The organism is Flavobacterium glycogeni (assembly GCF_048286775.1).
Classification (GTDB): domain Bacteria; phylum Bacteroidota; class Bacteroidia; order Flavobacteriales; family Flavobacteriaceae; genus Flavobacterium.
Map to the genome: position 1 here is coordinate 1 of NZ_JBLVPV010000017.1, position 81,940 is coordinate 81,940.

Below are 81,940 nucleotides of genomic sequence, written 5' to 3' on the forward strand. Positions count from 1 at the left end.
AAAGGTAAAATGTCCAACCACCTTGCGGTTAATCCGCAAATGGTTGCGAGTGCCGATACTCATCAAAGAAAAACTGGTCAAACGACGAAAAGGCGTTCCTCAGGGAAGCCCAATAAGTCCGCTTTTGTCAAACATTCTGCTCCACGAATTGGACAAAGAACTGACACGAAAAGGCTTGAAGTTTGTCCGTTATGCCGATGATTTCAGTATCTACACCAAATCGAGATACCAAGCCAAAACGGTTGGTAATGCCATCTTTCTGTTTTTGAGGGACAAGCTAAAACTGACCATTAATCTGGAGAAGAGCGGGATTAGAAAACCCATTCAGTTCACGATCTTGGGATTTTCGTTTGCATCGACCTATCAAAAAGGCGTTAAAGGCAGGTACCAGTTGACCGTAGGGGACAAAGCTTGGGCAAAACTCAAACAGAGTCTAAAAGAAGTGACGCGCAAAACCGCACCGAGAAGTTTCGAGGAACGCATCCGCAAAATCAACAAAATCCAACGAGGATGGTTAAACTATTTTCGGGGGACAAGTATTCAAGGAAAGTTACGAGATATTGATGGCTGGTTGCGTAACCGCCTGCGCTATTGCATTTGGACGGACTGGAAAAAGCCCGAACGCAAAAGGAAAAACCTGATGCGACTAGGGATTGACAAAGACCATGCTTATGCTTGGAGCAGAACCAGAAAAGGAGGATGGCGCATTGCACAGAGTCCGATTCTAACCACTACAATTACCCTGCAAAGGCTCAAGAAGAAAGGCTATCAATCAATGTTGGAAATCTACATGGAACTCAACCCATCACTTTGCGAACCGCCGTATACGAGACCCGTACGTACGGTGGTGTGAGAGGCGCACTCCGTCAGTTTCTGGCGGAGCCGTCTACTCGATTATGCGCTGTTCGTTTTAAAAATTATTTAAATCGTCATTTTGTTTATTCTTTTCTGTTATATTTTGGAGTTTAGTATCAATAACTTTTTCTAATGATTGTGAAATAGTGCTATTATAATTTTCGATTTCATCGTTAATGATATTTGTAGTATTTTCAATCTCTTTATGAACTGATGTTATCCATTTTTTTACTTCTGCTTTTTTATCATCAGATAATTTTTCGTTACCGTAGAATGTTTGATAGTTTACATGCATTTCTTTAGGAGAAAATGACAGTTCAACATTAAGATTTGAATTATAATTGGAAGGTGCACAACCCATTAATTGTGAGTCGTTAGGACTTGGATAAGTATACGTAATTCTTGCACAAGAATATTTTTCTCCAGAATATACATTATAAGTTCTTGGAAAAATTTCTGCTGGGACATCAATCATCATTACTTTTACAGTTCTATCTTGTAAATTAACACTCAAAGGCTTAACTGTAGCTTCTTTAGTTAATTTTGCTAGCAAATCTTCTTTAGATATTTTGGCAATTTCAAATTCAGTCATATATTGAATATCTGATTTTGCTCTATCTAATTTTTGTGTTAAATAATTTTTTAAATTGTTTTCTTTAAAAAGTTTCATACTTAGTATTTTGTATAGTTAAAATATTGATTTTAAAATAATATTGGTTCGAATTGCGCATAACTTGTTTACACGTCTGATGGCATCCGACTTATCCACCCTAAATTGGGTTGCTATGTCTGATAAGTATCAGTAGTTATTTATTTTCAAATATATAATAATTATCTTATAAATCATTAACAGAGCTTTTTATTTATTGGATGCTTTTCGTACTTATGGGAGTGTCGATTGAGTACGTTTTGCGTGAAGGATGGCAGTGGAGCTCTTTATTGTTTTATCCCGAAGGGTAAAAAAATAAAAGCGGGAACAAACAGCCTGACCTTGTTGCCGTAATACATAAAGTTATTTATACAATAGTGCTGCAACAAGGACACGCCCAAAAAAATGCAATCCTAAAAAAACCGATTGGCGTACACAAATCGGTTCGTATTTTAAAGAGGGTTTCCATTTATACAAATAAAACGTTCAATGCTTAAATAATGTTCGTCGCATTCAACACAGTTTTCATTGTTCGTGCTGCGCACGCAACGAAAACTTAGCTGTTGGCGGCTGTTATTATTTGTCATTACGTTCATGTCAACTTCAAGATTAAGTCGACAATTAATCCAACTATAATAATAGAAATGTTAAATAGTGAGTAGCCTAAAATGTAGGCGAAAAATGCCTTAACATAGCTGGATATTTTCGACTTGTCAAAAAATTGTCCAATTGCCCAAGTCGGATATGCAAATGAAATTACTGTCAAAATAACAATAAAAGCCTGCTTACTTAGTAGTCCGACAAAAAATGCTTCTAAGGTTAAAAATAGCATTCCTTGTCCCATTACAAAGCATATAAGTATCGTAATTTCGAACAGATTGTATTTGTATTTTCGAAATAGCAATCTCACACAAAGTGCAATAAAAACTCCCATTATGATGTTTGCGTAACCATAATGTGTCTGCATCCAATGCTGAATGTCACCGATACTTGATTTTACAAATAATAGCTTTTCTTTTTCGTTGTAAATTTTGTCAGCGTGGAAGAAATGAGCAATTAATGTATAGAGTAATGAGGTAAGAATAAGAAATGGAACAGGTTTTATGTGTTTATTCCTGTTTTCATCTATAAACTCTTTTATGCTAGTTCCAGGTCTGGTAAGTAACTCTTTCGCTGTGTAGAAAATACCTTTCTCAAAATGTAAAAGATGCTGGATTTCGTGAGAAATATAATGTTTGTCTATTCTTTTCAGTGTTGCAGATTGTCCACAATTGGGGCAATATTTTTCGGCTATTTGATTGTTACAGTTCTGGCAATTTAGTTCCATATATTTTCAAAAAAAATTAAAGATTTCTTGATTTAATTTCTTTATTCAGTAAACTTAAGTTTATCAATAAAGGAACAAAAGTTATAGGCAATGTGAAAAGAGGAACAAGTGTTGCAATAGAAACGTTTTTAAATCCTTTTGCTGCTAAAAGATAAATTAAAATAGCGATAGCTAATATGAAAATAATTCCGAAGCCAATCGAAACACTTTTTAGCAAACCTCTCTTTTTTATCAATTTTTCATTGGTCAATTCTTCGTAAATATTTTTCTTCATATAATTGGTTAACTTTTTATGCAAATCAAATTTAGATTATTTCTTATTTTAAATTTCGAGATTTCATTTCCTTTTCGAATGCTTTATTATTTTTCGAATTATCAAATGCTTTGAATGCAAAAAATAAAGGAATTAATGTAAAAAATCCAAAACTGTTTTTCACAATGCTGTAAATTATAATTCCAATCATCATTCCAATAAATACAGCATTAGTTATGGAAGCTGATTTTTTCTTTTTTCTTTTCTCTAATAATTCTTGGTCACTTATTTCAGTAAGTTCTTTTTCCGTCATTTGTCTAATTTCGTTTAGATGTTTTGTTTTTTTGCCGTTGTCGTTCTGAAATTTCTGCTAACTTGTTTATATGTGCGACTCAGTTGCGCATATACAGCCAATTGGACTTATACACGCCATAAAAGGCTTTTTCATTGTTGCGCTAATTTATAATTTTAATTCCTATAGTGTGCCAAATGGCGAAATTATTTTCTGAATACTTTTCGTACTTATGGATGTGTCGATTGAGTACGTTTCGCGTGAAGGATGGCCGTGGAGCTCTTTATTGTTTTATCCCGAAGGGTAAAACAATAAAAGCGGGAACAAACAGCCTGACCTTGTTGCCGTAATACATAAAGTGATTTGTAAAATAGTGCTGCAATAAGGACACGCCCAAAAATAATTAAATACCATAAAAAAAACCGATTGGCGTACGCAAATCGGTTCGTGTTTTAAAGGGGATTTTCGTTTATACAAATAAGCCTTCGATGCTTAAATAATGTTCGCCGGTGTCGTAACAAAAAGTCAGGACTTTGGCGTTTTCAGGGATTTCGGGTAGTTTTTTGGCCACTGCTGCCAGCGAAGCTCCAGAGGATATTCCTACGAACATGCCTTCTTCTTTAGCGGCTCTTTGGGCATAGGTAAACGCTTCGTCTTTGCTCACTTGAATCGTTCCGTCCAGCAAATCAGTATGCAGGTTTATGGGGATAAATCCGGCGCCAATTCCTTGAATAGGGTGGGGAGCCGGTGCGCCACCGCTGATAACGGGCGATGCTTCGGGCTCTACTGCGTACACTTTTAAGTTTGGGAAATGTTGTTTCAATAGGGTTGCACAACCTGTAATGTGACCGCCGGTTCCTACGCCGGTAATCAAATAATCCAAACCATCAGGAAATGCTTTTATGATTTCCAGAGCAGTGGTTTTTTTATGAATTTCGATATTGGCGGGATTCTCAAATTGAAGCGGTGACCAGGCATTAGGCATTTCGGTTACTAATTCCTGTGCTTTTTCCAGTGCGCCTTTCATCCCTTTTTCACGAGGAGTCAGCACAAATTCGGCACCATAAAGGCTCATGAGTCGGCGCCTTTCTATGGACATGGATTCTGGCATGACCAGCACTAATTTATAACCTTTTACAGCGGCAACCATCGCGAGTCCAATGCCAGTATTTCCGGAGGTAGCTTCAATAATGGTACCGCCTTCTCTTAACAATCCTTTTTCTTCGGCATCTTCGATCATGGCAAGCGCGATCCTGTCCTTGATACTGGCTCCGGGATTGGCACGTTCGAGTTTAATCCAGACATTATGATTTGTCCCAAACAAACGGTTGATTTTTACGTGCGGTGTGTTCCCTATTGTTTCTAGTATGTTGTTGTATTTTGTCATAATTTAGATGGAGAAAAAATTAATATCTTTTATTTCCTGCTGATTCAAAACGGTGTTTTTTGTGGATTGCATCACAAATGAATACGGATTCACACTCTTGGTAATAAACGTATTTCCGCCTATAATACTGTGGTTTCCTATGATTGTGCTACCGCCCAAAATGGTGGCATTGGCATAAATAATAACATGGTCTTCTACAGTAGGATGGCGTTTTTTTTCCTGCATGTTTTTCTCCACTTGCAACGCCCCTAAAGTGACTCCTTGATAAATACTCACGTGTTTTCCTATGGTTGTGGTTTCACCAATGACAATTCCGGTGCCATGATCAATGATAAAAGGAACATCAATTGTAGCACTTGGGTGAATGTCAATTCCGGTTTTACTGTGTGCATATTCGGTAAGAATACGCGGAAGCAGACAAGTGGTTCGGGAAGCAATAGCGTTGGCAATACGATAGACTTCTATGGCAAAAAAACCGGGATAGGAATTGATGATTTCCTGAATACAATCGGCAGCAGGATCCGTATCTAATATGGCTTGTGCGTCTTTTTGCATCGAAGTGTACAAGTCCGGAAGCGCGGTGTAAAAAGATTCGGCGTCATCCAGAATTTCATTGGCCGTTTTATCTTTTACAATCTCCGAAAGAATGGCAATAAAGTTGGCTTTGTTTTGGTCCAAAAGCAATTCGATTTGTATGGTTTCCAAAGCTTTCTCGGGAAATAATATTCTGAATAAATCATCAATCCAATTGATGATTTTGGAAGAATCGATGGCTCTTACCCAATTTTTATTTTGGTTTTCGTGTAGTGTGTTCGAAAAACGGATGGTTTCAGTATTCATTTATGGTATAATAAAATCGAAATGGCGTTAGTAAAAAGGCTCGAAATACAAATATAGAGTACAATACGATAGGTTCAAAACCTTGATTAGTAAATAAATGTTAATATGCTAAATTCCCACAAAATGGATGCTTTGTGTTGTAAATGGTGTTATGAAAAAATCCGATTGACTTTCGCCAATCGGATTTATAGTGCTGACTTCAAAAATGAATTATCTTAATTCTTGAAATGGTAAATAGTTTCAAAAATATTGACACTGCTTAATAAAATTTTTTCTAAAAGTTACTTAATAAATATCCTGTTTTTTGAATTAATAGCTTTGCTGAACATAGCGTCAAAAGTATAGTGTTTAATAGAACCGGATATCTTTTTTAATTCATTGATTTGATGTAAAGCCGAACATTTGATGGCACGTGACATTTTAATTATGTTGTCTGTGTTGTCATCAATCTCCAGTGTTAGTATAGATTGTATTATGTCTTTTTTCATGATGTGCCTCAACATTCCTTGCTCTGTAATAGCATTAAACTGATGGAACTTTTCTGCAATTCTCAAATTTTGAATGCCTTGATACATATAATTTGGTTGTTTGTCTAAAAAGGTTTTCTTCAAATTTGAAATTAAAGAATCATTGATGGTATGTGCTAAGCCAGCGGTTTCCACTTTTATAATCGAAAATTGAACAGGTGTATTTTTTTTGAAATGTACTATAGTATTTATACTTCGACTACTGGTTACAACAGTTGAAAGATGTTTTCTAAGAGTTGATTGGTGACCAGATATGCCAAAGCTGTGTTTGAAAGTTCCCTCAGTGCAGTACGCAAATACAATTGACGATGCACTTAATGATTCCATACTTAGCGTTACATCATCCGCAAATTTCAGGTTAACCTGAATCGAAGTAATACCATTTATAAAGGTTATCCCGTCAATATTTCCCTTAATCAAATTGGTATCTAACGCTAAATTAAATTCGTTGTTGTTTGAATTTAAAACTCCATTGAAAGAAGTTTCAAGTCCATTAAAAACTTCATTTATTGTTCCGGAATTTAGATAAATATTTTTCATAAGACATATATTTAAATAATTATAAAAAGAAAATGACTCCGTTTATTTTAACTGTTTTAAGTTATTCAAATTACGGAATTAGATCTAAAATTTTTGTTACGTAATTCTGTATAAAAGTTTCATAATTCATTGTTAATGTATTTATGTATAAGAGGATTAGGTAGTTGCAGTAGTTTAATTTGTTTTTTTTAGTAGGGTGAAGTTAAGAAACTACTTTTAACAGCGTTGTTTTGACGATTTCACAGTAGAGATACACTTCGTTATATTTTGGCTAAACCCATAAAAAAATCCGATTTGCTTTCACAAATCGGATTTCTATTTTTCTGTGGAGACGCGTAGATAGAGACGCACTGCAGTGCGTCTCTATCTACGCGTTGATTATTTACAAATGTATTACCTCACCATACGCATCAGCAACGGCTTCCATAACTGCTTCGCTCATTGTTGGGTGTGGGTGAATTGATTTTAGAATTTCGTGTCCAGTAGTTTCCAGTTTACGCGCCACAACTGCCTCAGCAATCATATCGGTAACTCCGGCTCCAATCATGTGACAACCCAACCATTCGCCGTATTTAGCATCAAAAATTACTTTTACAAAACCGTCCGGTGTTCCGGCAGCTTTCGCTTTTCCTGAAGCTGAGAATGGGAATTTACCAATTTTCAATTCGTATCCTTTTTCTTTAGCTTGTTTTTCAGTCAAACCTACAGAAGCAATTTCTGGAGTTGCATAGGTACAACCCGGTACGTTTCCGTAATCGATAGGTTCTACGTGTAATCCTGCAATTTTCTCCACACAATTGATTCCTTCAGCAGAAGCTACGTGCGCTAATGCTTGTCCTGGCGTAACATCACCAATAGCATAATAACCCGGAATGTTCGTTTGGTTGTAGGCATTTACCAAAATTTTATCTTTGTCAGTAGCGATTCCTACTTCTTCTAATCCTATGTTTTCAATGTTGGTTTTGATTCCAACAGCCGAAAGTAAAATCTCCGCTTCTAACACTTCTTCTCCTTTTGCTGTTTTTACAAATGCTTTAACACCTGCTCCAGTAGTATCAATTTTCTCAACGGATGAGTTAGTCATGATTTTGATACCAGCTTTTTTCAAAGAACGCTCCATTTGTTTCGAAATGTCTTCGTCTTCAACAGGAACTACATTTGGCATGAATTCTACAATAGTTACATCAGTTCCCATTGAGTTGTAGAAGTGTGCAAATTCAACTCCAATCGCTCCAGAACCAACAATAATCATTGATTTTGGTTGTGTTGGTAAAGTCATTGCCTGTCTGTAGCCAATTACTTTTACACCATCTTGAGGCAAGTTTGGCAATTCACGAGAACGTGCTCCAGTAGCAACAATGATATGATCCGCACTGTATTCAGTAACTTTATTGGCTGCATCAGTAACATCAACTTTCTTTCCTGGTTTTAGTTTTCCAAAACCATCAATCACGTCGATTTTATTTTTTTTCATCAAGAATTGAACACCTTTGCTCATTCCATCAGCAACACTACGACTGCGTTGTACAACAGCAGGGAAGTCTTTGTCAAATGATGAAACAGTCAATCCATAATCAGAAGCGTGTTTTAGATAATCAAAAACTTGAGCCGATTTCAATAAGGCTTTTGTTGGGATACAACCCCAGTTCAAGCATACACCGCCTAAGTTTTCTTTTTCTATTACGGCTACTTTAAAGCCTAATTGTGATGCTCTAATAGCTGTAACATAACCACCTGGACCACTTCCTAAAACTATAATATCGTATTTCATTTTTTTAGTATTTATTTTTTAATTGTAAAATGAAATTTGCAAAAGCGCATTTCATTTTGTGTGTTTTTCTTATTTAATTGATTGGGCGAATTTAAGGATTTATTCTGTTTTGAGAAAGTTTCAAAGTAATAAAGTGGCAAACTAACAAATTTTCAGAAAAACACCTTTGTTTTAAACAAACTGCAGCAGTGTAAATCCATATCTGTTATTTTTTCAGCCTTTGGACCTTTGAACCCTCGTAAAAAAAAGCAAGAAAATTTATGGCACGCGGATTACACTGATTCAGCGGATTTACACTGATTTTTACTCTTAATCTCTTTACCTCTTTGTGAAAAAAAAATGTATCACGCGGATTAAACGGATTTACACTGATTTTTTAAACCTTTGCAACTTTAATGCCTCGCAGCAAAAAAACTAATTCGCCACCGAAAACTGGGAATCATACAAGTTTTTGTAATACCCACTTTCGCGGTTGATTAATTCCTGATGCGTTCCTTGTTCTACAATCAGTCCTTTATCCATCACCACAATTTTATCAGCATTGACAATCGTTGCCAAGCGATGCGCAATCACAATGGAGGTTCTGCCTTTAGTAATCGTTTCCGTAGCACGTTGAATCAATTCTTCAGAATAGGTGTCAATCGAAGACGTGGCTTCATCCAGAATCAAAATACTCGGATTACTCACATACGCTCTCAAGAAAGCAATCAGTTGGCGCTGACCGGAAGAGAGCATAACCCCGCGTTCCTTCACATCAAAATCATAATTATCCGGCAAACTCATGATGAATTCATGGACGCCAATTTTTTTGGCTGCAGCCAAAACCTGTTCGCGACTTATTTCAGGACTATTCAAGGTGATATTATTGAAAATAGTATCGGCAAAAAGGAAAACATCCTGCAATACTACTGCAATTTGTTTTCGCAAGGAACCCAATGTGTAATTCTCAATATTGTGATTGTCAATATAAATAGAACCGCTGTTGATTTCGTAAAAACGATTCAGTAAGTTGATTATCGTAGATTTTCCGGCACCTGTAGAGCCTACAATAGCAATCGTTTGACCAGCATTAACCTCGAGATCAATTCCTTTTATCACTTCTTCATCCGGAATGTACCCAAAACGGACATTTTTAAATTCGATATCTCCCTTAAAGATTGGCGCTTCGATAATTCCGGTATCCTGAATTTGATCTTCGGTATCCAAGATGTCAAAAACACGGTTCGCCGCAATCATTCCCAGTTGCATCTCGTTGAATTTATCCGCAATTTGACGCAACGGATTGAATAACATCCCGATGAACATCGTGTAGGAAAATAAATCTCCAAAAGTGGTAAAATTATCTCCGTTTAATATTTTGATTCCGCCATACAATACAATAAAACCAAGCGTTAAAGATGAAATAATATCAGCAATAGGGAAGAAAATGGAGTTATAAAGAATGGTTTTTATCCACGCTTTTTTGTGTTTGTCGTTGATACTTTTGAATTTTTCGTATTCAATTTCTTCCCGATTAAAGAGCTGAACAATCTTCATTCCCGTTACACGTTCCTGCACAAAGGAATTCATGTTGGCAATTTGGGTACGCACTTCTTCAAAAGCGACTTGCATTTTCTTTTGGAAAATTCTTGTGAAATAAACTAAAATTGGCATTGCCACAATCACAATCCAAGTCAGTTTCCAGTTCATGTAGAACATAAAAGCCAGTACCACAACCATTTTCATCAAGTCACTGATAATCATGAACAATCCTTGACTAAAAATTCGGGCAATCGATTCAATATCCGAAACTGAGCGTGTTACGAGCTGTCCCACAGGAACGTGATCAAAATATTTCATTCGGAAACTTAGAATATGGCGAAATAATTTTGTTCGAATGTCTTTTACAATATCCTGACCGAGCCAGTTCGCCCAATACACAAAGTAAAATTGCGAGAATACCTCCAGTAAAAGTACAATTCCCATCAGGATTACATACAGTAATAATCCCTGTTGGTCTTGGGTCGCGATGTACCCGTCAACGGTTTGTTTCAATAAATACGGACGTAATGCCGCAAAAATCGATAGCGAAATGGCGAAAATAATCACACCGTTAAAACGCCATTGGTAGGGTTTGGTGAATTTTAATATTCGTTTGAATAATCGGGTATCAAATGCTTTTGCTTTCAAAATTTGAGTTTTGAGTTATGGGTTAGAAGTTAGAGGTTTATCCTGAAATCTGCTGTCTAAAATCTATTCTCTATTTTCTAAAATCTAAAATTGTACTCTATTTTGGTTAAATACAAACCATGCGCCGGAACCGAAAAACCAGCTTTATCTCGATTTTTACTTTCTATGATGGCCGTAAAATCAGCCAGTGTAATCTTGTGCAATCCTATGTTTACTAATGTTCCCACAATGGCACGCACCATATTTCGTAAGAAACGATTGGCCGAAATGGTGAAAGTTAAGTTGCCGTTTTCTTGTTTCCAATTGGCTTCAAAAATAGTACAGTCAAAAGTATTTACATCCGTATTGACTTTTGAAAAACATTGAAAATCAGTGTGATTGAATAGTATTTTTGCCGCTTGATTCATTAAATCGACATCTAACTTTTGATGGAAATACCAACTTTGTTCTTGCGAAAAAACATCTTTAAACGTATTGATATGGTATTCGTAGGTTCTTTTAGTAGCATCAAAACGAGTGTGCGCTTCATTATGAACCGGAATAATAGCATAAATCACAATGTCTCTAGGAAGAAAAGAGTTGAGTTTGTGCACTAAACTTGGAATGTCAAATGCTGCTTCAAAATCAAAATGAGCGAACATTTCCTTAGCGTGAACACCGGTATCCGTTCTTCCGGCTCCCATAAGATTGATGGTTGTATTCAATAACACCGAAAACGCTTTGTTCATCGTTTCCTGAACGGAGGCAGCATTGGGTTGGTATTGCCAGCCGTGATAATGGGTTCCGTTGTATGCTAATTTTATGAAATATCTCAAGTTAATTTTTTTGAAGTCACAAAGATACTTATTAATTTTTTTGCCACGAAGTCGCTAAGGCGCAAAGTTTGTTAAGTTTCAGTTTGATTTTTTATTTGGAATTCGAATGTCTAATTTTACCACAAAATCGTAGCCCTGATTGAAATGGAAATCCTTTTTATTTTTCTTTTAAAAATAAAAAGATTGAAGAGAAAAGCAGGACACGAGCGAAGCGAACTGACGAAGTAAATAGCTCCAGATTGCTTCGTACCTCGCAATGATACTATAAATATGAAAAAAATACTACTGCTTTCTGATACGCACAGTCATATTGACGATACGATTTTGAAATATGTCGCACAGGCTGACGAAGTTTGGCATGCGGGTGATATAGGTGATTTGGCTGTAACGGATGCGATAAAAAAGCTAAAACCGTTGCGTTGTGTCTATGGTAATATTGACGATGCAAAAGCCCGATTAGAGTTTCCGTTACACAATCGTTTTATGTGTGAAGGAGTGGATGTTTGGATTACGCATATTGGCGGTTATCCTGGGAAATACAACCCCAGTATCAAAGCGGAGATGGAATCGAATCCGCCAAAATTGTTTATTTGTGGGCATTCGCACATTCTGAAAGTCATGTTTGATAAAAAACATAATCTCTTACACATGAATCCAGGGGCGGCCGGGAAAAGTGGTTTTCATCAAGTGCGCACGATGTTGCGTTTTGTGATTGAGGGTGACAAAATCAAGGATATGGAAATTATTGAGATGGAAAAACGGGTGTAATTATTTTTTTTTGATAGGTAATAGGCACTTCAATAGCAACAGATGTACCGGAATCAATCTTTGAATGTATTGCGATAGTTCCTTTCAGATTATTTATTCGGGCTTTAATCTGGTTGATTCCGAAGCCCTCCAGAATATAAAATTTATCGGTGTCAAATCCTTTACCGTTATCCTCGATATCGATTTGAAGCGATTTATTGTTTTCTTGAATGGTTAATTTAGCCTGAGTCGCTTTACTGTGTTTTATGATGTTGTTTAGTAGTTCCATTATGATAAAATACATTTTAATTTCAAAATCTTCATTGTAACGTGTTTTTGTAGGCACAACAATTGCGTAATTGAATTGAATTGCAGAGTTTGAGTTTTTTTCACATAAATCTTCTAATGCATAAAATAAACCAAATCGTGCTAAAAGGGTTGGCATCAGTTCGTGTGATAAATCGCGAACTTGATCATGCGCTTCCTCTAATATGGCTTTGGTTTTTATGATTTCTTGAGAAATAATTTGGTTCTTCGAAGTGAAAGTGCTCAAGTGTAATCCTGCCGAAGAGAGTAAGGCACTAATGTTATCGTGTAAAAAAGAAGCTATTTTTTTTCGTTCTAACTCTTGTCCGTTAATAGATGCGTTGATTATATTTTGATGTACTTGGCTTTGAATATCTTTTAGTTTGTTTTTTTGTTTGAGTTTAGAATTTTCAGAAAAAATGTAAAAAAGGAAAAAGAATAATAGCAAAACTGAAATGATTCCAATTACAATTTTTTTGTTTCTGGATTGTTCCTGTATTAATAAATATTCTTTGGTTTTGTATTCATTTCCTATTTTATCGATTTCTCTTTTGTATTCGTCAATTTCAAGATTTATTCCGGCAACATTTGCTTTATTAAGTTTGTCTTCGTTGTTTAATTCGACCGTTAAATCATTGTAAAGCGCAAGATTTTTATACGCATTTTCATAATCTCCATTTTTTAATAAAAATTTAGAAAACTCATGATGGGAATACGATAAATCTGATTTTTCATTTCCTTCGTTCCCTAGTTTTATCGCATTTTGGAAAAAATACAGTGCTTTTTTTGGATCATTTTTATAGTTGTAATACATTCCATTGAGCATGTTCAGTGCAACAATGGTAGATTCATCGCCATATTTTTTGTGGTATTTGTTTATGTATTTTAAATAGGGGAGTCCCTCTTCATAACGACCAATGTCAAAATAGGCCCAAGTAATGTTGAGTTTTGTAAAAACGATTTGAGCTGAATCATGAATTTTAGTGCTGTATTGCAGTGATTTTTTGTAGTAGTAAATTCCTTTTTCGTATTGTTTCTTGTCAAAGCAATAAATGTTTCCCAAATTATTATTTAACCAATTTTTTAACTCATCATTATTGGTTTTATTCGCATGGGCTAACCCTTTATTGTAATAAAAAAAGGCTTTGTCATATTCAGACAATTGATCAAAATTTGCAGCAATCGTGTTATAGGCGTATGCAATGAGATTGTCATCTTTTAAAGCAATGGCATAACTTAAAACATGTCTTGATTTTATTAATGATTTTTCGAAATTCCCTTCTTTCATTAACTTAATTGCCTCGTTGGAAATCAAGGTAACTTCTTTTTTTGAAGGTGCTTTCTTTTGTGAAAAAACAGTGCTGCAAGAGAGATTCAGGAGTAAAATCAATACTATAACAATTTGTTTGTACCGCATAGAGAATTTAATTTTATTCTGTTTTGTGTGATTTTTAAGGGTTCTAATGTTTCATCCACGACTGATTAATTGAAAATTTAATTTGTTTCAGAAATAGTTTAAGAGGAAAACAAATGTGAATTTTAGCTTTCAGAATCCAGTTAAAGTTTCATAAAAAGTAAATCGTGTTTCTAATGGATTGCCATCGATTCAGGATTTAATTAATTTATGTTTAATGGCATATTTAACAAGACTTATGGAGTTTTTTGCATCTAATTTTTTCATTATATTTTTACGGTGAGTTTCAACAGTATTTACGCTGATAAACAGTTGATCACTAATTTCTTTACCGCTATATTCCAGTGATATCAATGTGATAATTTCTAATTCCCGATCCGTTAAAATAGAATTTACCGCAGACTCATTTTTTAGTAACTTTATATTGTCTTTTGTAACGGTACTAAATATTTTTTCCCGAACAGATTTGCAAAAATATTCTTCGCCTCTGGATACCGCTTGAATCGCTTCAACGATATTTTCACCGGCACATTTTTTTGTCAAATAGCCACTGCTACCCAATTTCATCACTTCTTTTATTATTCTTAAATCATCGTAACTGGATAAAACAATAATCTTGCAGGGGAATCCCTTTTTAGCAAATTCCTTGATGACTTCAATACCATCTTTTTCAGGCATATTAATATCTAAAACTAGAATATCTGCTTTGTTTAGGGTAACTTCATTGAAAATGTTGCCGCCATTGAGTGAAAACCCAACTACTTCAAAATTAGGGACGGTATGCAGTAAAGTCCGAATGCCATCAATAAGAATTTGATGGTCATCAGCGAGGTGAATTCTAATTTTTTGTAACATATCGTAATAGCTGTTTCCAAATTTATAAAAAAAATAGGAGAATATCATTTTATAAGAATTTTATTCTCTTTTTTTGTTAAAATAAAAAACAAAAGGTACAAAAAAACCCGAATTGTTACATTCGGGTTCTCTTCGCACTAATAAACTAAAGTTTATAGGTTTACCTCAATCTGTCCACAGATTTTACAAGATCTTCATCCTTTTTGATGGCCTTATTAGCCAAGACTAATAATACGATAGCTACTACAGGTAGAAACATCCCAATACCTTTCTCCGAAACAGCAGGTGTCTCTCCAGATAGATTTAGTGAACGATATACAAACAATCCTAATAAAATCAAATTTAATATGATATTCAATCTGCCAATAACAAATTGATTTTGTCTTTTTTTATAGGAAACAATACTTAATAAAGTTAGTGTCGTACTCAATCCCAATATTATGGTATAGACTTGACTTTGCATGAAATAAAACTCTTTTCCATCTTTCATGGTCCATAACGGAATAAAAAACAGTAAGATGCCTGTAACTACAAATGCAAGTAGTAAATAGATGGTCTGAATTCTTTGTATCATTTGTTAAATATCTTTTACAAAAATATATTTTCTTTTTTATAAATACTATTGTCTGATTAAATTTTATTCGTATTATTGCATCATAATACCGTAAGCACTTCATACTGCGGTTGATTCAATTTAAAGTTTACTACCTAATCTTTTAGATTATTCCCAATTAATTAAACTCATAGAACATTCATGTTTGATATTTCTGCATTAAAAGAAATGAAGCTTTCTGAGCTTCAAGAAATAGCTAAATCGGCTAAAACCATAAAATTTAACGGTGTGAAAAAAGAGACTTTAATCAGTCAGATTTTAGCGCATCAAGTGGACAACGTTGATTCGGCATTAGACACAAAAAAGGAAAGCGACCTTGAGGACGATAAGCCCAAAAGAGCTAGAATTGTTCCTGTTAAAAAAGTAGCCATTCAAAAAGCAGTACCAAATTCTCTTTTTGAAAAAGAAGAAATTGAGACAGAAGCAAATGTTCCTGTTGAAAATAACCTTCCGATTGAAGCTGTTTCAAAAGAAGAAGAGTCGGCTCCAAACCCGGAATCTGAAGGGAATGAGAAAAAAGTAGGTAAAATTATTAAATTTAATAAGTCAGCTTACGAAAAGAAAATTGCTTTAAAAAAGGATAAAGAAGAGGTTAAAGAAGCAAGTAAAGAGAATGTAGAGGCTACAGATACAGTAACTGAAGAGAAAACAGAAGCTCCTGCTGCTCCGGTAAAAAAGATCAATCCAAATCAATTACACAAACAAAATCCAAATCAGAACCCGAACCAAAACGGGAATCAAAATCCGAATTTTAAAAATAAGAAAAGTAATTTTGCTGCTTCTGATTTTGAATTTGACGGAATTATAGAAAGCGAAGGCGTTCTGGAAATGATGCCTGATGGATATGGTTTCTTACGTTCTTCAGATTATAATTATTTGGCTTCGCCAGATGATATTTATTTATCGACTTCTCAAATCAGATTGTTCGGTCTTAAAACCGGAGATACGGTAAAAGGCGTGGTTCGTCCACCAAAAGAAGGAGAGAAATTTTTTCCATTAGTTAGAGTTTTAAAAATAAACGGACACGATCCCCAAGTGGTTCGTGACAGAGTTTCATTCGAACATTTAACCCCAGTTTTTCCATCTGAAAAATTCAAATTGGCGGAGAAGCAAAGCACGATTTCAACTAGAATTATCGATTTGTTTTCACCAATAGGAAAAGGACAACGTGGTATGATTGTGGCGCAGCCTAAAACAGGTAAAACCATGTTGCTTAAGGAAATTGCCAATGCAATTGCGGCAAATCATCCAGAAGTATATTTGATTGTTTTATTGATTGATGAACGTCCGGAAGAGGTTACGGATATGCAACGTAGTGTGCGTGGAGAAGTAATTGCTTCTACATTTGACAGAGAACCGCAAGAGCATGTAAAAATTGCGAATATCGTTCTTGAAAAAGCAAAACGACTGGTAGAATGTGGACATGATGTAGTGATTCTATTGGATTCCATTACGCGTTTGGCGAGAGCGTATAATACGGTGCAACCTGCTTCGGGTAAAGTATTAAGTGGTGGTGTGGATGCGAATGCATTGCAAAAACCAAAACGTTTCTTTGGGGCAGCCCGTAACGTTGAAAATGGAGGTTCATTGAGTATCATTGCTACTGCATTGACTGAGACTGGTTCGAAAATGGATGAAGTTATTTTTGAAGAATTTAAAGGTACTGGTAATATGGAATTGCAATTGGACAGAAAAATTGCCAACAAACGTATTTTCCCGGCGATCGATTTAACTTCTTCAAGTACAAGACGTGACGATATGTTATTGGATCAAAAAACATTGCAACGCATGTGGATTATGCGAAAATACCTTTCGGATATGAATCCAGTGGAAGCAATGGATTTTATCAATGATCGTTTTAAGAAAACGAAGAATAATGAAGAGTTTTTAATCTCAATGAATGATTAATCAATAGCAATTGCAAAAATCAATATCAGAAAGGAATTTTTGAAATTTATAGTCAATAAAAAAAGTTCCAATTTCAAATTAGAAATTGGAACTTTTTTTATTGACTATTGCCATTGTTATTGCCATTGCTTTTTGAAACTTATTCTTTACGTTCTAATAAAGCCATATAAAACCCGTCAAAACCAGACTCTGAAGCCAATATTTTTTGGTCTTTAATAAAATTGAATTGTTTTCCAATGTCAGTTGTCAAGAAACGAGCAATTTGTTCTTGATTTTCGGATGGTAATATAGAACAAGTTGCGTATACTAATTTTCCTCCCGGTTTTACAATTTTAGAATAACTTTCTAAAACTTCCGATTGTACTTTACGAATGTTGTCAATAAACTCCGGTTTTAATTTCCACTTAGCATCTGGGTTTCTTTTCAAAACTCCTAATCCGCTACAAGGTGCGTCAATTAAAACACGGTCTGCTTTTTCGTGTAATTTTTTGATGATTTTTGTCGAGTCAATAATACGGTATTCAATATTGAAAGCACCGTCTCTTTTGGCTCTGATTTTTAATTGCTTCAATTTGCTTTCATACAAATCCATAGCGATTAATTGTCCTTTGTTTTCCATCAAAGAAGCAATATGCAATGTTTTTCCACCTGCTCCAGCGCATGTATCAACAACACGCATTCCAGGTTTTACGTCAAGGAAAGCCGCCACTAATTGTGAATTGGCATCCTGAACTTCAAAGAAACCTTGTTTGAAAGCGTCGGTCAAGAAAACATTGGCTCTTTCTTTCAGTACCAAAGCATCGGGCTGATTTTTAAGTGTTTCCGTTTCAATGTTTAAATCCATCAAAATAGCACGAAGCGCTTCTCTTGTGGTTTTAAGTGTATTTACTCTTAGGATTACTCTGGCTGGTTGGTTTTGAGCTGCTATTTCAGTTGCCCAAACTTTTTCACCTAGTTCTTTAACTCCCAATTCGTCCATCCAGTCCGGAATAGATTCTTTTAAAGCTCTTACTTTGGAAAGTTCATCAAAACGTCCTTTTATTTTTCTTTCTGGAGTTCCTTCCAGTTGGCGCCAATCCGGAATAGGATAGCCTCTTAATACTGCCCAAACGGAGAACATTCTCCAAAGATTGTCTCTGTCAAAAGGTTCTTTTACTTCGGCTATTTCTGCGTATAATCTTTTCCAACGTACAATTTCGTAGATGGTTTCGGCAACAAACTTTCTGTCAGAGCTTCCCCAACGTTTGTCTTTTTTTAAGGATCGTGCTACCACTTTATCAGCATATTCGCCTTCGTTAAAAATGGCATTTAATGCGTCAATGGTAGTATAAACTAAATTTCTGTGTAATCTCATTTTAAATAATTGAGGTGCAAAGGTACTATTAATTGATTGAATGTTATATTTTTAATAATGAATGTTGTTTTTTAATTTTTTGGCATAAAAAAACACTGTTTTTAAAACAGTGTTTTTTTAGATTTTTAAGCGAAAAAAATTATTTAACTCTTGTCAAGCCTATGTTTTCAGGAGCATGAAGTACCATTGGGAATTTCTCCACTTTTACGGAACTGCTGTCTAAACCAAAAGCTCTTTCTTCGGATAAACTTAGTTTTTTGATAAAGAAATAAGAATTCATAATTAATTTTTCATGCCAACGTAAATCACTATCGTTAGAAAGGAACTTTTCAGATAATACAAATTTGAAATCACCTATGATGTTGTTTTTGTTCAAAGATTCATATCTGCTGGTGATATCTACTTCTCCTTTTTGTACCATGTCTTTAATTACTTCTTTAAACATCAAGTTTATTTTGGTAGGTTCTCTAAAACCTAAATTGAAGTCTACACGATACAAATCATCTTTGACAATTTCGGTTACTTTATAATCGGTTCTGTAAGGTTCCGTTAATATATTCACGTGTACAAACCAATAAATATCAGCTCTTTTGGGTCTTTTTTGTAAAATAGAATACATTACTTTTTCTTCTATTTCATCTGTTCTTCCGGCATTAGTCATGTACACTAAATGCGTTGCATATTTTGGGATGGATAAATCAGCACTTAATTCAACAAGGACTTTTTTATAATCCTCAATTTTGACAATTTTAGTATAGCTCTTATTAATTTTCTTAGCCAAATACCAAATTGTCATTATACTTATCAAAGTGATCGCTATAAGTAGGGTTACATAACCTCCTTCGGCAAACTTCGTGATGTTAGCAATCAAAAAGCTAAATTCAATTATTAGATATATCGTAATCAAGGGTACGATAAAATACAATTTTACTCTTTTCATTATTAAATAAAAATTAAGTAAAATAGTAGTCATTATCATACATAAAATAATAGCTAATCCGTAAGCATGTTCCATATTACTGGATTCTTCAAAGTGCAATACGATACCAACACATCCGATAAACAATAACCAGTTTATGGATGGGATGTACAATTGTCCTTTTAATTCAGTAGGATATTTTATTTTTACTTTTGGCCAAAAATTCAATCGCATCGCTTCATTTATTAATGTAAATGAACCACTAATCAACGCTTGAGAAGCAATCACGGCTGCCATTGTTGCAATTACAATTCCAATGGGTTGAAACCAATCGGGCATGATAAGATAGAATGGGTTTCCATTTTTTCCGCCTAAAGTTTGTAGCGTTTCACCTTCGTGACGAATCAAATAGGCTGCCTGTCCAAAATAATTAAGCACTAAAGCCGATTTTACAAAGATCCAGCTAATTCTAATGTTTTTTCGCCCGCAATGTCCCATGTCTGAATACAATGCTTCAGCACCGGTAGTACAAAGGAATACAAAGCCCAAAACAAAAAATCCTTCAGGATGAATGGTTAATAAATGATAGGCGTAGTACGGATTGATAGCTTTTAAAACCTCCGTATTTTGTCCGATTTGTAATGTTCCCAGTACGGCAAGCATTCCAAACCAAATAAGCATCATTGGTGCAAAAAATTTACCGACTAACTTGGTTCCAAATTGCTGAATAGCAAAAAGCACAAATAAGATGCCTATAACAATCGGGATTGTGTTTATTTCAGGATAATAGGTTCTAATACCTTCAACCGCAGAAGATACAGAGATGGGAGGAGTAATGATTCCATCGGCCAGTAAGGCGCTTCCCCCAATAATGGCGGGGACGATTAACCATTGAATTTTTGTCTTTTTGACTAAAGCATATAGAGCAAAAATTCCACCTTCGCCATGATTGTCAGCACTTAAAGTAATCAGTACGTACTTGATGGTTGTTTGTAATGTAAGGGTCCAAAAAACACAGGATATACCTCCTAAAACAACGTCGGCGTTTATAATATGATTGCTCAATATGGCTTTCATTACATACAAAGGTGAAGTGCCTATATCACCGTAAATTATTCCTAATGAAATCAATAAACCGCCTAATGTTAATTTACTATGTAGGTCTTTGTGCGCTGCGCTCATGTATTATTTTTAAAAAACTTTTCAAATTTACACTTTTAAAATAAATTAAAGCTTTTTATCTAATAAAAAAAAAACACGGCTGACAGAGCCGTGTTTCAGTTTTATATAGAAATTTTTTAAGATCTTCTGTTGTCGTTTCTTGATGAATTGCCTCTTTGAGATTCATTTCTTTGTGGAGCTGCTTCTCTGGAAGAATTTCCTCTTTGTTGTTCCGCTCTTTGTGGAGCTGCTTCTCTTGAAGAATTACCTTTGTTTTGAGAATATTCTCTTTGTTGTTCCGCTCTTTGTGGAGCTGCTTCTCTTGAAGGGCTAGTTCTGTTTTGAGAATAATCTCTTGGGGATTCAGCTCTTTGCGGAGCAGCTTCTCTTGAAGAATTACCTCTGTTTTGAGAATAGTCTCTTTGTTGTTCCGCCCTTTGTGGAGCTGCTTCTCTTGAAGAATTACCTTTGTTTTGAGAATAATCTCTTGGGGATTCAGCTCTTTGTGGTGCTGACTGACCAGAAGGATTGGTTCTGTTTTGAGAATAATCTCTTTGAGAATTTCCTCTTTGTGGAGCTGCCTGACTAGAAGGATTGGTTCTGTTTTGAGAATAATCTCTTTGAGAATTTCCTCTTTGCGGAGTTGCCTGACCAGAAGGATTGGTTCTGTTTTGAGAATAGTCTCTTTGAGAATTTCCTCTTTGTGGAGTTGCCTGACTAGAAGGATTAGTTCTGTTTTGAGAATAATCTCTAGACGAGCCGGCTCTTTGCGGCGTTGTTTCTCTTGAAGGATTAGTTCTGTTTTGAGAATAATCTCTTGAAGAACCTGCTCTTTGGGGTGTTGTTTCTCTTGAAGAGCTAGTTCTGTTTTGAGAATAATCTCTTTGAGATCCTGTTCTTCGGTTAGAGGAACCAACTTCATTTCTTGAACCTCTTCTTTGATCTAATTCATAACGGTTTGTTACATTAGCATTTCTTCTGGAGAAGGAATAATTCGGGTATTGTCTTTCATAGCCATTTGAACGTCTTGAATTATATAGAACGACTGCTCGTTCACTTCTTCTGTAATTAACATAATTGTAATTGTTGTTGATGTTCAAACAAATGTTGATGTTATTTCTATATCTGAATATTGGGAATGGATTCCATGCATAATAATAAGAAGGATAATAACCCCAATTCCAAGTGGAGTAATACGGGCGATAATTAGCAGACCAGAATGAAGCATAAATTAATGGTGTGCTGTAATATACTGGCTCATAAATATAATTTGGACCATACATGTATACATCTCCTACTACTTGAACGTGAATGTTGTTATTTCTGTCTTTTTCAACGTCAATTGTAGCTACATCTTGATACACATCGGTATCTATAACAGATTGAATGATAATTACGTGAGTCCGATTTTCGACAGTTTCGATAACTCTTAAATAATCAACTTCATTATCATTATTCAAATCTAAATTTGATATTTGTAGTTCAGGGTCATTCAGGCGTCTTTCAAAATCCTGTAGATTTCTGGAGTCACCAAAAATAGAAGCAACAGCTCTCAAATCAAGGTTGTCACTGATTTCGTTATTCATTGCATTTACTGATGTTCTATCTTGCGCCTGTATTTGTGTTGCGAAAACAGAAGTCAATAGACTCAATAGTAATAGTTTCGTTTTCATAATTAATTGGATTAAGTTTATTCTTTTTTTTGATTATCCAATTACTGTGCCATAATTTATTCTTTGTTTCCTATTCTTATTATTAATTGTAAATTAGCCATAAAATGTATAAAAAATGAAAAATATTTTTTTAATTCTGTTAGCTTCAACTGTTTTTGCGTCTTGTAAGACAAGTGTTTATAATGTAAAAAATGAAAATAACAGTGAATTTAAGTCCGTTGCAATTGACACGTTATTTCAGGATAAAATAAGTATTAGGGCAATTTTATTTGATGCAAATAAAGTTTGGTTTGCTGCAGATAAAGGAAGATTCGGTTTTTTTAATTTGGATAACAATCAAAAATTTGAAAGCAAAATTATCAAAGATTCTTTAAAGCTTGAGTTTAGAAGTAATGCCAAAACAAAAAAACATATTTTTATTCTAAACGTTGGGAATCCAGCGTTGTTATATCAAATTTCAAAAGACGGCAAGGAAACAAAATTAGTGTATCAAGAAAACCACGAAAAAGTGTTTTATGATAGCATGCAATTTTGGAATGATAAGGAAGGAATAGCGATGGGTGATCCAATAGCAGATTGTCTGAATATAATAATCACTCGTGATGGCGGAAATTCATGGGATAAAGTCCCGTCTACTAAATTACCAAAAGTGATCGATGGAGAAGCAGCTTTTGCGGCAAGCAACACTAATATTGTGATAAAAGGGAACAACACTTGGATTGTTTCCGGTGGAAAAAAATCAAGAGTTTTTTATTCTTCGGATAAGGGAAATACATGGACAGTGTATGATACCCCAATTGTTCAAGGAAAGTCGATGACCGGAATTTTTACGGCAGATTTTTATGATGCTCAAAACGGATTTGTTACCGGAGGGGATTATGAGGTTCGAAATCAAAATTTTTCTAATAAAGCAATCACAACAGATGGCGGAAAAACATGGAACCTAATAGCAGAAAATCAAGGTTTTGGATACGCTTCTTGTGTGCAATATGTTCCTGAAAGTAACGGTAAAGGTCTGGTAACAGTTGGTTTTTCAGGAATTTACTATTCCTCGGATAGCGGTAATTCATGGAAACAATTGTCAACAGATACCAGTCTTAATACCATCAGGTTTATAGATAATCATACGGCCATTGCAGCGGGACAAAATAAAATGATTCGCATCAATTTTAAATAATGAAATAGGGCTGTCCGCTAAGCAGGCTAAATTTCTTTTCAGCCACAGATTCAAAAGGTTTTCATAGATTCCTTTTCAATAAACTGTTCGTTTTTTCTTTAATCTGTGAAAATCCGTAAAATCTGTGGCTGAAATAATCAACTGGTATTAGTAACGGATAGTCATATAATAAAAACACCCTAAGTCTAATATAATTAGAGCTTAGGGTATTTTTTTTGAGCTAATAAAATAAAACTAATGGTTTTTTTGACATTTGTTGCGATATTGTTGTAGCAATTTTCTATTGAAATCTTCTTCAGCTTTTTTAAGCTTAACTATTTTTACGGCTGGCAAAATTGTTCTTACATTTTTCATGAATTTTTTTCGCAATAAAAATAGTTCTTCCTCTGTATTTTCTATTTGGGACAAAAAGGTATTTGCTTCTTTTTCCGTTATTTTATCTAGCGAACCATCATTCATTCTTTTCATGTACGTTCTCATTTTTTGATGTCTCAATTCAAACTGTTTGTCATCAAATGCATTGTAGATTGGCCAGAATTTTTCGGCTTCATTAGTAGTTAAGTCTAATTCAGTCGTGAAAAAAGCTACTTTTAAAGCTTTTATTTGCTCTTTTTTTTCTTTCATACTTTCCCCTTGAGCGTAAAAGTTGAATGAAACAAATAGCAATACTATTGGGACTAATTTTTTAATGTTCATTTTTATTTTTTGTTTAATTATAGCTTAAATTTAAAACTTTACAATCGGGTTTATTCTAAAATTAGATTTTCTAAATTGGAATTTACTGATAAATGATCTTCTATGGTTTCATCTTCTAAAACAATACCAGTTTTTATGTTATTAATATCTTCGGTTTCTAATACACTTATCAAATCATATTGATTCACATTAGACTGATACGTAATGTAATTTTCTAAAGCTGCAGCGTCCAGTTCTTTTGTGTTTGTAGAAGAAGGACTTAAAATTGGAATCATCAAAGCAAGTACTAAAATTGCTGCTACTGCCATCATAATTAAAGTTTTTCTTTTTTGAAAAATAGAAATTACTTTTGGCTCGTTTTTAGGCAGTTGCTCCATCATTTTGATTGAAAAATTCTCAAAATAATGGTCTGGAGTTTTAAATCCAGTTTCAATTTTAGGTTCGTTCTCTAATTTAAATGTTTTCATAATGTACTTTAGACAGTGTTACAGCTAAAAGGTTTAATTTGTCGAAACAAAAGCTTCTATTTTTTTTACAGCAAGATGATAGGATGCTTTTAATCCACCAACGGAGGTTCCCAAGATTTCTGAAATGGCTTCGTATTTCAGTTCTTGAAAATATTTCATTTTAAAAACCAATTGTTGCTTTTCAGGCAATAATGCAATCGCTTTTTGTAATTTTATTTGAATTTCATTTCCGTCAAAAAACACATCGGCTTCCAGATTATCGATAGTTTTGTTTTGTAAAGTTTCTGATGAAATGCCACTCGTTTTTGATTTTTGTTTCAAAAAAGTCAAGGATTCATTTGTAGCAATGCGATACATCCATGAAAAAAGTTTGCTTTCTCCTTTGAAATTTTTCAGATTTTGTAATATTTTTATAAAAACATTTTGCAATACATCATCTGCATCATCGTGATTCAAAACGATGTTACGAATGTGATTGTATAACGGTCTTTGATAATCCTGTAACAACTGCTGAAACGCTTGATTTTGCGTTTTAGGGTTTAACAAGTGATTTATAAATTCCTGTTCTTCTTGCAAAGCGATTATTTAGGAGTTAGAATAGAATTTATCAAAAAGGTTTAATAGGCTTTAAAAAAAAACATTAAAATTCGGATTGTTCTTCTTCCTTATTTATTGCAGGTTCAGGCGTTTTTACGGCTTCGGTTTTCTTTATGGCAGCTGGAGTGAAAGTTCTTGCAGGAATTATTTTTGGTTGTATTGGATAGTAAATTTCCGTTACCCATTTTGAAGGGTTTTTAATTTCGGTCCTACTGATGGTAAAACTCTCTAAATGAGAAAATGTCGGGTCAATAGCAATTCGATTCGTGTTAATGTATGCTTTTGCTTTATCCAAAGCTTTCTTTGTATGCGAATAATCCCCTGTTAAAGTAGTTTTAATTGCGTCGAATGGTTCCAGTTTTCCAGTTAAAATATCACTTCCGGAGCTCGTTAAGATTTGATTTTTTATAGGCACACAAAAAGATAATTTGGTCAATCCGCTTACGGAATCATAAGTGTGATAAATTATAAATGGTTTTCCGTTTAGTTCGATATTATTTTGTTCGCAAAAAGTAATCATTTTTGGGAATACGATTTGAGCATTTTTAGTAACCTTTGAAATTTCACTGGTAAAGGTTTGTCTTAAATAAAAAGTTCCAAGTTTTTTTACCAGTCCATTTACTTTTACCGCATAAGTGTTTATTTCGAAATCAAGAGTCTTGTCTAAGTTAACTAAGCTCTTTTCATACATTCTTCCTATGATTTTATTCATACCTCCATTAAAGGCAGTATAAACTTTCATGGTGAAACTCATTTTTCCGGTAGTTTTCCAAGTCACTTTTGTTCCGCCAATGGTATCTTTAAAGCTCCAGAAAACGGATGATGAAGTTCCATCGTAATTCATCTTTTGAGAAATACTATCATTTTCCTTTACAAAAACGGTCAACATATCACCTGTTCCTTCTTTTCCTTCCCATGAAAAGGAAGCTCCCGGACCAATTGTTTTTTTAGGATACGTAATTTGCATTTCAGGATCTTCAACAACCCATGAACTAAAATCTTCCCAGTTTCTATAATCATTAACAAAATTAAATACTGTTGATTTTGGAGAATTTATGATTTGACTTCTTTCTACAGTAAAATCTCCTTTTTGAGTAGCTACAAAAATGGATAAAGCCACAAAACTTAGCAGTAGTAAAAGAAATAAGTATTTTAAAATCCTCATAATATACAGGTTTGTTAATTTTTGTAAAGTTAAAGATTTTATTTACAAGTCACCGAAAGTGTTAAATAAATATAGATCATTTTCTAAATAAAGGATTTTGATCTATTTATGTTTGGTTTGAATTTAAAGTAGGCTTTACGCTATTTGATCGTTTTTATCTTATCTGTTTTCGAAGAAAAAACGGAAGAAGTCGAGTGATTTAGCTTGTTAAGTATTTGTTTTTTAATTAAATAAAAAAGTTTGTTGAAGTGTTTTTTTTTGCCGATTATGAAAAATCTGTAAATAAAAAAGTCCACTATTTAGTGGACATTATTTGTTTGGTTTAAAAAAAACTAACGTTTGAAAAACACTTTTATCAAAAATAAAATTCCAATAAAAATTCCAAATCCTATCAGAATCTTGTAATTTCCTTTATAAAACTCTTTATGTATTCTTATATCTTTTCGATAGGCATAAATTACAGCAATAACAAATGCAACAAAAAACAAGCCTGCAAACACTAATTGACCTTGACTAAACATAGTTTAAATTATTTCCGGCAAATTTAGTTAATAGTTTAGAAATAGTTGCTAATTTGCCTTTTCATTTAACAAAATAAAAAGATGCAAAAACAGATAGACTCAGTTAAAGAATTTCATACGGCTTTTAAAATAGGTCACAGTGAAATTCCTACGGCTAACTTAGGGGAAAGTAAACACACGCTTCGTTACAACTTAATGAAAGAGGAAAACGAAGAATATCTTGAAGCAGTTCAAAACAATGATCTGGTAGAGATTGCAGATGCATTGGGTGATATGATGTATATTCTGTGCGGAACCATTATCGAACATGGTTTGCAGCATAAAATAGAAGCAGTTTTTGACGAAATCCAACGCAGTAATATGAGTAAGTTAGGCGAAGATGGCAAACCAATTTATCGTGAAGATGGTAAAGTGATGAAAGGCCCTAATTATTTTAAACCTGATTTTTCTAAAATAATAGGAGAATAGAGTAACAGGCTTAGGCATTTTATCCAAGTCATTTTTCGTAGAAGGCATAAAAAAAGCGATTTTCACATTGAAAACCGCTTTTTTTTAAATCTAACTTTAGAATTATATTTTAACAGTCCATCCAAAAGTATCCGCTTCTAATTTATTTTGGATATTTTCCAATTTAGTTTTTAGTTGTAAAGCCATTGTATTTTCAATTTTTGGCAATTCATAATAAACATCCTGATAAGAAAATCCAGAAATTGGACTTACTACAGCAGCCGTTCCTGCTCCAAAAATTTCTTTCAAAGTTCCGTTTTTAGCAGCCTCAACAAGCTCAGAAACTAAAACCGAACGAATATCTACATGTATACCTTCACTTTTTGCTAAATCAATAAGTGTTTTTCTAGTCACACCATCAAGAATTCTTTCGCTTGTAGGAGCAGTAAATAATGTGTCATTTATTCTGAAAAATACATTCATAGTACCTGCTTCTTCCAGTTTAGTATGCGTAGCATCATCAGTCCAAATTACCTGTTGAAAACCTTCTTTGTTCGCTAAGTTTGTAGGGTAAAATTGAGCAGCATAATTTCCGGCAGCTTTTGCAGCTCCTATTCCTCCATTTGCAGCTCTACTGAAATGTTCCGCAATAAGTACTTTTACATCACCAGCATAATAAGAAGTCACTGGCGATAAAATAATCATGAATTTATAGTCATTCGAAGGATTTGCAATTACTCCAGTACCAGTTGCAATCATAAATGGTCTGATATACATGGCATTTCCTTTTCCTTTTTTAATCCATGCTTCGTCTAATTGTAACAATTGATTCAGACCGCTCATAAAAATTTCTTCAGGAACTTCCGGCATAGCCATTCTTACTGCTGACGTATTAAAACGCTTATAGTTTTCATCAGGTCTAAAAAGCCAAACGTCATTATTTTCATCTTTGTACGCTTTCATACCTTCAAAAATCGCTTGTCCATAATGAAAAACTCGTGTAGATGGATCTAACAAAAATGGTGCGTAGGGTTTAATGACTGGTTTCTGCCATTCCCCATTTTTATAATCACATTCAAATAGATGATCTGTAAAAACAGAACCAAAGCTTAAGTTCGAAAAATCAACTTCATTTATTTTTGAAGAGGAAGCTTTTATTGTTTCAATTTTGTTAGTTTGAGTAGTACTCATAGTAATGTGTTGTTTTTTGATTTTTTTTAAATGACAAACTGGAGCTTAAAAAAACTTGATTTCTATAAGTTGAAGTTTAATGTTTGCAAAATTAAATAAAAATCAACAAAAGACTTGTCAAAAAACTATTAATTATAGCATTTAACTAAGATTTGTTTACATTTTAAAAAAAATAAAAAAATCATGCCTATTTCTATTAATTATACAATAAATATAGATTTTTCAGAGGCAAACGTATTAGATTTTGATTAATTTTGGACAAACATTGTAGTTTTTAATCCAATATAACCTCAAAATCCAATTTTGAAAAGAGAAATTATCCAAACACTTGATGGTTCAACTACCATTCACATAGCAGAATGGGACGAATGTTATCATTCTAAACATGGTGCCATACAGGAAGCACAGCATGTATTTATTAAAAACGGTCTTTCATTATTTCAAAACAGGAATGTTTCTATTTTGGAAATAGGATTTGGCACAGGTTTAAATGCCTTTATCACGTTGTTAGAGGCAAAAAAAATGAAGCAATCGATAGATTATGTTGGAGTAGAAGCCTATCCAATTTCAGTAGACGAAGTTTTGCTGATGAATTATGTCACAGAATTAAATGCAAGTCAAGAAAGCGCAATTTTCGATAGAATGCATGAAAGCAATTGGGGAGAAAAAATTGATTTAAGGGATGATTTTTCACTTACGAAAAGAAAACAGTTTTTTGAGGAAATTGATGATATTGATCAATTTGATTTGATTTATTTTGATGCTTTTGGGTATAGAGTACAACCTGAATTGTGGAGCACTGCTATTTTTGAGAAGATGTATAAGGCGCTTAAAACTAATGGTGTGCTGGTTACTTACGCTGCCAGAGGAGTTGTAAAAAGAAGTATGATCGAAGTGGGTTTTACTGTCGAAAAACTTGCCGGCCCACCCGGAAAAAGAGAAATGTTTCGCGCTAGAAAAAGCTAAGACTTGTTGTTTAAGTGGTTTGTTTTCAGTGATTTATTTTTTTTGAGCCAAAATCCATGAATTAGAAATAAAAAAATTAAAACTACGTTAAATAGTTATGTTGTAATTAAAAAAAATGTATTTTTACAACACTTTAGAATCCAAATCTAACTAAAATCTTAGTTTATTATGTCGAAAATCATGTATGATTATACAAAATCAATTTTAGAAAGAGTGAGTTTTGATCCATTGCTTTTTTGCAAGGAATTAGAAAAAGCCATCAAAACATTATTACCCTACGAAATGGAACAATTGAGAGAATGGTTATTAAATTTTACAATTGGAAAACCAGAATTAAAACAATGTTTACTAATTGTAAATTCATAAAAGAAAAAGGAACCGCAAAACGGTTCCTTTTTTTATTTTTTAGGAAGTGAACTTATGATTTGAACATTTTGAAATACGATAGCACCTTTTACAACTCCTGCAATTGTATTTCGAAGCGCATCAATTATCTGTATTTTTAATTCGCTTTTAGGGAAAATCAGGCTGACCTCTCTGGCAGGTTTAGGTTCCTTAAAGTGGCGCAATTTCAATTTGTCAGTTTCTTTTAAATCAAGTGTATGTAAATAGGGAAGTAGTGTTGTTCCTAAACCTTCATCGGCTAATTTTATAAGGGTTTCGAAACTCCCGCTTTCTAATTGAAAACGACTCGTTTCATTTTTACCTACATTTTTGCATAAATTTAAAATTCCGTCTCGAAAACAGTGTCCATCTTGTAATAATAAGATTTCCTCTAAGTTTAAGTCTGAAACTTCTATTTCTTCCTTTTGAAAATGATGGTGACTTTCCGGAATGTAGGCTACAAAAGGTTCGTAATACAAGACAATTTCTTTTATTTTTTCCTCCATCAAAGGAGTTGCGGCAATGGCAGCATCGAGATGGCCATTGTTTAGTTTTGTTATAATTTCTGCCGTATTTAACTCTTCGATTATGAGTTTTACTTTTGGGTATTTTTTTATAAAATTATTCAAAAACATAGGCAATAGCGTAGGCATAATTGTTGGGATTATTCCCAATCTGAATTCGCCGCCAATAAATCCTTTTTGTTGTTCTACTATATCCTGAATCCGATCGGCTTCGTTGACTATGTTTTTAGCTTGGTTTACAATTTTTTGACCAATATCAGTAAGCTGAATCGGTTTTTTGGTTCTGTCAAATATCTGAATACTTAATTCTTCTTCTATTTTTTGAATTTGCATGCTCAATGTAGGTTGAGTTACAAAACATTTTTCGGCAGCAAGAGTGAAATTTTTGTGTTCGGCTACAGCAAGAACATATTTTAATTGAGTGATTGTCATCTTTTTTATAGTAATATCTGATGCAAATATAAAAACAATCAATTTAATTTATAGTACAAAGTGGTGTTTTCTTATCTAAATTTGTAGAAAATAAAAAATTATGAAAACAAATATTTTAGGATTACCGGTAAAAGAATCAGAATTGATAGTAAGTGAATTGAATATTTTATTATCAAATTTTCAGGTTTATTATCAAAATTTAAGAGGAATTCATTGGAATATTAGAGGGAAACGTTTTTTTGATTTGCATGTAAAATTTGAAGAATTATATACGGATGCCCAAATAAAAATTGATTTAATTGCCGAAAGGGTTCTTACTGTTGGAGGAACTCCACTTCATACTTTTGAAGATTATATAAATAATAATCAGTTAGTTGTGGGTAAAAATATTTCAAACGATGAAAAAGCGGTGCATTTAATTGTCAAGTCATTATCACATTTATTAAAAATAGAAAGAGAGATTCTAAATAAATCGTCAGCAATAAATGATGAAGGGACAAATTCGATGATGAGTGATTTTATTTCAGAACAAGAAAAGACCATCTGGATGATGCAAGCTTGGTTAGAAGAAAGTTTGTAAGTTTTATAGGGATTTAAAAAAAGCAAAATGAAATGGGATAATTTCATTTTGCTTTTTTTTTGAATGTTAATTTTTTTTAAAAATTAGATTTTTTTTACTTTTTTAATAAACTTAATTCTATTTTTGCGGCAATGAAAATAATATCTAAAATATTTTTAATTCTATTTATCGCCTTTCTTGTCACTCCAACAATAGTTACTGTGATTGAGAAAAGCGCGGATGTTTCTATTTTCTATAGTGTTTCTGAAGAAGAACATGCGCACAAAGAAATTAAGACTTTTTTTTATTTTGAATCTTCTACAGAAATAATTACGTCATCGAGATTATCATCTAGTGCTATTCTATCTGAGAATTTATCAAAGCATGATAGTATCACCTCTTCAATATTTATCCCCCCGCCTAACCAAGTTTAATACAATTTTTGATTTTAGTATTTTGAAATCAATTTTCACATGTAGCATGTGAGCAAACTCTTTGTATTCAAATTTTAGTTAGGTATTATGACAAAAAAAATTAATCTTTTTGCTAACCTTAAATCCGATTTTGCGTCTGGTTTAGTGGTTTTTTTGGTGGCGCTTCCATTATGTTTAGGTATTGCATTAGCTTCGGGCGCACCTCTTTTTTCAGGAATTATTGCAGGTGTTATTGGCGGAATTGTAATCGGTTATCTTAGCCAATCACATTTGAGCGTTTCTGGTCCGGCGGCAGGTTTAACCGCAATTGTTTTAACTGCAATAACCGACTTGGGTTCGTTTAATGCTTTTCTTTTAGCGGTATTTTTAGCCGGTATTTTTCAATTGGCACTCGGATTTATTAAAGCTGGAACCATTTCCAATTATTTCCCAAGTAACGTAATTGAAGGGATGCTAGCCGGAATTGGCTTGATTATAATTCTAAAACAAATTCCCCATGCTGTAGGATTGGATGCTGATTTTCAGGGAGATGAGGCGTTTTTTCAATCAGATGGAAAAAATACTTTTTCTGAATTATTTTCGATTTTCGATTATCTGCAATTGGGCTCAGTCGTAATTACTTTAGTTTCGTTAGCTATTTTGATTTCCTGGAATAAAATTGATTTCCTGAAGAAATTAAAACTAGTGCCATCTGCATTGATTGCAGTTATTGTTGGTGTTACTTTAAATGAGTTTTTTATTAGGTCAGGAAGTGGTTTGGCAATTTCCAGTGAACATTTGGTGAACCTACCGGTTCCAACTTCCATGGAGGAATTTAGAAACATTATTGTCTCACCTGATTTTTCAGCCATTACAAACAGCAAAGTGTGGATTGTTGCAGTTACAATTGCTGTTGTGGCCTCGATAGAAACCTTGTTATGTATGGAAGCAGCTGATAAAATGGATGCACAAAAACGCTATTCAGATATGAATGTAGAATTGAAGGCACAGGGAGTGGGGAATATTTTGAGTTCCTTACTTGGTGGTTTACCAATGACCTCTGTTGTGGTCAGGACTTCAGCAAACAACAATGCCGGTGCAAAATCCAAAATGTCTACTATCATTCACGGCATACTTTTGTTGATATGTGTTTTAGTGATTCCAACGATTTTAAATAAAATCCCTTATGCTACTTTGGCTGCTATTCTATTATTAGTTGGATATAAATTGGCTAATCCAAAAACAGTAAAGCATTTTTGGGAAAAGGATAAAATATATCAATTCATTCCGTTTATTGCTACTTTTGTAGCGGTAGTTTTTACCGATCTGCTCAGGGGAGTTGCATTGGGAATGATAATCAGCGTTATTTTTATCCTAAAAGGGAACATGAAACGCGCTTACCGTTTTCGAAAAGAACAGTTTCATGATGGTGATATCATTCATATAGATTTGGCACAAGAGGTATCTTTCTTGAATAAATCTGCAATCAAAACAACTTTGAATGACATCCCGGAAAATTCAAAAGTGATCATAAATGCAACTGATACGGTTTATATTGCACATGATGTTTTGGATTTGATAAAGGAATTTAAAAAAATAAGAGCCAAAGAAGAAAATATTAAAGTCAAACTAGTAGGTTTTAAAAAGGCGTATGATTTAGTAAATACTGGAGAAGAGGAAAAGCACGTTTTTGTTGAACATAAATAATAAATAAAAATTTTAAAAAATGAAGACATTAAATAAAGAATTGCAAGCTTCAATTACACCAAGAAAAGCTTTAGAAATATTAAAAGAAGGAAATAACAGATTTGTAAATAATCTAAAAGCGCATAGAGATTTACTCGAACAAGTAAATGATACTCGAGATGGTCAATGGCCGTTTGCAACAATTTTAAGTTGTATTGATAGTAGAACTTCTGCAGAACTCATTTTTGATCAAGGTTTAGGGGATATTTTTTCGGTAAGAATTGCTGGTAATATTGTAAATACAGATATTCTAGGGAGTATGGAATTTGCTTGTAAAGTAGCCGGTTCTAAGCTTATTGTTGTTCTTGGACATAGCAAATGTGGTGCTGTAAAAGGAGCTTGTGACCATGTAGAAATGGGAAATCTTACTGAATTGTTATCAAAAATTCAACCAGCAGTTTATCAAGAAAAGGAAACTTTGACTGAAAGAAATTCCAAAAATGCTCCATTTGTTGAGAATGTTGCCCAAATTAACGTAAAACGTAATGTGAAAAACATCATTGAAAGAAGTTTTATTTTGGAGCAAATGGTTGAAAATGGCGAGATAGGAATAATTGGTGCTATGCATAATATAGAAACAGGTGAAGTTACTTTCTATAATGATGTTGAATACATTAGTGATGATAAAAATCCAGATTTCACACTAGCCGAATTGAGACATTAATATTTTTAAATTTCATATATTTGAACTTTATTGTATAATCTAACAATTCAAAATTAATCAGATTAACAATCAAAATAATTATGAGCGATTTTTATAAAAAAATATTAGAGAATAATAAAAAATGGGTTGAAACCTCTTTAGCGAGTGACCCAAATTATTTTGAAGATCTGTCCAAAGGTCAAACGCCACCATTATTATGGATTGGTTGTTCAGATAGCAGGGTTCCTGCAAATGAAATTGTAGGGGCAAAACCTGGAGAAGTTTTTGTACATAGAAACATAGCCAATATGGTAGTGCATAGTGATATGAATATGTTGAGTGTACTGGATTATGCAGTGAATGTTTTGAAAGTAAAACACGTACTGGTTTGCGGGCATTATGGTTGCGGTGGAGTTAAGGCAGCAATGGGAAATGATTCTATTGGCATTATTGATAACTGGATTCGTCATATAAAAGACGTATATCGTTTGCACAGCACGTATTTAGATTCTATCAAAGATGAAACAGAGCGTTTTAATGCTTTTGTAGAATTGAATGTAAAAGAACAGGTTTTTGATTTAGCCAAAACATCAATTGTACAGTCCGCTTGGAAAAACGGTCAGGACTTAACCTTACACGGATGGGTGTATGGGCTTAATTCCGGTTTTGTAACGGATTTAGATGTTAACATCAGTTCCGAAAAAGATTTGGACGAGGTATATCAATTGAAATTTTAATACAAGAATTCTAATAAAAAATCCGCTCACGTAGCGGATTTTTTTTATTCGTTATCGAGATTTTCATTAAAAGCAGAAGGCAATAGAGTAGGGATGAATTTTATTAAAATAGGCAACAATAAACTACCGCCGGGAAGTAAAAATATAGTCAAAGAAGGAATAGTTTTACAAATTTCTAACAGTTGTTTTTTGACTTTTTTCTTTTCTTTTTCGTCCAAATCTCTTCGAGTAGAGTAGGCCAATAAAACCATTAACTCCTTGCTTTGTACAATTTCCTTTATCAATCTGTTTTTATTGCGGCTTATTAGCGTAACAACACTTTGAGTCGTTTGATCGTAAAAATGTTTTACAGGGTTTGAATAATTGAAATACGGTATTTCTTTTTTATGTTTCGTTATAAATGCATCGGTACTGTTGATGCTTTGGTTTACAAAATCATCTGAGACCGATAATGTTTCAGCTAATGAATGTAAAAAATAGGATTCATTGTTTTCCATTTTGCCATCACTCCATAAAGCCATTCCGGCAATATCTATCAAATAATAGTGTTCTAATTTATTTGTAAAATAATCCAATTGAAGCGTTTCCAAACTCTGAACAGAAACTTTCGAGAATTTGCTGTAGCGTATTGAAGCCTCAAAAAGTTTGATTAATAAATCATCATATTGTGATTTTTCTGATTTGATTTTTAACGCAAGTGTTACAATATTGACAACCGTTTCTTCAATTTTCTTCAGATATTTTTCTGGAATTTCACCATGTACTAAGTATTGGCGGAAAGCCAAGACATCTATAAAAAGTAACGCATTGGTTACCAGATGGGAGAAGTTTTTACTGATGATACTATCGTTCGTTTGAACACGCTCATCAATTATTTTTTCCAGTGTTAAGGAAAGAGAATTTTTAGGCAGTATTTTTTTAAATAAATTAAAACCCTGAGGATTCATTTGATTATAAAAAGTAACTGTTTGTTTAATGAAATTTTCGGAACTGATTTCGTCACTGGTCAAACAAAAGATATTGTATAAAGTGTTTAATAGCGCAACTTTAGAGATTTCTTCTTTAAACCAGCCTTTGGTTTCAATTGCATTTACCGTATCAAATGTGATTATGTGCCCATAAATAAATCCTGTTTCTCTAACTTTTTGATAAAATGTATCCGTAGTTTTAGAAACCGTTTTCTCTGAAATTTTTTGTTCAATAAAAAATTTATCTATCCAACCTGATGCCGAAGGGTTAATCATTGCTTTAATTTGAAGATACAAAGCTATACTTTTTTGCGGTAGTTTTAACTGGTGTTTTTTAGTTTAACACAGATATTACGTTTAATTAGCGCTGCTTTTTTAAATTTCGAAAAGTAATAATTTATTGCGTTATAATTATTTGAAAAATTGAAATAGAATACGCAATGTTTTTTCAAGTAAAAGCCCTGAATTACGAATACTATTCAGGGCTTTATCATTATTATTTAAGAATTGAATAAAGCTTCTGCGGCTTCCCAATTGACTACATTCCAAAAAGAAGCAATATAATCGGCTCTGCGGTTTTGATTTTTCAAATAATACGCATGTTCCCAAACGTCTAAAGCTAAAACAGGTTTTCCTTTTAATCCTTTACCACGCAAACTCATCAATGGATTGTCTTGATTTGCCGTTGAACCAATAACTAATTTGCCGTCTTGAACCACTAACCAAGCCCAACCGGAACCAAATCGTTTCATCGAAGCATCACTAAATTGTTTTTTGAATTCATCAAAAGAACCAAAAGTACTCGTTATAGCGTCCCCTAATTTACCTTTTGGAGTACCACCGCCATTTGGTTTCATTAAACTCCAGAACAAACTGTGATTGTAATGCCCGCCACCATTATTACGAATAGCTTCCGGAAATTTCGACATTTTTGCGAAGATACTTTCCAGAGATTTTGAATGTTCCACTACGGTTTTATCCAAGGTTTCTATGGCCTTGTTCAAATTCGTCACATAGGCTTGATGGTGTTTGCTGTAATGAATTTCCATCGTCATTTTATCAATATGAGGCTCTAAAGCATCATAAGCGTATGGTAATTTTGGAAGGCTATAGTTTCCTTGAATGTCCACGGTGTCTAATTCCAGTGTTTGATTTTCTAGTTTTAAAGCAGATTCAGAAGCAAATGCGGAATTAAATAAGCTAGAGCCAATAATTGTCCCTGTTGAAAGTATTGCTGTTTGTTTTAAAAAATTTCTTCGTGTATTATTATTTTCCATAGGTTGAAAATTTATCCTAAAAAGGTTATTAAGTAGGACATAAATTTAAACATTAAAAGATAGGGATGGGTTAATAAAGACTTAAAATTTGTTTCCTTTTTTGTTTCCAATATATTTGAAATGCCTTAAAGTGTATAGGAATTATGTAAATTTCATTTCAAATTTGTATAAAATATCTTTGTAATTTTGAAAACAACTGCAAGTGGAATAGCCTTAAAAAGTGATTCTGTTTTTTGTAAATAAATGAAAATCAGAATATCTGAATTTTTCGTTTGAAAGAACATAAAAATATAAAAATGAAACATAAAGAAATTGCCCTGACAAGTTGGAGTTTACTGAAGCGTACCTATCAGGAATTTGATGATGACAATGCCATAAAATTAAGTGCCTCATTGTCTTATTATACTATATTTTCATTACCTCCATTGTTAATTATTATTTTATCAATTTTCAGCTTTTTCTTTGGAAGAGAAGCGGTTGCCGGTAGATTCTACGTCCAAATTAATGAAATGGTTGGTAATGAAGCTGCGATTCAAATTCAGGAAACCATTAAAAATATCGAATTGTCGGAGAGCAATACATTTGCAGCTATTTTTGGAGGGATTATGTTGCTAATAGGTGCTTCGGGTGTGTTTGCCGAAATACAAAGCTCCATCAATTTTATCTGGGGTTTAAAAGCTAAACCCGATAAAGGAATCATGAAGTTTATTAAAAATAGACTGATGTCATTTTCCATGATTGCATCGGTTGGTTTTTTGTTATTGGTCAGTTTGATGGTAAATACAGTAATGGATGTTATAAATGCTCGTTTGGTCCTTTATTTCCCTGATACAACGGTTTATTTGTTTTATATTCTTAACCTATTAATACTATTTTCGACCACGACAATGTTGTTTTCTATTATTTTCAAAACGCTGCCTGATGGAAATATTGATTGGAAAGATGCTTTGATAGGTTCCAGTTTCACTTCGTTTTTCTTTATGTTTGGCAAATTTGCCATTGGGTTTTATTTAGGAAGTTCAACTGTTGCAACTGTTTACGGTGCTGCGGGATCAATCATAATTATTTTGATTTGGGTATATTATTCAGCTATAATCTTGTATTTTGGAGCTGAATTTACTAAAGTATATGCTAATGCCCATGGAAATAAAATTATTCCCAATGGGTATGCTGTCGCAATTAAGGTGGAAGTTATAGAGGTAAAAAAGAATTAGATTATTATTTCCAATTATAAAGGTTTGATGCCTTTAAAAGATTGTTTTTGTAAGACTCTTTTTTGTAATTTTTTTTTGGGAAACGATATATTGGCAATATTTTTGCTTTATATTTAAAAATATAAAAATATAAAAATCAAAAATTGAACATATGAAAAAAGTAATTGTATCGCTGACTATTTTATGCTTGGCATTTATCTCTTGTAACTCGGTCAAAACAGCAACGAATAAAACAGCTTCACTTGAAGGAACATGGGAGTTGAATTATATTACTGGTCCAAGAATTGCTTTTGAAGGATTATATCCAAACAAAAAACCAACCATCACTTTCGATTTGAAAGAGAACAGCGTTTCAGGCAGCGGTAGTTGTAATAGATATTCAGGTAAACTAAATGTAGCTGGCAATAAAATCAGCTTTAAAGAGGGAATGGCAATGACCAAAATGATGTGTACGAATATTCAAGGTGAAAATGTTTACATGTCAACTCTAGAAAAAATAGATTCTTATGCAATTTCAGAAGATGGAAAAACCTTAAATTTCATCATGGACGATATCGCAATGATGCGTTTTGAGAAAAAATAAATTTAAAGTTTTAGTTTAATTTGGTCTTCAAAATCTTTCAATGTGTATTTAATATTGGTTTTGAATTATGAAATAGCAATACCAAAACATTAAAAAAGTATATCATGAGAATAAAAACATCAATATCAGTAATTTTTCTATCACTCCTAATGACTACTGGTTACGCCCAAGAAAAAAGTAAGAAAGAATTAAAAGAAGAACGTAAAATAGAGAAACAGAGACAGATAGATGTATTGGTGAATTCCAAAATGTTTGTTTTTATTGGAAAAACAGCTTTTCCTCAAGGGTTTAGAACTATGGATTTAACCACTAATCCCAATTATGTGGAATTTCAGCCTGATATGATCAAGAGTGAAATGCCTTTTTTTGGCAGAGCATTTAGTGGTGTCGGTTATGGTGGTGATGTAGGACTGAAATTTGAAGGAATCCCTCAAGAATTTACTATTGAAAAAGGTAAAAAGTCGTATCAGATAAAAGCAGTTGTCAGAGGCGATAAAGATACCTATAGACTGTTACTTTCCGTTTTCTTTGAGGGTAGTGCTTCACTTTCAATTAGTTCCAATAATCGAAGTACGATTTCTTATAATGGCGATATATTCAAAATTGAAAAGAAAGAGGTTAAGTAATCTTTTATGGAATGAAAATTTAAGTAATAAAAATGCAATATGAAAAATAAAATTATTTTGCTTGTCTGTACTTCATTATTCTTTTTTAGCTGTAAAAAAGAAATGAAAAAAGAGGAAGTTAAAGCGGACTCTATTACAACTGCGGTTGGAGATACTACGGCGACAGATATGCATAATTCCCAAAACTCATTAGATTGGCAGGGAACCTATAAGGGAATAACTCCTTGTGCCGATTGTGAAGGAATTGAAACTGAAGTTGTTCTGAATAAAGACATGAATTTTATTATAAAAACAAAATATCTAGGAAAAGGAGACTCAAAAACATTCGAAGAAAAGGGTACTTTTGTTTGGGATAAAACGGGGGAAATTATTTCTTTAAAAGAGTTGAAAGATAAACCCAATCAATATAAAGTGGGTGAGAATACATTAACTCAACTGGATATGGAAGGCAAAATAATTATAGGAGAAACCGCAAGGATATATGTTTTGAAGAAATAAAAAAAAACCGTCTTGTTTTTAGGAACAAGGCGGTTTTTTAACAAATAAAACCAATTAAAAACTATCTTCTAATTAAAACAATATTCATTTTCAGCCACTAATTTTGAAGTGATTATTTCTCTTAATCCTACAATATTTGGCATGTTCGTGTATTTTGTAAAACGACGTAATCCCATTAACATCATACGTTGTTCATCACCTTCAGCAAAAGAGATAATACTTTCTTTTCCTTTTTGAGTTACAATATCAACCGCTTGGTAAAGGTATAATTTAGCCATGGCGATTTGCTCTTGTATTTTAGCTTCACCTTCTTTTTTGGCTAACTTCTCAGTTCTAAGAATAGTACTTTCAGCCATATAAATCTCAATCAGAATATCAGAAGCGGCCATCAATAATTGTTGGTGTGCATCTAAATCCGGTCCGTATTTTTGAACAGCTCCACCAGCAACCATTAAGAATGCTTTTTTCAATTTGCCTATCATTTCTTTTTCCTCTGCAAATAATTCAGAATAATCAGGAGTTTCAAAAGATGGAATTCCCATTAATTCTTCTTGTACTTTTGATGCGGGTCCCAATAAATCAACATGGCCTTTCATCGCTTTTTTGATCAGCATTCCTACAGAAAGCATTCTGTTGATTTCGTTTGTACCTTCATAAATACGGGCAATACGTGCATCTCTCCAAGCACTTTCCATTGGCGTGTCTTCAGAGAATCCCATTCCACCAAAGATTTGAATTCCTTCATCGGCACAGTTTTGGACATCTTCAGAAACAGCTACTTTTAGTATAGAACATTCAATTGCATATTCTTCAACTCCTTTTAACTCCGCTTCTTGATGCGATACACCTTCAGCTTCACGAGCTATTATTCGATCTTCAATATCTTTTGCGGCTCTGTATGAAGCACTTTCTCCGGCATAACAACTCGTTGCCATTTCCGCTAATTTTGCACGAATAGCGCCAAATTGAGAAATTGCAGTGTTGAACTGAATTCTTTCGTTAGCATATTGTACAGAACCTGAAATCACTCTTCTTTGCGCATCCAAACAAGCTGCCGCTAATTTGATACGACCTACGTTCAAAGCGTTCATTGCGATTTTGAAACCATTTCCTCTTTCAGAAAGCATGTTTTCAACAGGAACTTTCGTTTCACTGAAGAAAACCTGACGCGTAGAAGAAGCACGAATACCTAATTTATGCTCTTCTTCACCCATTGAAATACCATTATCAGCTGTGTTTTCAAGAATAAAACCAGTAATGTTTTTATCATCACCAATACGGGCAAAAACGATGAATACAGAGCAAAATCCAGCATTCGAAATCCACATTTTTTGTCCTGTGATTTTATAATGTGTTCCGTCTTCAGATAAAACTGCTTTTGTTTTTCCAGAATTTGCATCAGATCCTGCGCCTGGTTCTGTCAAACAATAGGCTCCGAACCATTCGCCAGAAGCTAGTTTAGGAACGTATTTTTGTTTTTGTTCTTCTGTACCGTATAATGTAATTGGCATGGTTCCAATTCCGGTATGTGCTCCAAAAGCTGTTGAGAATGAACCCGTTGCTCCCGAAATATAATCACAAACAAGCATTGTAGAAACAAATCCCATTCCTAATCCACCGTAAGCTTCAGGAACAGCAACTCCAAGAAGTCCAAGTTCACCAGCTTTACGCATACTTTCTTCTGTAAATGCGTAATCTTTACTTTCAAAACGATTTTTATTTGGCCAAATTTCTTTGTTCACAAACTCTTTTACAGAGTCACGCATCATTAATTGCTCTTCCGAAAAATCTTCTGGAGTGAAGATATCTTCGCACTTTGTTTCTTTTACTAAAAACTGACCGCCACGGGTTACTTTTTTTTCAATTGTATCTGCCATTTTTTTATTTTTTTTTTAAGTAATAGACTTTTTGTTTAATTATAATCAAATTCCACAATCTGTATGCGGTAACTTGTCATTCCCACGGAGGAGGAATCCCATTATGTTATTCCCTCTCCAATGTGTTATGTTATTCCTCCTCCGTCGAAAGGACAAAAGGGCTAATGTTTTTAGTTACAAAAGTTCGTAAATCCCCGCGCTTCCTTGTCCTGTTCCCACACACATACTTACAATTCCGTATTTGCTTCCTCTGTGTCTCATTTCGTCGAATAGTTGAACAGAAAGTTTAGCACCTGTACAACCTAGTGGATGACCTAATGCGATTGCTCCACCATTTACATTGATGATATCAGGATTTAGGTTTAACTCACGTGTAACTGCTAATGCTTGTGATGCAAAAGCTTCGTTTAACTCAATTAAATCAATATCATTCAATGTTAATCCGGCTTGTTTCAACGCTTTTGGAATCGCTTTTACAGGACCAATTCCCATGATTCTTGGTTCTACTCCAGCCGAAGCGAAGTTTACCAAACGTGCAATTGGTTCCAGGTTCAATTCTTTCACCATTTCTTCGCTCATGATTAGAACAAAAGCGGCTCCATCACTCATTTGAGAAGAGTTCCCTGCAGTTACGCTTCCGTTCGCTTCAAAAACGGGTCTTAAACCTGCCAAAGCTTCTACAGAAGTTCCTGCTCTAGGACCTTCATCTTTATTTACGACATACGATTTAGTTTCTTTTTTACCATTTTCATTGATAAACGTCTGTTCCACAGTAATTGGAACAATTTGTTTGTCAAATCTGCCTTCGGCTTGCGCTTTCAGGGCTTTCATGTGTGAGTTATAAGCGAATTCATCTTGGTCGGCACGAGATACATTGAACTGTTTGGCAACCGCTTCAGCAGTTAAGCCCATTCCCCAATAGTAATCTTCGTTTCCAGCTTTTGCAACAGCATAATCCGGAGTTGGTTTGTACCCTCCCATGGGAATAAAACTCATGCTTTCGGCACCACCGGCAATGATACAGTCCGCCATTCCAGATTGGATTTTGGCTGTAGCCATCCCGATAGTTTCTAATCCTGAGGCGCAATAACGGTTTACAGTTACACCCGGAACATCTTCGATTTTCAATCCCATTAAAGAAATCAATCGTCCCACGTTTAATCCTTGTTCTGCTTCCGGCATCGCATTTCCTACCATTACGTCGTCAATACGTTTTTTGTCGAAATCAGGCAACTCATTCATCATAAACTGAATCGTTTCGGCTGCCAATTCATCAGGACGTTTAAATCTAAACACACCTTTTGGGGCTTTCCCCACGGCTGTTCTGTATGCTTTTACTATATAGGCTGTTTTCATAAATTAGGTATTAAGATTGGAGAATTAAGTATTAAGATTTTCCAATGTTTGTGTTAATTTTTTCTTTTAATGTTTTTTGAAATGAAAAATTCATATTTGAAACTTCGACTAATCGATTAATAATCGGTTGAATTAAATCTTCATTTGCCAGATTAAGCCTTTTAGCAAGTATTAATTGAGTTATTAATTCAAAAGTAGAACCATTTGCAATTCCTAAAAATTGCACAAATTCTTTATCATAATTTCTTCCTGAACCTTCAGCAATGTTAGAAGGAATAGATACTGCGCATTTTTTTATTTGATGAATTAAATTGAATTTCTCATCATTAGGCAATAAAGTAGAAACTTCATAAACTTCAACAGCAATATCCATCGCTTTTTGCCAAATTTTTAATTTTTCAAAATTGTGCATGGTCTTTTTTTTAAGTCTTAATACTTAATACTTCAGTCTTAATTCTAATTACGAAGTGGTTTCCCCTTGGTTAACATAAACTGAATCCTTTCCAATGTTTTTCTTTCTGTACAAAGTGACAAGAAAGCTTCACGTTCCAAATCCAATAAATATTGTTCGGTTACTAAAGTTGGTTCTGATAAATCACCACCGGCCATAACATAAGCCAGTTTGTTAGCAATTTTCTTGTCGTGTTCCGAGATGTATTTTCCGGCTTCCATTTGGTCCGTTCCTACTAAAAACATTCCCAAAGCTTGCTTTCCAAGAACTTTCACATCGCTTCTGCGAATCGGTTGTGTGTAACCTGCTTCTGCCATTAGTAAAGCGTGTTTCTTCGCTTCAGCAATTTGACGGTCTTTGTTTACCACAATGATGTCTTTTCCGTGTTGTAAAAGTCCGGTATCAAAAGCTTCGTATCCAGAAGTAGACACTTTTGCCATAGCGATAGTCAAGAAATATTCTTGCAATACATTCAACTCCACATCATTTTTATGGAATAAATCAGCTGCACGCAGTGCCATTTCTTTCGATCCGCCACCGCCAGGAATTACTCCAACACCAAATTCCACCAATCCCATATACGTTTCTGCCGCGGCAACTACTTTATCAGCATGCAAACTCATTTCGCAACCACCGCCAAAAGTCATTCCGTGTGGCGCAACCACAACAGGAATTCCAGAATAACGCACGCGCATCATCGTGTCTTGGAACATTTTGATAGCCATATTCAACTCGTCGTATTCTTGTTCAACTGCCATCATGAATATCATTCCAATATTGGCTCCAACAGAGAAATTCGCTGCTTGATTTCCAATAACCAGACCTTGATATTCTTTTTCAGATAAATCAATCGCTTTATTGATGGCTGCCAAAACATCACCACCAATTGTATTCATTTTTGACTGGAATTCTAAATTCAAAATTCCGTCTCCTAAATCTTGTATAATCGCTCCACTGTTGCTCCACACTTTCTTGCTTTCGCGAATGTTGTTCAGGATAATAAAGGCATCCTGACCCGGAACTTTAGTTTGCGATTTGGTTGGTATATTGTAGAAAAAAGTTGCTCCTTCTTTAATAGTATAGAAACTAGAACTTCCTGAAGTCAACATATCGGTTACCCAAGCTGCTGGTTCAAGACCTTCGGCTTTCATGATTTCGATTCCTTTTTCGACACCAATGGCATCCCAAATTTCGAAAGGACCATTTTCCCATCCAAAACCGGCTTTCATCGCATCGTCAATCTTGTATAATTCATCTGTAATTTCAGGAATTCTGTTCGAAACGTAAGCAAACATTCCTGCAAAACTTTTTCTGTAGAATTCTCCCGCTTTGTCTTTTCCTTTTACCAGAACTTTAAAACGGTCAATAGGTTTGTCAATCGTTTTTGTCAGTTCTAAAGTAGCAAAAGAAGCTTTTTTAGCCGGACGGTATTCTAAAGTATCTAAGTCCAAAGACAAAATATCTTTGTCTACTTTTTTATAAAAACCTTGACCCGTTTTACTACCCAACCATTTGTTTTCCATCATTTTGTTGACGAAATCAGGCAGTTTGAACAAATCGTGTTGTTCGTCATTCGGGCAGTTTTCGTAGATTCCGTTGGCAACATGTACCAAAGTATCCAATCCAACAACATCAACCGTTCTAAAAGTAGCCGATTTTGGTCTTCCAATAACCGGACCGGTCAATTTATCCACTTCTTCAATGGTTAGTCCCATTTCTTTTACCAAATGAAATAAACTTTGAATCCCGTAAATTCCAATTCGGTTTCCGATGAACGCCGGAGTATCTTTGGCCACGACCGAAGTTTTACCTAGGAATTTCGAGCCATAATCCGTAAGGAAATCCAAAACTTCCGTTGCTGTTTGTGGGCCAGGAATGATTTCGAATAATTTTAAATAACGTGCAGGGTTAAAAAAGTGAGTTCCACAGAAATGCTTTTGGAAATCTTCGCTTCTTCCTTCACTCATAAAGTGAATTGGAATTCCCGATGTGTTTGAAGTCACCAAAGTTCCCGGTTTTCTGAATTTTTCAATTTGTTCGAAAACCATTTTTTTGATGTCCAAACGTTCCACTACAACCTCAATAATCCAATCAACAGCAGCGATTTTCGCCATGTCATCAGTGGTATTACCAGTTGTAATTCTGCTGGCAAATTTCTGATTGTAAATAGGGGATGGTTTCGATTTCAGTGAATTGGCTAAATGCTCGTTCACCAATCGATTTCTTACAATTTTGCTTTCTAAAGTGAGTCCTTTTTTAGCTTCCGCTTCGGTAAGTTCTCTTGGAACAATGTCCAACAGTAACACTTCAACTCCAATGTTGGCAAAATGGCAGGCAATTCCTGAACCCATAATTCCGGATCCTATTACTGCAACTTTTTTAATTGTGCGTTTCATACGTTGTTTATATTTGTTTTTTATTTGAATTTGGTAGCGCCATTATTGATTGTTCTTTTGAATCTTGGCGATGTCATTTTCTGTTTTTTCGGTTTGCTCCGCCAGTTCGCTGACGCTCGTGTGATTAAATATGTTTTTGTCTAGAATTAATTCGTTGATCGTTTCCGCTACTTCTATAAAGTGTTTCAACTTCTCCTCTGAGATGTGTTGTTTCACCGTTTCATTGAATTTCAACACCGTATTCTTAGATAATTCTCTTTTTTCTTTACCAAAATCAGTCAGGTAAATCAATACGCCACGGCCATCTTCTGGGTTTTTCTTCCGGATGATTAAGCCTTTTTCCTCCATAGATTTTAAGGTTCTGGTCAGGCTGGTGGCTTCCATTCCCATTTTTGGCCCCAAAGACGTCGATGGTGTTCCACCTTCTTTATCGATACTCAACAAAGCAAAACCTGTTGCCATGCTCGCATCATATTTAGAAGCTTCCTCATTATACATTCTTGCTACTGCTTGCCAGGTGGCGCGTAAAATATAATCTATCGTTTTATCTTTCATATGTAACTATATCGATTTCAAATATAATAAAAAAAATACTATGCACGCATAATATATTAAAATATTTTTTTGTGAATTTTTGTTTAAACCAAAAAACTCCCCATAAAATGAGGAGTTTATTCGTGTGTTTTTATATTTTATTTTAGTTTCCCATTAACAAGAGCAATTACTGCACCTACTAATGCGGCCATTACAACAGTGATTACAATATCTAATCCCATAGTTTGATAATCTATGTCACTTTTCATAGAATTCATAAAGAAATTACTGTACAGCGCCATGAATAATCCAATAACGGCACCGGCTTTAAAACCAGTCGTTACATTCGAAATTCCGGCCCATTTTGTAAAAATGTAAGAGACAAAAAATCCAAAAGTCATGCATCCTAAAAATATGAATACCATGTTTTCATTTCCATCAGTAGGGAATGAGTTTTTAAATAGGATTGCATAAAACAACCATCCTAAAAGAAATTGGACGACACCACCTACAATGCCTGAAACTAAAAAGGTTTTCATATTCATAATTTTTAATTTTATTGGTTAACAGAATAAAGGTATTAAAAAATATTAAAATAACAGATAGAGTGTTAAAAAACAATTAAATATGAAATAATTGGTTTCGTTTTCGTTTTTAGATTAAAAAAAAACTCATCAGCTATTGATGAGTTTATATTTATTTCCAATTATGTTTTTTCTGGAATCTAGTTGTAGATTTTATGGAACAAATCACTGTATTTCTCCATCACTATTTTTCGTTTTAGTTTTAGAGTAGGAGTCAATTGTCCACCTTCAATAGACCAAACGTCGGGTGTGAGTTCGAAACGTTTTATTTTTTCCCAATTCCCAAATTTTTCATTTAAGGTATCTATTTCTTCTTGAATTCTGGCAATAACTTTTTCGTTTGCAATGATTTTTTCATTGCTTTTTCCAACATCAATTCCGTGAATATTCGCCCATTCTTTAATGAAGTCAAAACTTGGCTGGATAAAGGCAGCCGGCATTTTTTGTCCGTCACCAATCACCATTATTTGTTCAATGAAACGGGATTGTTTCATCGTGTTTTCAATTAACTGTGGCGCAATGTATTTTCCTCCGGAAGTTTTGAACATTTCTTTTTTACGATCCGTAATTTTCAAGAAACCTTCTTCATCAAATATTCCAATATCACCCGTGTGGAAATAACCGCCTTGAAGTGCTTCGGCCGTTTTTTCAGGATCTTTGTAATACCCCATCATTACGTTAGGTCCTTTACAAAGAATTTCCCCGTCTTCGGCAATTTTTACTTCTACATTATCGATTACTTTCCCTACAGTTCCTATTTTGAAACCGTGATTTCTCGTGTCGTTTACTGATATTACAGGAGAAGTTTCGGTCAAGCCATAGCCTTCCATTACCGGAATTTCTGCAGCAGCAAAAATCCTGGCTAATCTGGGTTGTAAAGCAGCACTTCCTGAGACCATCAGGTCCAAATTGCCTCCCAAACCTTCTTTCCATTTGCTGAAAATCAGTTTGCGTGCTATTTTGAGTTGTAATTCATACCAAAAACCATTGGCTCCATAAGGTTCATATTTCAATCCTAAATCAATGGCCCAAAAGAAAAGTTTCTTTTTGATGCCTGTTAATTCGGTACCTTTTGCATAGATTTTATCGTACACTTTTTCAAGAAGTCTTGGAACCGCAGTGATAACATTTGGTTGTACTTCTCTGATATTGTCACCAACTTTATCTATGGATTCGCCAAAATAGACGGCAACACCATAATATTGGTATAAATACAAAATCATTCTTTCAAAAATATGACAAATAGGAAGGAAGCTCAAGGCACGACTTTTTCCTGCTTCAAAAGGAATTCTCGAAGCACTGTCCAAAACATTGGATACAATATTTTTATGCGAAAGCATGACTCCTTTTGGTCTCCCTGTTGTTCCCGAAGTATAAATAATGGTCGCTAAATCTTCTGATTTTACATTGTTTTTTCTTTCTTCGACGAGGTTTTGATTGCTACGGTCTTCGCCAAGGATAAGCAATTCAGTCCAGTTTTTACAACCTTCGATTTCGTTGAACGAATAGACTTCTTTTAAATTTGAAACATTATGTTTTATCAAATTTACTTTTCGCAATACTTCCGCATCCGAAACAAAACAATAAATCGCACCGGAATGATTCAGAATATATTCATAATCTTCCTCGGAAATAGTAGGATAAACAGGGATATTTTGAGCACCGGTTTGCAAAATACCAATATCCATAATATTCCATTCGGTTCTGTTATTGGTTGAAATTACAGCAATTTTATCGTTTTTTTGAACGTTCATTCTTAAGAGCGCTCTGGAAACGGCATTGGCTTTGGCTATATATTCTTCGGTAGAAGTTTTTACCCAAACGCCATTTTGCTTTGTTGTTAAAGCGTCAGGAATTGAAGTATATTTATTTTGCTGATAATAAGGAAAATCAAAAAGTCTGGTTATTGGAGTCATTATTCGAATATTGAATTGACTCGCAAATTAGAAAAAAATAGCGGAATTTTTAATTTTTTTGTAAAATTTTAAAATATAATTTTATTTTATTGGTTTGATTTCAATAATATTTAAAAAAAGAGTATTGAAATCAATAATTGCTGGCTACGCAACAGATACAAAAGATTCATTTACAATCATATAATAGAACCTTCATAATTATGTAATATGTTGCGCCTTTCTTTTTTGTGACTTTGCTAAAAATATTCTATGAAAAAGGCATACAAACGAATTGGAGGATTTTTAGTGTTATTTTCTTTGTGTTATATCGCAGCTTATCTTTATGATATTCATTTAAATTATAATTTTAAAGAAATCGCAACAAAGAAAGTATACAAATCAGGGGTAATTCCACCAGATCAAATTAAAGATTATGTTCAGAAATATAAAATTAAATCTATTATTGATTTAAGAATACCGGGTACAAACGATTTGAAGTTGAATCCCGAAGTGCCGGGAGAATTGCAAGCGGAGAAAAATGCGGTTACAAAAATTAAAGGGCTGAATTATTTTAGCAATCCGTCTGACCAAATTCCGAGCCAGAAAAACATAGATTATTTTCTTGAAATTATGGACAATCCTGCTAATTACCCCGTTTTAATCCATTGTCATCATGGTACCGGCAGGGCCATTTTGTATTCGGCAATTTACAGAATAGAATTCGAAAACAGCAGTAATGAGCAAGCTCGTTTAAACACGCGTGATCTTGTTTTATTCAGTTCTTTTGATAATGGAACTCCAAAAGGGGAGTATTTAAAAGCGTATGTTTCCAGAAATAGAGTCGTAGCGCAAAAATGATTTGTTCAATTTATAATAAACCTTGCAAGGTACTTTTTCGAATTAATTGAGCCGTATTTCTAGAGTTGGATTTCTTTAAAATATTTTTGCGATGCGTTTTAACTGTGTCAACGCTGATAAAAAGCTCATTCGCAATTTTATTGTTGTCAAAACCTTCTGCAATTAGCCTAATAATATCAATTTCTCTTTTTGAAAATTCCGAAAAACATTGGATGTCTTCAAAAACATCAATATTCATATAAGATGTCTCGTCTTTTAATCCTATTATGGAATATTGATAGGTATTGTTTTTGGTCAAATGATCGATTCTGGTATGAATATTCAATGATTTCCCAAAGCCTCCGTTTGGATCTAATGTCAATATTATGGCTTGATGATTGAGCATGCAATACTCCCCATTTTTCATTCGACTTCTAAAACTGTAATTCATTTTGTAGTTAGTCAATTTTTCCGGACCTATTTTGGTATAAAAAAAATTAAGTATTGAAGCTTCGGCTTTTGATATAAAGTCAATATCGTCAGGATGTATTGTTCCAAGAATATCATTAAAACATACGGTTTCCGGATCAAATCCATGAATGTCAGCTATCGCTGGACTAATGTTTGATAAGGACATATCATAAAAATCAATAATGTAAAAATAAAAGGGACCTGTGCTTATTATTGAACTGGCAATTTCATCAAACTTTATTTGTGGTAATAAAGTGTTCTCGTTGGCTCTTTTTTGAGTATCAATCCAAACCGAATGAAGTTTTTGTAGTTCTTGAATCATACCTAGGTATTTTTAATTGGAAACTTTGTTAAAAATACAATTGTTTTTATAATTCGATGAATAATAAATGAGATTTTGTTTAAATAAATGAAATTATACTAAAATTCTTAAATTTTAGTAGTGTAAATTTTTATGACAAAAAAAGCGTTCGCCTATGGCGAACGCTTTTAAAAATGCTGTAGAAATATAATTATTTTTTATCAATCCATTTTTTAGCATTCACAAAAGCTTCATGCCAAGGTGTAACTTCGTCATTACGGTCTTTTGGATAATGTGCCCAGTTCCACTGGAAAGTAGAACGCTCAATGTGTGGCATCATTACCAAGTGACGACCTGTTGTGTCGCACATCATAGCAGTATTATAATCAGAACCGTTAGGATTGGCAGGGTAACTCTCATAACCGTATTTACCTACGATGTTGTAGTGTTCTTCGTCCATTGGTTTGCTGAATTTTCCTTCACCATGCGAAACCCAAACTCCAAGTGTTGCACCCGCAAGTGTCGATAGCATCACCGAATTGTTTTCCTGTATTGTTACAGAAGTAAAGATGCTCTCATGCTTTTGGCTTTCGTTGTGGAGCATTTTTGGTTTATGTTTGTGTTCAGGGTTGATTAATCCTAATTCAATGAACAATTGGCAACCATTACAGATTCCAACAGAAAGTGTATCTTCTCTTTTAAAGAAATTGGTCAAAGCTGTTTTAGCTTTTTCATTGTACAAAAAGGCTCCAGCCCAACCTTTGGCAGAACCTAAAACATCTGAATTAGAGAATCCACCAACAGCTCCGATAAACTGAATGTCTTCTAGATTTTCACGTCCCGAAATTAAATCGGTCATGTGAACGTCTTTTACATCAAAACCGGCTAAGTACATCGCATTTGCCATTTCACGCTCCGAGTTACTTCCTTTTTCACGGATGATAGCCGCTTTTGGTCGTGGTTTAGAAGCGTCAATTACGGGTTTTTTCCCTGTAAAATGTGCAGGGAAAGTATAGTGTAATGCTTGGTTTTTGTAATTATCAAAACGTTGTTGTGCCGTTCCGTTTTTAGATTGTTTTTGGTCTAATAAAAACGAAGTTTTGAACCAAATATCTCTGTATTTTGCAATGTCTAATTTACAAGGACCAAAATCCAAAGTCGCTTCAGTAGTTGCTGATCCTAATTTGTAGAAAGAAACGTTAGTTGCGTTTAATTTAGATTCCACTTCAGCATCCGATTTTGCTTGGAAAACAATCCCGATATTTTCTGCAAAAAGATATTTGATGATGTCTTTTTCTTCAAAAACAGAGAAATCTATTTTAGCTCCCAAATCCACGTCAGCAAAACACATTTCTAATAAAGTAGTAATCAATCCACCACTTCCAATATCGTGTCCTGCAAGTATATTGTTGGCTAAAATTAATTCTTGAATCGTATTGAACGCTCTTTTGAAAAAAGCAGCATCTTTAATCGTTGGTACTTCTTTTCCAATAGTATTCAACGTTTGTGCAAACGAAGAACCGCCTAATTTGAAATCATCTTGTGATAAATTGATGTAATAAATAGAACCGCCGTCTCTTTGTAAAACGGGTTCCACTACTTTTCTAATATCGGTACAATTTCCACCTGCTGAAATAATTACCGTTCCCGGTGCGATTACTTCTTCATTTGGATATTTTTGTTTCATTGATAGTGAATCTTTTCCGGTTGGAATATTGATTCCCAATTCGATTGCAAAATCCGAACAACCTTGTACTGCTGCATACAAACGAGCATCTTCGCCTTCATTTTTACACGCCCACATCCAGTTGGCAGAAAGAGAAATTCCATCTAAACCATCTTTTATTGGAGCCCAAACAATGTTAGACAATGCTTCAGCAATAGCAGTTCTGCTTCCCGCAACAGGATCAATCAATGCTGCAACAGGAGAGTGACCAATCGAAGTTGCGATTCCTTCTATTCCTTGATAATCTAAGGCCATTACTCCACAATTATTCAATGGCAATTGCAATGGACCCGCACATTGTTGTTTGGCAACTTTACCGCCCACACAACGGTCTACTTTGTTTGTCAACCAGTCTTTACAAGCAACTGCTTCCAGTTGAAGTACTTGTTCTAAATACGTGGAGATATTTTTTACCGTATAGTCTAAATCTGCATAGTTTCTTTCGATAGTTTTGTCAGTCATCACCACTTTTGGAAAACTTCCAAAAAAGTCTTCCAAGGCAAAATCCATTGGTTTAGCACCAGTTGATTTTGATTCGAAAGTAAAACGGTGATCTCCCGTTACGTCACCCACTTGATACATCGGTGAACGTTCACGGTCGGCAATTTTTTGCAATAAATCGATGTTTTCCTTACCAATAACCAATCCCATTCTTTCTTGAGATTCGTTACCAATTATTTCTTTTGCCGAAAGGGTAGGGTCTCCCACAGGCAATATATCTAAATCAATTAATCCACCGGTATCTTCCACTAATTCCGAAAGACAGTTTAAATGTCCACCAGCTCCGTGATCGTGGATAGAAACAATTGGATTGATATCGCTTTCTACCAAACCACGAATGGCATTGGCAGCACGTTTTTGCATTTCTGGGTTCGAACGTTGAATGGCGTTTAATTCAATTCCTGAACTGAAAGCTCCTGTGTCAGCTGAAGAAACTGCAGCTCCACCCATTCCGATTCTATAATTTTCCCCACCAAGGATAACAATTTTATCACCTGTTTGTGGTTTTTTCTTAATCGCTTGATCTAATTTTCCGTAACCAATTCCACCCGCCTGCATAATCACTTTGTCAAAACCTAGTTTACGGGCATCTTCTTCATGCTCGAAAGTCAGGATAGAACCTGTAATTAGCGGTTGCCCAAATTTATTTCCGAAATCAGAAGCTCCGTTTGACGCTTTGATCAAAATATCCATTGGGGTTTGGTACAACCATTTTCTTTCGGTCATGCCGTTTTCCCAGTCCCGATTGCTATCGGGATGTTTTCCTTCTAAACGAGAGTATGAAGTCATGTAAACTGCCGTTCCCGCCAAAGGCAAAGAACCTTGTCCACCTGCTAAACGATCGCGGATTTCTCCACCAGAACCAGTTGCAGCTCCGTTGAAAGGCTCCACCGTTGTTGGGAAATTGTGCGTTTCTGCTTTTAATGAAATAACCGAATCAAATTCTTTTATTTCGTAAAAATCAGGTTTATCAGCACTTTTTGGAGCAAATTGTTGTACACGCGGCCCTTTTACAAAAGCAACGTTATCTTTATAAGCCGAAACAATATCGTTAGGGTTTTCCTGAGATGTTTTCTTGATTAATTTGAATAAAGAAGATTCTTTTTCTTCCCCGTCAATTATAAATTTTCCATTGAAAATCTTGTGACGACAGTGTTCTGAATTGGCTTGTGAGAAACCAAAAATCTCAGAATCCGTTAGTTTTCGTCCTAATTTAATTGCTAAATTATCCAAATATTCTACTTCATCCGGACTTAAAGACAATCCTTCTTTTTGGTTGTAGGCAGCAATATCATCGATGTCCAAAATTGCTTCCGGAAGTACGTTGATAGTGAAAATATCTTGATTTAGCTCGCTGTATTTTTGCGAAAGCATAGGATCGAAATCAGAAAAATCAGCTGTTGCTTTCTGAAATTCTTCGATTCTAATGATTCCGGAAATGCCCATGTTTTGGGTGATTTCCACGGCATTCGTGCTCCAGGGCGTTATCATTGTGGCGCGAGGGCCAACAAAAAAATCCGTCAGAACGGATTTTTCTATTTTATTTGAATTGGCAAAAAGCCAGTTAAGTTTTGAAATGTCTTGAGCCGAAATTTCGTTTTGCGTTTGTACGGCAAAAACAGTTTTGCTTTGGTTTTCAAAGAAATGGATCATTGTTATGTAGTTTGTTGTATTGCGGTGCAAATTTAGTCAATTAAGATTAAATTTTGGGTAAAAAAAAAGCGGCAATTTGCCGCTTTTTTAATTAGTTGATTATTAGTTTCTTTATGACCGAATTTGAATCGATGGTAACTCGAACCAAGTACGTTCCTTTTGCACTATTTGGCAGTGTAATTTCTGATTTTGTGCTGTTCTCTTCTCCGAAAATTTTCTGACCAATAATGGAGTAAATTTCGATAGAATATATTTTATTCGAATTGTTGATAGAGAAATTTCCATTTGATGGATTTGGATAGATAGCAATATCATTTACATCTAAAGCGATACTGGTTTTTGGTGTTTTTTCAACCATACGACTTCCTAAATTGTTGCAGGTATCTGAAGTGTAAGAATCCCATTGTGTTGTTTTGTTGAAAGTAGTCGTTGGAGCCGTAACGGTAGCTTTTCTTCTGATTGTTTCGTCAGATGCAAAGTTTGCTGTTCCGCCGTTAAAAGTTCCAATGATGTCAATTAAAACTCCATTTTTAAATAAACCTACAGCATCATTTCCATTAAAAGCCATTTCAGTTGCTGATGTAGAAAGGTTTGCAGCGCTTGTAGGATAACAACTGGACGCCATTAAACTATTTACAATAGTGAATTTACTTCCGTTATTCAAAGTTCCTGTTAGGGGTAATCCTGTACTCCAAGAACCAGCTCCATTCGTTTGTTTTTTGATGCTATAAATCGATAAGTTGATAGCTGCGCCAGTTGCATTTGAAATTTCCAACGCTTTGTTGTTTGATGAGCCTTCAATATATTCTGAAAACAATAAATCGGTTGCAGTTGAACCACCCGCAGCAGAAGTTGTTACATTCAACGTATTACTCGCAGCAGAAATATTCCCTGCCGCATCTTTTGCTTTCACAGAGAAAGAATAGGCTGTTGCGGCAGTTAATCCAGTAACATTATAAGTAGTAGTTGAAACGGTTCCCAATAGTGTAGTTCCTCTGTATACATCGTATCCGGTAACGCCAACATTGTCAGTAGCTGCAGTCCAAGATAAAGTTGTTGTAGTTTGAGTTGTCCCAAATGCCGTCAAAGCTGTAGGTGCCGACGGAGCTGTTGTATCCGCAGTTCCGGCTACTATATTTACCGTATAATCCTCTACTTGGCCATACGGAATCGCTTCACAAGAAGCTGGTATGGCATTGTATTTCATTGAAATTCTCATTCTTGTCGTTCCTAATGTCGCCGAAGCTGGTATCGTGATTGTTCCTGATGCCGGAGTTGTTGTTGAAGTAGCTTTCGACCAAACCAATTCTCCTGCATCTGTAAATAATCCGTTTTTGTTATAATCAATCCAAACAGCATATCCTTCACTATAAACGGTACCTGTCCATGACGGTGTGATTGTAATGGTATTTGCAGTTCCAGAAGTTACATTTGTAGAGAGTGCAGTGAAATCTTCATAACCTGCAGTTCCAGTGGTTGTGTTATTTATAGACCCAAAAACGACTTTGCCTATTTTTTCATCTGCAGTACTGTTTCCTTGTGAAGTACAATAAGTAATTGATGTTCCGGCAGCAGTTGTAGCATTCACTACGTTACTTGAAGCCGAAGAATTTCCAGCTGCATCTTTAGCGACAACATAAAACGAATAGGCTGTTGAAGCTGTCAGTCCGGTGATATTTGCTGTTATTCCAGTTACAGTTGTTTTTAAAACACTGTTCATATACACATCGTATCCAGTCACTCCAATATTATCAGTTGAAGCCGTCCAGCTTAATGAAACTGAATTTGATGTTGTTCCGCTAGCTACTAAATTCGTAGGAATAGTAGGGACTTGTACATCAGCAGTTGGGTTCCAAATGGACTGTACATATTCCGGATGATCAATGTATGGATTCCTATTATTTTGAGAAGTATATATAGCATTGTTACGAGCAATTTCTCTAGCGCTGACAGGATCTTGATTGTGCCAAGTTATAAGTAAATTTAAAAAAGCAGTTGTGAAAACTTGATTGCTTGAGCCATTGAACATAGCATAAGAATAACCAGCAACAGTATTCTCGTAACGTGTGGCAAAATAAAAGTACATTCGTGCGATATCGCCTTTGAATTCGTTGATAGGTTCGAAAATAGGTCCGGAATAACCAGAAGTTGTACTTGCTCCAAGTTTACTTCCGTTTAAGGAGGTCCAAGTTGGAGAAGTTACTGGTCCGTGTGGATAATTAGAACGCTGTCCGTTTACTTTTCCGTCGGTTGGCGTTATGAAATGTGCATCCGAAACCATTGGTGATTGTTCGCTAAATACAGATTGCGGAATAATGTGCTCTCTATTGTAACAATCGCCCTCTACACTGTACGTTCCACATCTTTGGGTTGTTCCCGCAGAGTAATTGTAAGGATCTGTTCCAGTTGGATTTTCAGAATACATGTCTAATATTGTGGCATCATTTTCAAAGTAATAATCCCTGTCCGATGTTTGATATATGGTATATAAACCACCATATCCGTTATCGGTGTGTCCTTTGATGATGTTGTATAATTGAGTTTTTAGTGTGTAACCGGTTCCTGTGGCGGTAGTGTAATAGCCACTTGGTATTTGGGCTATTGCAGCTGTGACAAACAGTAATAATAATGCAGAGTAGATTTTTTTCATAATTTAAATTTGTTTTGGTTATTGGGGTTAGTTCCAGTTTTTAAAACTTGATTTACAAATCTCAAAATACTGAAGACGCACAAATTTATAACTTTTATGACGGTTTGTGTTAAGGAATTATGAATATAATTATGATTTTCTTAACATAATTATAAACATATTGTGATGTCATAAACCAATTTTTATTATTGGAATAAACTGTTTAATGACTTGATATGGCGTAATTCAGAGCTGTTTATTTGGAGAACACTTTGTTTTGGTAAGCACCCAAATCTGGAGGTAAAGTTCGAGTATTTCCTATTATATCTAATGGAATCAGGTATGCCGAGCTCCCTTTTGCGAAAGCAGCAGAAGTTTCGTCAATATTGAATTTGTTCTGTGATATATTAAAAAAATTCGGGTTTTTGTTTAGAATTATGGCATTGTAATGTGCTGGGTCTGTATTGAACTGATAATCGGGATTCGTCGTGAATTGATTGGATACGTTATCAAATTTAAGCAGACAATTATTGAATTGATATTCGAAAGCAGCTCCGGTTTTTTTATTCAAAACCATTTCAGTAGAATATGAACCATAGATGATGCAGTTGTTGAAAGTGGCCGAAGTCAAATCTTTCACTTCAGGAATTGCGCCAGTTATATAATTACTGACAAAAACCGCGACTTGCTGTGAACTGTTCCAGTTATTATTGAAGGTGGAATGTGTAAACGAATAATTTCCGCCATACGAACAGGCTAAACTCGCTTGTCCTGCATTATTGATAACTAAATTTTCTCCATTTATTTTTGCGGTCTGCGCCAAAATTCCGTAGTTACTGCTATTGTAAATTTGGGTGTTTTTGATAGAAACGGTTGTGCCATCATTATTTTGAATCAATAAACCAATAGTAGCATTTCTAATCGTGAGGTGATTCAACTTATTATTGGTACTGCCATCTGTAAGCCAAATGGTACCCCATTGTCCCGGTACATCCGAAAAATCAGGTTCTAATCGGTCACCTTCAAAAATGACTTCATTTTCTAGTTTATCCGTTGTTGACAGTGTTCCATTAATATTTATAGAGGCATTATTGGCTACAATAAGTCCAGAATTAGCATGAAAATGAACTCTGGTTCCAGCCTCAAAAGTTGCCGTTTTATTCGAAGGAACAGCTGCATAACCATAAATCACATACGGTTTATCATTGGTAAACTGCAATTCATTTCCATTTATGGGGTCATTTTCATCAAGATAAAATCCATCGATTTTTTCGTCTCCAATAGGAAGTGTTTCAGTGGTTCCATCAGCAAAACGTTTTGGATACAGGAAAACGGCGTCTTGAATCAGCGTTACCAGTTCTACATTTTGAAGATTTTCGCCACTGTCAAACTGAATTTGATCGGTGTATAAAAAATCAGTTGGGTTAGCATCAGCGCTATTTGCGGTAGTTTCTATGAAAATATACAAACTGTCTTTGGCTAAAAGGTCCACATTATTGAAAATTTTCCCGTCTGTCCCCTGCATTCCATCAACGGTCATTCGGTATTTTGAGTTTAATCCTTTACCTAATTTAATGGTTGGAATGGTGATGTCATTTTTACTTTTGTTATACACTTTGAGTCTGTACGTACTGGAACCTATGTTGGTGAAAACGGTATCTAAATAAATGGTGTCTTTCGAAAATTTCAAATCGCCGGTGCTTGCTACAGTCTCAAAATCGGAACGACAGGAAAAAATAGAAAGCACTATTCCAATAAAAAACAGTAATGTGATGGGACGCATTTAGTTGTATTTTTTTGTAAAAATAGGAAAAATCTAATAGTATTGGGAACGATTTTAAGTTTGAATTTAGAATAACAATTGCATTTACTATTTTGTGACTTATCTTTTAATTATTTTTACATTTTAAAAAGCAATTCTATGACATTAGATAAAGATAAAATGCTTGAATACTGTAATCAGTTTTCAAAAAACACGTTGATGGAGACCTTAAATATTGAATACATAGATGCTGGCGAAGGTTTTCTAGTGGCAAAGATGCCTGTTGATTCATCCGTTCATCAACCCATGGGATTGTTGCATGGCGGTGCTTCGGTGGCTTTGGCAGAAAGTGTGGGAAGTGCCGCTTCTCATTTTTTTATTAACGACAAAGAGCAGGAGGTACGCGGAATTGAGATTTCGGCAAATCATTTAAAAAGTATTCGTGAAGGATTTGTTTTTGGAACGGCGCGAATCATTCACAAAGGAAGAAGTCTGCATCTTTGGGAAATTAAGATTACCGATGAGGAGGGAAATTTGGTGTCGCTTTGCAAATTGACGAATATGGTTTTGACCAAAGAAAAAAAATAAGAATTGACTGTAGTTTTTTATTAAAATCCATTTTAAAAATTTAGTGTATGATTGATTTTTTTATAAAAGTAAAACAACAAAAAGCTCAAAATTTACCTTTTGTATTATACAGAAAACCAAACGATATCAAGTTAGTGGGTTTTTTCCAGAATAATGACCATTTATATTTTGCTGAAAATTTTGAAGAAACAGGTTTTGTTTTTGCTCCTTTTGAAGGCAGTCAAATGATACTTATTCCTAAAAATCAATCTGTAAAATGGGAAGCCCTGATTACTTCTTTTAAAGAAAATGATGATTCTGATTTCACAGATTCAGAAGATAGGCAAGCGAAAGAACATTTTGAAATGCTTGTTCAAAAAGGGATTGACGCTATTGCAAAAGGAACTTTAAAAAAAGTGGTTCTATCAAGGAAAGAAATCGTTGATTTGTCTGCATTCGATCTCGTTTCAATTTTCGAAAAATTAATCCAAAGTTATCCAACTGCTTTCTGCTATTGTTGGTTTCATCCAAAAATAGGATTATGGATGGGCGCTACACCAGAACGATTGCTGAAGGCCAATAATAATACGTTTTATACGATGGCATTAGCCGGAACGCAAAAACTTCAAGGTACGACAGAAGCAGTCTGGGAGAAAAAAGAAATGGAAGAACAGCAATTTGTCACCGATTTTATTTTGAATAATCTAAAGAACCTGACTTCAGAAGTGGCAGTTTCGAGTCCTTATACGTTACAAGCGGGAACTTTAGCACATATTAAAACAGATCTTGAAGGGGTAATAAATGAGAATTCAAGTTTGAAACAAGTAGTTTCTGTTTTGCATCCAACACCTGCCGTATGCGGATTGCCAAAAGAGGCTGCTAAAGATTTTATTATTGAAAATGAAGGCTATGACAGAGAATACTATACCGGTTTTTTAGGGGAATTAAACAAGGAAGGATTTAACAAAGAAGAATTAAAATCCGATTTGTATGTCAATTTGAGATGTATGCAAATCAAAGATGATCAAGCGCATTTGTATGTGGGTTGTGGTATTACAAAGGACAGTATTCCTGAAAAAGAGTGGAGAGAAAGTGTCAATAAATCGATGACGATGAAAAAGGTTTTAGATTTAGGATAAAAATTTCAGATTTAGGTCTATCCAGGAACTTTAAACATTAAATGAGAAAAATAGTAAACAAAATTTAGATGAAATTAGACATACTTGCTTTTGGTGCGCATCCTGATGATGTGGAATTGGGTTGTGCAGGAACCATTTTAAAAGAAATCTCTTTAGGAAAAACGGTTGGGATTATTGATTTGACCCGTGGCGAATTAGGAACTCGCGGTTCAGCTGAAATCAGAGATCAGGAAGCGAATGCTGCTGCAAAAATTCTCGGTGTTTCAATACGTGAAAATTTAGAAATGCGAGATGGTTTTTTTGTCAATGATGAAAAGCACCAATTGGAAATCATAAAAATGATTCGTAAGTATCAACCGGAAATTGTATTGTGTAATGCAATTGACGATCGTCATATTGATCATTCAAAGGGAAGTAAACTGGTTTCGGATGCTTGTTTTTTATCTGGATTGATGAAAATTGAGACGACTTCAGAAGGGGAGAAACAAACTGCTTGGAGACCAAAATTAGTCTACCATTACATACAGTGGAAAAATATAGAGCCTGATTTTGTGGTTGACATTACAGGTTTCACCGATAAAAAAATCCAATCGATTTTGGCTTATGGTTCCCAGTTCTACGATGCAAATTCCAATGAACCGGAGTCACCAATAACCAGTAAAAACTTCTTAGAAAGCCTGAATTACCGTTCCAGAGATTTAGGAAGGCTCGTTGGAGTGGATCATGCGGAAGGTTTTACTGTAGAAAGATATTTGGCAGTCAATAGCTTAGCAGATTTGATATAAATTTCATGTAATTTTTTAAAAAAAATATTTGCAGAAGTAAACTTATGTCGTATATTTGCCACCGCTAAGCAAATGGTGGTTGTAGCTCAGTTGGTTAGAGCATCGGTTTGTGGTACCGAGGGTCGCGGGTTCGAGCCCCGTCTCCCACCCAGAAAGCAAAAGCTTCGAAGAAATTCGAGGCTTTTTTTGTGGGATAAAGTTTTTTGCTTAAAGCTTTGATGATGTTATCTAATTAGATAACTTTGTGGGAATCTAATAATTAATTCTATTGAAGGAGTTTAAGCGAGAAGTAGGTATTTATAAAGAGTATTTTACAGATTTCTATAGAAAACAGTCTGTCGATGTCAGAAAGAAAATGGATTGGACAATTCTTCTGATTCAAACTATGAAAATTGTTCCTGATAAATTTCTTAAACATTTAACAAATACGGATGGACTTTGGGAAATTAGAGTTGCAGCCGGAAACGGAATTTTTAGAATTTTTTGCTTTTTTGACGAAGGAAATCTTGTGATTCTATTAAGCGGATTTCAGAAAAAAACGCAAAAGACTCCCAAAAGCGAAATCATTAGAGCCGAAAAACTTAAGAAAGAATATTATGAAAACAAATAAAAACATAAAACCGTTTACTGCTCACCTTGAAGAGCATTATGGCGAAACAGGTACTGAGACCAGAGAGAAATTTGAAGAAGAATTTGACACCTTTAAATTAGGTGTTTTAATACAAGAAGCTAGAAAAAAGCAGCATTTAACTCAAGAAGAACTTGCAGAAAGAGTAGGGACGACCAAAAGCTATATTTCAAGAATTGAAAATAATGCAAGTGATATTAGACTATCTACTTTAATGCGAATTATTAAAGATGGCTTGGGCGGAAATTTAAAAGTATCACTTGATTTATAAAAAATAGTGTAAATCACATTTTATCTTACAAGACAAAAATTGAGTATTTAGCAAAAGCTTCGAAGAAATTCGAGGCTTTTTTTGTGGGGTAAAGTTTCGTGAGATTGTAGGGGTTACTTTATTGGCTTGAATATTGTAAAAGGGAATAGTATCAGAGTGCAATCAAAGAAGTCATTTAGGATTTCATGATTAAACAAATGAAGGCAATTCCTGTTAGGGGTTATATTATTTGTTTTACATACATCGTATTTTCTTTTGTGTATCTTTGAACGCATTGCAAAGTTAAATCAACCGAAAATAAGCTTTCAATTTTTTAAATATTATTTACATAATTTAATGGAAAACGAGAAAATCAATTCTAAAATTCTTAAAAGTAATTACATTCCAACAGCCGAGTTTTATAGCCAAATAATAGATAGTTTACAAGATTACTCGATTTTTACTCTTGACAATGAATTTATAATCAACAGCTGGAGTTCAGGGGCAACAAAAATTTTTGGTTATGAACCGGATGAAATTATTGGAAAACATTTTGATATAATTTTTACAGATGAAGATATACAAAATGGTATTTCGAAAAATGAAATTGAAACTGCATTAAAGGAGGGAAGAGCAACAGATAATAGATGGCACATTTGCAAAGACAAGAGTACGTTTTATGCTTATGGTCTGGTTTTTCCACTCACTGGAATAGATGGAGAGATGTTAGGATACGTTAAAATCCTACGCGACTTAACAGAAAGAAAGAAATCAGAAGACGCGATAAAAAATTATGTAAAAGAACTGGAAGATTTGAACACTCATAAGGAAAGCGTTCTTGCTATACTTTCGCATGATTTGAGAAGCCCATTGTCTAGTATTATTGCTACTACGGGTTATTTGAAATCAAATTTTGAAAGAATGGATCCAAGCACAGTTAAAGAAATGCTTGAGCTCCTTTACAAAGCATCAATTGATGAATTGAATATGTTAGACTACCTAGTGGAATGGGCAAGAATAAAATACGCAGCAGAAGTATTTTCTCCAAGAAAAATTGAACTGGTCCAGTATGTCCAAAAAGTTTTTGAGACTTTAAATGATACCGCTTCTTTAAATACAATAAATCTTCATCATGAAATTGATGTGAATACTAAAGTCTTTGCTGATGGAAAAATGTTACTTTCCGTTATTCAGAATATAGTTTCGAATGCTATTAAACATTCACTACCCGGAGGGGAAATTATGGTTTCAGCAAAAACTAAAGAAGATAAAATAATAGTTCAGATAAAAGATTCCGGTGTTGGTATGTCAAAAGAAATTCAAGGCAAACTTTTTACGCCACAAATGGATATTCTTTCAAAAGCTAGAATAGAAAATAAGGGTGCCGGGATTGGATTATTGTTAGTAAAAGGGTTTTTAGAAAAAAATGGTGGTGAAATATGGGTAGAAAGTGTAGAAGGCGAAGGTTCTTCTTTTTATTTTACATTGCCAATGGAGAAACCATTATACAAAATAGATAGCGCAGATAAAATGGAGTTTGATGAAACCGCTTAAATAATGATTCTAAAGTTGAAACATAAAGTATGCAACAGCTAGTGAAATTAAAGAAAAGATAATTTTAAAGTCCACATAAGTGGGCTTTTTTATGGAATAAATTCTCATGAGAACAATTATCTCTTGAGTATTTTTGGGTTTAATTGCTGTTTTGAGGATTGTAAATAATAGCATAAATTAGCAATGCCTAAAAACTGTAGCTAGTTTGTATTTAGCATAAATTCAGCTGTTAATGAGTAAAAAAATAATGGCACTAATTATAAAATTAAGAAAGATGCATCAAGACCTCTCACCAATCATAAAACCAAATGAATTAGTAATATTGCACCAAACAAGTGAATTAATTATTATTGATGTCAGTAATGGAAGTGGTGCTAAAGAAAATTATGAAGCAAAACATTTAGATGGCGCATTGTATGTTGATTTAAATACGCAATTAGCGAATATAAACGCTGACGTATCGATAGGAGGCAGGCATCCTTTACCAACTCTTGAGCAATTTTCTGAAACATTAACAAGTCTTGGTATAACGCCAATGAGTCACGTAGTAGTTTACGATGACAAAAATGGTTCCAATGCAGCAGCTCGGTTTTGGTGGATGCTAAAATCTATAGGACACAACAAAGTTCAAGTGCTTGATGGTGGATTTGAAGCAGCTATAAAAGCTGGATTTCCAATAAGCTCAAAAATAGAAAGTCCTTTGAAAAAGGAACCCTATAAAGTTGAAAATTGGTTGTTGCCGTTAGCTGATATTCACGAAATAGACAAAGTGTCACAAGATGCTGATTTTCTTGTCATAGATATTCGTGATAAGGAACGATTCAATGGAGAAAAAGAACCTATAGATTTAGTTGCCGGTCATATTCCTGGTGCCATAAACATTCCTTTTACCACTAATTTAGATTCCAACGGTTTTTTCTTATCGCCCGATGAACTTAAGAACAAATATTTAAAAGCATTCAACAATATAAAGCCGGAAAATAGTATTGTGCATTGTGGTTCCGGTGTAACAGCTTGTCATACTCTTTTGGCAATTGCTTATGCAGGTCTAGAAATCCCAAAACTGTATGTTGGATCTTGGAGTGAGTGGTCCAGAAACAATCGACCGATTGCAACTTCGAAAGGAAAGTAAAGGAGTGTGTCTCGCTTGAACCCGGCATCAACCCAAAAGCTAAAAGCCTCGAAGAAATTCGAGGTTTTTTTTGTGGAGTAAAGTTTCGTGGGATATTGGCTTTGATTTTAGTATTGTAAGAAATAATGATATAAATTAGCAAAACTAAAAAGTGCTTATAGCGCATATTCCTCTAAATTGATTTGGAAGTATGTAATGGAATGACTTAAATGTGTACAAATTTAATATTAAGCTACCATGAAAAGAATCTTTTTCCTTTTTTTACTATTTCTGTTTACAGCGACATTTTATGCACAAGTTTCTCCTTTTTTTATTAAAGGTAAAACAGATACATTCTTACCATATTTTGTTCTCTCTCGAGAATCAAAAAATGGAATAGTAATTATTCAAGATACTATCAAAATATTAGCAGATAAAACTTTTAACCAAACTATTAAAATTGACAAACCTGTTAAGGGGTTTTTAGTTTGTGGAGGCAAAACATATCAATTGTGGTTAATACCAGGTTCTTCTTTGGCCATTGATTTGAAGGATGGAAACGCCATGTTTTCTGGGAACGCAGGGATTTTTGCAAAATATTATATAGAAGACAATGATTTCTGGAGTAAAACATATAAGGATTACAAAAAGAAATATCCGAATTTCGACGAAGGAGCTAATTCATTTAGCGACAATTATTTTCTAATTCAGGATTCAATAACCAATCAAAGATTAAATTTCCTGAAAAAATACTTTACTCATGCCAATGTTAATGACAAACAAGCATTCATTAAACAAGAATCAATGTCCTTTATTTATTCCAATCTTTATTTTAAAACAATGTTTGAGGGATCTAAGGTTGAAAAATTTAAGTTTTATCAGGATAAACAAAAAATAAATAGCCCTAATTTTTACGGTTTTTCTGACATGGTAAAATTTAAAAATGGTGAAGCATTATCCAATTCTTATTTTAGAGAGTTTACAATTTCCTTTGTTAGAAACTTAACCGATCAAAGACGAAATGAGAGCGGTCAAAAGTTTGTGTTTGATTCTTATCTAGATTCAGCAATGACCTCTATTGATGAACTTGTGGAGGGGATTGATGCAGCTAACGAAATGAAAGTTGTTTTTTTAAATTTTTATGCTGAAGTAATAGAACGTGAAAATAAAATAGTTTGGGCTGATAAAATTAATTCTACATCGTCTTCTCTTAAATTAAAAAACAAAAGTGGAAGCGCTTTATTAGTTAAAGAAAAATTGGATAAATTTCGAGAGGATACTTGGTTTCAAAAAAGGAATCCTGCCCCAGACTTTACTTTGATCGATTTAGCTGGCAATAATTATACTTTAAAAGATTTTAAAGGCAAGAAAGTATATATCGATTTAGGAGCTTCGTGGTGTGGTCCTTGCATAAAAAGTATTCCTTCATGGAATAAACTTGTTGAGGAAAATAAAAATAATACTAATGTGATTTTTATTGCTCTCTCATTAGATGATACTGAAGAAAAGTGGAGGAAATATACTGAAAAATATCAGGTAAAAGGATTGCAGTTGTATGCCGGTAATGGTGGATTTAAAAGTGGTTTTGCTGTTAATTATGATGTGAAATCACTGCCTCAATATATATTAATTGACAATGAAGGGAAAATTGAGAAAGTTAGTGCACCTGGTCCGGATAGTATAGAAATAAAAGAAAAACTTCTATAAATTTGAAAATTAGAGCGCGCATAATGTTATTAAAAAAGAGCTTTGAAGTGATTCAAAGCTCTTTTTTTATGGGGTTTGCACAAGGGATAGCAGTGGAAATCCTTTTATCACCCTGTAAGGGTTTTAAACCCTGACAGGGTGATAAAAGATTGTAACGTCCCGATAGTTATCGGGAAGCCTGACCACGTTGTAACGCTAGAGAAAGCGTGGATGTGCCCAAATGCTCAATCTATTTTTTATCTACAATAGGTCTTTCGGTACGGTTTGCCAGTTCCCAAGCGGTTACAAATGCAAATTGAGTTCTTTTGGTCAAAGCATCGTATTCAATTTTGTCCGGACTGTCCGTTGGTTTGTGATAATCAGCATGTACACCATTGAAAAGGAATACAGAAGGAATTCCATTTTTGGCAAAATTGTAATGATCAGAACGCTCATAGAAATGGTTTGGGTCTTTAAGATCATTGTATTTATAATCTAAATCCAAATTTGTGTATTTAGTATTTGCTATGGTACAAATATTGTCTAAATCAGTCGATAATCGGTTGGCGCCAATAACGTATACGTAATTATTACTGCTGGCGTGTGCCTCGTCGCGACGTCCTATCATGTCAATATTGATATTAGTTATCGTATTGGCTAAAGGAAACAAAGGATTTTCAGCGTAATATCTTGAGCCATGCAAGCCATGTTCTTCGCCGGTAACGTGAAGAAATAGCACGGAGCGTTTTGGACCGTGTCCTTCTTTTTTAGCTATTTGAAACGCTTGCGCAATTTCAAGTAAAGCTACGGTTCCTGAACCATCATCATCAGCACCGTTATAAATTTCTCCATCTTTTGCACCTACGTGATCGTAATGGGCAGAAATCACAAGCACTTCATTTGGTTTTTCAGATCCTTCAATGTAAGCCCAAATGTTTTCGGAATCCGGTAAGTTTTCATTGCGTTTGGCATTTAGGAAAGCAGCCGGAATTTTTTGGTAATAGTCTGAAGCGCCAATAGGAAAGGGAACGGAGTTTTTCTTGTATTGATCGATAAGGTAAACACCTGCTTTCTTTTGACCTGCAGAACCGGTTTCACGGCCTTCCATTTCGTCTGAAGCTACAATGTAAAGGTGTGTTTTTAGTTCGTCTGACGTAATTGTATTCATGTATTTTGTTGGGTCGACATTAGTAACACTCACTTTTTGAGTGGTACAGCTTATATTTAAAACTACCAGTAGACCTAAAAAAGGGATTTTTTTCATGTTTTTAATGTAAATTGATAAATGTATAAATGGCAAAAAGTAATAATATAATAGAGACTAGTATAAAGTTGATGAAAAATAGCAGGCTGCATTTTATAAAGGAGATAAAGCGAGTTTCCCCATAAAAACGACGGTGCGCCGGATAGAAATAATAAAACATCCATCCAATACCAATAAAATTAATTAGTATCTGTATGAAAGAAACGAGACTCGATTCTGAAAATGGTGTCAATCCTTTGTTAATTAGAAACAATAACAAAAATAGTAATAACAAAAAGGAAAAGTAATGTAAGGTGAAAATACCATGATCAAAGTAATACCAACGTTTTTTGCCGTGAAAAAGCCAGAGGGAAAAAGCAAAAATAGGCATGAATACAAAAAGAACTTTTGGTAAATTATGGGTAAAGGAGCTTATGAATTTTTCAAGTAATTCTCCTTTTGAGTTATTGTCTTTTACAATTTGGAATTTCCTGTTGGCCCAATAACTAAAATCGGACAGCTTTTTTGATTCCGGAGCATTTTTTTGGATAGAGTCCAATTGTTCCACGGAGTCGTATCCAAAATCTTGAAATTCCTCTTCTTCCTCATTTGAAGCAGTTTGGCTCTTTTTAACCGAATCATTTTTGGATATGGTATTCTGAAACGATTTGTTTTTGGTGATAATGGTAGATTCTTTTTCAATAGTTTTTTCGGGAGAATTGATCTCACTGGGAAAAATGGCAATCAATAGAAACGTGATAAAACTTATAAAAATATACAATCTAACTGGAGCCAAATAAGACAATCGTTTTCCTGATAAATACTCCTTTGTTAAGGATGCCGGTTTGAACAATAGGTTTTTGATGGTTTTCCAAAAGGCATTTTCATAATGGGTAAGGTCCTCAATGAAGTGGAAGAACAAGTGATGAAACGTTTTTCGGGTATCGGTATTCTCCTGTCCACAATTAGGACAGAATCTATTTTCGACCACATACCTACAATTGAGACAGGTTTTGTCGTTCCTGATTTTACTTTTTGACATAAAAAAAAATAGTATAAATTCTTGACTTTTTGTTAAATTTTAATGCATAAAACTAACAAAAAAACTGAACTTATACTGTTTTTGAAAAAATATATTTACTAAATTATTTCAAAACTTGTTTTAAGAAAGAATTCAAGTACTCCCAAGAACGTTTGGCTGCTTTTTCATTGTAAGCTGATCCTTTAGAATTGTCATTTTCAGCTTAAGGATCTGTAAAGACATGTACTGAATGAGCATAAGAAATTATTCACCGGGATGATAGGTCTTTTCGGCATTTTTTTGAACATCTTCTTTGTAAAAAAGTACGTCTTTGAATTCTCCTTTTCGGTACATTTCAGCCTGATCGTAAAAATGCTTTGATTTTGGATTTCCACTGTTCCCTCCCGCAAGTAATGATTTTGCTTTTATTTTTGTTCCAAATTCTACCGCGCACACAAAACTGTTTCCGTTAGTTCCGTAGCGTTTTTTGGTGTCTTTTTGATAATTACTTTTATAAGCGGGTAGGCTACCCCAAAGTGCCGGACCATAACCTATGGGTAAACTCTCTAAAGTATCATTATAGATTAGATTAATGTCTCCCGTAGTTCTCTGGAAACGGTTGATTTCTCCCCAAGGAATTTGCCAGGTTCCAAATTTATTTTTCAATTCGTTTATCACCATTTGTAGCTGAGGTACCAATTGGTCTGGTGTAGCGTTTTTTACAAAATTTATGGTGTTTTCAACTTGGTCCCTTTCGCCTTCATCGATGTATACTTTTTGAATAATCGGGTCTAATTTATAGGCCCATTCCACAGCTAAGGTTGTAGCAATAGAATTTTCTCGTGTATAATAATCCCAATTTTTCAATAGGGTTATTGGTCCCAATAATTCGGAATAAAGGACATTATCTTTACTGATGTTTTTTTCGAAACTGCTGATTAATGATGGTATTAAAAATTCAAAGGCGGTCAGTTTTGTGTCGTAACCGTCGGCAATTACTTTGTCTAACGTATAGGTATTGCCTTTACTCAATAAGCGGACAGCATTTAGTCCTCTGAAACTTTCTCCATCGGGAGCCATGTAAGGTAAGTAGTTTTCCTCTTTTGGACTATTGTCACCAGCTACAGTATAAGGTGTTGAATTACAATTTTGCAGCCAGCCGTTTGTGGGATTGTAGGAATGAACCGTTTCCGAAACTTCGTGTAACCCTTTCCATTGCGTTGCCGGTGTTGTGCCGTCCATCACTTTAGACCAATTGAGTTTTTTATCTCGAATGGGAATAAAATTTCCATGCCAGTATGCGATGTTTCCTTCTTTATCCGCATAAACAGTATTGTTTGAGGTATTGGCTTTTAAATCCATTGCCTTTTTATAATCCTCAAATCCTTTTGATTTAGTTCTTACCCAACTTTGTTCCAGACTTTTCATCGAACGATTATTCGATTTTAAGCTAATCCATTTTCCGTCTCTTTTGGCCATAATTGGACCATGATTGGTGTAATAGGTGTTGAATGTTTTAGGAATCAGTTTTCCGTTTTCCAAATATTTGATGGTTATTTTTTTCTCGATAACCGGAACTAATTTGTTATCGTATTCGTAAAATAGTTTGTTGTTATTAGTTACGATTTTCTCGGCATACATATCCGCTACATCAACATTTGAAGAGGTATGCATCCAACCACAGTTTTCGTTAAATCCTTGGTAAATAAAAAATTGTCCCCAAGTAACTGCTCCGTATGCATTCAATCCTTCTTCACTGCTCATTTGTATTTCTGGTCGGAAATAAAAGGAGGTATGCGGGTTGATGTACAAAACAGCATTTCCAGAAGCTGTTTTTGAAGGTGCAATTGCAAATCCGTTAGAACCTGTTTGTACGTCTTTTTCACGTTCTATGTAGGCTACTTTATCCGTGTTTCCGGAATAAAAAGCTTTCAATTCTCCTGTAGAAAGTCCGGCGGTGCTTATGGCTCCAATGCTGCCGTCTGCCCAAAGTAACGGAAACCAAGGTTCAAAATGAGTCAATAAAGCGGGCTTCACTTCGGGGTGATTGTACAGGTAAAAATTGATTCCATCGGCATAACTGTTTAATAATTTTTTCAACCAAGGCGCTGCTTTTTTATAATCAGCTTTCGCTTCATTGGTATCAATCAAAAGTTTAATTTCTAAATCATTATACAAAACGGATTGTCCTTTGATTTCGGAAAGTCTTCCCAGTTTTTCGATATAATTCATTTCTACACGTTTGAAATCGTCTTCACATTGCGCATAAAGCATTCCAAAAACGGCATCTGCGTCGGTTTTTCCATACACGTGTGCAATTCCCCAATTGTCTCTGATGATGGTCACTTGTTGCGCCAGTTTTTTTAGTCTTTCGACTTCTTTAGCAGTCGTGTTCTGAGAAAACATTGGAAAACTAAAACAAAAAACTAAAATGACCAGTGACAAATGGTTCTTAAAATACTTCATTTTTTATTGAATATTACATTAGAGACTTACATTTCGCTTGAAAGCACAGCCCAATTCAATTATAGAATCGGTTTTAGCAATGCCGGGGATATTGTCAATTTTTTCATAAAGAACCTTTCGCATGTGTTCATGGTCTTTCGCAATGATTTTTATATAAAGAGTGTATGAACCGGTAATATAATAGCATTCTGTTATTTCAGGAATGTTTTTCAATTCTTCGATAATTCTGTCAGAATCTTGGTCTTTATTTAAGGTGATTCCAGTGAAAGCTCCCCAATCATATCCTATTTTCTTTTCATTAATCACGGGTTTTATTCCGGTAAGTATTCCCTGTTCCGTTAATCTATTGATGCGTTGATGTACCATTGTGTTTGATATTTTTAGATTGGCTGCGATGGCAGAATAAGCCATTCTCCCGTCTTTCTCTAATTCTTTGATAATATTGATGTCAAATTCGTCTAATATATCCATGTTGTTTTAATTATAGATGATGCTTTTGTATTTGTATAAAAGTACTTATTTTTATTTATTTCGAAATGCATCTGTAAATCGAATTAATTATTTAAAAATGACTTATTTTCAATGTAAATTAAAGAAATATTTTTAAATTATATCTTTATAAAAGTCAAAACATTTATTTTTATTGGTAAATTAAAAAAAAATAGTAATTTTGTACTTTATTATATTAAAATAGAAACATCATGACACATACAGAACAAAACCTTTCTTCAAAATCTGAAGCACTGATAGCAAAAGAGAATCAATATGGAGCTCACAATTACCATCCTTTACCTGTAGTTTTAGAAAGAGGCGAAGGCGTTTATGTTTGGGATGTGGATGGGAAAAAATATTATGATTTTTTATCGGCATATTCTGCCGTGAATCAAGGACATTGTCACCCAAAAATTGTTGGCGCGATGGTAAAACAAGCGCAAACACTGACGTTGACTTCACGTGCTTTTCATAATGATCAACTGGGACCGTATGAAGAATATGTGACCAAGTATTTTGGTTTTGATAAAGTATTGCCAATGAATACAGGTGCTGAAGCGGTTGAAACCGCTTTGAAGTTATGCCGGAAATGGGCGTATGAAGTAAAAGGAATTCCTGAAAATGAAGCACAAATTATTGTTTGTGAAAACAATTTTCACGGAAGAACAACAACAATTATTTCATTTTCGAATGATGAAAGTGCCCGTAAAAATTTTGGTCCCTTTACAGCCGGATTTATCAAAATTCCATACGATGATGTTGAAGCATTAGAAAACGTATTGAAATCAACCAAAAATATTGCAGGTTTTTTAGTGGAACCAATTCAAGGAGAAGCTGGTGTTTATGTTCCTGCCGAAGGGTATTTGGCAAAAACTAAAGCGCTTTGTGAAGCACATAATGTTTTATTTATTGCTGATGAAGTACAAACAGGAATTGCCCGTACAGGAAAATTATTAGCCGTGAATCATGAAAATGTGCAACCGGATATTTTAATTTTAGGAAAAGCGATTTCGGGAGGTGTTTATCCGGTTTCGGCTGTTTTGACCAATGATCACATCATGAATGTCATTAAGCCAGGGCAACACGGTTCTACTTTTGGAGGAAATCCTATTGCTGCTGCTGTCGCTATTGCTGCGCTTGAAGTAGTGAAGGAAGAAAATTTGGCACAAAATGCCGCTTACTTAGGGGAAGTTTTAAGAACGGGACTTAATGAGATTGCTTCTAGAAATTCATTAATCACATTGGTTAGAGGTAAAGGATTATTGAATGCGATTGTTATCAATTGTGATGAAGAATCGGATTTAGCTTGGAATATTTGTATGAAATTCAGCGAATACGGATTATTGGCAAAACCAACACATGGTAATAAAATCCGTTTAGCGCCGCCATTGGTAATTACAGAATCTCAAATCCAGGAATGTCTTGCTATTATCGAAAGAGCATTAAACGATTTCAGATAATTTAAGCGATAATGGGAAAAGCAATAAAATTAATAAAGAACAGATCCGATATTGGTGCTGGTACTCGAGGCTCTGATTTAGGAATTGATGCTATCGAAATTGCTGCAATCAATAAGAGCAGTGATTATTTTAATCAATTTGAATTTGAAGATGTAAAAACACACAACGAATCCATATATGATAAAAACCGAAGCTCTTCTGCTAAAAGGATTGAGCATGTTGTGGAGCAATGCACCAGAGTTTGTAATGCGGTAAAGAAAAATTTAGAAGGGAATTATTTTCCAATTGTTTTATCTGGAGATCATTCTTCGGCATTAGGAACAATAAGTGGTATAAAAGCGGCTTATCCAGAGGAGACTTTGGGTGTTATTTGGATCGATGCACATGCTGATTTGCATTCACCTTACACCTCACCTTCGGGAAATATTCATGGAATGCCTTTGTCTGCTGCCATTGCTGATGACAATTTGAGTTGTCAGAATAATGAAGTTCCTCCGGAAACACAGCAACATTGGGAAGATATGAAAAATATTGGATGTCAAGGAGCTAAAATACTCGCTGAAAATTTAGTTTACTTTGGTGTTCGTGACACGGAAGAAGCAGAAGATAAGCAGATTGAAAAATTACAGATCAAAAACTATAAAGTTGATGAGGTACGTTATAGAGGACTTCAAACCTGTGTGGGAGAAGCTTTGTCAAAGTTGTCACACTGCGATAGGTTGTATGTTTCTTTTGATGTGGATTCCATGGATTGTAATATGATTTCCTATGGTACGGGAACGCCAGTTCCAAAAGGTTTTGATCAGTATGAAATCATAGCGATTATCAATCAAATTATTCAAACCAAAAAGGTTGTTTGCATCGAATTTGTGGAGGTGAATCCATTATTGGATACCAAGGGAAATAAAATGGCTGAAACTGCTTTTGAGGTTTTGGAAGCTATAACTTCAACACTTATTCTTCCTATTGAATAATTTATTTTAGAATTTATAGAAAAGCCCGAAATCAATTTTAGATTTCGGGCTTTTTATTTTTATAAAAAGAGTAAAACCTAATTCGAATAATATTTCTTTTTTAACCAAAAAGCGACGTTTACCAAGATTATCAAAGCCGGGACTTCTACTAATGGTCCAATAACTCCTGCAAATGCTTGTCCGCTATTGATGCCAAAAACTCCAATGGAAACTGCAATTGCCAACTCAAAATTATTGCCCGATGCGGTGAATGATAGTGCAACGGCATCTCTATAATTGGCTCCGATCTTTTTTGAAACAAAAAACATCAGGAAAAACATAATGGTGAAGAAAATGACAAGCGGAATAGCAATTCTAATGACATCCAGTGGTAAATCAACGATCATTTCACCTTTTAAACTGAACATGACTACGATTGTAAATAGTAAAGCAATCAAGGTAATGGGTGAAACAAAAGGAATAAACTTCTGATTGAACCATTTGTCGCCAATAAATTTCTTAATGGCATAACGGCTAATTACTGCTAATGCAAATGGAATTCCTAAATAAATCCCAACTGTTGTAGCAATTTCAGCGATGGTAATATTTAATTCCAATCCTTTTATTCCAAATAAAGGCAACATGATTTCCAAATAAAAATAGGCATATAAACCAAAAAAAAACACTTGAAGTAAGCTGTTAATCCCGATTAAACCAGCCGTTAATTCCCTGTTTCCCTCAGCTAATTCATTCCAGACAATTACCATCGCAATGCAAGGCGCAATTCCAATTATGATTAAACCGGTCATGTATTCCGGATAATCTTTCAAAAAGAAAGTGGCTAATAAAAACATTAAAAACGGACCAACAATCCAGGTGATTAAAAAAGAGGCACTCAGTAATTTTGGCTTTTCAAACATTAAAGGAATTTTTGAAAAATCAATTTTAGTCAATGGCGGATACATCATCAAAATTAATCCGATTGCCAGAGGAACATTGGTCGTTCCGCTGGAAAAGGAATTGATGAAACCGCTGCTTGACGGTATAAAGTAACCAATGGAAACGCCAATTGCCATTGCCAGAAATATCCAAAGTGTAAGGTAGCTATCGAGAAAGTTTAATCTTTTTTTATGTAATGCCATTAGTAAGATTTTATTTGAGAGAATACATAAAACATTTCGGTTGCAATTTGCAAACTGCGTTCCTGATATTTTTCTGCTTGCTGTGGCGTATTGTCAAATGCTTTCGGATCTTCAAATGTGATTGGAATACGCTTTTCAGCGCCTGCAATAAACGGACAACCTCCATCAGCTTGTGAGCAAGTCAATATCGCTGCAAATTCACTTTGCGGATTAAAATCGTCATCATAGGTTTTAGAAAAACCAATAATAGGATGCTCATTTTTAGCATATTTTATGGCATAAATTGGATTGTTTCCTGCTGCAATGGCTTTAATTTTAAAACCCGATTGCTCCAATGTTTTGGCAGCCATAGGAAATAAAGCAGTTGCTTCGGTACCACCAGAATAACAAAATACATTTTTAATAGTATAATATGTAGCTGCAGTTTGTGCCCAAACTTGCGATAAATGGCTTCTTCTGGAATTATGCGTGCAAATAAAGTTCAGCCTAACTTCTTGATGGTTGGTAATTTTATTTTGAATAAAATCAATAAGTGGCTGCAATGTAATTTTGCGTTCTGCTGTTATGTTTTCAAAATCAAAAGCACGGATTGCTTTTTCGATTGCTGGAAACAGGATGGTTTTGGTTAAGTCCATTTTATAGTATTAAAATTAGCAACAGCTTCCTCCAGGAGTACAGCTATTGGGTTGACTTGATATTTCGGATAATTTCATTTTTTGTTTTTCTGCTGGAATGCCACATTGATCTTGGGCTAAGCAAGCCGTTTGTTTGTTTAATAAAGTGAATGCTGTTCCGTTGAAACCAATATCGTATTTCCCAATGGTTTCTGCTTGGAATTCTACTTCCACTTCATAATCTTCAATACCCAATACTTTTTCTGAAAGAGCGATGATATTCAAAAGTTTTTGTGGTTTTAGACGGTGTTCAAAGTCATTGGCATCCCATAATTGAAAATTTACAACGGTTTCTTTTCGAACTTTTCCACCGCAGTCAATAAAGTTTTTGGTGATTAACCCCACTTCGGTTACGTGAAAATGTTCTGGAACATAAGTACCGTTTGGCAATACAAAAGCGACGTTATCTAACGTGTTCAACTGTTTTTTAATTTCTGATAGTTTCATTTTTTTATAATTTAAAAATTAGCAACATTGATTTTTCTTGTTTTCTAAATAGGTATTGATGTGCTGAAAAAAGCCTTTTATTTTATTAAAACCTTCTTCGTTGAGGCAGTAACAAATGGCATTTCCTTCAAAATTGCCTTTTATGAGTCCGGCATTTTTTAGTTCCTTCAGGTGTTGTGAAACGGTAGGTTGCGCCAGAGGCAGTTCGTTTACGATATCACCGCACATGCAACTGTTTACTTTTATTAGATGTTCTATTATGGCTATACGGGCAGGATGGCCTATGGCTTTTGCCAATGTTGCCAATTCGTTTTGCTTGTCTGTGAAATGTTCTGATTTAGTAATTCCCATCGTTATATATTTATATTGCAATATTAAGATATACATATATGAAAAACAAATTTAGAATAGTAAATTTTTAATAGTCATTGAAATTCACATCCATTTCGATAGAAAATCAATCGATTCTTCCCTCAAATCTTTAAATAGTTTTTCAAAAACAGCGATGCTTTTTCTATGCTTTTTATGGTCTGAAAATTTTTCATGATCAATAGCATTAGGATTATTTTGTACTGCTTCCTCAAGATATGATTCGTGACTTTTAATATCATGATTTAAGATGTCAATTTGTTCCTTTTGAATAATCAGCTGATTATTGAAATGATCCGCTAAGGAACGTACTTCTTTAGAAGTATTCTTTTCCGCCACCTCCGAAATTCGATCAGCCATAATTTTAAGTTCGTCTTTATAAAACAAAAGTTTGTTTAGCCACGTTTTGTGTTCTTCGTGTAATTGGTAAATTGTTTTTTCAGTTTCCATTTTTCTTCTTTTTTTAATAATTTGAGATTAATTGAATCGGGGCTATTTTTTATTTTAGTAGAAATTCCGAAATATTAAAGCTCGAATAAATCTTTTGGAATAGCATGAAATCCCACTGATTTTACTTTATTTTCAATATCAGTTACGGATATCATTTTGGTGGTGTGTACCGTAAATTCTCTGGGAAAGATCTCTGTATTCAGCAGCACATCTTTTATTCCGTCTAATTCCAATAAGCTAGTTTTAATTTCCATTAAATCGGAATCCTCCGTAGCATTTGTTCCGAAAATTGTACCATGATTTCCTGGAATTACATTGTCAGTTAATAGGCTCATGTTTTTATTTTTTTTAAAATTAGTAATAGGATTGATAGATCACTTGGTTACTGGTTAAGTAGTTTAAAGTTAGTCATTTATACGGAATAATTTATGGGATTTAAGTTAGTTTTATTTAAAAATGATTAACTTAGTGTATTGAAAATCATTTAAATAAATGTAAGATGAATAATAAAGAGGATAAATTAAATTTTGACAAAAGAAAACCAGGTAAGAAAGATAAAAATGTAATCCCAGATTCTCTTTTATATCCTCCAAGCGAAGATATATATAGTCAATTCCATAAAGAAATAGAAATAGACCCGGAAGATCTTACTAAAAAGAAAGCGCCAGTTGAAATAAACAATGTTAGAAAATTAAATGAAAAAAATTTTGAAGAGGATGTTTCTGGCGGTGATTTAGACATTCCAGGCTCAGAATTAGATGACGATCAGGAAAATTCAGGAAACGAAGACGAAGAGAATAACCATTACAGTATAGGTGGTGATGATCACAACAATTTGGATGAGAATACAGGGGATAAGGGTTAACGTAGACCTTTTTAATTATGGAATTATTATGTGTTCTGGTTGTTCTTTAGTGAATGTTTATGTAAGTGTATAATGCAAATAGAATTGTCAAAACAGTGATAATTAATAAATTAACAATAATAATTGCACTGCTTTTTAAAAAAGAGAGCATGAATTTTTCGCCATAAAAACGGCGGTGTGCGGGAAAAAAATAATAAATCATCCAAAAAAGTCCAATTGATTTTATACCAAAATGTATCCAACCTAAAACAGGATTGCTCCCAAATACCGGGAAAAGTTTGTCTATAAAAAATAGAGTTAAAATCAGTAAAAGCAAAAAGGAAAAATAGTGTAGGGTGAAAATACCATTATCAAAATAGAGCCATCTTTTTTTATCGTGAAAAAGCCATAAAATAAAGGCAAAAACTGGCATATACATAAACAATACCTTTGATAGATTATTGGTAAAAGATTCACTGAACTTTTCAATAATTTCTTCATTTGTATTCTCTTCTTTTACGGAAAGCCACTTTTTAAGGAACCAGTATTCGGTTGAACTAACTTTTGCTTTTTCGGCACCATTTTTTTGTATTGAGTCTAATTCGTTAATAGATTTATATCCAAAATCGGCAACCTCTGTTTTGTCTATTTCTTCCGTTTGCTGCAAGATTTTTTTTATGGTGTCATTATTCTTTTGGGATAATATCCCTACTTTTGTTAAGCCATCTACGCTTTTCTCTTCAATGTGTAATGAATCTATTGTAGGGACAATAACCTCGTTTCCTATTTTTACGTTAGGGATGTTTTTTGTGTTAACAGTTTCATTGGGGAATATTGATATCAATAAGAAAGTGATAAAACTGATAAAAATATAGAGTCGTATGGGTGGCAAAAAAGACAATCGCTTTCCGGATATATAGGCTTTTGTTAAAGCAGCGGGTTTGAAAAACAAATAAAAAATAGTCCTCCAGAATGCATTATCATAATGAGTTAAGTCTTCAAAGAAATGAATAAACAGGTGATGAAAGGATTTACTAGTTTTAGTATTCTCTTGTCCACAGTTAGGGCAATAACGTTGGTCCACTTCATGATTACAGTTGAGGCAGGTTCTATCTTTTCGTAACTTTTCTTTTGACATGGGTATAAATTAGTAATCAATTCAAGATTGCAAATCTATTGAAATTTCAAACTGTTTTTGATTGTTATAAGGATATTTAGCCTTTAATTAACTATTAAATGAGAGGCATTAGAAGGCTTTATCTGCCTGTAACAGTAGCACTGTATGGCTTGATGACCGTTGAGTTTGATTGGAGTATTTTCTGATGTATTTGACTTATGGAGTGGGCTTAAAAGTTATTAAATCAGATTTATAGGCTGGAAACAAAATTAAAATCGTAACTTTTATATTAATTTCAACGCTAATCCTACTTTGCTATGTCTTTGAATAAATACAATCAAAAGCGTAATTTCAATTCCACCACCGAGCCTGAAGGTGAAATTAAAAAATCGTCAACCAAATTGATTTTCGTGGTGCAAAAACATGCCGCTTCTCATTTACATTATGATTTTCGATTGGAAATGAATGGTGTATTAAAAAGTTGGGCCATACCTAAAGGTCCGTCCATGAATCCGACAGATAAAAGACTTGCGATTATGGTGGAAGATCATCCTTATAGTTATAAGGATTTTGAAGGTACTATTCCTGAAGGAAATTATGGTGCAGGGAATGTTATCGTTTGGGATAATGGAACCTACTCCTTAGCTGATAGAGATGATGTAGAAGATGTCGAGAATAAATTAAAATCCGATTTACAAGAAGGGCATCTTAGTTTTATTCTTGATGGAAAAAAACTCAAAGGCGAATTCGCATTGGTGAAACTTAAAATCAAACAGAAAAATGCTTGGCTTTTGATAAAGAAAAAAGATCAATACGCGAGTGATGATGATGTTTTGCAACAGGATAGATCAGTAGTCTCTAATGCAACATTGGATACTTTAGAAAAGTAGGTTGAGGCAGTAATCATTATTTGTGCGTTCCTCATTATATAAAGCGAGGCAATTATCTTAGCGGGTAGTTGCCTCTCTTTATATAATGCGTCGGGCTATCCGCTACAAGTCCGCGTCCCGCCAAAAAAAGCGGGACTGTGGGCTTTTTGCTGCTATCCCTAACGCGGGTTGGGTATTCCATAGATTTTGTTCTTTCGACCAAGGCGAAATCACATCAGCAACATCTATTTTGTTACCTTATATATAGGAGTGAAGTAAAAAAGTGTGTTTGTCTTTGTATAAGGTAACCCATGCATGCTTTTGATTTGGTCTGTTTTGTAGTTTTTATGGATTGTGAATGAGATGGAACTTTTTGTTTGCATAACTATAATGACAAGTAAAGATACTTTTTACAGATACTACGGCAAGTCCATCGCCAGTAAAACGGCAATAACTCTTAGTGTTTAGAGGAATTCTATAGATAAAGAAAGGTATAATGCGATTCCCTATATATAATGACATCCACGGTTTTTACCTATAAAGTCACCCTTTCATTCGGAGAGCCCCGTCCCGATGCTTCGGGATCGGGAGGGGAGAGGAAAAACTTTTCATTCCAAAAGACATATTTCCAGCGAGTTAAAGCGAAAGTTAAAAAAACATTAAAAAAAGGGGGTTAAAAAGCTTGAATAACGGGATAAAGGTGGTAGTTTTGCACCCGCAATGACGCAGACGTTCTTTAACAAACTGACAAGTAATACGAATTAATTCAGAAAATTTTTTTTCTAAAAAAGATTCAAAAAAGCTTGTGAGATTAGAAAACGCTTGCTACATTTGCACCCCGCAAAACAAGCGAAGTTCCTTGACAAACTGCTAAGAAAAAGAGAAGAAAAACGGAAATAAAAATTTCAAAAAAAACTTCAAAAATTTCTTGCCAGTTAAAAAAAGAAGTTGCACTTTTGCACCCGCTTTGAGAAACGCTTTAACGAGTGCAAACGAAGGGAAAAACAAAGAAGAACACGTTCCTAGACATATTGAATTGACAGCCGTTTTGAAAGAGATTTCAAAACAAAAGAATAAGAGTAATAGAATCGAGAGATTTGAAAAAACCACTAGAGAATTTAGTCGAATAAACAAAGAGCACAGATTTATCTGGACTCACACAATATACGATGAAGAGTTTGATCCTGGCTCAGGATGAACGCTAGCGGCAGGCTTAACACATGCAAGTCGAGGGGTATAGTTCTTCGGAACTAGAGACCGGCGCACGGGTGCGTAACGCGTATGCAATCTACCTTTCACAGAGGGATAGCCCAGAGAAATTTGGATTAATACCTCATAGTATAACGACTCTGCATGGAGATGTTATTAAAGTCACAACGGTGAAAGATGAGCATGCGTCCCATTAGCTAGTTGGTAAGGTAACGGCTTACCAAGGCAACGATGGGTAGGGGTCCTGAGAGGGAGATCCCCCACACTGGTACTGAGACACGGACC

75 protein-coding genes, 1 tRNA gene and 1 rRNA gene are annotated in these 81,940 nt (G+C 34.4%); 31 read left to right on the forward strand and 46 right to left on the reverse strand.

The features are described 5' to 3' along the window. Positions 1–853 (forward strand): reverse transcriptase domain-containing protein (locus ACNQGX_RS13080; RefSeq protein ID WP_417976921.1); only part of this gene is annotated, 853 nt, incomplete at its 5' end. A 57-nt stretch (positions 854–910) separates the two neighbouring features. Here the strand turns inward: ACNQGX_RS13080 and ACNQGX_RS13085 are convergent. The 10 genes from ACNQGX_RS13085 to truA all read right to left on the reverse strand — a co-directional run bounded on the left by ACNQGX_RS13085 (position 911) and on the right by truA (position 11,425). After that, positions 911–1,525 (reverse strand): hypothetical protein, encoded by a 615-nt coding sequence (locus ACNQGX_RS13085; RefSeq protein ID WP_417976923.1) that lies wholly within the window; start codon positions 1,523–1,525, stop codon positions 911–913. A 571-nt stretch (positions 1,526–2,096) separates the two neighbouring features. Beyond that, positions 2,097–2,831 carry a DUF3667 domain-containing protein gene (locus ACNQGX_RS13090; protein ID WP_417976925.1) on the reverse strand — a complete coding sequence of 245 codons (735 nt, stop codon included), beginning with the start codon at positions 2,829–2,831 and terminating at the stop codon, positions 2,097–2,099. Positions 2,832–2,847: 16 nt separating this feature from the next. Next, complete coding sequence (locus tag ACNQGX_RS13095; RefSeq protein WP_417976927.1) at positions 2,848–3,105, reverse strand: hypothetical protein; 258 nt, start codon at positions 3,103–3,105, stop codon at positions 2,848–2,850. A 43-nt stretch (positions 3,106–3,148) separates the two neighbouring features. Then, positions 3,149–3,397 (reverse strand): FUSC family protein, encoded by a 249-nt coding sequence (locus ACNQGX_RS13100; protein WP_417976928.1) that lies wholly within the window; start codon positions 3,395–3,397, stop codon positions 3,149–3,151. A gap of 448 nt (positions 3,398–3,845) precedes the next feature. Then, positions 3,846–4,763, reverse strand: coding sequence for a cysteine synthase A (cysK, locus tag ACNQGX_RS13105; RefSeq protein WP_417976930.1), 918 nt, complete (start codon positions 4,761–4,763; stop codon positions 3,846–3,848). Between the two features lie 3 nt (positions 4,764–4,766). Then, positions 4,767–5,603 carry a serine O-acetyltransferase gene (locus tag ACNQGX_RS13110; RefSeq protein ID WP_131917283.1) on the reverse strand — a complete coding sequence of 279 codons (837 nt, stop codon included), beginning with the start codon at positions 5,601–5,603 and terminating at the stop codon, positions 4,767–4,769. A 281-nt stretch (positions 5,604–5,884) separates the two neighbouring features. Next, positions 5,885–6,670 (reverse strand): hypothetical protein, encoded by a 786-nt coding sequence (locus ACNQGX_RS13115; protein WP_417976932.1) that lies wholly within the window; start codon positions 6,668–6,670, stop codon positions 5,885–5,887. A 382-nt stretch (positions 6,671–7,052) separates the two neighbouring features. After that, positions 7,053–8,441, reverse strand: coding sequence for a dihydrolipoyl dehydrogenase (gene lpdA / locus ACNQGX_RS13120; protein WP_417976934.1), 1,389 nt, complete (start codon positions 8,439–8,441; stop codon positions 7,053–7,055). Positions 8,442–8,855: 414 nt separating this feature from the next. Next, the gene (locus tag ACNQGX_RS13125; protein ID WP_417976936.1) at positions 8,856–10,610 is read right to left on the reverse strand and encodes an ABC transporter ATP-binding protein; all 1,755 of its coding nucleotides are present in this window, start codon (positions 10,608–10,610) and stop codon (positions 8,856–8,858) included. Positions 10,611–10,687: 77 nt separating this feature from the next. Further along, positions 10,688–11,425 (reverse strand): tRNA pseudouridine(38-40) synthase TruA, encoded by a 738-nt coding sequence (gene truA / locus ACNQGX_RS13130; RefSeq protein WP_417976938.1) that lies wholly within the window; start codon positions 11,423–11,425, stop codon positions 10,688–10,690. A gap of 270 nt (positions 11,426–11,695) precedes the next feature. Between truA and ACNQGX_RS13135 the strand changes: the two genes are divergently transcribed. Continuing rightward, positions 11,696–12,193, forward strand: coding sequence for a metallophosphoesterase family protein (locus tag ACNQGX_RS13135; protein ID WP_417976940.1), 498 nt, complete (start codon positions 11,696–11,698; stop codon positions 12,191–12,193). Here the strand turns inward: ACNQGX_RS13135 and ACNQGX_RS13140 are convergent. The 3 genes from ACNQGX_RS13140 to ACNQGX_RS13150 form a co-directional block, all read right to left on the reverse strand. Continuing rightward, positions 12,168–13,895 (reverse strand): tetratricopeptide repeat-containing sensor histidine kinase, encoded by a 1,728-nt coding sequence (locus tag ACNQGX_RS13140; RefSeq protein ID WP_417976942.1) that lies wholly within the window; start codon positions 13,893–13,895, stop codon positions 12,168–12,170. The genes ACNQGX_RS13135 and ACNQGX_RS13140 overlap by 26 nt on opposite strands. 189 nt (positions 13,896–14,084) lie before the next feature. Beyond that, positions 14,085–14,747, reverse strand: a complete 663-nt coding sequence (locus ACNQGX_RS13145; protein ID WP_417976944.1) for a response regulator — start codon at positions 14,745–14,747, stop codon at positions 14,085–14,087. A 160-nt stretch (positions 14,748–14,907) separates the two neighbouring features. Then, positions 14,908–15,321, reverse strand: a complete 414-nt coding sequence (locus ACNQGX_RS13150; protein WP_417976946.1) for a DUF4293 domain-containing protein — start codon at positions 15,319–15,321, stop codon at positions 14,908–14,910. 180 nt (positions 15,322–15,501) lie between these two features. On the opposite strand from ACNQGX_RS13150, the gene rho reads away from it, so the two are divergent. Next, a complete protein-coding gene (gene rho / locus ACNQGX_RS13155) occupies positions 15,502–17,268 on the forward strand; it encodes a transcription termination factor Rho (RefSeq protein ID WP_417976948.1) in 1,767 nt (588 codons plus the stop codon). A 139-nt stretch (positions 17,269–17,407) separates the two neighbouring features. On the opposite strand, the gene ACNQGX_RS13160 is transcribed toward rho, so the two are convergent. The 3 genes from ACNQGX_RS13160 to ACNQGX_RS13170 form a co-directional block, all read right to left on the reverse strand. Further along, positions 17,408–18,622, reverse strand: coding sequence for an RsmB/NOP family class I SAM-dependent RNA methyltransferase (locus ACNQGX_RS13160; protein ID WP_131917291.1), 1,215 nt, complete (start codon positions 18,620–18,622; stop codon positions 17,408–17,410). 139 nt (positions 18,623–18,761) lie between these two features. Then, a complete protein-coding gene (locus ACNQGX_RS13165; protein WP_417976950.1) occupies positions 18,762–20,723 on the reverse strand; it encodes a KUP/HAK/KT family potassium transporter in 1,962 nt (653 codons plus the stop codon). 116 nt (positions 20,724–20,839) lie between these two features. Next, a complete protein-coding gene (locus ACNQGX_RS13170) occupies positions 20,840–22,375 on the reverse strand; it encodes a hypothetical protein (protein ID WP_417976952.1) in 1,536 nt (511 codons plus the stop codon). Between the two features lie 115 nt (positions 22,376–22,490). Here ACNQGX_RS13170 and ACNQGX_RS13175 point away from each other — a divergent pair, with 115 nt between their 5' ends. Next, entirely contained in the window at positions 22,491–23,552 is a 1,062-nt protein-coding gene (locus ACNQGX_RS13175; protein ID WP_417976954.1) for a sialidase family protein, read from the forward strand. A gap of 234 nt (positions 23,553–23,786) precedes the next feature. On the opposite strand, the gene ACNQGX_RS13180 is transcribed toward ACNQGX_RS13175, so the two are convergent. The 4 genes from ACNQGX_RS13180 to ACNQGX_RS13195 form a co-directional block, all read right to left on the reverse strand. Further along, positions 23,787–24,248, reverse strand: coding sequence for a sensor of ECF-type sigma factor (locus ACNQGX_RS13180; RefSeq protein ID WP_417976955.1), 462 nt, complete (start codon positions 24,246–24,248; stop codon positions 23,787–23,789). A gap of 50 nt (positions 24,249–24,298) precedes the next feature. Further along, on the reverse strand, positions 24,299–24,715 hold the full coding sequence (locus ACNQGX_RS13185; protein WP_417976957.1) for a hypothetical protein: 417 nt from the start codon (positions 24,713–24,715) through the stop codon (positions 24,299–24,301). A 33-nt stretch (positions 24,716–24,748) separates the two neighbouring features. Beyond that, on the reverse strand, positions 24,749–25,291 hold the full coding sequence (locus ACNQGX_RS13190; RefSeq protein WP_417976959.1) for an RNA polymerase sigma factor: 543 nt from the start codon (positions 25,289–25,291) through the stop codon (positions 24,749–24,751). Positions 25,292–25,355: 64 nt separating this feature from the next. Continuing rightward, positions 25,356–26,477 (reverse strand): SRPBCC family protein, encoded by a 1,122-nt coding sequence (locus tag ACNQGX_RS13195; RefSeq protein ID WP_417976961.1) that lies wholly within the window; start codon positions 26,475–26,477, stop codon positions 25,356–25,358. A 602-nt stretch (positions 26,478–27,079) separates the two neighbouring features. On the opposite strand from ACNQGX_RS13195, the gene ACNQGX_RS13200 reads away from it, so the two are divergent. Further along, positions 27,080–27,466 (forward strand): pyrophosphohydrolase domain-containing protein, encoded by a 387-nt coding sequence (locus ACNQGX_RS13200; RefSeq protein WP_131917300.1) that lies wholly within the window; start codon positions 27,080–27,082, stop codon positions 27,464–27,466. Between the two features lie 102 nt (positions 27,467–27,568). On the opposite strand, the gene ACNQGX_RS13205 is transcribed toward ACNQGX_RS13200, so the two are convergent. Beyond that, positions 27,569–28,636 carry a branched-chain amino acid aminotransferase gene (locus ACNQGX_RS13205; protein WP_417976963.1) on the reverse strand — a complete coding sequence of 356 codons (1,068 nt, stop codon included), beginning with the start codon at positions 28,634–28,636 and terminating at the stop codon, positions 27,569–27,571. A gap of 303 nt (positions 28,637–28,939) precedes the next feature. On the opposite strand from ACNQGX_RS13205, the gene mnmC2 reads away from it, so the two are divergent. Both mnmC2 and ACNQGX_RS13215 read left to right on the forward strand, forming a co-directional pair. After that, positions 28,940–29,602 (forward strand): tRNA (5-methylaminomethyl-2-thiouridine)(34)-methyltransferase MnmC2, encoded by a 663-nt coding sequence (gene mnmC2, locus ACNQGX_RS13210; protein WP_131917302.1) that lies wholly within the window; start codon positions 28,940–28,942, stop codon positions 29,600–29,602. A gap of 168 nt (positions 29,603–29,770) precedes the next feature. Beyond that, a complete protein-coding gene (locus ACNQGX_RS13215; protein WP_099716298.1) occupies positions 29,771–29,968 on the forward strand; it encodes a hypothetical protein in 198 nt (65 codons plus the stop codon). Between the two features lie 32 nt (positions 29,969–30,000). On the opposite strand, the gene ACNQGX_RS13220 is transcribed toward ACNQGX_RS13215, so the two are convergent. Beyond that, on the reverse strand, positions 30,001–30,942 hold the full coding sequence (locus ACNQGX_RS13220) for a LysR substrate-binding domain-containing protein (protein ID WP_417976965.1): 942 nt from the start codon (positions 30,940–30,942) through the stop codon (positions 30,001–30,003). 100 nt (positions 30,943–31,042) lie between these two features. Between ACNQGX_RS13220 and ACNQGX_RS13225 the strand changes: the two genes are divergently transcribed. The 5 genes from ACNQGX_RS13225 to can all read left to right on the forward strand — a co-directional run bounded on the left by ACNQGX_RS13225 (position 31,043) and on the right by can (position 35,040). Further along, complete coding sequence (locus ACNQGX_RS13225; RefSeq protein WP_417976967.1) at positions 31,043–31,522, forward strand: Dps family protein; 480 nt, start codon at positions 31,043–31,045, stop codon at positions 31,520–31,522. A gap of 131 nt (positions 31,523–31,653) precedes the next feature. Next, positions 31,654–31,935: a hypothetical protein gene (locus ACNQGX_RS13230; protein ID WP_417976969.1), complete on the forward strand. Its 282-nt coding sequence runs from the start codon at positions 31,654–31,656 to the stop codon at positions 31,933–31,935. Positions 31,936–32,022: 87 nt separating this feature from the next. After that, positions 32,023–33,621 carry a SulP family inorganic anion transporter gene (locus ACNQGX_RS13235; protein ID WP_417976971.1) on the forward strand — a complete coding sequence of 533 codons (1,599 nt, stop codon included), beginning with the start codon at positions 32,023–32,025 and terminating at the stop codon, positions 33,619–33,621. 19 nt (positions 33,622–33,640) lie between these two features. After that, complete coding sequence (locus ACNQGX_RS13240) at positions 33,641–34,324, forward strand: carbonic anhydrase family protein (protein ID WP_417976973.1); 684 nt, start codon at positions 33,641–33,643, stop codon at positions 34,322–34,324. Between the two features lie 80 nt (positions 34,325–34,404). Beyond that, positions 34,405–35,040 carry a carbonate dehydratase gene (gene can / locus ACNQGX_RS13245; protein ID WP_417976975.1) on the forward strand — a complete coding sequence of 212 codons (636 nt, stop codon included), beginning with the start codon at positions 34,405–34,407 and terminating at the stop codon, positions 35,038–35,040. A 44-nt stretch (positions 35,041–35,084) separates the two neighbouring features. Here the strand turns inward: can and ACNQGX_RS13250 are convergent, their stop codons facing one another. Together ACNQGX_RS13250 and ACNQGX_RS13255 are read right to left on the reverse strand one after the other, a co-directional pair. Beyond that, a complete protein-coding gene (locus ACNQGX_RS13250; protein ID WP_417976977.1) occupies positions 35,085–36,284 on the reverse strand; it encodes an LETM1-related biofilm-associated protein in 1,200 nt (399 codons plus the stop codon). Between the two features lie 224 nt (positions 36,285–36,508). Beyond that, a complete protein-coding gene (locus tag ACNQGX_RS13255; RefSeq protein ID WP_417977051.1) occupies positions 36,509–37,132 on the reverse strand; it encodes a superoxide dismutase in 624 nt (207 codons plus the stop codon). A 449-nt stretch (positions 37,133–37,581) separates the two neighbouring features. Between ACNQGX_RS13255 and ACNQGX_RS13260 the strand changes: the two genes are divergently transcribed. From ACNQGX_RS13260 to ACNQGX_RS13275, 4 genes are all read left to right on the forward strand, one after another. Beyond that, positions 37,582–38,499, forward strand: coding sequence for a YihY/virulence factor BrkB family protein (locus tag ACNQGX_RS13260; RefSeq protein ID WP_417976979.1), 918 nt, complete (start codon positions 37,582–37,584; stop codon positions 38,497–38,499). Positions 38,500–38,650: 151 nt separating this feature from the next. Continuing rightward, complete coding sequence (locus ACNQGX_RS13265; protein ID WP_417976981.1) at positions 38,651–39,082, forward strand: META domain-containing protein; 432 nt, start codon at positions 38,651–38,653, stop codon at positions 39,080–39,082. A gap of 104 nt (positions 39,083–39,186) precedes the next feature. After that, positions 39,187–39,708: a DUF4251 domain-containing protein gene (locus ACNQGX_RS13270; RefSeq protein WP_417976983.1), complete on the forward strand. Its 522-nt coding sequence runs from the start codon at positions 39,187–39,189 to the stop codon at positions 39,706–39,708. Positions 39,709–39,747: 39 nt separating this feature from the next. After that, positions 39,748–40,206 carry a copper resistance protein NlpE gene (locus ACNQGX_RS13275; protein WP_417976985.1) on the forward strand — a complete coding sequence of 153 codons (459 nt, stop codon included), beginning with the start codon at positions 39,748–39,750 and terminating at the stop codon, positions 40,204–40,206. Between the two features lie 68 nt (positions 40,207–40,274). Here ACNQGX_RS13275 and ACNQGX_RS13280 read toward each other — a convergent pair whose 3' ends face one another. From ACNQGX_RS13280 to ACNQGX_RS13310, 7 genes are all read right to left on the reverse strand, one after another. Next, positions 40,275–42,083 (reverse strand): acyl-CoA dehydrogenase family protein, encoded by a 1,809-nt coding sequence (locus tag ACNQGX_RS13280; RefSeq protein WP_417976986.1) that lies wholly within the window; start codon positions 42,081–42,083, stop codon positions 40,275–40,277. Between the two features lie 174 nt (positions 42,084–42,257). Further along, positions 42,258–43,439, reverse strand: a complete 1,182-nt coding sequence (locus ACNQGX_RS13285; protein WP_417976988.1) for a thiolase family protein — start codon at positions 43,437–43,439, stop codon at positions 42,258–42,260. Between the two features lie 31 nt (positions 43,440–43,470). Further along, complete coding sequence (locus tag ACNQGX_RS13290) at positions 43,471–43,851, reverse strand: four helix bundle protein (RefSeq protein ID WP_417976990.1); 381 nt, start codon at positions 43,849–43,851, stop codon at positions 43,471–43,473. Between the two features lie 44 nt (positions 43,852–43,895). Beyond that, a complete protein-coding gene (locus tag ACNQGX_RS13295) occupies positions 43,896–46,286 on the reverse strand; it encodes a 3-hydroxyacyl-CoA dehydrogenase/enoyl-CoA hydratase family protein (protein ID WP_417976991.1) in 2,391 nt (796 codons plus the stop codon). 42 nt (positions 46,287–46,328) lie between these two features. Further along, the gene (locus ACNQGX_RS13300; RefSeq protein ID WP_417976993.1) at positions 46,329–46,841 is read right to left on the reverse strand and encodes a MarR family winged helix-turn-helix transcriptional regulator; all 513 of its coding nucleotides are present in this window, start codon (positions 46,839–46,841) and stop codon (positions 46,329–46,331) included. A gap of 137 nt (positions 46,842–46,978) precedes the next feature. Further along, positions 46,979–47,359: a hypothetical protein gene (locus ACNQGX_RS13305; protein ID WP_417976995.1), complete on the reverse strand. Its 381-nt coding sequence runs from the start codon at positions 47,357–47,359 to the stop codon at positions 46,979–46,981. Between the two features lie 185 nt (positions 47,360–47,544). Further along, complete coding sequence (locus ACNQGX_RS13310) at positions 47,545–49,320, reverse strand: AMP-dependent synthetase/ligase (protein WP_417976997.1); 1,776 nt, start codon at positions 49,318–49,320, stop codon at positions 47,545–47,547. A gap of 249 nt (positions 49,321–49,569) precedes the next feature. On the opposite strand from ACNQGX_RS13310, the gene ACNQGX_RS13315 reads away from it, so the two are divergent. Beyond that, complete coding sequence (locus ACNQGX_RS13315; RefSeq protein ID WP_417976999.1) at positions 49,570–50,157, forward strand: dual specificity protein phosphatase family protein; 588 nt, start codon at positions 49,570–49,572, stop codon at positions 50,155–50,157. 10 nt (positions 50,158–50,167) lie between these two features. On the opposite strand, the gene ACNQGX_RS13320 is transcribed toward ACNQGX_RS13315, so the two are convergent. The 4 genes from ACNQGX_RS13320 to ACNQGX_RS13335 form a co-directional block, all read right to left on the reverse strand. Continuing rightward, positions 50,168–50,929, reverse strand: a complete 762-nt coding sequence (locus ACNQGX_RS13320) for a LuxR C-terminal-related transcriptional regulator (RefSeq protein ID WP_417977001.1) — start codon at positions 50,927–50,929, stop codon at positions 50,168–50,170. 190 nt (positions 50,930–51,119) lie between these two features. Further along, a complete protein-coding gene (gene purL / locus ACNQGX_RS13325) occupies positions 51,120–54,788 on the reverse strand; it encodes a phosphoribosylformylglycinamidine synthase (protein WP_417977002.1) in 3,669 nt (1,222 codons plus the stop codon). 91 nt (positions 54,789–54,879) lie between these two features. Continuing rightward, positions 54,880–57,438: an endonuclease gene (locus ACNQGX_RS13330; RefSeq protein ID WP_417977004.1), complete on the reverse strand. Its 2,559-nt coding sequence runs from the start codon at positions 57,436–57,438 to the stop codon at positions 54,880–54,882. Positions 57,439–57,673: 235 nt separating this feature from the next. Further along, on the reverse strand, positions 57,674–59,200 hold the full coding sequence (locus tag ACNQGX_RS13335) for a hypothetical protein (RefSeq protein ID WP_417977006.1): 1,527 nt from the start codon (positions 59,198–59,200) through the stop codon (positions 57,674–57,676). Between the two features lie 138 nt (positions 59,201–59,338). On the opposite strand from ACNQGX_RS13335, the gene ACNQGX_RS13340 reads away from it, so the two are divergent. From ACNQGX_RS13340 to ACNQGX_RS13380, 9 genes are all read left to right on the forward strand, one after another. Beyond that, positions 59,339–59,767: a PaaI family thioesterase gene (locus tag ACNQGX_RS13340; RefSeq protein WP_417977008.1), complete on the forward strand. Its 429-nt coding sequence runs from the start codon at positions 59,339–59,341 to the stop codon at positions 59,765–59,767. A 47-nt stretch (positions 59,768–59,814) separates the two neighbouring features. Then, positions 59,815–60,885 carry an isochorismate synthase gene (locus ACNQGX_RS13345; RefSeq protein WP_417977010.1) on the forward strand — a complete coding sequence of 357 codons (1,071 nt, stop codon included), beginning with the start codon at positions 59,815–59,817 and terminating at the stop codon, positions 60,883–60,885. Between the two features lie 68 nt (positions 60,886–60,953). Then, positions 60,954–61,670, forward strand: a complete 717-nt coding sequence (bshB1, locus tag ACNQGX_RS13350) for a bacillithiol biosynthesis deacetylase BshB1 (RefSeq protein ID WP_417977012.1) — start codon at positions 60,954–60,956, stop codon at positions 61,668–61,670. A gap of 74 nt (positions 61,671–61,744) precedes the next feature. Next, positions 61,745–61,820: transfer RNA gene (locus ACNQGX_RS13355), tRNA-His, on the forward strand. Positions 61,821–61,938: 118 nt separating this feature from the next. After that, entirely contained in the window at positions 61,939–62,280 is a 342-nt protein-coding gene (locus tag ACNQGX_RS13360) for a type II toxin-antitoxin system RelE/ParE family toxin (protein ID WP_417977014.1), read from the forward strand. Then, complete coding sequence (locus ACNQGX_RS13365; protein WP_417977016.1) at positions 62,267–62,569, forward strand: helix-turn-helix domain-containing protein; 303 nt, start codon at positions 62,267–62,269, stop codon at positions 62,567–62,569. Before ACNQGX_RS13360 ends, ACNQGX_RS13365 begins: the two co-directional genes overlap by 14 nt. Before the next feature lie 336 nt (positions 62,570–62,905). Next, entirely contained in the window at positions 62,906–64,102 is a 1,197-nt protein-coding gene (locus tag ACNQGX_RS13370; RefSeq protein ID WP_417977018.1) for a PAS domain-containing sensor histidine kinase, read from the forward strand. A 232-nt stretch (positions 64,103–64,334) separates the two neighbouring features. Then, on the forward strand, positions 64,335–65,234 hold the full coding sequence (locus ACNQGX_RS13375) for a sulfurtransferase (RefSeq protein ID WP_417977020.1): 900 nt from the start codon (positions 64,335–64,337) through the stop codon (positions 65,232–65,234). A gap of 237 nt (positions 65,235–65,471) precedes the next feature. Next, positions 65,472–66,920 carry a TlpA family protein disulfide reductase gene (locus tag ACNQGX_RS13380; protein WP_417977022.1) on the forward strand — a complete coding sequence of 483 codons (1,449 nt, stop codon included), beginning with the start codon at positions 65,472–65,474 and terminating at the stop codon, positions 66,918–66,920. 229 nt (positions 66,921–67,149) lie between these two features. Here ACNQGX_RS13380 and ACNQGX_RS13385 read toward each other — a convergent pair whose 3' ends face one another. The 4 genes from ACNQGX_RS13385 to ACNQGX_RS13400 form a co-directional block, all read right to left on the reverse strand. Further along, positions 67,150–68,163 (reverse strand): M28 family metallopeptidase, encoded by a 1,014-nt coding sequence (locus ACNQGX_RS13385; RefSeq protein WP_417977024.1) that lies wholly within the window; start codon positions 68,161–68,163, stop codon positions 67,150–67,152. 4 nt (positions 68,164–68,167) lie between these two features. Then, on the reverse strand, positions 68,168–69,184 hold the full coding sequence (locus tag ACNQGX_RS13390) for a DUF3667 domain-containing protein (RefSeq protein ID WP_417977026.1): 1,017 nt from the start codon (positions 69,182–69,184) through the stop codon (positions 68,168–68,170). Positions 69,185–69,427: 243 nt separating this feature from the next. Then, positions 69,428–71,629 carry a penicillin acylase family protein gene (locus ACNQGX_RS13395; RefSeq protein WP_417977028.1) on the reverse strand — a complete coding sequence of 734 codons (2,202 nt, stop codon included), beginning with the start codon at positions 71,627–71,629 and terminating at the stop codon, positions 69,428–69,430. A gap of 18 nt (positions 71,630–71,647) precedes the next feature. Then, entirely contained in the window at positions 71,648–72,100 is a 453-nt protein-coding gene (locus tag ACNQGX_RS13400; RefSeq protein WP_417977030.1) for an Lrp/AsnC family transcriptional regulator, read from the reverse strand. Between the two features lie 230 nt (positions 72,101–72,330). Here ACNQGX_RS13400 and rocD point away from each other — a divergent pair, with 230 nt between their 5' ends. Together rocD and ACNQGX_RS13410 are read left to right on the forward strand one after the other, a co-directional pair. Beyond that, entirely contained in the window at positions 72,331–73,581 is a 1,251-nt protein-coding gene (rocD, locus tag ACNQGX_RS13405) for an ornithine--oxo-acid transaminase (RefSeq protein WP_417977032.1), read from the forward strand. Positions 73,582–73,592: 11 nt separating this feature from the next. Then, a complete protein-coding gene (locus ACNQGX_RS13410) occupies positions 73,593–74,555 on the forward strand; it encodes an arginase (RefSeq protein WP_417977034.1) in 963 nt (320 codons plus the stop codon). A gap of 77 nt (positions 74,556–74,632) precedes the next feature. Here ACNQGX_RS13410 and arsB read toward each other — a convergent pair whose 3' ends face one another. The 6 genes from arsB to ACNQGX_RS13440 form a co-directional block, all read right to left on the reverse strand. Further along, positions 74,633–75,676, reverse strand: a complete 1,044-nt coding sequence (arsB, locus tag ACNQGX_RS13415) for an ACR3 family arsenite efflux transporter (protein ID WP_417977036.1) — start codon at positions 75,674–75,676, stop codon at positions 74,633–74,635. Next, complete coding sequence (locus ACNQGX_RS13420) at positions 75,676–76,311, reverse strand: arsenate-mycothiol transferase ArsC (RefSeq protein ID WP_417977038.1); 636 nt, start codon at positions 76,309–76,311, stop codon at positions 75,676–75,678. Before ACNQGX_RS13420 ends, arsB begins: the two co-directional genes overlap by 1 nt. A 15-nt stretch (positions 76,312–76,326) precedes the next feature. Further along, the gene (locus ACNQGX_RS13425) at positions 76,327–76,797 is read right to left on the reverse strand and encodes a DUF6428 family protein (RefSeq protein WP_417977040.1); all 471 of its coding nucleotides are present in this window, start codon (positions 76,795–76,797) and stop codon (positions 76,327–76,329) included. Positions 76,798–76,815: 18 nt separating this feature from the next. Then, positions 76,816–77,148 (reverse strand): ArsR/SmtB family transcription factor, encoded by a 333-nt coding sequence (locus ACNQGX_RS13430; RefSeq protein WP_417977042.1) that lies wholly within the window; start codon positions 77,146–77,148, stop codon positions 76,816–76,818. Positions 77,149–77,232: 84 nt separating this feature from the next. Next, positions 77,233–77,616 (reverse strand): hypothetical protein, encoded by a 384-nt coding sequence (locus tag ACNQGX_RS13435; protein WP_131917339.1) that lies wholly within the window; start codon positions 77,614–77,616, stop codon positions 77,233–77,235. Positions 77,617–77,690: 74 nt separating this feature from the next. Continuing rightward, on the reverse strand, positions 77,691–77,951 hold the full coding sequence (locus ACNQGX_RS13440; RefSeq protein ID WP_131917340.1) for a heavy-metal-associated domain-containing protein: 261 nt from the start codon (positions 77,949–77,951) through the stop codon (positions 77,691–77,693). Positions 77,952–78,115: 164 nt separating this feature from the next. Here ACNQGX_RS13440 and ACNQGX_RS13445 point away from each other — a divergent pair, with 164 nt between their 5' ends. After that, positions 78,116–78,481: a hypothetical protein gene (locus tag ACNQGX_RS13445; RefSeq protein ID WP_417977045.1), complete on the forward strand. Its 366-nt coding sequence runs from the start codon at positions 78,116–78,118 to the stop codon at positions 78,479–78,481. Positions 78,482–78,527: 46 nt separating this feature from the next. Here ACNQGX_RS13445 and ACNQGX_RS13450 read toward each other — a convergent pair whose 3' ends face one another. Then, positions 78,528–79,598, reverse strand: coding sequence for a DUF3667 domain-containing protein (locus ACNQGX_RS13450; RefSeq protein ID WP_417977047.1), 1,071 nt, complete (start codon positions 79,596–79,598; stop codon positions 78,528–78,530). Positions 79,599–79,894: 296 nt separating this feature from the next. Between ACNQGX_RS13450 and ACNQGX_RS13455 the strand changes: the two genes are divergently transcribed. After that, entirely contained in the window at positions 79,895–80,467 is a 573-nt protein-coding gene (locus tag ACNQGX_RS13455) for a DNA polymerase ligase N-terminal domain-containing protein (protein WP_417977049.1), read from the forward strand. A gap of 1,145 nt (positions 80,468–81,612) precedes the next feature. Continuing rightward, positions 81,613–81,940 (forward strand): 16S ribosomal RNA (locus ACNQGX_RS13460); the annotation flags it as partial.

What these genes read in the sequence shown, in the direction of transcription:
- ACNQGX_RS13085 (WP_417976923.1), bottom strand. Translation starts at nt 1,525, where the DNA reads ATGAAACTTTTTAAAGAAAACAATTTAAAAAATTATTTAACACAAAAA.
- ACNQGX_RS13090 (WP_417976925.1), bottom strand. Translation starts at nt 2,831, where the DNA reads ATGGAACTAAATTGCCAGAACTGTAACAATCAAATAGCCGAAAAATAT.
- ACNQGX_RS13095 (WP_417976927.1), bottom strand. Translation starts at nt 3,105, where the DNA reads ATGAAGAAAAATATTTACGAAGAATTGACCAATGAAAAATTGATAAAA.
- ACNQGX_RS13100 (WP_417976928.1), bottom strand. Translation starts at nt 3,397, where the DNA reads ATGACGGAAAAAGAACTTACTGAAATAAGTGACCAAGAATTATTAGAG.
- cysK (WP_417976930.1), bottom strand. Translation starts at nt 4,763, where the DNA reads ATGACAAAATACAACAACATACTAGAAACAATAGGGAACACACCGCAC.
- ACNQGX_RS13110 (WP_131917283.1), bottom strand. Translation starts at nt 5,603, where the DNA reads ATGAATACTGAAACCATCCGTTTTTCGAACACACTACACGAAAACCAA.
- ACNQGX_RS13115 (WP_417976932.1), bottom strand. Translation starts at nt 6,670, where the DNA reads ATGAAAAATATTTATCTAAATTCCGGAACAATAAATGAAGTTTTTAAT.
- lpdA (WP_417976934.1), bottom strand. Translation starts at nt 8,441, where the DNA reads ATGAAATACGATATTATAGTTTTAGGAAGTGGTCCAGGTGGTTATGTT.
- ACNQGX_RS13135 (WP_417976940.1), top strand. Translation starts at nt 11,696, where the DNA reads ATGAAAAAAATACTACTGCTTTCTGATACGCACAGTCATATTGACGAT.
- ACNQGX_RS13140 (WP_417976942.1), bottom strand. Translation starts at nt 13,895, where the DNA reads ATGCGGTACAAACAAATTGTTATAGTATTGATTTTACTCCTGAATCTC.
- ACNQGX_RS13145 (WP_417976944.1), bottom strand. Translation starts at nt 14,747, where the DNA reads ATGTTACAAAAAATTAGAATTCACCTCGCTGATGACCATCAAATTCTT.
- ACNQGX_RS13150 (WP_417976946.1), bottom strand. Translation starts at nt 15,321, where the DNA reads ATGATACAAAGAATTCAGACCATCTATTTACTACTTGCATTTGTAGTT.
- rho (WP_417976948.1), top strand. Translation starts at nt 15,502, where the DNA reads ATGTTTGATATTTCTGCATTAAAAGAAATGAAGCTTTCTGAGCTTCAA.
- ACNQGX_RS13160 (WP_131917291.1), bottom strand. Translation starts at nt 18,622, where the DNA reads ATGAGATTACACAGAAATTTAGTTTATACTACCATTGACGCATTAAAT.
- ACNQGX_RS13165 (WP_417976950.1), bottom strand. Translation starts at nt 20,723, where the DNA reads ATGAGCGCAGCGCACAAAGACCTACATAGTAAATTAACATTAGGCGGT.
- ACNQGX_RS13170 (WP_417976952.1), bottom strand. Translation starts at nt 22,375, where the DNA reads ATGAAAACGAAACTATTACTATTGAGTCTATTGACTTCTGTTTTCGCA.
- ACNQGX_RS13175 (WP_417976954.1), top strand. Translation starts at nt 22,491, where the DNA reads ATGAAAAATATTTTTTTAATTCTGTTAGCTTCAACTGTTTTTGCGTCT.
- ACNQGX_RS13180 (WP_417976955.1), bottom strand. Translation starts at nt 24,248, where the DNA reads ATGAACATTAAAAAATTAGTCCCAATAGTATTGCTATTTGTTTCATTC.
- ACNQGX_RS13185 (WP_417976957.1), bottom strand. Translation starts at nt 24,715, where the DNA reads ATGAAAACATTTAAATTAGAGAACGAACCTAAAATTGAAACTGGATTT.
- ACNQGX_RS13195 (WP_417976961.1), bottom strand. Translation starts at nt 26,477, where the DNA reads ATGAGGATTTTAAAATACTTATTTCTTTTACTACTGCTAAGTTTTGTG.
- ACNQGX_RS13200 (WP_131917300.1), top strand. Translation starts at nt 27,080, where the DNA reads ATGCAAAAACAGATAGACTCAGTTAAAGAATTTCATACGGCTTTTAAA.
- ACNQGX_RS13205 (WP_417976963.1), bottom strand. Translation starts at nt 28,636, where the DNA reads ATGAGTACTACTCAAACTAACAAAATTGAAACAATAAAAGCTTCCTCT.
- ACNQGX_RS13215 (WP_099716298.1), top strand. Translation starts at nt 29,771, where the DNA reads ATGTCGAAAATCATGTATGATTATACAAAATCAATTTTAGAAAGAGTG.
- ACNQGX_RS13220 (WP_417976965.1), bottom strand. Translation starts at nt 30,942, where the DNA reads ATGACAATCACTCAATTAAAATATGTTCTTGCTGTAGCCGAACACAAA.
- ACNQGX_RS13225 (WP_417976967.1), top strand. Translation starts at nt 31,043, where the DNA reads ATGAAAACAAATATTTTAGGATTACCGGTAAAAGAATCAGAATTGATA.
- ACNQGX_RS13230 (WP_417976969.1), top strand. Translation starts at nt 31,654, where the DNA reads ATGAAAATAATATCTAAAATATTTTTAATTCTATTTATCGCCTTTCTT.
- ACNQGX_RS13235 (WP_417976971.1), top strand. Translation starts at nt 32,023, where the DNA reads ATGACAAAAAAAATTAATCTTTTTGCTAACCTTAAATCCGATTTTGCG.
- ACNQGX_RS13240 (WP_417976973.1), top strand. Translation starts at nt 33,641, where the DNA reads ATGAAGACATTAAATAAAGAATTGCAAGCTTCAATTACACCAAGAAAA.
- can (WP_417976975.1), top strand. Translation starts at nt 34,405, where the DNA reads ATGAGCGATTTTTATAAAAAAATATTAGAGAATAATAAAAAATGGGTT.
- ACNQGX_RS13250 (WP_417976977.1), bottom strand. Translation starts at nt 36,284, where the DNA reads ATGATTAACCCTTCGGCATCAGGTTGGATAGATAAATTTTTTATTGAA.
- ACNQGX_RS13260 (WP_417976979.1), top strand. Translation starts at nt 37,582, where the DNA reads ATGAAACATAAAGAAATTGCCCTGACAAGTTGGAGTTTACTGAAGCGT.
- ACNQGX_RS13265 (WP_417976981.1), top strand. Translation starts at nt 38,651, where the DNA reads ATGAAAAAAGTAATTGTATCGCTGACTATTTTATGCTTGGCATTTATC.
- ACNQGX_RS13270 (WP_417976983.1), top strand. Translation starts at nt 39,187, where the DNA reads ATGAGAATAAAAACATCAATATCAGTAATTTTTCTATCACTCCTAATG.
- ACNQGX_RS13275 (WP_417976985.1), top strand. Translation starts at nt 39,748, where the DNA reads ATGAAAAATAAAATTATTTTGCTTGTCTGTACTTCATTATTCTTTTTT.
- ACNQGX_RS13280 (WP_417976986.1), bottom strand. Translation starts at nt 42,083, where the DNA reads ATGGCAGATACAATTGAAAAAAAAGTAACCCGTGGCGGTCAGTTTTTA.
- ACNQGX_RS13285 (WP_417976988.1), bottom strand. Translation starts at nt 43,439, where the DNA reads ATGAAAACAGCCTATATAGTAAAAGCATACAGAACAGCCGTGGGGAAA.
- ACNQGX_RS13290 (WP_417976990.1), bottom strand. Translation starts at nt 43,851, where the DNA reads ATGCACAATTTTGAAAAATTAAAAATTTGGCAAAAAGCGATGGATATT.
- ACNQGX_RS13295 (WP_417976991.1), bottom strand. Translation starts at nt 46,286, where the DNA reads ATGAAACGCACAATTAAAAAAGTTGCAGTAATAGGATCCGGAATTATG.
- ACNQGX_RS13300 (WP_417976993.1), bottom strand. Translation starts at nt 46,841, where the DNA reads ATGAAAGATAAAACGATAGATTATATTTTACGCGCCACCTGGCAAGCA.
- ACNQGX_RS13305 (WP_417976995.1), bottom strand. Translation starts at nt 47,359, where the DNA reads ATGAAAACCTTTTTAGTTTCAGGCATTGTAGGTGGTGTCGTCCAATTT.
- ACNQGX_RS13310 (WP_417976997.1), bottom strand. Translation starts at nt 49,320, where the DNA reads ATGACTCCAATAACCAGACTTTTTGATTTTCCTTATTATCAGCAAAAT.
- ACNQGX_RS13315 (WP_417976999.1), top strand. Translation starts at nt 49,570, where the DNA reads ATGAAAAAGGCATACAAACGAATTGGAGGATTTTTAGTGTTATTTTCT.
- ACNQGX_RS13320 (WP_417977001.1), bottom strand. Translation starts at nt 50,929, where the DNA reads ATGATTCAAGAACTACAAAAACTTCATTCGGTTTGGATTGATACTCAA.
- purL (WP_417977002.1), bottom strand. Translation starts at nt 54,788, where the DNA reads ATGATCCATTTCTTTGAAAACCAAAGCAAAACTGTTTTTGCCGTACAA.
- ACNQGX_RS13330 (WP_417977004.1), bottom strand. Translation starts at nt 57,438, where the DNA reads ATGAAAAAAATCTACTCTGCATTATTATTACTGTTTGTCACAGCTGCA.
- ACNQGX_RS13335 (WP_417977006.1), bottom strand. Translation starts at nt 59,200, where the DNA reads ATGCGTCCCATCACATTACTGTTTTTTATTGGAATAGTGCTTTCTATT.
- ACNQGX_RS13340 (WP_417977008.1), top strand. Translation starts at nt 59,339, where the DNA reads ATGACATTAGATAAAGATAAAATGCTTGAATACTGTAATCAGTTTTCA.
- ACNQGX_RS13345 (WP_417977010.1), top strand. Translation starts at nt 59,815, where the DNA reads ATGATTGATTTTTTTATAAAAGTAAAACAACAAAAAGCTCAAAATTTA.
- bshB1 (WP_417977012.1), top strand. Translation starts at nt 60,954, where the DNA reads ATGAAATTAGACATACTTGCTTTTGGTGCGCATCCTGATGATGTGGAA.
- ACNQGX_RS13365 (WP_417977016.1), top strand. Translation starts at nt 62,267, where the DNA reads ATGAAAACAAATAAAAACATAAAACCGTTTACTGCTCACCTTGAAGAG.
- ACNQGX_RS13370 (WP_417977018.1), top strand. Translation starts at nt 62,906, where the DNA reads ATGGAAAACGAGAAAATCAATTCTAAAATTCTTAAAAGTAATTACATT.
- ACNQGX_RS13375 (WP_417977020.1), top strand. Translation starts at nt 64,335, where the DNA reads ATGAGTAAAAAAATAATGGCACTAATTATAAAATTAAGAAAGATGCAT.
- ACNQGX_RS13380 (WP_417977022.1), top strand. Translation starts at nt 65,472, where the DNA reads ATGAAAAGAATCTTTTTCCTTTTTTTACTATTTCTGTTTACAGCGACA.
- ACNQGX_RS13385 (WP_417977024.1), bottom strand. Translation starts at nt 68,163, where the DNA reads ATGAAAAAAATCCCTTTTTTAGGTCTACTGGTAGTTTTAAATATAAGC.
- ACNQGX_RS13390 (WP_417977026.1), bottom strand. Translation starts at nt 69,184, where the DNA reads ATGTCAAAAAGTAAAATCAGGAACGACAAAACCTGTCTCAATTGTAGG.
- ACNQGX_RS13395 (WP_417977028.1), bottom strand. Translation starts at nt 71,629, where the DNA reads ATGAAGTATTTTAAGAACCATTTGTCACTGGTCATTTTAGTTTTTTGT.
- ACNQGX_RS13400 (WP_417977030.1), bottom strand. Translation starts at nt 72,100, where the DNA reads ATGGATATATTAGACGAATTTGACATCAATATTATCAAAGAATTAGAG.
- rocD (WP_417977032.1), top strand. Translation starts at nt 72,331, where the DNA reads ATGACACATACAGAACAAAACCTTTCTTCAAAATCTGAAGCACTGATA.
- ACNQGX_RS13410 (WP_417977034.1), top strand. Translation starts at nt 73,593, where the DNA reads ATGGGAAAAGCAATAAAATTAATAAAGAACAGATCCGATATTGGTGCT.
- arsB (WP_417977036.1), bottom strand. Translation starts at nt 75,676, where the DNA reads ATGGCATTACATAAAAAAAGATTAAACTTTCTCGATAGCTACCTTACA.
- ACNQGX_RS13420 (WP_417977038.1), bottom strand. Translation starts at nt 76,311, where the DNA reads ATGGACTTAACCAAAACCATCCTGTTTCCAGCAATCGAAAAAGCAATC.
- ACNQGX_RS13425 (WP_417977040.1), bottom strand. Translation starts at nt 76,797, where the DNA reads ATGAAACTATCAGAAATTAAAAAACAGTTGAACACGTTAGATAACGTC.
- ACNQGX_RS13430 (WP_417977042.1), bottom strand. Translation starts at nt 77,148, where the DNA reads ATGGGAATTACTAAATCAGAACATTTCACAGACAAGCAAAACGAATTG.
- ACNQGX_RS13435 (WP_131917339.1), bottom strand. Translation starts at nt 77,616, where the DNA reads ATGGAAACTGAAAAAACAATTTACCAATTACACGAAGAACACAAAACG.
- ACNQGX_RS13440 (WP_131917340.1), bottom strand. Translation starts at nt 77,951, where the DNA reads ATGAGCCTATTAACTGACAATGTAATTCCAGGAAATCATGGTACAATT.
- ACNQGX_RS13445 (WP_417977045.1), top strand. Translation starts at nt 78,116, where the DNA reads ATGAATAATAAAGAGGATAAATTAAATTTTGACAAAAGAAAACCAGGT.
- ACNQGX_RS13450 (WP_417977047.1), bottom strand. Translation starts at nt 79,598, where the DNA reads ATGTCAAAAGAAAAGTTACGAAAAGATAGAACCTGCCTCAACTGTAAT.
- ACNQGX_RS13455 (WP_417977049.1), top strand. Translation starts at nt 79,895, where the DNA reads ATGTCTTTGAATAAATACAATCAAAAGCGTAATTTCAATTCCACCACC.